Source organism: Streptomyces eurythermus (assembly GCF_014649115.1).
GTDB classification, from domain to species: Bacteria; Actinomycetota; Actinomycetes; order Streptomycetales; family Streptomycetaceae; genus Streptomyces; species Streptomyces eurythermus.
In genome coordinates this window covers 57,672-173,014 of the sequence record NZ_BMSK01000008.1, presented here as the reverse complement: position 1 = coordinate 173,014, position 115,343 = coordinate 57,672, and the positions used below count along the sequence as shown (strand labels likewise).

Genomic DNA, 115,343 nt, shown 5'->3' with positions numbered 1-115,343 from the left:
GAACACCCCGGGAATGATCGGCCTGTTGCTGCTCCAGCTGCTGGCCGCGCTCGCCGTGTTCCGCTACTTCCGGCGGGTGCGGCACACCGAGGGCCGGGTGCGCACGGTGCTGGCCCCCGCCCTCGCCGCCGTCCTGCTGGCGGCCGCGATCGTGCTGGTGGTCTCCCACATCGACCTGTTCACCGGTGCGCCACGCGCCGTGAACGTCGTGCTCGTCGTCGCCGCGCCCGCCGTCTTCGTCCTCGGCCTGCCGCTGGCGTGGTGGCTGCGCCGCGACCGGCCGGGCGTCTACGCGACGTTCGGCACCGAACCCACCGAATGACCCTTTTCCCGCTAGGAGTTCACGGCATGCCCACTGCCGATCTCGTCCTCGCCGGCGCCCGGATCCGCACCCTGGACCCCGCCCGTCCCACCGCCACGGCCGTCGCCCTGCGCGACGGGCTGATCACCGCCGTCGGCACGGCGGACGACGTGCGGGACTGGCGCGGCCCCGGCACCGAGACCGTCGATCTGCGCGGCGCGCACCTGGTGCCGGGCCTGACCGACGCGCACAGCCACCCGGTGTGGGGCCTCGACATGGCGACCGGCACCGATCTGTCCGGTGTGACGGACCTGGCCGGGCTGCGCGCGGCGCTCGCCCGCGCCGAGCGGACCGAGGGCTGGGTGGTCGGTTACGGGCTGGACCACAACGCGTTCCAGGGCCGCCCGGTCCACCATGAGCTGGTGGCGGACGTGCTGGGCGACACCCCGGCCTTCCTGCGCCTGTACGACGGTCACTCCGCCCTCGCCAACGGGCCCGCGCTGGCCGCCGCCGGGGTGACCGGTCCGCGCGCCTTCGACCAGCGCGCCCAGGTGGTGTGCGACGCCTCGGGGCAGCCCACCGGGCATCTGGTCGAGCACGCGGCGATGGACCTGGTCACCGGCGTCGTGCCCCGGCCCTCGTACGGTGAACGGCGGGCGCGGCTGCTTGAGTTGCTGTCGGCCATGGCGGCGACCGGGCTGACCGGCGCCCATGTGATGGACGGCGGGGACCTGGAGCTGGTGGACGCGGTGGCGCGGGAGACGGTGCTGCCGGTGCGGCTGCGGTTCGCGCCCTGGTGCATGCCGGGCGCGGACGCCGACGCGCTGCGCGAGCTGATCGAGGCGCAGGGCCGGGGCGGCCGGCACTGGGTGGTCGGCGGGGTCAAGTTCTTCATGGACGGCACCGTGGAGGGCGGCACGGCCTGGCTGGAGCACCCCGACTGCCACGGGCAGGGCACCGACGCGTTCTGGCCGGACCCGCGCGCGTACGCCGAGGCCGTGCGCACCCTGCACGCGGCCGGGGTGCGCACCGCCACGCACGCCATCGGGGACGCCGCCGTCCGGCACGTCCTGGACACGGTGGCCTCGCTGGGGCCGGGCGGGCACGGTGCGCACCGGATCGAGCACATCGAGACCGCGCCCGACGAACTGCTGCCGCGTTTCGGCGAGTTGGGCGTCGCCGCCTCTCTGCAACCGCCGCACACCGGCTACACCCGCGACGACGGCACCGATGAGTGGTCGCGCCGGCTGGGCGGCGACCGGGCCGCCCGCGCCTGGCGGCTGCGGGATCTGCGGGAGGCCGGGGCCACGGTCGCCCTCGGCTCGGACTGGCCGATCGCGCACTACGACGTGCGGGCGGTGCTGGCGACGGCCCGCCGCCCCAAGGGCGCCGCGGCGCGCCGGCCGGGGCTCACCGCGGCGCAGGCACTGGAGGGCTGCACCTCGCACGCAGCGGCGGCCGCCGGGGAGGCCGGCGTGGCCGGCCGGATCGCGCCCGGCTTCCGGGCCGACCTGACCGCGCTGGCCGTCGACCCCGTGCACGCACCCGGTGACGAACTCACCGATGCTCCCGTGGTGTTGACGGTGACCGGTGGGCATGTGACGCACCGGGGACCGGCCGGAGCGGTCCGATAGGATCGGCGTACGGCATCGCGTGTCGGTCACCGTCCGGGTGAGGCATGGAGGTGCCCGTGAGATTGCCCTCGGAGGCATTCCACTCATGTCAGTCGAGTTGAACCACACCATCGTCCACGCCCGGGACAACCGGGAGTCCGCCGAGTTCCTGGCCCACATCCTGGATCTGGAGACCGGGCCCGAGTGGGGCCCGTTCGTCCCCGTCGCCACCGGCAACGGGGTGACCCTGGACTTCGCCACGATCCCGGCGGAGTCGATCGTCCCACAGCACTACGCCTTCCTCGTCTCCGAGGAGGAGTTCGACGCGGCCTTCGCCCGCATCCGGGCGGCCGGGATCACCTACTGGGCCGATCCGCACGGCAAGCGGCCGGGCGAGATCAACCACCACCATGGCGGCCGGGGCGTGTACTTCATGGACCCCGCCGGACACGGCATGGAGATCATCACGCGCCCGTACGACAGCCACACCTGACCGGCGCGACCCGCGGGTGAGGGCGGGCCGGGGGTGATCGGCCCCCGGCCCGCCTGCGGCACACTGGGCGGGTGAACGAGTTCTCCCTGGTCGACCAGGCCCCCGCCCCCGAGTGGTACGGACGGCTGCGGGTGCGGGCCGCCGGCCTCTCCCCCGCCGACTGGCTCACCGGACACGGGCAGGGGGCGTTCGGCACGGTGGCGGGCGTCGCCGCGCCGGGCTTCGCGGCCTATGCGCGGATCCTGCATCCGGCCCGGCTCGACGAGCGGCCGGTGCGCTGGTCGGAGGTGGCCGCCGCCCACGGGACGCGGGTGACGCCCGGCAGCCGCTGGCACGAGGTCGTCGGGGCGGACCAGGACCACCTCGACCGATCCGACCCCGGCCTGCCCGGCGTGTGGGACGAACACCCCGCCGAGGGGCCGACGCCGCCCGAGGTCGCCGAGGCGCTGCTGCCCGCGCTGGCCCGGCACACCGGCACGCCCGAGCGGTGCTGGTTCGGGCTCTGGCACGGGTACGGCCGCTGGGACTGGGACCGGTTCCCGACCTTCGGGACGCCGGGCCGGGAGGAGGTCCTGCTGACCGGCCGGCTGGCCGACGCCGTCTCCCCGGTGTCGCTGGAGGAGTTCGCCGAGCTGCCGGACCTGTGGTGGCCGCAGGACCGGGCCTGGGTGCTGGGCGGTGACGTGGATCTGGTCAGCACCTACGTCGGCGGCTCGGCGGAGCTGATCGCGGAGCTGCTGGCCGCGGCGGACCTGGAGACGCTTCCCGTCTCCCCGGACGATCCGGTCGGCTGACCCCCGGCCTCGCAACGTTTCGTTGTCAACTTCGAATGATGCGAGGGGTGTTGACGACACCGTAGCCCCTCCTATCATCACGGACATCCGGGGTTCCGACCGTTGTTCGTGATGTCGAACAGTCGCCACCGCGGTACTGACAGGTCCATGCCATAGCACCCGCAACGATCGTCCGTACGAGGAGAACCATGAAACGTCCCCCGTGGTCAGGCAGGCGCCTGGTCGCCCTGATGGGCGCGTTCGCCGCCGCCACCCTCGCGGTGACCGGAACGGCCGACGCCCGGCCCGCCCCCGCGCAGGCAGACACCCTCGGCGCCCAGGCCGCCCAGTCCGGGCGATACTTCGGCGCCGCGGTGGCCGCCGGAAGGCTCGGTGACGGCACCTACAGCACGATCCTGGACCGGGAGTTCAACTCGGTCACCCCCGAGAACGAGATGAAGTGGGACGCCACCGAACGCACCCGGGGCTCCTTCACCTTCACCGCCGCCGACCAGATCGTCGGCCATGCCGTCGCGCACGGGCAGCGGGTGCGGGGCCACACCCTGGTCTGGCACTCCCAACTGCCCGGCTGGGTCGGCTCGATCACCGACGCCACCACGCTGCGCACCGTGATGCGCGATCACATCACCACCGAGGCGACCCACTTCAAGGGCAAGATCTACGCCTGGGACGTGGTGAACGAGGCGTTCGCCGACGGTGGCAGCGGGGCGCGCCGGGCCTCCGTCTTCCAGAACGTCCTCGGTGACGGCTACATCGAGGACGCCTTCCGCACCGCCCGCACGGCCGACCCCGCGGCCAAGCTCTGCTACAACGACTACAACATCGAGAACTGGTCGGACGCCAAGACCCAGGCCGTCTACCGCATGGTGCGCGACTTCAAGTCCCGTGGCGTGCCCATCGACTGCGTCGGCTTCCAGAGCCACTTCGGCACCTCCGGCCCGCCGTCGAGCTTCCGGAACACGCTGGCGAACTTCGCCGCCCTCGGCGTGGACGTGCAGATCACCGAGCTGGACATCGCGCAGGCACCGGCCACCGCGTACGCGAACACCGTCAAGGCGTGCAAGAGCGTCGCCCGCTGTACCGGCATCACCGTGTGGGGCATCCGCGACAGCGACTCCTGGCGCAGCGGCGAGAACCCGCTGCTGTTCGACAGCGCGGGCAACAAGAAGGCCGCGTACGGCGCGGCGCTGTCGGCGCTCGGCGGCACGGCCGCGGCCCCGGACCCGGCCCCGCACAAGGGGCTGCCGTCGAGCTTCAGCTGGTCCTCCAGCAAGCAGCTGATCGCGCCCAAGTCCGACGCGACGCACGACATCGCCGGGATCAAGGACCCGACCGTCGTCCGCTACAAGGGCAAGTACCACGTGTTCGCGAGCGTGGCCAGCGCCTCCGGCTACAACCTCGTCTACCTGAGCTTCAAGGACTGGTCGCAGGCGGGCTCGGCCACCCACCACTACCTGGACCGCACGGCCATCGGCAGCGGCTACCGGGCGGCGCCCCAGGTGTTCTACTACGCGCCGCAGAAGCTGTGGTACCTGGTCTACCAGACGGGCAACGCGTCGTACTCCACCAACAAGGACATCTCCGACCCCGACGGCTGGAGCGCGCCGCGCGACTTCTACCCCGACATGCCCGACATCATCAAGCAGAACATCGGCAACGGCTACTGGGTCGACATGTGGGTGATCTGCGACAGCGCCGACTGCTACCTGTTCTCCTCCGACGACAACGGGCACCTCTACCGCTCGCAGACCACCGTCGGCCAGTTCCCGAACGGGTTCACCAACACCGTCATCGCCGCCCAGGACCCCGACCGGTACGCGCTGTTCGAGGCGAGCAACATCTACAAGGTGAAGGGCAGCGACCGGTATCTGATGCTGGTGGAGGCGATCGGCTCCGACGGGCGGCGCTACTTCCGCTCCTGGACCTCCTCCAGCCTGGCCGGCTCCTGGTCCCCGCTGGCCGATTCCGAGAGCAATCCGTTCGCCCGGGCGAGCAACGTGACCTTCCCGTCGGGTGCCTGGACGAAGGACATCAGTCACGGCGAGATGATCCGCGCCGGTTACGACCAGACGCTGACCATCCCCGCGTGCAAGCTCCAGTACCTGTACCAGGGCATGGACCCGGGCGCGAGCGGTGACTACAACAGCCTGCCGTGGCGGCTCGGCCTGCTCACCCAGACCAAGTCCCACTGCTGAGACAACTGGAAGCGGGACGCCGTACCGGACGGCGTCCCGCTGTGCCCGAACCGGCGTACCCCGGCTACGGGTTGACGACACCGCCGCCGAAGGTCACCACGAGGCGGCCGTCGGAGGCGAAGGACCAGCCGAGGGCGCCCGCGTACGAGGAGCAGCGGGAGCCGTTGGAGCCGGCCCAGAACTGATTGGAGCCGTCGGCGCTGCCGACCGTCTTGTCGTTGGAGCCGCTGCCGGCGAAGCGGCAGGAGGTGTTGTCCCGGAACACCGACGTGCCCTTGTCGAACGAGAAGTTGCGCTCGGCGTTGTCCACGCCGACGTTGCCGGAGATGGTCATGGTGCCCGGGTTGCTGTTGTAGGTGAACCCGTGGTGGCCGTTCTTGTAGGCGATGCTGTGCCGGACGACGTGGTCGACGGGGATGTCGTCGCCGCCGAGCTTGTAGCCGTTGCGGTCGCCGTTGGTGTTGACGGTGCCGTCGCTCAGCGTGCCGTTGCCGTAGGAGAGGGAGTACTCGATGGTCACCGGGCCGATGGCGCCGGTGTCCGTCTTGGTGTAGAGGTCCCAGCCGTCGTCGATGTTGTGGTGGGAGACGTCGTAGCGGAAGACGTTCCCGGTGCCGGTGGTCAGCTTGGCGGCGAAGCCGTCGGCGTCCTCGCCGTCGGAGTCGGCGTTGTCGTGCGACTCGGAGCTGACGATCAGGTTGTTCGCCGGCCACTGGGAGCTGGGGGTGCTGGAGGCGATCCGGCCGAGCTGGAGCCCGGTGTCCCGGTTGTAGGCGGTCACCACCCGCTCGACGACATTGTTGCTGCCGCCGACGTAGATCCCGTTGTCACCGGCGTGCTGGACCGTGAGGCCGTACAGCCGCCAGTAGTCGGCGAACAGCTGGATGCCCCGGTTGGACGGGCTCTCGGTCTGCGCCGAGAAGTCCAGGACCGGCTTCTCGCCCGGGTAGGCGGACAGGGTGGTGCGGGCGGCCGAGGTGCCGTCGCTGCCGTCCGGGATGGTGACCGTGGCGGACTGGCGGTAGGTCCCGCCGCGCAGGTAGATCGTGCCGCCGGGGGTGATCCGGCTGATGGCCGAGGTGAGCGTCGTCGGGGCCGACTCGGTGCCGGCCGCGCCGTCGGTGCCGGCCGGTGACACGTAGAGCACCGTGCCCGTCGCCGCCGTGGCCACGTCGGCGTCGAGGTGGTCGAGGTTGGGCAGGCCGTCGGCCGTGGTCGGGGTGAGGCGTACGGTGTTGGCGCCCGCCTTGACCGGAACGGTGAGCGTCTTGGTCGTCCAGCTGTCCCAGGCGCCGGTGGTCTCGAAGCCGGCGGTGGTGGCCGTGGTGCCGTTGACGGCGACGGTCGCGGGCCGGGCGGCGGCCGAGCCGTTGGCGAAGCGGATGTTCAGGGTCGCGGTTCCGGCGCTCGCCGCGTTCACGGTGAACTGGGCGTAGGCGCTCGAGGTGTTGGTGGCGTTGCAGAATCCGCTGCCGGAGTAGCCGGTCCAGTCGGAGTCGATGGTCCCGGTGCAGACCGCGGGTGCGTTCTCGGCCTCGTACCGGGTGGTCACGGCCTGGGCCGTGGTGCCGGTCAGCGCGACGAGCGCACCGGTCAGCAGCCCGGCGCACACGATGGCTGGTCTTGTTCGCATCGGTTTGTCTCCCTGCGGGTCGACTCGACTGTGCGGGTGCGAGTGGTCCAGAGAGGTGAACGCGGCGGCCGGTCATGGCATGGTGGACAGTGACCGGAAAGCGCTTTCTCTCTGGACCTTCCCGACGGTAGGGAGAAGTCATGCACACGTCAACAGCCGTGTACATGATTCATATTCAGGATGGTGAATCACGGGGGTCGGCTACTCGCCCGGGGCGAGGGTGCGGGCGACGATGGCCGCCGCCTCCGCGATCAGCGCCTGGTCCACCGGGGCGTCGGGGGCGCTCTTGTCCGACAGGACGGCCAGCACCACGGGGGTCCCCCGGGTCGTCCAGGCCACGCCGATGTCGTTGGCGGTGGCGTAGTCCCCGGTCCCGGTCTTGTCCGCCACCACCCAGGCGGGCGGCAGCCCCTTGCGGAACCGCTCCTCGCTGGTGGTGTTGCCCTTCAGCCAGCCGGTGAACCGCTCCCGGTCGGCCCTGCGCAGGGCCCGGCCCAGGGTGAGGCGCTCCAGGCTCCCGGCGATCGCCTCGGGTGTCGTGGTGTCCCGCACGTCCCCGGGGATCGCGGTGTTCAGCTCCGGCTCCCACCGGTCGAGCCGGCTCACCGTGTCGCCGAGCGACCGGAGGAAACGAGTGAGTCCCGCCGGGCCGCCGAGCTCCCGGAGCAGCAGATTGCCCGCCGCGTTGTCGCTGTACTGGATCGCCGCCGCGCACAGGCCGGCCACGGTCATGCCGTTCGCCAGGTTCTCCTCGGTGCGCGGGGAGTTGGGCAGGATGTCACGCGGCGGGTAGTGCACCACCCGGTCCAGCGGAGCGCGGTCGCCGTGGTCGCGCAGCACCGCCGCCGCGGCGAACGCCTTGAACGTCGAACACATCGCGAACCGCTCCCCCGCCCGGTGGGCCAGGGTCCGCCCGGTGCGGACGTTGCGCGCGTACACGCCGAGCCGGGCGCCGTGGCGCCGCTCCAGCTCGGCCAGCTCGGCCGCTCCGGCCCCGTCGGCGTGCGCGGCGGTGTCCGGGGCGGCGGACGCGGCGGGCGCGGAGACCACCGTGGCGGCCGTCGCGGCGCCGGTGAGGGCGAGACCGGCCCGCAGCAGGCGGCGGCGCGGCAGCGGGCCGGGGCCGGTGACGGGCGCGGTCGTACTGGTCAAGGGCGTACTGGGCGTGGTCGTACTGGAGATGGGCGTACTGGTCATGGGCGTATTCCTCCCGGACGTACGTCGTTTCGGTGCCGGTCTTCGACGGGGACAGCGAAGCAGGGCGGGGGCACTCATGTCCAAGAGGAAACTTTGAACTTCTCATGCCTTATTGATATGAGTGCCGGGTGGATCTACTGGCACACCTGGAGGCGTACGTGGCGACGGCCGAGGAGGCGGGCTTCTCCCGAGCGGCCGATCGGCTCGGCATCGCCCAGCCGTTGCTCAGCCGCCGCGTCAAGACGCTGGAGGAGTACTTCGGCGGCCCCCTGTTCGACCGGTCCCGGCGGCAGATCGAGACCACGGAGCTGGGGGTGCTGCTGCTCCCCTACGCGCGGGACGTGCTGGACCGGGCGCAGCGGCTGCGGCAGGTCGCCCGCTCGGCCCGGCGCTCGCGGGTGCGCGCCGTCGGTGTCCCCGCGGACTGCGCCCCGGCCGCGCTGGCCCGGGCCCTGCGCGCCGGCACCGAGCACGGGGTCACCCTCGGCATACGGGAACTGCCGCCGCCGGAGCGGGAATCGGGGCTGGCGGACGGTTCGCTCGGGTACGCGCTGGTGCGTACCGCGCCGGAACAGGCCGCGTTCCAGGTGCCCTTGGGGCTGGCGTCCGCGCCGGTGCCGGACGGTACGGCCACGCGGCGCACGCTGCACCTGGAGGAGCTGCGGCCGCGCCGCGGCCGGGGCGCCGGACGTGCCGCTCCCCCGCCCCTGTTGCTGCTGACGGAGGATCAAGTGCCGTACTTCGAGGACCGTTTGGCGCGGGCCGCCGCCCGGGCGGGGCTGCCCGAGGAGCGGATCCGGCCGGCCGGACCGGCGGCGACCGCGCTCGCCGAGACCCTGGCCGGGCACGCGCTGCTGCTGTGCGCCGAACCGTTCGCCCGGCAGCACGGCGCCCACTGGACACCGCTGGCCGATCACGCCCTGCACCGGGGCTACGACGTGCGTGCCGCCCCGGGCCGGGACGGCACGGCGGCCGCACCGGACTGGCTGGCCGCGCTGCTCGCCTCGGCGGTGGGCGCCGTGCCCCACCGGGGCGGACCGGGGCCGGCGGCCGGGCGCGAGGACGCCCCCGCCCGGCTGGCGGCACGCGGATGAGCGCGGCGCACCACCCGGTGTACACCGGCGGCGACGCGGCCCTGTCGGCCGTCGCCGAGGCCATCGCCGAGGACTGGGCGGCGGTGGGCGTCCGCGGCTCCTTCCTCGCCCGCAACCTCGACACCGGGGAGCAGTTGGGTTTCGACGCGGACGAGCCGGTGCCGCTGGCGTCGGTGGCCAAGGTCCCGCTCGCCCTGGTCGTGCTGGACCGGATCGCGGCCGGGGAGCTGGACGCGGCCCGCCCGGTGACGGTGGATCCCCGTACCAGCAGCGTCGGCCCCACCGGGCTCGCCGCCTTCCGGCACCCGGCCACGGTGGCCGTCGGCGATCTGCTCCTGCTGATGCTGTCGGTGAGCGACAACGCCGCCGCGGACGCCCTGTTCGACCTGGTGCCGGCGGCGGAGACCGACGCGCGGCTGCGTGCCTGGGGGTGCGAGGGGATCCGGGTGCGGCACCGGATGAACCACCTGTACGAGTGCGCGGCCGGCGCCGCCGGGAACGACTTCTCCCTCGCCCTGGAGCTGGCCGTCCGGGACGAGGGGACGGGCCGGCACACCATCGAGACCCTGGACCCGGCGCACGCCAACGCGGGCACGGCCGCGGCGCTGGTCGGCCTGCTCCAGCGGGTGTGGCGCGACGAGATCTCCACTCCTTCCACGACGGCCGAGCTGCGCCGGCTGATGGGACACCAGGTCTTCACGCAGCGGCTGGCGGGTGAACTGCGCGCGGACACGCTGCGGTGGAGCGGCAAGACCGGCACGTTCCTGCATCTGCGGCACGAGATCGGGGTCGTCGAGGCGGACTCCGGGGACCGGGTGGCGATGGCGGCGCTCACCCGCGCGACCCGCCGCGCGGGACTGGCACCGGACATCGACCAGGCGATCGGGGCGGCGGGCCGGGACGCGTTCGAGGCCCTGCGGAGCTAGCCGGTCCGGGTCGCCCGGCGCAGCGTCGCCCGGCACAGCACGGTCGCTCGGCACAGCACGGTCGCTCGGCACAGCACGGTCGCTCAGGACAGCAGGCGCTGTTCCTTCGCCACCGCCACCGCGCCCGCCCGGGTGTCCACGCCGAGCTTGTCGTAGATGCGCCGCAGATGGGTCTTGACGGTGGCCTCGCTGATGTAGAGGGCGCGGGCGATGGCGTGGTTGGACAGGCCCCGGGAGAGGTGGGCGAGGATGTCCCGTTCCCGGGGGGTGAGGGCGGGGCGGGGGTTGCGCAGGCGGGACATCACGCGGTCGGCGACCGGGGGCGAGAGCGCCGGGCGGCCCTGGGCCGCCGCGTGGATCGCCGTGAACAGGTCCTCCGCGCGCTCGGCCTTCAGCAGATAGCCGGTGGCGCCGGCCTCGACGGCACGCGTGACGTCGGCGTCGGTGTCGTACGTGGTGAGGACCAGGACGTGCGGGGCGACCGGCTCGGCGCGCAGCCGGCGGGTGGTCTCGACTCCGTCGATGCCCTCGCCCAGTTGCAGGTCCATCAGGACGACGTCCGGGGCGGTCTTGCGGGCGAGGGCGAGCGCCTCCTCGCCGCTGCCCGCCTCGCCGACGACCTCGATGTCCGGGGCGCTGTGCAGCAGCGCCAGCAGTCCGGCGCGGACGACGGCGTGGTCGTCGCAGACGAGGATGCGCACCGGTGTCCGGGCGTCCGTCGCGGGGGTGTGGGTCATCTCGGCTCCAACGGGATCGCCGCCGACAGGGCCGTGCCCTCGCCCGGTGCCGACTCGATGGTGAGGGTGCCGCCCAGCTGGCGCAGGCGGGCACGGATGGCGGGCAGTCCGTGGCCGCGCTCCCCGGCGGCGGACGCGGGGCCGGCGGCGGGGGTGTGCGGGTCGAAGCCGCGCCCGTCGTCGGTGACGTCCAGCACGATCTGGTCGTCCAGGCAGGTCAGGGTGAGGGCGGCGGTGGTGGCCCCCGCGTGTTCGCGGACGTTGGCGAGGGCGCCCTGGGCGATGCGCAGCAGGGCGGACTCCACGGGCGCGGGCAGCGGGTCGGGCGGGCTGCCCTCGGTGTGCACGCGGACGGTGAGGCCGGGTGTCGTCTCGCGCTCGGCGACGGCGTGCAGGGCCCGGAGCAGGCCGCCGCCCTCGGCGAGGTCGGCCGGGGTCAGGTCGTGGACGAAGCGGCGGGCCTCGGCGAGGCTGCGCTCGGCGATGTCCGCCGCCGTGCGGACGTGGTCGCGGGCCGTGCCGGGGGCGCTGTCCCACAGGCGGTCGGCCGCCTGGAGCAGCATGCGCTGGCTGGACAGGCCCTGGGCGAGGGTGTCGTGGATCTCCCGGGCGAGCCGTTCGCGTTCGGCGAGGGTGCCCTCGCGGCGCTCGGTGGCGGCCAGTTCGCGCCGGGTGCGGACCAGGTCCGCGATCAGGGCGTCCCGGCGGGCCGCCTGGCGCTGCATGACGACGAACACGGTGGTGGCCACGGCGGCCACAGCGGGCGGGGCCAGCAGCACGTTCGGGTCGGCCCAGCCCGCCAGGCTGAGCTGCGCGGCCACCGCGAGCGCGGTCAGCAGCGCCACCAGGGGGATCGCGGCGCGCGGCGGGAGCGTGCGCAGACCGGTGTAGAAGAGCGGGACCGCGCACCAGGCGAAGCTCGGGGCCAGGACGACGAGCAGCGCCCAGGCCGCCACGACCAGACCGAGCCAGGCCAGCCGGCGCGGTGTGGGGCGGGTGCCGAGGGCGGGGCCGAGGACGTAGAGCACCGCCAGCAGCACGGACAGGGCGATCACCCAGGGGGTGTGCGGTCCCCCGGCGTGCCGGGCCAGGTAGCGGGCGACGGAAGCGGACAGCAGCACGAAGAACGCGGTGTGCATGACGACGGTGAGGGCGCGGGTGTCGTCGCGCTCGGGTGCGGCCACCCCTGACACCTCCCTCGGCTCCGCGCTGAACTGGGCAAACACCCTCCATTGTGCCCAGGTACGGGGGCCGCGGGGTCATCCGATCGGATGACCCCCCAGGCGACCGGTCCACCGACGGGACGCGGCCCGGTCCGGCAGCAGGATCGGTTCCGGGAAGCGATTCCGCCTCCCGCCCAGGATCTACCGAGAGGTTCCTCAGCATGCCCAGTCGCAAGAAGCCGTCCCGCCGTTCCCGCGTCCTGGTGGGCGGTGCCGCCCTGGCCGTCGTCGGGGCCGGTGTCGCCGGCACGGTCGCCGCCAACGCCGCCGACTCCACCGAGGCCACGCCCGCCGCGGCCCCGGTGGCGGCGCGCGGCGGTGAGCTGACCCAGAGCACGCACCTGTCCGTGGACGCGGCCACCAAGGCGGCGCGCGCCGCGCTGGAGGCGGCCGAGAAGGACGGCCGGCAGGTGTCCGTGGCCGTCGTCGACCGCAACGGCAACACCGTGGTCACCCTGCGCGGGGACGGCGCGGGCCCGCAGTCGTACGAGTCCGCGGAGCGCAAGGCGTACACCGCGGTCTCCTGGAACGCGCCGACCTCGGAGCTGGCCAAGCGGCTGGCGCAGGCACCGAACCTGAAGGACATCCCGGGCACGCTGTTCCTCGCGGGCGGCGCGCCGGTGACCGCCAAGGGCGCCCCGGTCGCGGGCATCGGCGTCGCGGGCGCCCCGTCGGGCGACCTGGACGAGCGGTACGCCCAGGCGGGCGCGGCGGTCCTCGGCCGCTGACCCGCCCCGGCGCGCGCCGGCACGGAAAACGTCCGGGTCCACCCCGAGGGGTGGACCCGGACGCGCCGTTCAGCGGACCGGAACGGCCGGACCGGTCGCACGTAAGTGACCGGAACGGCCGGACGGGGCCGGTCAGACCAGGTCGAAGCGGTCCGCGTTCATGACCTTGTCCCACGCGGCGACGAAGTCCTTCACGAACTTCTCCTTGGCGTCGTCGCTCGCGTACACCTCGGCAAGGGCGCGCAGCTCGGAGTTGGAGCCGAAGACGAGGTCGGCGCGGCTGCCGGCCCACTTCACCTCGCCGGTGCTCGCGTCCCGGCCCTCGAAGGTGGTCTGGTCCTCCGAGGTCGCCTTCCACTGCGTGCCCAAGTCGAGCAGGTTGACGAAGAAGTCGTTGGTGAGGACACCGGGCGTCTTGGTGAGCACGCCGAGCTGCGACTGCTGGTAGGTGGCGCCGAGGACGCGCAGACCGCCGACGAGCACGGTCGTCTCGGGGGCGCTCAGGTTCAGCAGGTTGGCCCGGTCGAGCAGCAGGTACTCGGCGGGCAGGCGGTTGCCCTTGCCGAGGTAGTTGCGGAAGCCGTCCGCGGTCGGCTCCAGCGCCTCGAAGGACTCGGCGTCGGTGTGCTCCTCGCCGGCGTCCACCCGGCCCGGGGTGAAGGGCACCTCGATCTCGAAGCCGCCCTCCTTGGCGGCCTTCTCCACGGCGGCGGCACCGCCGAGGACGATGAGGTCGGCCAGGGAGACCTTCTTGGCGCCGGAGGAGGCGTTGAAGTCCTGCTGGATGCCCTCGAGGGTGCGCAGCACCTGGGCGAGCTGGTCGGGCTCGTTGACCTCCCAGCCGCGCTGCGGGGCGAGGCGGATGCGGGCACCGTTGGCACCGCCGCGCTTGTCGCTGGCGCGGAAGGTGGACGCGGACGCCCACGCGGTGGTGACCAGCTGGGACACGGACAGCCCCGAGTCGAGCAGCTTCGTCTTCAGGGCGGCGATGTCGGCGTCGTCGATCAGCTCGCCCTCGCGCTCGGGCAGCGGGTCCTGCCAGAGCAGGGTCTCCTCCGGGACCTCGGGGCCGAGGTACAGCGACTTCGGGCCCATGTCGCGGTGGGTGAGCTTGTACCAGGCGCGGGCGAAGGCGTCCGCGAATTCCTCCGGGTTCTCGTAGAACCGGCGGGAGATCGGCTCGTAGACCGGGTCGAAGCGCAGCGCCAGGTCGGTGGTGAGCATCCGCGGGCGGTGCTTCTTCTCCGGGTCGTGCGCGTCGGGGATGATCTCCGGGGCGTTCTTGGCCACCCACTGGTTGGCGCCGGCCGGGCTCTGCTCCAGCTCGTACTCGTACTCGAACAGGTTCTTGAAGAACCCGTTGCTCCACTGGGTCGGCGTGCTGGTCCAGGTGACCTCGAGACCGGAGGTGATGGCGTCCCCGCCCTTGCCGGTGCCGTAGGTGCTGCGCCAGCCGAGGCCCTGCTCCTCCAGGCCGGCGGCCTCCGGGTCCGGGCCGACGTTGTCGGCGGGGCCGGCACCGTGGGTCTTGCCGAAGGTGTGGCCGCCGGCGATCAGCGCGACGGTCTCCTCGTCGTTCATCGCCATGCGGCGGAACGTCTCACGGATGTCGCGGGCCGCGGCGACCGGGTCCGGGTTGCCGTTCGGGCCCTCGGGGTTGACGTAGATCAGGCCCATCTGGACGGCGCCGAGCGGGTTCTCCAGCTCGCGGTCGCCGGTGTAGCGCTTGTCGTCCAGCCAGGTGGTCTCCGGGCCCCAGTAGACGTCCTCCTCCGGCTCCCAGACGTCCTCGCGGCCGCCGCCGAAGCCGAAGGTCTTCAGACCCATCGTCTCCAGGGCGACGTTGCCGGTGAGGATCAGCAGGTCGGCCCAGGAGATGCTCTGGCCGTACTTCTTCTTGACCGGCCACAGCAGGCGGCGGGCCTTGTCCAGGTTGCCGTTGTCCGGCCAGCTGTTGAGCGGGGCGAAGCGCTGCTGGCCGGCGCCTGCGCCACCGCGGCCGTCGCTGATGCGGTAGGTGCCCGCGCTGTGCCAGGCCATGCGGATCATCAGCGGGCCGTAGTTGCCGAAGTCGGCGGGCCACCAGTCCTGGGACGTGGTGAGCACCTCGGCGATGTCCCGCTTCACGGCGGCGAGGTCCAGGGCCTGGAAGGCCTGCGCGTAGTCGAAGTCCTCGTCGAGCGGGTTGGCCACGTCGGGGTTCTTGGCGAGGATCTTCACATTGAGCCGCTCCGGCCACCACTGACGGTTGCCACCGCCCTGGGTCGGGTGCAGGGCCCGGTCGTGCGCGACGGGGCAGCCGCCGCTCCCCTCCGACTTCGCGTCTGTGACGATCGCGTCGTGGTTCTCAGTCATGGCAATCCTTCCGAACTGTGCGGAACTCGGTGCTCAGGAACTGCGGCCGGTGGAACAGGCGGGGCACAGGCCCCAGTACACGACCTCGGCCTCTTCGATGGCGAAGCCGTGGTCGTCGGAGGCGGTCAGGCAGGGCGCGTCGCCGACGGCACAGTCGACGTCCGCGACGGCCCCGCAGGACCGGCACACGATGTGGTGGTGGTTGTCGCCCACACGTCCCTCGTACCGGGCCGGGTGGCCGGCCGGCTCGATACGGCGCACCAGACCCGCCGCGGTCAGCGCGTGCAGGGCCTCGTAGACGGCTTGCAGGGAGATGTGGCCTACGCGATCACGGACACCCGAGGCGATCGCCTCGGCGCCGAGGTGGTCACCGTCCCGGACGGTCTCCAGCAGCGCGACGCGGGCTGCCGTCACGCGCAGGCCGGCACCGCGCAGCTCCTCGGCGGTGGTCGGTCTCGGGGAGGCGGACATGCCCCGAACCTATCGTCATAAACACGAGGGGTTCAAGAAAACGAAGGATGCAATTCTGGTCGCGTCCTGGTGGCGTCCGGCCGTCCTCGGGGCCCTGCGCGCACCGGTCGGGCGGGGGCCCCGGAGCGGGGGCGCGCACATGCCCGCATCATGCGGTTCCCGGCCGGCGGCAGCGGTGCGGCGAGCCGGGCGGTCCACCGGACGGGGGAACCGGAACCCGGACCGACCATACGAATGAATCACCATAAAGGGCACATAAGGCCGCTGTGGCGAGAAACCCGGGGTTCTGTCATCGAGGTGGCCGTCGAGAGGGACGCCGGTGGACCTGGACTCCGTCGCCGACGAGCTGTACGGGCTGCGGCCGGAGGAGTTCGTGGCAGCCCGTGACCGCCGCGCCCGGGATGCCCGCGAGGCCGGTGAGCAGGCCCTCGCGAAAGAGATCGGCGCGTTGCGGCGGCCGAGCCTGGCCGCCTGGGCGGGCAATCTGCTGGTGCGCCGGCGGCCGGAGGAGGTCGAGCCGCTGCTCGGCCTCGGCGAGGAGCTGCGCCGCGCGCACCGGGAACTGGACGGCACGCGGCTGCGCGAGCTGGCCCGGCGGCAGGGCGAGGTGATCGGCGCGCTGGGCCGGCAGGCCCGCAGGCTGGCCGAGCGGGAGGGGCATCCGGTGGGCGAAAGTGTCCAGCGCGAGGTCGAGGAGACCCTGCACGCCGTGCTCGCCGACCCGGAGGCGGCCCGCGCGTGGGCGGCGGGGCGGCTGGTGAAACCGCTGAGGTCCACGTTCGGGTTTCCGCAGGCGGACGTCCTGGAACCGCGCCCGAGCGGGGGGCCGCGGCGTGCCGCGGACGGCCGCCGGGAGAAAGGCGGTCACCGGGAGGAGCGCGGGGAACCTCGCCGGGAGAAGCCCGGGGACACGGCGGTGGAGCCCCATGGGGACGAGCTGGCCCGGCGGCGCCGGATCAAGGAGGCCCGCCGGGCGGCCCACGACGCCGAGGGAGACCTGCGCGACCGCGAGGCGGAAGCCCGGTCCGCCGACGCGGACGCGGAGACGGCCGGCGACCGGGTGGCCGAGACCGAGCGGCGCGTACGGGAGCTGCGCGCCGAGCTGCGCCGGGCGGAGCGGGAACGGCAACAGGCCCGTACCGACGAGCGGACGGCCCGGGAGCGGGCCCGGCGGGCCGGCCGTGCCGTGCGGGAGGCCCGGCACCGCGCCGGGACGGCCGCGGAACGGGTGGAACGGCTGGTCGCCGGCGAGCGCGACTGAGCGCCACGACGGACCGGCCCCGTGCCGGGAGAACGAGCGACAGGAGAGAGGCGGCCATGGCGAGACCGATCTGGACGGGGGTCCTGACCTTCGGGCTGGTGACCCTGCCCGTGGAGCTGTACACCGCCACCCAGGACCACACCGTGCACTTCCACCAGCTCCAGCGCGGCACCTCGGACCGGATCCGCAACAAGCGGGTCAACGAGCGCACCGGCAAGGAGGTCGGCGGCGACAGGATCGTCAAGGGGTACGAGCTGGACGAGGGCGAGTACGTGGTCGTGGAGCCGGAGGAGCTGGAGGAGATCGCGCCCGGCCGGTCGAAGGTGATCGACCTGGCCGGGTTCGTCGACCTCCACCGCGTGGAGCCCGTCTATTTCGACCGGACCTACTACGTCGGCCCGCGCGGCAAGGAGTACGCACAGGTCTACGAGCTGATGCGGGCGGCCCTCGACCGCTCGGACAAGGCCGGGATCGCCACGCTCACCATGCGCGGCAAGGAGTACCTGACCGCGCTGCGGGCCCAGCCGGACGTCCTCGTCCTGCACACCCTGCACTGGGCCGACGAGGTGCGCGACCCCGCCGATGTGGTGCCCGAGCTGCCGGAACGGCACGCGAAGGCGGACAGCAAGGAGCTGCGCACGGCCGAGCAGCTGATCGACGCCCTCAGCATCGACTGGGACCCGCACGACTACCGCGACACCTATGAGGAACGCGTCAAGAGGCTCGTCGCCGCCAAGCGCGAGGGCGAGGAGGTCGTCGGCGAACCGCAGCCGCCGGAGGCGACCAACGTCATCGACCTCATGGAGGCGCTGAGCCGCAGCGTGGAACAGAGCCGGTCCCGCGGCGGCACGGGCGGCAAGCAGGGCAGGAGGAGTGAGGGGAGCAAGGGGGGCGAGGCGGGCTCGGGCGGCAAGGAGGGCAAGCGCCGCGAGGGCGACGGCGGGCCCGCCGCCCGCCGGGAGCGGTCCGGCGAGCTGGCCTCCCTGTCGAAGGCAGAGCTGTACGAGCGGGCGAGCGCGGCGGACGTACCGGGCCGGTCGAAGATGACCCGCGAGCAGCTGATCGAGGCCCTGACCCGGGCGGGCGCCGCAGCCTGACCGGAGCGAACACCACGACCCGGCCCGGACAGGCACCGCAGCCTGACCCGAGCGGCACTCCGGCCCGACGCGGTCGAGCACCGCCACCCGACCCCAGCGGACACCACAGCCCGGCCCGGACAAGCACCGCCACCCGACCCGAGCGGACACCACGCCCGGCCCGGACGGGCGCCACAGCCCCGCCCGGGCGGGCATCGCCACCCGGCCCGGACGGGCGCTGCGGTCCGGCCGGGGCGCCCGTGCCCGGCCGGGCGTGGTGGACCGCGGACCGGTGTCGTCACTCGTGCGGGTGCACACCGTCCCGCCGTCCGTGGCGTCCATGGTGACGCGTCGTTCGGCAGCAGTGTGAAGTTTCCCGAGCTACGTGATGGACCGGGGGCGGACGGGCAACGAACCCCTTCATGCCCCACGCGATTCTCCTGCGGCAGGTGATGCGATGACCACGGCGACGACCCGGGCGCTGCGGACGCCGCCCGCCCGGACCGGCCAGACGGCCGCCGGGTCCCCCGCACCGCCCGTCCCGCCCTCCCTGCCGTCGCTCACCGGACTGCGCTGGATGGCGGCGCTGCTGGTGTTCGGACTGCACGTGCACAACTTCGGCTGGTTCGGCGGCACGGGTGGCCGCCTGATGTCCTGGGGCTTCGGCGCCGGCGCCACCGGAGTGTCGTTCTTCTTCGTCCTGTCGGGGTTCGTGCTGACCTGGTCGGCGCGGCCCCGCGACCGCGCGCCGGCCTTCTGGCGGCGGCGGATCGCCCGGGTCTACCCGGTGCACCTGGTCACCCTCGTCATGGCGCTGGTCATGGCGGGCACGCTGACGCACCGCCCGCTGCCGGCGCCGGACCAGGCCCTGGCCAACGCGCTGCTGGTGCACTCCTGGTGGCACCCGTGGTGGCAGACGCTGAACCCGGTGAGCTGGTCCCTGGCCTGCGAGGCGTTCTTCTACGCCGCCTTCCCCCTGCTGATCGGGCTGCTGCGCCGGCTCGGGCCGCGCGGCACGACCGCGCTGGGCGGGCTGTCGGTGGCCGCGGTGGTGCTGCTGGCCTGGACGGACGCCCACCACTGGTGGACGCACTCGGTCTACTCGTTCCCCGCCGCCCGGCTGCCCGAGTTCGTGCTCGGCGCCGTCACCGCGCGGCTGGTGCTGCTCGGCCGCTGGCGCGGGCCGGGGCTGGAGGCGTCGCTCGCACTGGCCGTCATCGGCTACTTCCTGGTCCCGCAGGTCACGCCCGGCTACTCGGCCACCGTGTGCACCCTCGCCGGGTTCGCGCTGCTCATCCCCGCGGCGGCGGTCGCCGACCTGCGCGGGCTGCCCTCCCTGTGGCGGAGCGGGCGGATGGTGCGGCTCGGGGAGCTGTCGTTCGCCTTCTACATGGTGCACCTGCTGGTGCTGCGGGCCGCGACGACCGTGCTGGGCACCAAGCCGCGCTTCGGCCCCTTCGCGGGGCTGGCGGTCAGCGCGACCGCGTTCGCCGTCTCGCTCGGGCTGTCCTGGGTGCTGTACGAGGCGGTGGAGCGCCCGGCCCGGCGCCTGCTGCTGCGCCGCCGCCGTCCGGCCACGCGGCGGGACCCGGTACCGGCCCGCCGTGAGGCCCCGACTCCGGCACCGGCACCGGCACGCGATTGACCACCCCTCGCTTTCCAGCCGATTCCTCCGGCTTCACTCGGCCGTCCGTTCCCCCTCTCCCCGGCCGCGCGTTCCCGCACGGCCCGCCCCGCCCGTACCGGCGTGTGTCGCACGCGCGGGTGACGTCGGCGGGGCCGAGGAGAGTCCGCGGGTTTCGGGGGTAGGCGGCTGACCGGCGCCGGCCCGGCGGACGCGCACCGCCGGGCCGGCGACAGCCGCACGCACCGAAGGAGCCGAGCCGTCGCACCCGGACATCAGCGCACGCCCCGCCGGGGCCCCGCCCGCTCGCCCGTCCGCCCCGCCGGGCCGACCGTCCCCGGCCTGGGCATCAGTTGCCCTGGTCACGAAGCCGGGAGCGGGTTTGGCCCGGCCGGACACCGGTCGCTACGGTGGGCGGTCGGCAATGATCGGCTTCGGAGAGCCGGCCCCCCGGCGCCCCTGGCTGTGCGAGAGGAGAGGATGACAGTGCCCGAGCAGGACGCGGCCGTATCGGCACCTCAGGTGGTGAGTTCCTTCCTGGAACAGCGGAAGGAACAGATCGCCCAGCGCTGGGCCGACACGCCCCTGTTCCGCTCGGTCTTCACCGTCTCCCGCGACGAGGCGGTGGAGGCGTGCAAGGCCGTGGTGGAAGCGCTTTCCGAGGTGGCCGTCAGCGGACGGCTGGAGGACGTGGGCTCGCCCGGCTTCGCGCCGGTGCGCGACCAGTTGGGGCGGATGACGCAGACCCGGGCCCGCACCGGGTCCACCGCCTCGCAGATCGCCGACGAGGTGGCCGGGCTGCGCGTGCCCGTGGTGGACCTGCTCCGCGAGGAGTTCACCGACCCCACGGCCCCGCCGGCCCAGGAGGCCGTGCTGGCGCTGACCATGCTGCTGGGCACGCTGCGGCTGGTGGTCATGGAGACGGCGCTGGACGCGAACGCGGAGCTGATCGAGCGGCAGCGGCAGCAGCTGCTCGAGGTGGCCACCCCCGTCATCAAGCTGTGGGAGGGCACGGTCGCCGTACCGCTGATCGGCACCCTGGACAGCGCCCGCAGCCAGGTGGTGATGGAGTCGCTGCTGGAGGCGATCGTGGACCAGCGGGCCCGGTACGCCATCCTCGACATCACCGGCGTACCGACCGTCGACTCGCTGGTGGCCCAGCACCTGATGAAGACGGTCGCCGCGGCCCGGCTGATGGGCGCCGAGTGCATCGTCTCCGGCATCCGCCCGGCCATCGCGCAGACCATCGTGCAGCTCGGCATCGACCTCGGTTCGGTGCTCACCCGGTCCTCGCTGTCCGACGCGCTGGCCTACGCGCTCGGCAAGCAGGGCATCGAGGTGTCCCGGGCGCACGCGAATGAGAGCATCCGGTGAACCAGCCCCTTTCCGGCCAGCCGGCCCAGGTGCCGGTGCTCGCCCTCGGCGACGTGCTGCTGGTCTCCCTGCAGGGCGAGCTGCACGACGGCATGGCCGAGCAGTTGCAGCAGGACATCACCCACCGCATCTCCACCGACCGGATGACCGGAGTGGTGATCGACATCTCGGGAGTGGACATGGTCGACTCCTTCCTCGGCCGGGTGCTCGCGGAGATCGCCTCCACGGCCGGGCTGCTGGCGGCACGTACGGTGCTGGCCGGGATGCGGCCCGCCGTGGCGATCACCCTGGTCGAGCTGGGGCTCACGCTGCCCGGCCTGGTCACCGCCCTGGACGTCGACCGTGCCATGGAACTGCTGAACCAGAGGGGGAGCTGATGCAGCCGTCCGGCCAGGTGTCCGCGACGAGCTTGCCCATCGGCTCGGACGCGGATCTGGCCTGGGTGCGGCAGCACGTGCGGCAGTGCGCGGCGGGGCTCGGCTTCGGCCTGGTGCAGCAGACCAAGCTGGTCACCGCGGCGAGCGAGCTGGCCCGTAACACGCTGGTGCACGGCGGTGGCGGGCGGGTGGAGATCACCCCGCTGGACAACGGGCGCAGCCGCGGCCTGCGAATGAGTTTCATCGACGAAGGTCCGGGCATCCGCGATCTGGAACTGGCCATGACCGACGGGTACACCTCCGGCGGCGGCCTCGGGCTGGGACTGAGCGGAGCGAAGCGGCTGGTGCACGAGTTCAGTGTCGACACCGAGCCCGGCCGGGGCACGACCGTCACGGCCGTGGCCTGGGTGGCTCAGGTGCCCGCGTCCCGCCCGGGGGTGTGATGGGCCGGGTGTGGGAGATCCCGGTGCACGACTCCACCCGGGTGCGGGACGCCCGGATGGCGGCCCGGGAGGCGTGCGACGACTCGGGGCTGGCCCCCGCGCGTACGGCGGCGGCGGAGCTGGTCGCCACCGAGCTGGCCACCAATCTGCTCAAGCACGCCGGCGGCGGCCTGATGGTGGTGAACCTGGTGGAGCCCCCGGACGGCGGCACGGGCCCGTCGGTCCAGCTGTACTCGCTGGACCACGGGCCGGGCATCGCCGACGTGGACGCCGCCCTGCGCGACGGCTACTCCACCGCCGACGGCTCGCTCGGCGCGGGCCTGGGCAGCTGCCGGCGCAGCGCCAACGCCTTCCACCTGTACAGCCGGCCCGGCCGGGGCACGGTCGCGGCGGCCCGGATCGACCCCGAGCCCGGCGAGCGCTGGGCGCCCCCGGCACGGCTGCCCGCGGGCGGGATCACGGTCTCCCTGGGCCAGGACCCGCAGTGCGGTGACGCCTGGGGCTGGGTGCGCTCCGGGCGGCTGCTGACGCTGCTGCTCGCGGACGGTCTCGGGCACGGACCGAAGGCCGCGCACGCCTCCGGCGCGGCCGTCGCGGAGCTGCGCCGCGCCGGGCATCTGCCGCCCGCGGACATCCTGCGCCGGCTGCACACGGCGCTGCGGCCCACCCGGGGTGCGGCGGTGACGGTGGCACAGGTGGACACCGACCGGGCGGAGCTCAGCTTCGCCGGGGTCGGCAATGTGAGCGCCCGGGTGCGCAGCGGGGAGTCCTGGACGTCCCTGGTGTCCCATCCGGGGATCGTCGGGGCGTACTTCCCGGCGCAGGTCCCGGTGCGCCGGCTGCCGTGGCACCAGGACAGCCTGCTCGTGGTGCACAGCGACGGGCTGCCCAGCCGGTGGACGCCCCCGGAGGACCCCGGGCTGCTCGCCCACGACCCGTCGGTGGTGGCCGCGGCGATCCTGCGCGACGCAGGCAGCCCCGCCCGCCCCGTTCGCGACGACACCAGCGTGGCCGTACTGGCCCCCGACCGCCGGACCACCGCCCCATGACAGCCGCCCGCGACACCTGGACCATCGCCTCCGCCGCCGACGCGGCCCGCGCCCGTGCCCGGCTGGCGCGGCTCCTCGCGGACGCCGGGGTGCCCGCGCTCGACCGCGCCCGTTTTCTCAGCGCGCTCGGGGTGCGGCTGCGGCGCGCCCTGGCCGCGGGCGGCTGCGAGCTGGCCGTGACCGCCGGCCCGGACGGCCGGCTGGGGATCGCCCTGGGCGGCCCGGAACCCTGGCGGCACACGCTCCTCCGCCCCGGCGCGGTGCCCGGCCCGCAGGACGCCCCGCTCGCCGAGGCGCTGCTGAGCGCCGACGAGGACACCGCGGCGGTGCTGACGAGCCTCACCGAGACGGAGGAGCTGCTGCGGCTGCACCGGGAGGAGCTGCACCAGACCAACCAGGGTGTGCTGGCGCTGCACGCCGAGCTGGAGGCGGCGGCGCTGGCCCAGCGCGACCTCCTGGACGCCGAGCGGGCGGCCCGCGCCGAGGCGGAGAACGCCCGTCGGCTGCTGACCTTCCTGACCGACGCCAGCGCGGTGCTGCACGCCTCCCTGGACCACGAGGACATCCTGCGCCGGCTGCCGGAGCTGCTGGTGCCGGAGTACGCCCGGCACGTCGACGTATGGCTGGTGGACGACGAGCGGACCCCGCCGGGCGACCGGGCGGCGGCCACGGTGACGGCGGCGCGCACCGGCCGTCCCCAGCACGCGGGCCCCCATCCCGGGGGGCTGCCCGGCGTGGACGACCTGCCGGCCTCGGCGCTCTCCCCCGACCGGCCGCTGCTGTGCCTGCCGCTGGGCGGGCGCACCGTGCAGGGGGTGCTGACGCTGGCCGCGCCGGGCGACCGCTTCGACCCGGACACCACCGTGATGCTGCTGGAGCTGGCCCGGCGGGCGGGCATCGCGCTGGAGAACGCCCGCCAGTACGAGCAGCACCGGGATGTCGCCGAGGCGCTGCAACGCGCGCAGCTGACGAAGCTGCCCACCGTGCCGGGCCTGGACCTGGCCGCGCGTTATCTGCCGGCGACGCACGGCCTGAACATCGGCGGCGACTGGTACGACGCCTTCTCCCAGCCGGACGGCAGTGTGCTGGCGGTGATAGGCGACGTCACCGGGCACGGGCTGCGGGCGGCGGTCATCATGGGCCAGTTGCGCACCGCGCTGCGCGCCTACGCCGTGGAGGGCAACGGCCCGGCGCGGATCCTCACGCTGCTGCACCGGATGCTCCGCCATCAGCAGCCGGAGCTGTACGCGACCTGTGCCATCGCCCGGTTCACGCCCGGGGAGCCGGAGGTGGTGTGGGCGGCCGCGGGGCATCCGCCGGCCGTCGCCCGCGGCCCCCAGGGCGAGGTACGGGTGCTGGACGCGAAGCCGGGGATCATGCTGGGGGTGCCGCTGCCGTACGAGTACGAGGAGCACACCGTCGAGCTGCCGGCCGGGTCCGTCCTCGCGCTGTACACGGACGGACTGGTGGAGCGGCGGACCGCCGGGATCGACGTGGGCATCGACCGGCTCGCCCGGGCCGTGCAGGTGCTCGGCGCGGCGGAGCTGGCGGAGCTGGACACGGCGGCGGACGCGCTGCTCAAACCGATGCTGCACGACTCCGAACACGACGACGACATCTGCCTGTTGCTGTGCCGCACCACCACTGGGTGAACGGCCGTGCGCCGGCCCCCGGTCGCGGGGGCCGGCGCACGGCGCGGGTCACTTGTTGACGCAGATGTTGCCGGCAGCCGGGTTCAGCAGGCCGATGATGTCGATGGTGTTGCCGCAGACGTTGGCCTGGAGGTTGATCGGCACCTGGATGACGTTGCCGGACAGGATGCCGGGGCTGTTGGCGGCGACGCCGACTGCGGACGCGCCGCCCCCGCCCCCGCCGTCGGAGGCGAAGGCGTTGGCCGTGCCGGCCAGGGCGAGGGCTGCGGTGATGACGGTCGTGGTGGCCAAGGAGCGAAGACGCATGTTCTGCCTCACAGGTTGACGTCGGGTCGCCTCCATCACACCCGGGGGACGTGCCGTTCGCCTCCGCTGCTACGCCGTCCGGGCAGCCCCGCCGCGACATTCCCCCGTCCGGCCGCTCAGGCGGCGGACGGGAAGCGTTCCCAGACCCGGTGCGCGCCGAGCAGCCGGGTGAGCTCCGCGAGCACGCCGGTGGCGGTGTCCCCGGCGATCACACCGGGCGCGTCCAGCGGGATGCCGGCCGCCTCCAGGGCCGCCTCGCCGCCCTTGGCCGCGCCGATGGCCTTGCCGTGCCGGAACGCCTCGCCCAGCAGCAGCCCCACCCGCGGGTCGGGGGTGGCGAACCCCGCGGTGGGCTGGCCGGCCTTGGCGTCCCGGGCTCCGTAGGCGTCGGCGCCCACCCCGGGGGTGCCCGCCACCAGCACCGCGTCGAACTCCACGGAGCGCGCGGTGGCGTAGGTCCGCTGGACGGTCAGGGCGTCGGCGCCGTCGCCGAGGGTGCCGCCGACCGGTGCCACGATCAGCGGGACCATGCCGCCGTCGAGGACCGCCTGCCGGACGGCCCGTACGCCGTCGAGGTCGCCGTCGGGTCCGGTGAGGATGCCGATGATCCGGCCGTCGGTGGGCCAGGTGTGCCCGACCTGGGAGAGGGCGGGGCTGGGCTGGACGTCGGCGAGGGGCACGGTGGGTTCGGGCGCGGGCAGGCCGAGGCCGGCCGCGACGCCCGCGCACAGCTCCGGGTCGATGTTGGCCAGGACCTGCAACGCCCGTTCCCGGATGGCCACTTCGTAGCACTTGCCGAGTTCGAAGGTGTAGGCGCCGATGATGTGCTCGCGCTCGGGCGGGCTCATGCTCAGCCAGAACCGGCGCGGCTGGCTGAAGTGGTCGTTGAAGGACTCGGGCGCCTCGCGGACCTTGGTCGCCTCGGGGACCCGTACGGGCGTCTCGACGTACGCGCCCAGGTCCGCGCCGGCGGTGAACGGGCAGCCGCCGTCGAGGGAGTTGGGCCGGTAGGGGGCCACGCCCCGGTGGACGGCCGTCTGGTGGAAGCCGTCGCGGAGCATGTCGTTGACCGGTGCGTGCGGCCGGTTGATCGGGATCTGCGGGAAGTTGGGACCGGCCAGGCGGGTGATCTGGGTGTCCAGGTAGGAGAAGAGCCGGCCGGCGAGCAGCGGGTCGTCGGTGATGTCGATGCCGGGGACGAGGTGGCCCACGTGGAAGGCGACCTGTTCGGTCTCGGCGAAGAAGTTGGACGGGTTGCGGTCGAGGGTGAGCAGCCCGATCGGCTGCACGGGGGCCAGTTCCTCGGGGACGATGTTGGTCGGGTCCAGCAGGTCGATGCCCTCGAAGGTCTGGTCGGGGGTGTCGGGGAAGGTCTGGATGCCGAACTCCCACTGGGGGTAGGCGCCCGCCTCGATGGCGTCGGCGAGGTCCCGGCGGTGGAAGTCGGGGTCGACGCCGTTGATGATCTGCGCCTCCTCCCACACCAGGGAGTGCACGCCCAGCTTCGGCTTCCAGTGGAACTTCACCAGTGTGGTCTCGCCGGCGGCGTTGACCAGGCGGAAGGTGTGGACGCCGAAGCCCTCCATGGTGCGGTACGAACGCGGGATGCCCCGGTCGGACATGTTCCACAGGGTGTGGTGGGTGGCCTCGGTGTGCAGGGTGACGAAGTCCCAGAAGGTGTCGTGGGCGCTCTGTGCCTGCGGGATCTCCCGGTCGGGGTGCGGTTTGCCGGCGTGGATGACGTCCGGGAACTTGATGGCGTCCTGGATGAAGAACACCGGGATGTTGTTGCCGACCAGGTCGAAGACGCCCTCGCTGGTGTAGAACTTGGTCGCGAAACCGCGGGTGTCGCGGACGGTGTCGGAGGAGCCCCGGGAGCCGAGCACGGTGGAGAAGCGGACGAACACCGGTGTCTCGACGTCCTCGGCGAGGAAGGCCGCCTTCGTCACGTTGGCCGCGGTGCCGTAGCTGCGGAACACGCCGTGCGCCCCGGCGCCGCGGGCGTGGACCACGCGCTCGGGGATGCGCTCGTGGTCGAAGTGCATGACCTTCTCCCGCAGGTGGTGGTCCTGCAGGAGCACCGGGCCGCGGGGTCCGGCCTTGAGGGAGTGGTCGGTGTCGTACAGCCGGGTGCCCTGGGCGTTGGTCAGATAGCTGCCGCTCTGCGCCATCCGGGCCTGGTCGGCGCCGGTGGGCTGTCCGGTCGGGGAGACGGTGTCGGGGCCGGTCTGGTCGGGCTTGGGCGGGAAGGGCTCGTGGGGATCGGTCGGCTCGGCGACCGGCGGCGTCCGGGGGCCCGGCTTGCCCGGGATGCCGTCCTCGGGGCCCTGGGGTCCTCCCTGGAGGGCGTCCGCCACCTTGTCCGCGGCTCGCTTCAGGGGGTTCGTCTCGCTCATCAGTGGCAATTCCTTCGCTGGTCACGGGGGCGGGCCCGGCACGAACGAGCGGGTGTCCGCCGCATGGTCGCCCCGCCGGGGGCGGGCGGTCGGCACCACGGCTCGCGTCGGGTGGGTCCCGGGCGGAGGGGGGGCCGATGGTGGCCTCGTACCGAGGTCCCCGGGCCGGGGCGTCCGAAACCGGGAACTCGGGGAGTTCCCGGTCGGGGTGAAGTCGGGCCGTCTCGTATCGAGTTGCCGGGACGGCGGGCCCGCCGGACGCGCTGGTCCGGCCCGGGGACCGTCGGCAGGGCCACAGCCCCCTGCCGCGGACGTGTCCGTCAGCAGGGCCGGCTTCTTGACCCGGGGCAGGCCGCCGGTGCCCGGCCGCCCGCACCGCCACCCTAGGCGCTGAGCCGGAGTGGCGCAGTTCGAACGGTGTGCGGGGCCCGGCCGGTCAGGGGCGGGCGACGACGCGGAAGGTGTCCAGGGAGGAGTCCGCCGCGTCCGGGACGAGGAAGCCGTGGGCGATGCCGCTGCGCAGGTAGTCCACGATCTCCGCGGTGATGACCTCGCCGGGTGCCACGACCGGCACGCCCGGCGGGTAGGGGCTGAGCGTCTCGGCGGCGATCCGGCCCACGGCCCGCTCGGCGGGCACCTGTTCGGCGGGGCCGAAGAAGGCGTCCCGGGGCAGGACCGCCTGTTCCAGTTCCAGGGCGCGCGGCTCGGGCAGGTGCACGGCCGGGCGCCGCTCGATGTCGTCCGCCCGCTCCACCAGCGAACGCACGGACTCCACCAACAGCTTCTCGGTCTGCTCGTCGTCGGAGTGGGTGATGGAGGCGCTGATCCGGCAGGTGTCCGAGCCGCCCATGTCGATGTGGCGGTTCGTGCGCAGCCACTCGGTCGCCTGCATGCCGCTGATGCCGAGACCCCGTACGTCGACGACGATCTTCAGCGGGTCGAACTCGGCGGCCAGCCCCTCGTCGATGATCTCGCCGCCCATCACCCGCAGCCCGGGCAGTTCCCGCAGCTGGGCCCGGACGCGTTCGGCGCGGTGCAGCGCCGCGTCCAGCAGGTCGTGCCCCTGCTCGACCATCTGCCGCCGCCAGCCGTCGAGGGCGGCGTAGACCAGGCAGGAGGCGCTGGTGGTGCCGAGCAGGTCCTCGCGCTGCTTGAGCACGGTCGGCGAGACCCGGTCGCCCTGGAGGTGGAAGACCGAGCTCTGCTCGATGGCGCCGCCCATCTTGTGCACGCTGGTGACGACCAGGTCGGCGCCCGCGTCCATGCCCCACACGGGCAGGCCGGAGTGGAAGGGCAGATGGGCGCCCCACGCCTCGTCCACGATGAGCGGGACGTCGGCGGCGTGACAGACGTCGGCGACCGCCCGCACGTCGGCGCAGGTGCCCCAGTCGGTGGGGGTGATCAGCAGCATGCCCTTGGCGTCGGGGTGCTCGCGCAGCCGGTCGCGGACGTCGTCGGCCTCCGGCGGATGGGCCATGTGCCGTTCGCCGTCGAACTTGGGGTGCACCCAGATGGGCTCCACCCCGTTGATGATCACCGCGGCGATGACCGACTTGTGGGCGTTGCGGGACAGCAGCAGCTTCTCCCCCGGTCCGGCGACCGCGAGCATGGCGGTCTTCACGGACAGGGAGCTGCCGCAGGTGGAGAAGAACGCGTGGTCGGCGCCGACCGCGTCGGCCATCAGTTCCTGCGCCTGCTCCAGCACGCCCTGGGACTGGCGGCGGTCGTCCAGCCCGTTGAGGGTGAGCACGTCCGAGCGGAACACGTCCAGTCCGAGGACGTCGGCCACCCGTGGATCGGTTCCCCGGCCCTGTTTGTGCCCGGGCGGCCCGAACACCACGTCCCCTCGTCGCCGGAACTCCTGCAGAGCCTCCAGCACGGGTACGCGGGAGTGGTCCATGACTGCCTCCTGAACTGTTCGGTTCCGCCCCCACCGTGTTGCACCGGTGGGGCGCCCCAAACCCGGCGGCCCGGTGTCGGGAGCCGTCCGGGTGGAACCCGGCCCGGCACGAAGGACACCCGCCGCACCGAGGAGGTCTCGTGTCGCTGTACCGCCGGATCGGGGAGGAGGTCGCGCGGCGCGCCGACGCGCTGTGGTCCGTGGCGTCGGCGCTGCACGCGGACCCGGAGACCGCGTTCGACGAGCACCGGGCGGCGGCGCTGCTCTCGGGGGAGCTGGAGGGCGCGGGGTTCGAGGTGCGGCGCGAGGTGGCGGGGCTGCCGACGGCGTTCACGGCCCGCTCGGGGCGGGGGCGGCCGGTGGTGGCCTTCCCGCTGGAGTACGACGCGCTGCCCGGGCTCGGCCACGCCTGCGGGCACAATCTGATCGCGGCGGCCGGCCTCGGGGCGGCCCTGGTCCTCGACGCCGTGCGGGACGGCGGCGAGGGCACGGTCCTCGCGGTGGGCACACCGGCCGAGGAGGGCGGCGGCGGCAAGGCGCTTCAGGTGGAGGCGGGCGTCTTCGACGGGGTGGACGCGGCCCTGATGTTCCACCCGGGGGTGTACGACTGGGTGCGGGCCCCGCTCACCGCGCAGGAGCAGTACCGGGTCGCCTTCCGGGGCCGGGCCGCGCACCCGACGGGCAATCCGACGGAGGGCATCGACGCGCTGGCGGCGCTGATCGAGCTGTTCAACGTGTTGTCCTCGCTCGGCCGCCGGCTGCCGGAGGGCTCCCATGTGCAGGGCATCATCACGCGGGGCGGCACGGCCACGAACATCGTCCCGGAGTACGCGGAGGGGCGGTTCGGGCTGCGGGCGCTGACCACGGCCGCCCTGGACGAGCTGGCCGGGCAGCTGGGCACGGCCGCCGAGGGGGTGGCCCGGGCGACCGGCACGGTGGTGACCGTGGAGCGGGCGAGCGTGCGCTATGAGCACTTCCGGGACAGCCCGGCGCTGTCCGAGCGGTTCGCCGGTCATCTGGACCGGGCCGGGATCGCCCTCACCGCGCCCGCTCCCGGTGTCTATCTGGGCTCCTCCGACATCGGCAACGTCAGCGGGCGGGTGCCCGCCATCCATCCCTTCGTCGCGATCATGGGCGCCGGGGGTTCGGACCACACGCCGGAGTTCGCCGAGGCCGCGGCCTCGCAGCGGGCGCGCCGGGTACTCCTCGCCGTGGTGGAGGCGCTGGCCTGCACGGCGGCGGACGTACTGGGCGACGCGGGCTTGCGCGGCCGGGCCTGGGAGGACCTGCGCCAGGCCGACGGGTGAGGCCTGGCGCGCCCCGCGGGCGGTGTCGTACGGGTCCTACGGGAAGGACGTCACCTTGGAGGGAATGGTGTCGGTGCCCGAGGTGGGGGCGCCGGTGCTGTTGACGACGTGGGCGTACTGGCCCTTGCCGCCGAGGGAGATCACCATCAGGTCGTGCATCTTCATGCCCGCGGTGACGGGCACCTGGAAGCCGTGGGTCTGGACGATCGACGGATCTGCCGTGAAGTTGCAGTAGCTGCCCAGGCCCCACGCCTCGTGGGTGGTGACGGAGTCGGCGACCTTGTAGGCCGCGTAGCCGACGATGCCGTCGTGGGTGACGGCGGCGGCGTTCGGGACGTCGTACGCCTTCTCGTTCTGGAAGAAGATCGTCCGGCCGCGTTCCCCGCTCCAGTAGACGTCGTACTTGTTGAAGTGCTCCACGAACAGGCCGGTGGCCAGGACGTCGTCGCCGTTGACGCGCAGCCCGTAGTCGGCGCGGTTGGTGTCCCAGCCGACGCCGCTGCCGTGGTCGGCGCGCCAGATCCAGGTGTGGTCGATGACGACGTCGTCGCTGTCGACCACGACGGAGTTGGTGGCGAGTCCGGGTCCGGCGCCGCCGATGCGGATGAACACGTCCTGCATGGTGGTGGGGTTCGCCGAGTGGTCGGCGCCGGCGCCGGGGGTGCCGATGCGCAGCAGGGTGTCGGAGTTGACCGGGCCCGCGTCGATGAGGAACCCGGCGAGCCGTACGCCGTCGACGTCGGCGACGTGCATCGCGTCGACGCCGTTGTCCGGTACCAGGGTGGCCAGGCCCAGGCCGAGGACGACGGTGTCGGGACGGGTGACGTCGAGGGTCTGGTCGAGGTGGTAGACGCCCGGGGTGAACAGGAGGTTGAGGCCCTGGGCGAGGGCCGCGTTGATGGTGGCGGCGGTGGCGCCGGGCTTGACCACGTAGAACCGGTCGAGCGGGAGCGAGGTGCCGGCGTTCGCGGGCCAGGAGACGCCCCGGGCGTTCGTGCGCTTGGCCGGGACGAACACCTTGTAGGAGGAGCCGTCCAGGTAGAGGAAGGGCTTCTCGCGGGAGACGGGGGTGGTGTCCAGGGTGGTGTACGGGCCGCTGTCGAAGTTGGTGGCGGGGGCGCCCTGGACGCCGGAGAAGGTCATGTTCCACACGCCGTTGGTCCAGCCGCCGACGGAGCTGTCCCGGGTGTACCACTGCTGCTGGGAGTACGGGCCCACGGTGCCGTCGATCTTCGAGTCGGCGATGTAGCCGCCGGAGGCCCAGCCGTAGCCGTTGGGCGCGAGGTTGAGGCCGCCCTTGACGTGGATACGGCGGAAGGGCGCGGCCTGCGCGACCGCCCACCGGTCGGTGCCGTTGGACGGGCTGAGGGCGAGGTTCTCCGCCGAACGCCAGAAGTTCTGCGTGGCGTTGCCGTTGAACCAGCCGGCGTCGACCGTGACATCACCGTTGATCTGCGTGTCGTCCGGGTTCAGTCCGAGGCCGGAGATCGAGGTGTAGAAGCCGAGTTGGGCGTTGATGCCGTTGTACGTGCCGGGCTTGAGCAGGAACTGGTAGCGGCCGGTGCCGAACTGGGCGGACTCCTGCCGGGCGAAGACGTCGTCGAACTTCTGCTGGAGGTTCGGCGTGGAGGGGTCGACGACGATGACGTTCGGGCCGAGGTCGCCGCCGCCCTGGACCGGCGGCAGAGCGCTGGTGCCGGTGTGCACGGCGGCCTCCCACAGCGAGTAGCCGTAGCCGGTGCCGCGCGCGGTGCCGTAGATCCGTACGTACCGGCCGGAGCCGCTGACGTCGTACGAGGCCGTGCCGCCGGTCGCGCCGGTGACGGACTTGAGGGTGCTCCAGTTCTGCCCGTCGGCGGAGGCCTGGAGCTGGAAGTCCTTGGCGTAGGCGGCCTCCCAGTTCAGGTCGACCTTGCAGATGTCCTTGACGGCGCCGAGGTCGACCTGGAGCCACTGCGGGTCGGCGGCCTGGCTGGACCAGCGGGTGGCGGTGTCGCCGTCAAAGGCGGCGGAGGCGGGGGTGCCGGCGTTCTCGGTGGAGGAGGCGGTGGCGGGCCTGCCCTTGGCCGCGTTGCCGCTGTCGCAGCCCGCCTGGCCGGTGTCCGTGCTGCCGTACACCCGGAACTCCCACAGGGAGTAGCCGTACGGGGTGGCCCGGTGCACGCCGAGCATCCGGACGTAGCGGCCCCGGCCGGAGACGTCGAGGGTGTCGGCGCCTCCGTCGGAGCCGGTGACGGACTTCAGGTCGGTCCAGGTGGTCCCGTCCCCGGATATCTGGACCTTGTAGTCCTTGCCGTAGGCGGCCTCCCAGTCGAGTTCCACCCGGGTGACCGAGGCGGTGACGCCCAGGTCGACCCGGAGCCACTGGTCGTCGCCGGCGGCCGAGGACCAGCGGGTGCCGCTGTCCCCGTCGACGGCCTTGCCGGCCGCGGTGCCGGCGTTCTCCACGGACGACGCGGTGGCCGACTTCCCCTGGGACAAGGGGATTTCGGCGGCTCCGGCCGAGGGGTGGGCGGTGGGCAGGGCGATCAGCGCGGCCGTTGCGGCCAGCGTGACACCCAGGGGTCTCCATCTCATGGGGCGGCTCCAGACGTGGCGGGGCCGACTCATCGGCCCCACGGCTTAGTTCAGGTTTTGATTTAAGGGATGAACCAAGCCGACCACAAGCCTTCGGACACCACCTCCTTCGTCAGCCGGGGCTCCAGGGCCCTCGTACGTCAGGCCCCGGACGGGGTGAACGTCAGGGTTTGTTCGGCGGCGGTGCGGCCGTCGCCGGGGGAGCCCTCGGGGGCCGTCCAGGTGCGCGGCGCAGTGGTCTCGGCGAGCCGGCCGGGGGTCGCGGACAGGCCGAGGACGAGCCCGCTGTAGCGGTTGACCAGACGGTGGGTGCCGGGCGCGGAGGAGTTCGCGATCAGGAACCACTGCTGTCCGACGGCCGGCCCGCCGCCCGGGGCGGCGGTCACCGTGGGCCGTGCTCCCCAGGCCCGGCCCGCCGTCCGCGCGGAGTCCACGCCCAGCAGGCGGCCGGTCGCCGCGTTGGCGATGGTGAAGGCGCCGTCTCCCGTCGGGGTGAAGGACCACGACTCGCGGGCGGAGCCGGTGGGCCGGCCGAGGGAGGTGACGGCGGAGCCGCCGGACTCCTGGGCGAGGATCCGGCCGCTGCCGGCGGCGATGCGGTAGCGGCGGCCGGTGTCCACGGGCGGGGCGGCGGGCGTGGCGGAGTCCACGGTGACGTCGGCGTACTCGCCCGAGGAGCCGTGGGAGCAGCCGAAGGAGCAGTAGGCGCGGAAGGTCCGGCCGAGCACGGCGGAGCCGGTGCGGCTCACGGGATCCAGGAACCAGCGGTACCAGGAGGCGGTGGTGTAGTCGCCGGTGTCACCGATGAGCTGCCACTTCTGGGTGGCCAGGTCGTCGGTGGCGTACAGGTACTGGGGTGCGCGGCCGCTCTGGTCGACGGCCTGCGGGGTGCCGATGTACCGGCCGAGGTGGGCGTCGTAGGCGATGTTCATCACGAACAGCGGTGAGGTCGGGGGCATTTTCCCGGCCGCGATCTGCTCGGCGGCGGTGCCGGTGTTGGCCGGGTCGTACTCGGCGCCGACGGGGGTGTAGCCGGTGGGGTGCCCGGCGTCGACGGGGACGATGTTGCTCTCCCGGCCGCCGGTGCCGGGCTGGGACCAGGCGCCGTCGTACCACTTGCGCCAGGAGCCGGGGGCCATCTTCGCGGCGATGGGGGCGCGGGCCACGTGCTCGTGGAAGGCCTTCCAGCCGCCGCTCTTGTCGACGATCCGCGAGCCGTAATAGACGTAGAAGTAGCCGGAGGAGGTGTCGGCGAACAGGCGCTGGTCGCCGTCGCCGTAGGAGTACGTCTCGTGCGGGAAGGCCGTGGTGTCCCCGCGCCTGGTGCTGTACGGCGAGGTGAGCACATGGTCCTTGATGGTCCAGGTGCGGCCCCGGTCGGTGGAGACGGCGTAGTCGATGGCGTCGTAGTGCAGTCCGTCGCCGAAGGGGCGCGGGGTGAACTCGTTGTGCACCAGGCCGTACCAGTCGCCGGTGTCGGGGTCGATCCAGATCCCGGACAGGTCGCAGTAGTTCTTCCGCGCGTATCCGGAGCCGGCCGGCGCGTACGTCGCCTCGCGCCCGGTGGGGCTGTTGTCGCACCGCCAGGTGGTGTCGTCGTTGCGGTCGGCGGGGTTGGCCGGGTCGGCCGCCTCGCTCAGGGTCCGGTCGAAGGCGGCGGTGTCGAAGTCCTTGCCGGTGTAGAAGTCCCAGACCCGGGGGTCGTCGGCGCCGTACAGCGCGGCGGACTGCTGGTAGTGGAAGGTGCCGTCGCGGTCGGTGAACGCGGTGGCGGGGGTGTCGGTGGGATGCGGGAACGGCACAGGGGTGCCCACGGTCACGGTGTAGCGGGCGTCGGCGGGGGACGCGGTGCCGCTGCCCAGGACCAGGGCGACGGCGGCGGCCACGGCGCCGCCCGCTCGGATCGACAGTCGCACGGTAGCTCCTAGTTGCCTCGGGGCCGGTCGCACGGAACGATCCGGCCCCGGCCGCGCCGCGGCAATGGACTCCCGTCCCCCGCCTCTTGCACTTTCGCGCGCCGGCGGCCCGGTTCACTCACCCGGTCCGGGCGGGACGGCGGACAGCGGGGTGTCCCAGGCGAGTTGGCCGAGGAGACGCTCGTCGGGTCCGGCCGGGCGCGCCGTCACGGTGCCCGCGGTGTTCCGGGACAGGGCGCCGCTGACGGTGATGTTGCGCTCCGCCCGCGGCCGGCGGTGCCGTTCGTACGCGGCGTACGCGGTGGCCGGATCGGGCAGGTCCCGCAGCGCCTTGGCCAGGACCACGGCGTCCTCCAGCGCCATCGAGGCGCCCTGCCCGGTCGCCGGGGAGGCCGCGTGCGCGGCGTCGCCGGCGAGCACGACCCGTCCGGTGTGCCAGGCCGTGCCCGGCGGCAGCTCGCTGGCGTTGGTGACCAGGATGGCGTCGCCGGCGGACTCGACCAGGCCGGCGGCGGGCGTGGTGTCCGCGCGCAGCAGCGTCAGCAGCCGCTCGCGCGCGCCGGCCGACGGCGCGGCGGGCGCCCCGGCGGGCAGCGGGTCACCGCTCTCGCGGGCGAACCAGTACGTCTCCCCCGCCGGGGACACCGCGTACCCGAAGGCGGTCGCGCCGCCCCGGACCATGGTGATGGAGCCGTCCGGGCCGGGGGCGGGCGCGGTGCGGGTGTAGCCGTAGTAGACCCGCTGGCCGGCATATCGAGGCCGCACCCCGGGCAGCAGCAGCCGGCGCACGGTCGAGCGCAGTCCGTCGGCGCCGACGAGCAGGTCCCCGGTGGCCGTGGTGCCGTCGGCGAAGCGGGCGGTGACGCCGTCGGGGCCGTCCGCCACGGACACCAGCCGGGCCCCGTGGTGCAGGGGGATGCCGCGCCGTGCCGCCTCGCCCTGCAGGGCCGCGTTCAGCTCGCCGCGGCGCAGACAGCGGTAGCGCAGGGCGGGGTCGTCCGCCTCGCCGAGCGGGGCGTGTGACATCAGCGCGCCCCGGCTGTCGAGCAGCCGCAGCGAAGTCAGCGGAAAACCGACGGCCGTGACGGCGTTCACGGCGTCCAGCTGGGCCAGGGCGCGCATGCCGTTGCTCGCCAGGGTCAGGAAGGCGCCGAGGTCCTCGGCCGTGTCCGGGTGGGCCTCGAACACGGTGACGTCGAACCCGGCCTTGTGCAGTCCCAGCGCGGTCGCGGTTCCCGCGATCCCGCCGCCGATCACCAGTACCCTCATCGCATCCGCTCCGGTCGCCCGCCGTCCTGACGGGGCGGCGGTGGTGGCCCGTCCATCCAAGGGCAGCGGTGGCCGGACGGGGGCGGGATCCGGACAGGGCCGGCGGGGTGCGGAGGGGTCGGGTGGAGGAGCCGGATTTCGCGGTGGTGCTCACCGGCTGGGCCGGGGACGGCAGGCGGGAGGTGATCGGGGTCCTGCGTGCCGTCACCGGGCTGAGTGCCTGGCGGAGCGCGCTGTTGCTGTCCGCCGCTCCGGCGCCGGTCGTCGAGGAGGTTCCGTTCGAGACCGCCGTCCGGGCCGCCGCGTCCCTGCGGGCGGCGGGGGCCGGCGCGGACGTGGTGTGCGGCTGGTGTGCGCGCACCCTGCCGCCGGACGGGCGCCCGCTCTCCCCCGGTCCGTGCGCCTCGCGCTACTGGTCCGCGGCGGACTGCCGCGCGAGCCGCTCCGAAGGCGCGGCCCGGCGGGTGCGTGCTCCGGAACGCCCCTCGTGCGAGGGGTGATCGCGCCGGTGGAACGGGTACGTCCCGGCCATGCGGGTGAGCGTGGTGGACGCGGGGTCGAACACGGTGCGACTGGTGATCGCGGACGTGGAGGGGGGTGTGCCGCTGCCGGTGCACACGGTCAAGTGGAAGTTACGCCTGTCCGAACACCTGGGCCCGGACGGCACGATCGGGGACGAGGCGGTGCGGCGGCTGGTCGAGGCGGTGGGCGCGGCGAGCGCCACGGCCCGCGGCTGGCAGGCGGCGGGTCCGCTGGCCTTCGCGACCACGGTGGTCCGCACCGCCCCGAACCGTCATGAGGTGCTGCACCGGGTGGCGTCCGGGACCGGGGTGCGCATGTGCACGCTGCCCGGGGAGACGGAGGCCGAGCTGACCTTCCTGGCGGCCCGCCGCTGGCTGGGCTGGAAGGCGGGTCCGCTGGCGCTGCTCGACATCGGCGGCGGCTCGCTGGAGGTGGCCTTCGGGCGGGGCCGGATGCCCGGCTTCGTGGCGTCCCTGCCGCTCGGCGCGGGCCGGCTGACCAGGGAGTACCTGACCGTCCAGGACCCGCCCGGGCCGAAGGAGCTGAAGGAGCTGCGCCGCCGGGTCCGCCATGAACTGCGGGACGTGGCCGCGCGGATCCGCTGGGAGCGGCCGCGTACCGTCGCCGTCACCTCCCGTACGTTCCAGCAGCTGGCCCGGCTGTGCGGGGCGCCGCCGGGGCGTCACGGCCCGTTCGTGGAGCGGGAGTTGGCCTGCGGGGACCTGCGCGAGGCGGTGCGCGCGCTGGCCGCGCTGCCCGCCGCGGAGCGGGCCCGGCTGCCGGGGATCTCCGCGCCGCGCGCCGCGCAGAGCCTGGCGGGGGCGGTGGTGGGGCACACCGCGCTGAAGCTGATGGGCCTGCCCCGGGCCGTGGTCTGCCCCTGGGCGATCCGCGAGGGGGTGCTGCTGCGCTGTGCCGAGGACGGCGCCGACTGGTGGACGGACGTCACCTCCACCGCCGGCACCGTCGCCTCCACCGCCCCCGGCGCCGGCGCCGGTGCGCCGACCGCGACGGCGGTGCTGGGCGTCGCGGGTCCCCCGGCCTGACCGGCCCGGGCCCGGGCGCCCTTGGTCAGGAGACGTGCTTCAGGCGGGGCAGGCAGCCGAACCAGTTCACCGTGTCCTTGTCGGTGGTGTAGCCCAGGCACCTGATGCTCCTGTCGTGCAGGGTGCCGGTCCGCTCGACGCCTCCGTCCACGTAGTCGTTCTTCTGGTGGGGCTGTACGAGGGTGTCGAACTCGACGGTGTACCAGCGGTGGTCCTGGTCCGGCACGTCGCAGTGGCGGGCGGTCACGTTACGGCTGGGCCCTTCACTCCATATGGGGCGTTCGGCGCGGTCGCAGTGGGCGCGGCCGGCGGCCTCGGCGGTGCCGGCGCCGGTGCCGAGCAGGACGGTGGCGCCCGTGGCCACCGCCGCGCCGGCGCCGAGCAGGCGCTTGAGAGCGGAGTTCATCGTGTGGTCCTCCCACCGGCCGTGGTGACGGCCGGAATCGCTGTGTCACCTTGCTGTGATCGTCACACCGGCCCGGAGGTCCGGCCCGTCGGCCGCGGGCCCACTCCCCCGACCCGGTGATCAGGGTCCCGCCAATGCAGCAGACGGCGGCCCGGCAGGACGCGCCGCCGCCCGGGACCACCCCGGTATCGCCTGCCCACCCACCCCGGTATTGACATGTACCTGCGTCTACCCCGAGGCTTCGTGCGTGAAGTTGCTCGATTGACGCTTGTTTCAAGCGCTTGTGAGCAACGTCAGTCAGGACAGTCAATCCGCGAAGGTGCGAGGGGAGCTGTTCCGCCGTGCGAAGACTCCGACATCGTGTGCCGTGGCCGGCCTGGGTTCCGCTGGGGCTGGCGACCGCCCTGGCCGCGACCGTGCTGTCCGGCCCGGCACCCGCCGAGGCCGCGACCACCGCCTCCGGCGCCGTACTGGACCCCGCCCACGCCAGCGCCGGCTGGCGCGGCCCGGTCTACGCCAAGGGCACCGGCGGCGGCCCCGAGAAGTGCCCCGCCGAGGCCGCCGACCCCGACGGCACGGTCTGCCACCGCTTCGACCTCACCGTGTCGGTGCCGGACGGCTACTGGAACGACAACCCCGAGGGCGGCGTCCCGCTGTCCATCGGCTGGGAGCGCCCCTCGGACGACTTCGACCTGTACGTCTACGACGACCACGGCAAGCAGGTGGCCTCCAGCGCGGGCACCGCCGACCCCGAGGCCACGGTGATCCCGCGCGCGTCGGGGACGTACCACGTGCTCGTGGTGCCGTACGACGTGCACGGCAGCTCCTTCACCGGCACCGCCTATCTGCCCGCGACCACGGACGCCGGCGACCTCACGTCCTTCTCCGGCGGCGACGGCAGCTACACGATCGCGGCCGGCCGGCTGACGGCGCGCGCCGACTTCCTGACAGATGGCCAACTGCGGCTCCAGGCCGACCCGTCCGGCGCGCTGAGCGATCCGGCCGGCACCGCCATCGTGCGTCGGCGGCCCGCGCTCCAGCGCGACACCTCGTCCTTCGACGCGGGCGACTACTACGGCATCCGCTCCCCTCAGGCCGTCCTGCGCGTGTACAAGAAGCCGCTGCGGTTCGGGCTGTACCGGCCAGACGACCGCACCCGGATCTGGCAGGAGGACAAGCCGCTGCGCTGGTCGACCGGCGGGATGCGGCAGAGCCTCGCGCGCGGCGCGGACGAGCAGTTCTTCGGCGGCGGCGAGCAGAACGGCAGCTTCTCGCACCGCGACCGGACGATGTACGTGGCCAACAGCTTCGACTGGAACGAGGGCGGCTACAACAACTCCCAGCCGTTCTACCTCTCCAGCGCGGGCTACGGCGTCTTCCGCAACACCTTCGCGCCGGGCGTGTACACCTTCGGCTCGCCGGTGACGACGGGTCAGCAGGAACGCCGGTTCGACGCCTACTACTTCCTGGGTGACGCCAAGCAAGTCATCGGCAAGTACACGGCGTTGGCGGGCCGCCCCTTCATGCCACCGGTGTACGGCCTGGAACCGGGCGACTCCGACTGCTACCTGCACAACGCCAACCGGGGCGAGCGGCACACCCTGGACGCGCTGAAGATCGCCGACGGCTACACGGAGCACCGGATGCCGCTCGGCTGGATGCTGGTCAACGACGGGTACGGCTGCGGGTACGAGAACCTGGAGCAGACCGCCAAGGGCCTTCAGGACCACCACGCCCAGCTCGGCCTGTGGACCGAGAACGGCATCGACAAGCTCGCCGACCAGGTGAAGGCGGGCCAGCGGGTGGCCAAGCTGGACGTGGCCTGGGTCGGCAACGGCTACAAGTTCGCGCTGGACGCCTGCGACGCCGCGAAGAAGGGCATCGAGGACAACAGCGACGCCCGCGGCTTCGTCTGGCTGCCGGTGTCCTGGGCGGGTGCCCAGCGCTGCGGGGTGCTGTGGAGCGGCGACCAGAAGCTGTCCTGGGACTACATCCGCTGGCAGATCCCGACGTACGCCGGCGCGACGATGTCCGGCATCGCCTACAACACCGGTGACGTCGGCAGCATCTACCGCCACGACGCGAAGATGTACGCCCGCGACCTGCAGTGGAAGGCGTTCCTGCCGGCCATCATGACGATGGACGGCTGGGCGAGCGACCTCACCACCGGCAAGCCCGCCGAGCAGCAGCCGTGGCGGGACGGCGAGCCGTACACCTCGGTCAACCGGAAGTACCTCCAGCTGAAGGAGCGGCTGCTGCCGTACATGTACACACTGTCCGCCGAGGCGGCGAAGACCGGCGTGGGGGCGGTGCGCCCGCTGTGGCTGGAGTACCCCGACGACCCGGCCACCCTGGGCGAGCGGGCGAAGTACGAGTTCCTCTCCGGCCCGGACTTCCTGGTCGCGCCCGTCTACGAGGACTCCGGCACCCGCGACGGCATCTATCTGCCGAAGGGCACCTGGACCGACTACTGGACCGGGCGCACCTATCGGGGGCCGACCACGCTCGACGGCTACCACGCCCCGCTGGACACCCTGCCGCTGTTCGTGCGCGAGGGCGCGATCGTCCCCATGTGGCCGAAGGGGACGACCAGTTGGCAGACCCGCGACCGGCACGAGCTGGACTGGGACCTGTACCCGGCCGCGCACGGCACCAGCCACTACACGCTGTACGAGGACGACGGCGTGACCCGGGACTTCGCCCGGGGCGCCGCGGCCGCGCAGAAGGTGTCGGTGCGCGCCGACGGCCGGGGCACGACCGTGACCGTGGGCGCGAGCCGGGGTGCCTACGCCGGCAAGGTGGACGCCCGGGCGTACCGGTTCACGGTGCACGGCGCCGGCACCGCGCCCGCCCAGGTCCTGCTGGACGGCCGCCGGCTCCCGCGCTCCGCCTGGTCCTACGACCCCGCCACCCGTGTCACGACCGTCACCACGGCCCGCCTGCCGCTCGACCGCGGCTACTCCTTGCGCCTGACGGACGCGCGGTGACGTGACCACGACAGCCAGGAGGGCGGGGTCCGCTGACCGGGTCCCGCCCTCCCGGACATCCCGGGCATACCGTCCGACCTGCGCGACTGGTGCGAACGGCGGGACGGTCGTAGCGTCGGGGGCACGCGTTCGGACCAAGCACGACGGGCGGGAGCGGCGATGCGCGCATCAGTGGTGGGAACGACGGTCACCCTGGCGGCGGGAGCCCTGCTGACAGCGGCCATGACGACGGCCTCGGCCAGTCCGCCGGACGCCGCGGCGCCGCACCACACCCGGGCGGAACGGCCCGTCCTGGTCGACTGCCTGTGGCAGCGCACCGTACGCCCCATCGACTTCATCCTGGCCTGCGGCGACGGAAACAGCCGTCTCAGCGGGCTGCGCTGGTCCGAGTGGAGCCCGGACGGGGCGACCGCCGTGGGCGTGAACGTCGTCAACGACTGCGAGCCGTACTGCGCGGCCGGCACCTTCCACGCCTACCCGGTGACCGTGCGGCTCGGCGGCGCGAAGCCCTGGAAGGAACACCCGGGCATGGAGCGCTACACCCGGATCAGCCTCACCTACCCGGGCGACCGCCCGGAGGGCTACCAGCAGGTCATGACCTACCCGCTCTGGGACTGACCGCCCGCCGCGCCCGGATGCCGCCCGGGTGTGCCTCGTACGGCGCGCCCGGGTGGTCCGCGCGGGCGAACCCGCGGCCCCGGCTCCCGCGGGCGGCGGTCCGTCCACCGTCATGTTGGTGTGGCCCCGCACGCCGGCGCCCCGCGCGCCGACCGAAATGAGGTCACATGCCCCGACGCCCCCGCCTGACCGGTGCCGCCACGGCCGCGCTCGCACTCGGCCTGGTCGCCGCCGCGCCCGCCCCCGGGACCGAGCCGCCCGTCGGCGACGCGCGTGTCGTCGCCCGCTTCGACCCGGCCGCCGGGCAGCGACCCGAGAACATCGCGCTGGAACCCGACGGCTCCGCCGACCTCACCTTCGCCTCCGCCCGTACGGTCGTCCGGGTGGCCCCCGACGGGACCCGCACCACCCGCGCCGAGCTGCCCGCGGTCGCCGGCCCGCGGACCCCGCTCGTGGGCGGCGCCGCCGTCACCGGGATCGTCCGCGCCCCCGACGGCACCCTGTACGTCAACTACGCCACCGGTACCCGGGCGACCGGTGTCTGGCGGATCTCCCCCGGCGCCGCCCCGGTGCAGATCGCCGCGCTGCCGCCCGACGGGTTCCCCAACGGCCTGGCCCTCGACGGGCACCGGGGCGTGCTCTACGCCGCCGACTCGGTGCGCGGCACCGTCTGGCGCGTGCCCACGGCGGGCGGCCCGGCCACCGCCTGGGCGCACCGGGCGGAGCTGCGGCCGTCGCGCGCCGGGAGCTTCGGCGCCAACGGCGTCAAGGTCCACCGCGGTTCCGTGTGGGTGTCCAACACCGACCGGGGGACGCTGCTGCGCATCCCCGTGGGCGAGGACGGCTCCGCCGGCGCGCCGGAGACCCGGGCGCGCGGGCTCGACGGCATCGACGACTTCGCCTTCCCCGGCGCCGGCCGCACCGTCCTGGCCGCGGTCAACAGCGGTGACCAGGTGGTACTCGTCCGGCGCGACGGCGGACACACCGTCGTCCTCACCGAGGCGGACGGGCTGGCCGGCCCGTCCGCAGTCGCCGTACGCGGCCGTACGGTCTACGTCCCGGGCGCCGCCTACCGGACCGAACGCGACCCGAACCTGCTGCTGGCCCGCCTGCGGTACCACTTCGGCCGCCTGTAGCCGAGCCGGGCCGCCCACCCGCCCCGACCGGGAGCGACCGGCCACGGGACCGGCCACGGCGGACCCGCGGCCCGGATGGGACGGCCGACGGACGGCCTGTCGGCGGCACGGTGCGACCCGGCCGGCGGTGCGGGAGGCGGCCCGGCCGGCGGTGCGGGAGGCAGACCGGTCGGCGGACGAGCACGGCCCGTCGGCGGACGAGTGCGGCCCGGCCGGCGGTGCGGGAGGCGGCCCGGCCGGCGGTGCGGGAGGCAGACCGGTCGGCGGACGAGCACGGCCCGTCGGCGGACGAGTGCGGCCCGATCGGCGGTGCGGGGGGCGATCCGGCCGGCGTACGAGTGCGACCCGTCGGCGGACGGATACGGCTCGGACAGCGGTACGGGCGGCAGACCGACCGGCGGACGGGTACGGCCCGTCGGCGGACGAGTGCGACCCGGACAGCGGTGCTGGGAGGCAGACCAAACGCCGGTGCGGGCGGCAGACCGGCCGACGGACGAGTGCGGCCCGTCGGCGGACGGATACGGCCCGGACAGCGGCACGGGAGGCAGACCTGCCGACGGACGGGTACGGACCAAACGCCGGTACGGGCGGCAGACCGGCCGGTGAACGAGTGCGGCTCGTCGGCGGCGCTGCCGCGAAGGCGCCTCCGCGACGCCTCCCGTGCCTGGCCACGGCGGACGGCCACGGGCCGGAAACCGGCCGCGGGGGGGCACGGACACCGGCGCGGGCGCAGGGACGCCGGCGCGGACGTACGGGGGCGGACGCGGGCGCGTGCCCACGCCCTTGCCCTTGTCCGCCCCCGTGGCCGTACCCGGCCTCGGGCCCGTGCCCGTGCGCGTCAGACGATCTCCACCAGCAGGTCGCCGCCCTCCACCTGCTGCACGCGGTTGATGGCCGGGCGGGCGGCCCGGCCCGCCCTCGGGGCGGTGATCGCGGCCTCCATCTTCATCGCCTCGATGGTGGCGACCGTGGCGCCGGCCTCCACCGCGTCGCCCTCGGCGACGGCCAGGGTCACCACACCGGCGAAGGGCGCCGCGACATGGCCCGGGTTGTTCCGGTCGGCCTTCTCCGTCACCGGGACGTCGGAGGCGGCGGCCCGGTCCCGGATCTGGATGGGCCGCAGCTGGCCGTTGAGCGTGGACATCACGGTGCGCATACCGCGCTCGTCGGCCTCGCCGATCGCCTGGAGCTCGATCAGCAGCCGGACCCCGGGCTCCAGGTCGACGGCGTACTCCTTGCCGGGGCGCAGGCCGTAGAAGAACGCCTTGCTGTCCAGCACGCTGGTGTCGCCGAAGGACTGGCGGTGCGTCTCGAACTCGCGGGTCGGGCCGGGGAACAGCAGCCGGTTGAGGGTCGGCCGCCGGTCCTTGGCCAGCCCCTCGCGGTCCTCGGCGGACAGCTCGGGCGCGGGCTTGGGCGCGGCACGGCCCTGGAGCGCCTTGGTGCGGAACGGCTCCGGCCAGCCGCCGGGCGGAGTGCCCAGCTCGCCGCGCAGGAAGCCGATCACCGAGTCCGGGATGTCGAACGTGCCGGGGTCCGCCTCGAAGGCCTCCGGTGCGACCCCGGCGCCCACCAGGTGCAGGGCGAGGTCGCCGACCACCTTGGAGGACGGGGTGACCTTGACCAGGCGCCCGAGGATGCGGTCGGCGGCGGCGTACATCGCCTCGATGTCCTCGAAGCGGTCGCCGAGGCCGAGGGCGACGGCCTGGGTGCGCAGGTTGGACAGCTGGCCGCCGGGGATCTCGTGGTGGTAGACCCGGCCGGTCGGCGAGGCGAGGCCCGCCTCGAAGGGGGCGTAGATCCTGCGGACGCCCTCCCAGTACGGCTCCAGGTCGCCGACCGCCTGGAGGTCGAGCCCGGTGGGCCGCTCGGAGTGGTCGGTGGCGGCGACGATCGCGGACAGCGACGGCTGGGAGGTGGTCCCGGCCATGGAGGCCACCGCGCCGTCGACCGCGTCGGCACCGGCCTGGATCGCGGCGAGGTAGGTGGCGAGCTGGCCGCCCGCGGTGTCGTGGGTGTGCAGGTGCACGGGCAGGTCGAACTCGCGGCGCAGCGCAGAGACCAGCTTGGCGGCGGCGGGGGCGCGCAGCAGGCCCGCCATGTCCTTGATGGCGAGGACGTGGGCGCCGGCGTCGACGATCCGCTCGGCCAGGCGCAGGTAGTAGTCCAGGGTGTAGAGCCGCTCCGCCGGGTCGCCGAGGTCGCCGGTGTAGCAGAGGGCCACCTCGGCGATCGCGGTGCCCGTCTCCCGTACGGCGTCGATGGCGGGGCGCATCTGGCCGACGTCGTTGAGGGCGTCGAAGATGCGGAAGATGTCGATGCCGGTGGCGGCGGCCTCCTGCACGAAGGCGTCGGTGACCTCGGTCGGGTACGGGGTGTAGCCGACGGTGTTGCGGCCGCGCAGCAGCATCTGGAGGCAGAGGTTGGGGACGGCCTCGCGCAGGGCGGCCAGCCGCTCCCAGGGGTCCTCGGCGAGGAAGCGCAGCGCCACGTCGTAGGTGGCGCCGCCCCAGCACTCCAGGGAGAGCAGCTGCGGCAGGGTGCGGGCGACGACCGGGGCGACGGCGAGGAGGTCCTTGGTGCGTACCCGGGTGGCCAGCAGGGACTGGTGGGCGTCGCGGAAGGTGGTGTCGGTGACGCCGAGCACCGGCGACTCGCGCAGGTGCCGGGCGAAGCCCTCCGGGCCGAGGTCCACGAGGAGCTGCCGGGATCCGGCGGGCGGCTCGCCGGCGGGCAGCGGCGGCAGCTTGGTCAGCGGGTCGGGCAGCTCCGGCCGTTCACCGTGCGGCTTGTTGACGGTGACGTCGGCGAGGTAGGTGAGCAGCTTGGTGCCGCGGTCGGCGGAGTGCCGGGCGGTCAGCAGGTGCGGGCGCCGCTCGATGAAGGAGGTGGTGACCCGGCCCGCCTGGAAGTCGGGGTCGTCCAGGACCGCCTGGAGGAAGGGGATGTTGGTGGCCACACCGCGGATGCGGAACTCGGCGACCGCGCGCCGGGCCCGGCCGATGGCGGCCTGGAAGTCGCGGCCCCGGCAGGTGAGCTTGACCAGCATCGAGTCGAAGTGCGCGCTGATCTCCGTACCGGCGTGGGTGGTGCCGCCGTCGAGCCGGATGCCGGAGCCGCCCGGGGAGCGGTAGGCGCTGATCCGGCCGGTGTCGGGGCGGAAGCCGTTGGCGGGGTCCTCGGTGGTGATCCGGCACTGCAGGGCGGCGCCGCGCAGGGTGACCGTGTCCTGGGTCAGGCCCAGGTCGGCGAGGGTCTCGCCGGCGGCGATGCGCAGCTGGGCCTGGACCAGGTCGACGTCGGTGACCTCCTCGGTCACGGTGTGCTCGACCTGGATGCGCGGGTTCATCTCGATGAACACGTGGTTGCCGTCGCGGTCGAGGAGGAACTCCACGGTGCCGGCGTTGCGGTAGCCGATCTCGCGGGCGAAGCGGACGGCGTCGGCGCAGATCCGGTCGCGCAGCTCGGGGTCCAGGTTGGGCGCGGGGGCCAGCTCGATGACCTTCTGGTGGCGGCGCTGGACCGAGCAGTCGCGTTCGTAGAGGTGGATGACGTTGCCCTCGCCGTCGGCGAGGATCTGCACCTCGATGTGGCGGGGCTCGACGACGGCCTTCTCCAGGAAGACGGTCGGGTCACCGAAGGCGGAGGCGGCCTCGCGGGAGGCGGCCTCGATGGACTCGCGCAGCCGGTCCGGGTCCTCCACGCGGCGCATGCCGCGACCGCCGCCGCCCGCGACCGCCTTGACGAAGACCGGGAAGCCGATGTCCTCGGCGGCGCGCACCAGTTCGTCCACGTCGGTGGAGGGCGGGCAGGAGCCGAGGACCGGCACGCCGGCGGCGCGGGCGGCGGCGACCGCGCGCGCCTTGTTGCCGGTCAGCTCCAGCGTGTCCGCGTCGGGCCCGACGAAGGTGATGCCGGCCCGCTCGCAGGCGCGGGCGAGTTCGGGGTTCTCGGACAGGAAGCCGTAGCCCGGGTAGACGGCGTCGGCGCCCGCCCGGCGGGCGGCGGCCACGATCTCCTCGACGGAGAGGTAGGCCCGCACCGGATGCCCCGGCTCCCCGATCTCGTACGCCTCGTCGGCCTTGAGCCGGTGCAGTGAGTTGCGGTCCTCGTGCGGGAAGACGGCGACGGTACGCGCGCCGAGTTCGTAGCCCGCCCGGAACGCGCGGATCGCGATCTCTCCACGGTTGGCGACCAGCACCTTGCGGAACATCATGGATTCCCTTCAGCTGCCTGTCGGCGACGAACACCCTGGCCTCGGCCCGCCCTGCCGTCACTCGCGGCAAACCCTAGGGGCTGCCCGTACGGGTCGAGGTGCGAAAACCATCACACCGGCGGGGTGGCCGGCGCCACAGGGACGCGCCGGGCCGGCCGGTCACCGGCGGCACCGGTCCCGCCGGGCCGGACCGGCGTCGGACCCGGGACCGTACGGCCGTGCGCAGCCGCTCGCCCCGGCCGTGCGGCAGCCCGAGGACGACGGCCGCGGCCACGGCGACGAGGTGTTCGCGGCCCGCCAGGTTGGGTACGGCGATGGACTCCCACACCATCGAGCCGCCGGTCAGCGTGAACACCACGGGGGCGCGCCGGACCACCGCGAGATAGGTGAACAGGCCCACCACGGCCGCGGAGGGTCCGGTGTCGAGCACCCGCCCGGCCTCGGGCGGCAGCCCGAACCCCCACCAGCCGGGGCCCAGGGCGATCATCAGCCGGGCGGTGAGGGTGCCGGCCAGGGTGGTGGTGTAGGCGATGGCCAGGGTCCGGGCCCGGCCCAGGGTCAGTTCGGCGAGGGCGAAGGCGAGGAACAGCTGGGTGATGCCCGCCCACACCGGCAGGTCGAGCGCCGGGACGTACAGGGACACGGGGGTGCGCAGCAGGGACAGCCACAGTGGCAGGTCGGCCTGGACGCCGCCGAGCCGTCGTACCCACACCGCTCCGGCGGGGTGCTGGGCGATGTCGTGGAAGAAGACGACACCGGACGCGGTGACGAACGCGAGCAGCAGCCCGGACAGTCCGCGCCGCGCGAGCCGCCGTACCGGGTCGACGACGATGCCGTGCCACTCGGTGCCGAGCGTGCGCCCGGCGCACCGGACGAGCCGGGCGAGCGTGGCGCGGGCCCGCCGGGTGGGTCCTTCATCGATCACCGGTGACAGTTCAGCGATCCGGAACGGGGGGCGTCAAGATCCTTAAAGGGTGGCAAGTCCCACCATGGGAATCAGGTACCGAGAGGCAACCTTCGCCCCCATTGATCCGTCCCCCGGTACCGGGATCTCGGCACGGATGACCGGCGGAAACCATGAACCCATGGGGTTCTGTTCTTTTTTGATCACGAACTCTCGTATAGTGACCGCGAATTCACGACCTGTGCCATGTCTCCCAGCCGCATGAGGACCAGACCGGACCGATGACCGCGCCCACGCACCCCGGCGACCGACCCTCCCTCCGTACGTTCGTCTCCGCCCTCGCCGTCACCGGTGTGCTGTCGGCGCTCGCGGTCTGCGCGGCCGTGGCGGTGGCGCCGGGCGCGGCACGCACCCCGCTCGCCGGCGGCGGAGCCGTGGCGGCGGTCGTCCTCAGCGCGGCGGTGGCCACGGCCGCGCACGCGCGGCGCACCGCGCGGGACACCCGGCAGCGGCTGGAGGGTGTCACCCAGGACGTCGGACGACTGCTCCAGCAGCAGGCCCGTACGACCGAGGAGGCGCACCGGGAACAGCAGCGGCTCGTGGACGAACTGGCCCGGCAGCGCGCGGAGCTGACGGAGTCGTTCACCGCCGAACGGGACCGCCTGGTCGCCGAGGGCACCCGGGAGCTGGACCGGCTCCGGCAGGAGAACGCCCGGCTGGCGGACGAATTGGAGCAGGCCCGGCGCGAGCGGTCGGCCGCGATCTCGGCGACCTCCAACGCCGCCGCCCGGATGCAGGCCCTGGCCACCGCCACGCTCGCCGACCTGCGGGCGATGGAGGAACGGCACACCGACGAGGACGTGCTGCACGATCTGCTCCACCTCGACCACCGCACCGCCCAGGCCGGCCGGCTCGCGGACTCCATCGCCGTGCTCACCGGGGCGCGTTCGGGGCGCCGGTGGGCGCGGCCGATCAGCATGGAGTCGATCCTGCGCGGTGCGATGGGCCGGATCGCCGGGTACCGGCGGGTGCGGGTGCACTCGACCAGCGAGGCCGCCGTCGCCGGGCACGCCGCCGAGGGTGTGATGCACGCGCTCGCCGAACTCCTCGACAACGCCGCGAACTTCTCGCCGCCCACGGCCGAGGTCCACGTGTACGTGGAGGAGGTGCCGGCCGGGGCCATCGTGTCGGTGGAGGACAGCGGGCTGGTGATGGGCGATGTGCAGCTGCGCCGCGCCGAGCGGGCGGTCGCCGGGGACGTCTCCGGGCTGGGCGGTCTGACCGGCACCCGGCTCGGGCTCGCCGTGGTCGGCCGCCTCTCCCGCAAGCACGGGCTCAAGGTGTCGTTCCGGCCCTCCGCGCGCGGCGGCACGGGCGTGCTGATGCTCATCCCGCAGTCCATCCTGACCGGCCCCGCCCCGGCCGAGCCGGCCGCCGCGGCCCCGCCCGCGCAGAGCGTGACGACCCCGCGGAACGCGACGCCCGCGCAGAGCGTGACGCCCGTACCGCCGCCGCCCGCGCTGGAGGCCGCCCCGGTCCACGAGTCGGCCGCGCCGGCCGAACCGGGCCCGGCCGGGCTGCCCAAGCGGCGCCGGGGCCGTACGCTCGCCGAGGCCGAGCGCGCCCGGTCCGCGTCCGACAGCGGGCCGCGCAGCGCGCCGACCGCGGAGGAGGGCAAGGCCCGCGCCGCCCGCTTCAGCAGCTTCCGCCAGGCCGTCCGCCCGTCGGCACCCTCGGGCCCGCGGCCCGCGCCCGCGGCCGGCCCGTCGGAGGAGGGGCCCCCGGCCCGTTCGACCGATCCGTCCGGCCTGTCCGGCCCCTCCGACGCGCCGACGCCGGACGGCCCCGCCGCCGTGACCCCGGCGAACCCGGACGACCGGGCCGCCGTAGCCGGGCCGACCGACGACAGCCGGACCGACACCGGTGAACACGGCTCGTACGGCACCGGTGACCGCGGCTCCCCCGCGCCCTCCCACCCGCACACGCCCAGCCACTCGCACACCCACTCGCACTCGCACTCGCACCCGGAAGGCGACACCACTTCATGACCGGCCCGACCACCGCCGACGACAAGCTCACCTGGCTCCTGGAGGGCCTGCTGGAGAGGACCCCGGGTGCGCGGCACGCGCTCGTGCTGTCCCGGGACGGGCTGAAGCTGTGCCGGACGCCGGAACTGAGCGTCGACCAGGCCGACCAGCTGGCCGCGATCGCCGCCGGCATCCAGTCGCTGTCGCACGGCGCGTCCGTGGAGTTCGGCGACGGCAGCGGCGGGGTGCGCTCGGCGATGACCGAGTTCTACGGCGGTGTGCTGTTCATCGTGGAGGCGGGCGCCGGCGCCCATCTGGCCGTGGTCACCACCGAGGACGCGGACGCCGGAGTCGTCGGGCACAACATGAGCGAGCTGGTGGAGCAGCTCGGCACGTACCTGACCGCCCTGCCCCGTACGTCATGAGCGGACCCGGCAGGAACCGTCCGGGCCGCGACGACGCTCCCGACCGGCTGTACACCATCACCCAGGGACGCAGCCGGTCCGACCCCGACAACCCCTTCGACCTGGTCACCCTCGTGGTCGCCGAGTCGGAGCCGACGGCCGGCATGCAGTCGGAGCACGTGGCCATCCTGAAGCTGGCCCAGTCCCCCACCTCGGTGGTGGAGATCGCCGCCGAGCTGCGGCTGCCCGTGAGCATCACCAAGGTCCTGCTGTCCGATCTGCTGGCGGCGGGCCGGATCAGCGCCCGGCACCCGCGCCGGCCGGCCATCACCGATCCCGACATCCTGGAGCAGGTGCTCGTTGGACTACGCAACCTCTGACATGGGGGTCCCCCCGCTCGAGCGGAGCCGAGAGCGGGGGAGCACCCCGTTGGGTGCCACCGCCGACCAAGGCTTCAAGATCGTGGTCGTGGGTGGCTTCGGCGTCGGCAAGACCACGCTGGTCCGTTCGGTCAGCGAGATCCGTCCCCTCAACACCGAGGAGACGATGACCCAGGCCGGCGAGGCCATCGACGACATCGCCCAGGTGCGCGGCAAGTCCGCGACCACGGTGGCCTTCGACTTCGGCCGGATCACCCTGGACGCGCGCAATGTGCTGTACCTGTTCGGCGCGCCGGGCCAGGAGCGGTTCTGGTTCCTGTGGGACCGGCTGTTCACCGGCACGCTCGGCGCGGTCGTCCTGGTCGACACCCGGCGGATCGACGACTCCTGGTACGCCATCGACCGGCTGGAGCACCACGGCACGCCGTTCATCGTGGCCTGCAACGACTTCGGCGGTCCGGTACGGGCCGGGGGGGACGTCCGCGAGGCCCTCGACCTGGATCCGCATGTGCCGCTGGTCGACTGCGACGCCCGCTCCCGGGAGTCGGGCAAGCAGGTGCTGATCACGCTGGTGCAGCACGTGAAGAACCGGTACGCCGACCCGTCCGCGCGGGCGGGCCTGCCCCGACAGGAGTTCGTGTGACCACCCCCGACGCCGTCCCGCTCAGCGGTCCCCGGTTCCAGACCGAACCCGCGCGCCTGTACCGGGAGATGCGGCGCGACCACGGCTCCGTGGTGCCGGTGCTGCTCGACGGTGACATCCCGGCCTGGCTGGTGCTCGGCTACCGGGAACTGCACCAGGTCACCGGTGATCCCGTGCTGTTCAGCCGGGACTCGGACCTGTGGAACCAGTGGGAGAACATCCCCGCGGACTGGCCGCTGCTGCCGATGATCGGGCGCAAGCAGCCGTCGATCCTCTACACGGTCGGCGAACGGCACCGGCAGCGCGCGGCGATGGTGAGCAACGCGCTGGAGGCGGTGGACCCGTTCGAGATGCGCGGGCACGCCGAGCGGTTCGCGGACGAGCTGATCGACGCGCTGTGCGCCGCGGGCGAGGCCGATCTGATCGCGCAGTACGCCATGCTGCTGCCGGTACGGGTCCTGGCCCGGCTCTACGGGTTCTCCGACGAGGAGGGCCCCGGGCTGGTCACCGCCCTGAACGACATGATCGACGGCCGGGAGCGGGCGCTGGCCGGGCAGGCGCATCTGGCCGGTTCCATGGCCCGGTTGGTCGCGGACCGGAGGAAGGAGCCCGCGGACGACGTGGTCTCCCGGATGCTCGCCGACGACAGCGGGTTCAGCGACGAGGAGATCGTCCAGGACCTGATGGTGATGATGGCGGCCGGGCACCAGCCGACCGCGGACTGGATCGGCAACTCGCTGCGGCTGATGCTGACCGACGACCGGTTCGCCGCCTCCCTGTTCGGCGGGCGCAACAGCGTCGCCGAGGCGATGAACGAGGTGCTGTGGGAGGACACGCCCACACAGAACGTGGCGGGCCGCTGGGCCGCCCGTGACACCCGCCTCGGCGGCCGGGCCGTCCGGGCCGGTGACCTGCTGCTGCTCGGTCTGCAGGGCGCCAACTCCGATCCGCAGGTGCGCACCGACGCCTCGGAGCTGACCGGCGGCAACAACGCGCACTTCTCCTTCGGCCACGGTGAGCACCGCTGCCCGTTCCCCGCGCAGGAGGTCGCCGAGGTGATCGCGCGGACCGGCATCGAGGTGGTGCTGGACCGGCTGCCGGACATCGATCTGGCGGTACCCGCCGACTCCCTCACCCGGCGGCCCTCGCCCTGGCTGAGAGGACTGACCAGACTGCCCGTCCGGTTCAGCCCCGTACCAGCCCGCTGATCCCGCGTCGCCCCGGCCGGTGCGTCGTGCGGCCGGGGGTCCGGGGGGTGTCCTCCCCGGACCGGCGCCGTACCCGCGCACTTACGACCCCAGCCATGGGAGGCACGTCAGATGACGACCGGTACCGCAGCACCCCGCATCGCCCTGGACCCCTTCGTCACCGACCTGGACGCCGAGAGCGCGGCCCTGCGCGCGGCCGGTCCGCTCGCCGCGGTCGAACTGCCCGGCGGCGTACCGGTGTGGGCCGTCACCCACCACGCCGAGGCCAAGGCGCTGCTCACCGATCCGCGCCTGGTGAAGGACATCAACGTGTGGGGGGCCTGGCGGCGCGGTGAGATCCCCGCGGACTGGCCGCTGATCGGCCTGGCCAACCCGGGCCGCTCCATGCTCACCGTCGACGGCGCCGACCACCGCCGGCTGCGCACGCTGGTCGCGCAGGCGCTCACCCCGCGCCGGGTGGAGCGGATGCGGGAGCGGATAGCGAAGCTCACCCAGGACCTGCTGGACGCGCTGCCCGCGGACGGCCGCACCGTCGACCTGAAGTCGGCCTTCGCCTATCCGTTGCCCATGTATGTGATCGCCGACCTGATGGGGATCGAGGAGGCGCGGCTGCCCCGGCTGAAGGTGCTGTTCGAGAAGTTCTTCTCCACCCAGACCCCGCCGCAGGAGGTCGGGGCGACCCTCGCCGAGCTGGCGGGGATCATGGCCGAGACGGTGGCGGCGAAGCGGGCCGAGCCGGGCGACGATCTGACCAGCGCGCTGATCCTCGCGGCGGAGGACGGCGACCGGCTCACGGACGAGGAGATCGTCTCCACCCTCCAGCTGATGGTGGCGGCGGGCCACGAGACGACGATCTCGCTGATCGTCAACGCCGTCGTCAACCTCTCCACCCACCCCGAGCAGCGCGCCCTGGTGCTGTCCGGGCGGGCCGACTGGTCCGCGGTGATCGAGGAGACGCTGCGCTACTCCACGCCCACCTCGCACGTCCTGATCCGGTTCGCGACCGAGGACGTGCCGGTCGGCGACAAGGTGATCCCGGCCGGGGACGCGCTGATCGTGTCGTACGGCGCGATCGGGCGCGACGAGAACGCGCACGGCCCGACCGCGGGCGGCTTCGACATCACCCGTGAGACGCGCAACCGGCACATCTCCTTCGGCCACGGCCCGCACGTGTGCCCCGGCGCCGCCCTGTCCCGGCTGGAGGCGGGCATCGCCCTGCCGGCGCTGTACGCCCGGTTCCCGGGCCTGGACCTCGCGGTACCGGCGAGCGAGCTGCGCAACAAGCCGGTGGTCACCCAGAACGACCTCTTCGAACTGCCTGTACGACTCAACCCCTAGCGCACCGGCTCAGCGCCCTCGGCGCACGGCAGCGGTACCGTGCACCGAGGGCGTCAACTTCACGCTCCCCGAATCATCCCGGGAAAGGGTGAGCGGCACGCAGATGAGCCGGCGTTTTCGGCCACGGCTGAGCTGACGCCTGGTGTCACGTATACGTGGGTGACCGGAGTGGCACCGTCCCGGCGGCGACGGGCGACCGGGGGAAAGCGGCGTCGGCGGACGGCGGTCCAAACCCGCCGCACCAGGTTGGCGAGAGCCGTTCGGCCGTCTCTTCCCGAGGTCACGCGGATGCGCTGCTCTGGCTGGCGTTCCGGCGTCGCCTCCGGCGCGTGTACGGCCGGTGGGGGGCGCACTCCAGCAACGCCGACGCAAGGGGAAGACCCATGACCACACCTCCCGCCGCTCCGCTCCGGGTCGCGCTCGTCAACGGCGGCTTCGAGCGGCCCACCGTCACCAACTACGAGATCCTGCCGGACGCTTCGCAGACGCAGGCGCCCAAGTACGTCCCGGGCTGGCGCACCACCGCGTCCGACCACATGATCGAGCTGTGGCGGTCCGGGTTCAACGGCGTGCCGGCGGCCGAGGGCGAGCAGTTCGCCGAGCTGAACGCCAACGAGGTCGCCACGCTCTACCAGGACCTGCCGACCACGCCCGGGTCCACGCTGTACTGGCGGCTCTACCACCGTGGCCGGCTGGGACAGGACACCATGGCCCTGGACATCGGCTCGCCGGCCTCACCGGTGGAACAGCGCCGCTTCACCGACGGCAACACCTCCTGGGGCTACTACACCGGCACCTACACCGTCCCGGCGGGACAGACGGTGACGCGCTTCGCCTTCCGCTCCGTCTCCGCGGCCGGCGGCAACCGGGGCATCGGCAACTTCCTCGACGGCGTCTTCTTCGGCACCGCTCCCTTCGTGCAGCTGACCAAGTCCGCCATCCCGGCGGGGCCGTTGGAGGTGGGTGACGTCATCACCTACCGCATCACCGCGAAGAACGAGGGCGGCGGCCCGGCGGAGAACCTCGTGCTGGCCGACGACATCCCGGAGGGCACGACGTATGTGCCCGGGTCCCTGCGTATCATCGACGGCCCGAACGCGGGCCCGAAGACCGACGAACAGGGCGACGACCAGGCGTACTTCGACGAGGAGACGAACAGGGTCGTCTTCCACCTGGGCAACGGCGCGAGCGCCGGGCAGGGCGGCAGTCTGCCCAGCACCGAGACCGTCCCGGCGGGCACCACGGTGGAGTACCGGGTGGTCATCGACCGGTCCGCCGGCGGCTCGCAGATCAGCAACGCCGCGACCGCCACCTACGAGAACCGGCTCGGCGGCACCCCGGAGCCGCTGACCGCCACGTCCGACGAGCAGATCACCGAGGTCCTTCCGGCGGCCGACCTGAACGTGACGAAGTCGGCCGACGCGACCACGGTGACCGTCGGCCAGACCGTGACGTACCGCATCACCGTCCGCAACACCGGACCGAACCAGGCCACCGGCGTCGTCGTCACCGACGAACTCCCCTACGGCCTGACCTTCCTGTCCGCCGACAGCGCGTCCGGCACGTACGACCCGGCGACCGGCGAGTGGGCGGTCGGCGACCTGGCCGACGGCGCCACCGCGTCCCTCGTCCTGCGCGCCAAGGCCACGGAGGCGGGCCCGCTCACCAACACCGCCACGGTGACCGGCAACGAGACCGAGCCGGACACCTCCGACAACACCGACTCCGTCACCATCTGCGTCGAACCGGCCCCGTCCTGCTGTGACCCGTGCGCGGCACGCGGGTGACGACCGACCCCGCCTGAGGCACACCGGCAGGGCCCCGGCACCGTCCCGAACGGCGCCGGGGCCCTGCCGCCACCCGCATGCCGGGTCCGTCTTGACTTCGAGTGCGCTCCAGCTCGTAGCGTCGGCGATGAGACGACAACCCCTGTGCGAAAGGGAACCCCATGCACAAGCGCAGTCTGCGGGATCTTCAGGTGTCGGCCATCGGGCTCGGATGCATGGGGATGTCCGCCTTCTACGGCTCCACCGACCGCGCGGAGGGGATCGCGACCATCCGGCGGGCCCTGGACCTCGGGATCGACTTCCTGGACACCGCGCAGCTGTACGGCCCGCTCACCAACGAATCGCTGGTCGGCGAGGCGGTCAAGGGGCGCCGGGACGAGTATGTGATCGCCACGAAGTTCAACTACCGGATGGACGGCGCCGTGCCCGGCGACATGAGCACCATCGGCCCGCAGGACGGCTCGGCCGAGCATGTCCGCAGCTCGGTGGAGGGCTCACTGCGGCGCCTGGGCACCGACCACATCGACCTGTACTACCAGCACCGCGTCGACCCGAACGTGCCCATCGAGGAGACGGTCGGCGCGCTCGGCGAGCTGGTCGCCGCGGGCAAGGTGCGCCACATCGGGCTGAGCGAGGCGAGCGCGGAGACCATCCGGCGCGCCCACGCCGTGCACCCGGTCACCGCCGTGCAGAGCGAGTACTCGCTCTGGTCGCGGGACGTGGAGGCCGAGGTGCTGCCCGCGTGCCGGGAACTGGGCATCGGCTTCGTGCCGTACTCGCCGCTCGGCCGGGGCTTCCTCGCGGGCCGCTTCGCCTCGGCCGAGGAGCTGGACCAGAACGACTACCGCCGCACGAACCCGCGCTTCACGGACGCCAACCTGGCGGCGAACCTGCGGCTCGCGGAGAAGGTCAAGGAGATCGCCGCGGAGAAGGACGTGACCCCGGCCCAGCTGGCCATCGCCTGGGTGCTGGCCCAGGGCGAGGACCTGGTGCCGATCCCGGGTACCAAGCGCCGCGCCTACCTGGAGCAGAACGCCGCCGCGACCGACATCGAGCTGACCGCGGAGGACCTGGCCCGGATCGACGCCGAGCTGCCCGAGCCGGCGGGCGAGCGGTACGACGAGGCGGGGATGCGCGCCATCAACCTGTAGGCGGCCTCCGCGGCGGCAGCCCCGGTCGCCCAAGCAGCGCCGGGGCGAGGGAACGGGGGTCTGTGAGGAACCCCACGCGGGGGGTGACGGGCCTGCTCGGAGGGCGTTTTCCCGGCTCCGCGGGCCCGTTCCGCAGGCGGTGTGGCGACGACTCGGCCGTCCCGTCTGCCACCATGGTCGGCGCCCTGACCAGGCGGCCCGGCCGTGCGACGCAGCCGGCCCGACGGAGCCCGCCGGTCTCTCCTGACCCTTGGTTGTCGAGTACCCCGCCGTGCCCTCTGCCTCCGCCGTGCCCCTCTCCGCCCACGCCCCGGCCTCCCGTTCGCCGTGGCGCTCCCTGCGCCACCGCGGCATGCGCTGGTGGTCGGCGGCCAACTTCGTCTCCAACGCCGGTACGTGGATGCAGCTCACCGTGCAGAACCTGCTCGTGCTGCACATCACGGGCTCGGCCGCGGCAACCGGTCTGTCGATGTCCGTCCAGGCGGCCCCGGCGCTGCTGGTGAGCCTGCTCGGCGGCGCGGTCGTGGACCGCTGGCCCCGGAAGCTGACGGTCGCCGTCAGTCAGACGCTGCTGGGCGCGGTCGCCTTCACCACGGCGCTGCTCGTGGCGCTGGACCGGATCGACATGACGGCCCTGCTGGTACTGGCCGCCGTGACCGGCGTCATCGCCACCGTCGACGGGCCGGCCTGTGCCCTGCTCGGCAACGATCTCGTGCCGGTGGCGGACGTGCCGTCGGCGATCGGGGTGGGCGCGCTGGTGCACAGCGCGGGCCGGCTGGCCGGGACCGCCCTGGCCGGGATCGCCGTCGGCTTCCTGGGCACGGCCTCCGCGTACGCCGCCAACGGACTGTCGTTCCTGTTCGTGGCCTCCGTGGTGCCGTTCCTGCGGCCGGCCCCCGGGGCCGCCGGGGGGACGGCGGCCGGGCCGCGGGAGGCGCCGGCCCGCGCGGAGATGGGCGTACGGGAGGGCCTGGCCTTCTTCGCGCGCAGGCCCCGGCTGGTCGCCCTCGCGGGCATCACCGGTCTCAGCTCCGTCTTCGGCCGCAACTACGGCCTGACCCTCGCCGTCCTGGTCACCGGGCCGCTCGCGGGCGGCGCCGGGGCGTTCGGCACGGTGTCCACCGTGCTGGCCGTCGGCGGCATCATCGGCGCGGTCCTCGGCGCCCGGCTGCGCAAGCCGTCCGTGCGGACCGTGGGCCTGCTCGCGGCGGCCGGCGCGCTGCTCCAGGTGGTGGCCGGTCTGTCGCCGTCGCTGGCGGTGCTGCTGGTGCTGGTGCTGCCGATGGCGGTCGTGGAGTCCGTCTCCGACACCGCCGGTACGGCCGTGCTCCAGACCGACCCGCCGCCGCATCTGCGCGGCCGGGTGCTCGGGGTGTGGAGCAGCATCGGCACGGTGTGGAGCCTCGGCGGTCCGCCGCTGCTGGGTCTGCTGATGGAGTGGGCCGGGGCGCGCGGCGCCCTGGTCGCGGGCGGACTGCTCATCGCCGGGTCGATCGGCGCGGGCCTGCTGGTGCGCCGCCGGGGCGGGCCGGTGCCGGTGCCGCTGGCCGCCAAGGACGGCGATATGACCGGCCGCGAGGCCCTGGGCACGGCCGCCTGACGGGCCCCGGTCCGTCCAGGACGGGCCGTGCCCCGGGTCAGGGCGCCGTGCCCAACAGGTGGTACACGTGGAACGCCTGCCCGATCACCGGCTGGGCGACATTGCGGACGCGCACCCCTCCGGTGGTCATGCCGTGCTCGGTGCCGGCGTGGGCGTGGCCGTGGACCGCGAGATCGGCGCCCGCCGTGTCGATCGCCTCGGCGAGCAGATAGCTGCCGAGGAACGGGTAGATCTCCAGCGGCTCCCCGGCCAGGGTGTCCGGCACCGGGGAGAAGTGGGTCAGCGCGATCCGTACGTCGCAGTCCTGCTCCTCCAGGTCCTTCAGGGCGCCGTGCAGGCCGTCGGCGCACCGGCGGCTGTAGCGGACGAACTCCTTCATGAGGGGTTCGCCGAACTCCCCGGCGCAGCGGCCGACGAAGCCGCCGCCGAAGCCCTTGGTCCCGGCGACCCCGATCCGGGCGCCGTCGGCGGTGACGACGGCGGCCTCTCCTTCGAGGACGTGGGCGCCGGCGTCCCGGAGGATCGCGGTGACCTCCTCGGGCCGTTCGTCGTGGTGGTCGTGGTTGCCGAGTACGGCGACGACGGGCACCCCGAGGTCCTTGATCTCGCGGGCCACGACCGCGGCCTCCTCCGGTGTGCCGTGCCGGGTGAGGTCGCCGGCGAGCAGCAGCACGTCGGCGCACCCGGGCAGGGTCTCGAAGGCGGAGCGCAGCGTGCCCTGGCTCTCGGGGCCCATGTGTATGTCCCCGACGGCCGCGACGCGGATCATGTCAGGTCCTCTCCGTGGTCGGGCGAGGTGGTCCCGGCGATGAGCAGGTCGCTGTGGACGGGATGCCCCGCCAGTTCCTCGCGGGCCATGCGCAGGATGTCGTCCCGGCACTGGGTGGACGGCACGGTGCCGGTGAGCAGGACGACGTCGCCGCGCAGTTCGAGTCGTACGCCGAGTTCCCCCAGCTCCCCGGAGGCGAGGTGTTCGGCGAGGTGGGCGACGCGGTAGTCCAGGTTCCCGGCCGCCGGCGGGGGCGGCGGGCTCGTGTCGGTCATGGCTGGCCCTCCTGGGCGTCGATCACGTTCAGCCGTTCGAGGAGGAAGAGGAAGGCGGCGGGCATGGGCTCGGCGCCGCAGGCCGCGCGGACCGCGTCCCAGTCGACCTTCTCGCGCACCGCGCGGGCCACCGGCAGGACCGATCCGAAGTCGCAGTAGTGCTCGGAGAAGGCGCTGATCAGGCTCTGGATCAGGTCGGTCGGGCTGAGGACGGGCATGAGCACCGAGTCGACCGGCAGGACGTGGGCCCGGTCGAGCATCTCGCGGGTGACGGGCTGGTGGGCCAGCGAGAAGATGATGTCGACGTTCTGCCCGTGACACGTGGTCTTGATCAGCCAGTCCTCCGGCGGGAGCCGCACGCCGAGTCCGGCCTCCCGCAGGGTGGCGGCCACCGCCTCGGCGTCGTCGGGGAGGATGGCGAAGTCCGCGTCGTGCTGGAGGTAGCGGCTGCCGCCGTGGGCGTAGACCGCCACGCTGCCGGCGAGCGCGAAGGGGTGACCCGCGCGTTTGAGGAGGGCGCCGATCTGCTTCGCGGCCTCCAGGATCGCCTGGCTGCGGTCCTGCGGCAGCTCCGCCGGGTCCGGCCCGGACACGGGCGGCGGCTCGCTCGGATCCGGCACGGGCGCGGGGCCCGGCTCCGCGCCCCCGGACGCCGACGCGGATCGCGGCTCCGGCTGATCCGGCCGACCGGAGGCCGTGCCAGGCCCCTGCACCGCGGGGTCCGAGGCCGGCGCGGGCCGGGGCCCGGGACGGTTCGGAGGCGGGGCGGACGGCAGTTCCGTGGGATCCGTGGCCGAGGCGGCCCTCGCTTCGGTGGGATCGGTGGGACCGGCGGCGGAAGCGAGCCCCGACGGCGGTCCCGTCATCGCTCCCGTCGGACCCGTCGGCTCGGCGGCGGAAGCCGGTTCCGGCCCCCTCGGGCCCGTCGGCTCGGCAGCGCGGGCCGGTCCTGGCCTCAGCGACCCCATCGACCCCGTCGCTCCCGTCGAAACCGTCGGCTCGGAAGCGCGAGCGGTCCCCGCCCCCGTCGGCCCGGAAGCGGGCGTCTGTCGCGGTTCCACGGGCCCGGGCGTGTGGCGCGGCCCGTCGGTGGCGAGCCGGAGCTCGGTGACCTCCGCTCGCCGCAGGGGCGCGGTGTCCTCCCCGTCGTGCGTCATGACCTCTCCATTCGGCACCCTCGCACCCCGGGCGGCCGGATCGGCCCGGGGGTGGTACGGGTACCCGGGGCGCCGCCCCCGACACGGCGCCCGAAGGAGTGGTTCAGTCCTCCACGACGAGCGCCGGGGTGCCGGCGGTGAGGACCTGCCCCCGGAAGAAGGCCGGGTCGCGGCGCCGCATCACCAGCATGATCACCGCGCCGAGGACCAGCAGGCCGACCCCGATGACGAAGACGGAGCCGACGCCGAGGACGGCGGAGCCGCTGCCGTAGGCCGGGTCCCACATGTCGTACAGCGTCTTGCCGAACACGGCGGTGAGCAGGATGCCGCCGAGGACCGGGAAGAAGCCCTTGAACAGGGCTTCGCGGGCGGAGCGGGTGAGGTCGCGGCGGAAGTACCAGGCGCAGGCGAACGCGGTGAGCGCGTAGTAGAAGCAGATCATCAGGCCGAGGGCGTAGATGGTGTCGACCAGGACGTGCTCGCTGAGCAGCGACATCACCGCGTAGAACACGCCGGTGGCGACGCCGGCGGTGACGGTGGCCCGGCCGGGGGTGCGGAACCGCTCGTGGACGCGGGCGTAGGAGGCGGGCAGGGCCTGGTACGTCGACATGGCGAGCACCGTGCGGGCGACCGGGATGAAGGTGGTCTGGAGGCTGGCGGCGGCCGAGGCGAGGACGGCGGCGAAGAGCAGGATGCCGCAGAGGTGGCCCATGACCGGGCCGGCCAGGGCGGCGAAGACGTTGTCGGAGGTGTCCGGGTTGGCCAGGCCCAGGCCGTGGGTGCCGGAGCCGACGGCCATCTGGGCGGCGACGCCGGTGACGAGGTAGGAGCCGACCAGCACGACCATGGCGATCAGGGCGGCCCGGCCCGGTGTCTTCTCGCTTCCGACGGTCTCCTCGTTGGCGGTCAGGCAGGTGTCCCAGCCCCAGTACATGAAGATCGACAGGGACAGTCCGGCGCTGAAGGAGGCGAAGGAGTCCACCGCGAAGGGGTTGAGCCAGGACCAGGAGAAGCCGGTGTGTCCGGGGAAGGCGCCGGTGCGGGCCTTGTCCAGGGCCAGGACGACGAAGAGGGCGAGCACCACGAGCTGGAGTCCCACCAGCGCGTACTGCACGCCCTTCGTCGTGGTCATGCCCCGGTAGCTGACCGCGGTGGCGGCGGCGATCAGGGCCAGACAGGTGAGGATGTGCACGGCCTTGTCACCGTCGAGGCCCGCCACCGCGTCGCTGCCGGTGATCTCCCCGGCCAGCAGCCAGAAGTAGGTGGTGGCGACGCCGGCGAGGTTGGACAGCACGATCACCGTCGCGATGACCAGGCCCCAGCCGCACATCCAGCCGACGTGCGGGCCGAACGCCTTGACGGTCCAGGTGAAGGAGGTGCCGCAGTCGGGCACGGCCTTGTTCAGCTCCCGGTAGGCGAAGGCCACCAGCAGCATCGGCAGGAAGCCCGCGAGGAAGACGGCCGGCATGTGCAGTCCGACCTCGCCGGCGGTGGAGCCGAGCGTGGAGGTGAGGCAGTAGACCGGTGCCACGGTGGACAGGCCGATGACCGCGCTGCCCAGCAGGCCGATGGAATTGCCGCCGAGGCCCTTGCCCCGTACTCCGTCGCCGGGTGCCGTGTCGCGGGCGTCCGGCCTCATCGCCGTCTGTGTCATGACACAGGACGCTAAATGCTGCGTTTTCGGTTGAGGGTGGTTCAGATCACCCGTCAAGCACCTTTAATTCGCAGGCCGAACCGGCAAACCAGCCGGTATTTGAACGGGGAATGACGCTAGCCGATCCACTTCATGAAGGCAAAGCGATCAGCGTCCGACATTCGGGAACCGAAGAGCCACCCGGAATGTCCGATTCCAAATCCGCCGGTGTGACGTGCGTCTCAAGCACCTCGGGCGCACGCTGGGAGGCATGACATCCCGGCTCGGTCGCGCGCGGCCGCGGCAGCCGTGGCAGTCGGCCCGCGCGCTGCTGGTACTGCCCGTCGCGCTCATCGTGATGATCACCGTGGTGGACATGCGGGCCCCCTACGACGTGCACCTCGGGCCGGCGCTGGTGATCGCCCCCGCGCTCACCCCCTCCTTCGCCGGCCCCCGCACCACCGCGGCGGTCGGCGCCCTCGCGGTGGCCGCGCAGGTCTTCCTCGGCGCCACCCACGGCGGGATCGGCACCACGAACCACATCGTCCAGATCATCACCCTCACCGTGCTGGTCGTGCTCACCGTCCTCTACAGCGCCCTGCGGATGCGCCGGCAGGCCCAGCTGGCCCGGGTCCGCACGGTCGCCGAGGCCGCGCAGCAGGTGCTGATGTGGCCGCTGCCCGAGCGGATCGGCGCGGTGCGCATCGCCTCCCTGTACCTGGCCGCCGAGGACGAGGCGCAGATCGGCGGCGACCTGTACGCGGCGGCCCGGTGCGACGGCGCCGTACGCGTGCTGATCGGGGACGTGCGCGGCAAGGGGCTGCCCGCCATCGGAGAGGCGGCGCTGCTGCTCGGCGCCTTCCGGGAGAGCGCGCACCGGCGCGTCCCGCTGACGGAACTGGCCACCACGCTGGACCAGAGCATCACCCGCTACGCCGCCGAGCTGGACCGCCCGGAGGAGGAGGGGGAGCGGTTCGCCACCGCGCTGCTCGTGGAGATCCCGGATCACGAGGCGGTCACCCGGATGACCAGCTGCGGCCATCCGCCGCCGCTGCTGCTGGGCCCCGGCCACGTCGTCACGGCCCCGAGCCTGCGCCCCTCGCCGCCGCTCGGGGTGCAGTACGGCGTCGAGCACGCGCTGGACGAGTTCTCCTTCGAGCCGGGCGACACGCTGCTGCTGTACACCGACGGGGTGGTGGAGGCCCGGGACGCGCGGGGCCGGTTCTATCCGCTCGCCGACCGGGTGGCGCGGTGGACCGGGGAGGGCCCGGAGGCGCTGATGCACCATCTGCGGCGCGATCTGCTCGCCCACGCCGGCGGCCGGCTCGGCGACGACGCCGCACTCATCGCCGTACACCGCACCACCGCCGAACGCCGCCGCCACCACGGGTGAGCGCCCGGGCGCGCGTACCCCCGGCCGGGACGGCGGGGGCGTTCACCTGTCCGTGCCGTGGTGTTCAGCCCGGAGGGTGGCCGGCCCCGCGCGGCGTTGCGAGAATCCGCCCCGCGCCCGGCGGCGGACTCCCCCGCCCGCTCAGACCCGAGTGAGGTTCCCGATGTCGGTACGACACCCGTTCCTGCGACGCCCGTTCCCCCGGCACCTGCCCCTGCGCCCCTCGTTCCCGCGCCGTCCGTCCCTGCGACGCCTCGCGCGGCCCCTGGTCGCCGGCCCGGCCCTGCTGTCCGCGCTGCTGGCCCCGGTGGCCGCGCACGCGGCGCCGGGCGGACCCGCGTCGGCCCGCTTCGACCTCCAGGCGCACCGCGGCGGTCTCGGCCTGACCACCGAGGAGTCGCTGGAGGGCTTCGGCAAGGCGCTGCGGCTCGGGGTGTCCACGCTGGAGCTGGACACCCAGATCACCCGGGACCTGAGGGTGGTCGTCAACCACGACCGGCAGATCAGCGGCGTCAAGTGCCGGGACACCGGCCCGCTCACGCCCGGCGACCCGATGTACCCCTATGCGGGCAAGTACATCAAGGATCTGACGCTGGCTCAGATCAAGACGCTGGACTGCGGCTACCGGCAACTGCCCGGCTTCCCCGGGCAGGAGGTCGTCAAGGGGTTCCGGATGGTGGAGCTGAAGGACGTCCTCGGCCTGGTGAAGAGCTACCGCGCCCGGGGCGTGAAGCTGAACATCGAGACCAAGGTGGAGGCGGGAGCGCCCGAACAGACCGCGCCGCGCGAGGTGTTCGTGCGCCGGGTGTACGAGGAGATCCACCGCTCGGGCATCGAGCGGCAGGTCACCATCCAGTCGTTCGACTGGGGCGCGCTGAAGGTGATGCACCGGCTCGCGCCGAGGTGGCCGCTGGTGGCGCTGACCAACTACGACTTCCTCCAGGTCGGCCGGCCCGGCGCGTCCCCGTGGCTGGGCGGGATCGACGCCGACGACTACGGCGGTGACTTCGTCCGGGCGGCGGCGACCCTGCCCGGCGTCACCACGCTCTCCCCCAACTACGGCTTCCCGCAGAGCGGCAAGGTCGGCGACCCGGGCTTCCGGTTCTACTCCGACGCGGCCATGGTCGCCGAGGCGCACGCCCGGGGGCTGAAGGTGGTGCCGTGGACCTGTGACGACCCGGCGACCGTGGAGGCGCTGATGAACCTGGGCGTCGACGGGATCATCACCGACTACCCCGACCGGGTACGGCGGATCATGGCCGACCGGGGCATGCGGCTGCCGCGCTCGTACCACCCGCACGGCCACGCCTGACGCGCCGGGCAGGCGGAACGCGGGCCCCGCCCCGAATGGGGCGGGGCGGGGCCCGCGCCCGGGTCAGGCGGCCGGCCTGAGGCCGGTGATCTTCAGGGTCTTCAGGTCGGACCGGACGTCGATCCGGCTGACCTCGGCGTGCGGGCCGTCGCCCCAGGTGAGCGTGACCCGGTTGGTGGCGTGGCCGGCGCCGGAACCCGTGTAGGTCACCTTCCACTTCACCGGCACGTTCTGCGCGAACAGGATGCCGTCGGCGTGCTCGCGCCGCTCGTAGGCGGTGACCGCCTTCCGGGCCTCCGCGGAGAGGTAGAAGCCGCGCAGGGCCTTGGCGCTCGCCGCCGCCGTGGGGTCGTCGGCGGCCCAGACGGCGTCGATGTAGGCGCCGTAGAAGTCGGCCACGTGCTGGGTGACGCCGCGCGGGTCGCCCTGGGCGGTGGCGGGCGCGGCGGTGGCGCGGGGGGTGTGGCTCGTGGCGCCGCCCGCGAGGGCGGGGGTGACGGCGGCCAGCGTGAGGCCGGCGGCGAGGGCCGTGGCGGTGAGGAGGGTCTTGCGGCTGCGCTCGGACATATGTCTCGTTCCCCCGGATTCTTCGTGACCGGGCCGATCCCGGCCTTCGACGGTCTCTAAGACCGCTTTCCGGGCGTTCCGGTTCCGTGGTCGGGGGGTGGTTTCCTCCGGTCCCGCCGAGGGCGGGTTGTTCCGGTCTTGGCGGGGCGGGTTGCCCCGGTCCTGCCGGGGCTCGTGCCAGGGGGCTGTCTTCCGGTCGTCGCGGGTGCGGCGACCGCCCGGCCCGCCGTACGGTCCGTCGTACGTGTCGTACGACGAGGGGCGGGGCCGGGGTCCGGGAGGTGGGTCGGACCCCGGCCCCGGGTCTGTCACGGCTTGCGGGCCACCGCGCCGTACATGGCGACGTCCTCGTCCCGGACGCCCTGCGCGCCGTCGTCGGGGTGCCACTTGTGCACCTGGACGATGCCGGGCTCGACCAGGTCCAGGCCGTCGAAGAACTCGTGGGCCTCGGCCAGGGTGCGCAGCCGCATCGGCATTCCGCGGGCCGCGTACTCGCGGGCGACCCGGCCCACCTCGGCGGGGGCGAACTCGGCGGTGCCGATGGACATCGCGAGGTAGCTGCCGGAGGGCAGCGGCTCCAGCAGCCGGCGCACCACGCCGACCGCGTCGTGCTCGCCCAGCATGAAGTGCACGATCGCGATGACGGTGAGGGCGACGGGCCGGCTCAGGTCCAGCGTCTCGCGCAGTTCGGGGGCGCCCAGGATGGCCGCCGGGTCCCGGAAGTCGGCCTCCACGTACGCGGTCCGGCCCTCGGGCGCGCTGGCCAGCAGGCCCTGGGAGAGGGTGAGCACGATCGGGTCGTTGTCGACGTAGACGACCCGGGACTCGGGGGCCACGGCCTGGGCGATCTCGTGCAGGTTGGGCGAGGTCGGGATGCCGGTGCCGATGTCCAGGAACTGCCGCACACCCGCGTCCTCGGCCAGCCGGCGCACCGCGCGGTTCATGAAGTCGCGGTTGGCCCGCATGTGCACCGGGAACGCGGGCCACTCCCGCGTCATCGCCTCGCCCGCCTCCTTGTCGGCGGGGTAGTAGTCCTTGCCGCCGAGTATGTAGTCGTAGATGCGGGCGGAGTGGGCGTTCTCGGTGTCGATCCGGTCGGCCGGCCATCCGTTGTCGGGCAACGCCGTGTCTCCCATTCGGGTCAGGGGTCGGGCCCTCGCGTCGGCACGCGCGGGGGCGGTTGCGCGGGGTGGTGCGACGGGCGGATACGGTCGGCGGCTCACCACTCCTCGCGCAGCCCGGCGAGCAGGGTCTCGGTCTTGCGGGCGGACGGCGCCTGGGCGCTCAGCCGGTCCAGGGCCTCCCGGTAGACCACCACCTCGTCGGGCTTGTCCAGGTACTCGGCCCTGGCCAGGCCGCTGAGGTAGGCGATGTCGGGCAGTTCGCGGGCGCGGAACCGGAAGAGGTGGAAGGCGCCGCCCCACAGCGCGGGATGCGGTCCGGCCGCGAACGGCATGACCTGCACGGTGACGTTGGGCAGCCGGCCCAGCTCGATGAGGTGGTCGATCTGCGCGCGCATCACCTCCGGGCCGCCGACCGGCCGGCGCAGCACGGTCTCGTCCATCACCACCCACAGCCGCGGCGCTTCGGCCCCGGTCAGCAGCTTCTGGCGGCGCGTGCGCAGCGCGACCCGGCGTTCGGTGATCTCGGCGGGGGCGTGCGGGTAGGACGCGGTGAGCAGGGCGCGGGCGTAGTCCTCGGTCTGCAGCAGGCCGTGCACGAACTGGTTCTCGTAGCCGCGCAGTTGCACGGCGGCCTGCTCCAGGCTGAGGTAGGCGGGCAGCCAGTGGGGCACGACATCGCGGTATGTGTGCCACCAGCCGCGCTTGTTGGCCTCGCGCACGGACTGCAGGAAGGTGTCGACCTCCTCCCGGTCCGTGACGCCGTAGACCTGGAGGAGTTTCTCGGCGTCCGCGAGCCGCAGCCGGGCCACCTTGGCGGCCTCCATGCGGCGGATCGTGGAGTGGCTGACCCCGATGGCCGCGCCCGCCTCGGCGAAGCTGAGGCCGGCCCGGGTGCGCAGTTCCTCCAGCCGTCTGCCGAGGATCATGCGCAGCACGGAGGGCGCGCCGCCCCACTCGGTCTCCACGGTCACGCCCACCCCCTCGTCGGCTTCGGCCGTCCGCGCAGGCGGATCGGCTCCCGGCCCATTCGATCACGTTCCGTCGGATGCAGCATGCACTTCGCCACTTGCAAATTTCAACTTGCCGGTTGCGATGCCTGGTTGGCAGGTGCCAGAGTGGTCCCGCTGCTCCGGCCCGACCCACGGAGCAGGCGGCACGTCCGGTCCGGGCAAGACAGGCCGCCGGCAGGGCCTTTCCGCAGGTGGCGCGAGCATGCGCCGCCCGGACGGCCGGTCCGTCGGCCGCGACTTCGCGCACGGGGCCGGACGAAAGGCGTACGGCGATGACTCCGTCCTCTCCCCCGACGGCTCCCCCGCCCGGCCGCCGGCCACCCGCCGCCGCGGACCGCTCCCGCGCGGCGGGGGCCGCACCCGGTCCCGCCGGCGGCCGGCGGCACCGGGCGGGGCGAGCGTGCCGCCCCGGCACGCGGGCACCGCGCCGCCGCCGGGCGGAGCGGGCACGGTGCCCCGCCCTGTGAACCACCCGGAGGCGAGTGTCCTGGTCGACTCCCTGGGCTCTGCGGCCCCGACCGGCTCGCCTCCGGGGCTCCCCGCACCCCGGGCCGCCTTCCCCTGAACCGCCTCTCCCCCGCGGCGCCGGGGCCGGTCCGAGGCCGGGAGGCGGGGGTACCGGCCGTGCCCGGTCGGCGGAGCGGACATATGCTGCGAAATGCCGCCCCGAAGGGAGTGCTCATGGCCGACACGCCCACCGATCCCACCGCCGCTCCGGCCTCCACCGGCCCCACCGCCACTCCGGCCCCGCAGGACCCGTCGGCGCCGACGTCCCCGCCCGGCTCCCCCGCCGGTGAGCTGACGCTGCGCCCGCTCGGCTTCGAGCACCTGGCCGCCGTACTCGACCTCGGTCACCGGGTGTACGACACCGAGGCGATGCCCTACACCGGCTGGTCGCTGTCGGCGGTCGCCGGGCATCTGGACGCACCGGACCCGGCCTGTCTCGTGCTGCTCGACGGGGACCGGGTCGCCGGGTTCGTGCTCGGTTCGCTGTCCTTCGAGCAGCGCGCCGACTGGGGTTACCTGGAGTGGATCGCCGTCGACCCCGACTACCAGGGGCGCGGGGCGGCCTCCCGGCTGGTGCGGGAGTGCTGCGCGCGACTGGCCGAGGCCGGCGCGGTGTGCGTGGTCACGGACGTGGAGCGGCGCAACACCGCCTCCGCCGAGCTGATGCGCCGCAACGGCTTCGCGGAGGAGGCCAGCGTCAGTCTCTTCGTCCGGCCGCTCACCGACGCGTCCGAGGCCGGCCCGGGCCGGGCCCGGGGCGGCTCCGGGCCGCGCCGTCATCTCACCCGCGCGGCGGCCGAACGGGTCCGCTGACGCCGGCCCGGCCCGCCCCGGACCCTTCTCCCCGGTCCCGGTCCGCCCTGGCCCGGTCTCCCCCGGCCCGGCTGTCGGCGTCCGGCTCGCGCCGGGCCGCGTGGCGGCGGTGGTCCGGCCAGCGCACGTCGTAGGCCCAGCCGAGGCGCTCGAACCAGCGGATCAGCCGGGCGCTCGCGTCGAGCTGCCCGGTGAGCACGCCGTGCCGGGCGCTGGTGGGGTCGGCGTGGTGCAGGTTGTGCCAGGACTCGCCGAAGGACAGCGGGGCCAGCCACCACACGTTGCCCGAGCGGTCCCGGCTGCGGAACGGGCGGGAACCGGCCGCGTGGCAGATGGAGTTGATGGACCAGGTGACGTGGTGGACCAGGCAGATCCGGACCGGTCCGGCCCAGAACAGCGCGGTGAGGGCGCCCTGCCAGGACCGGGTCAGCGCCCCGCCGAGCAGGGCGGGCAGGGCCAGGGAGGCGAGCACCAGCAGGCCGAAGCGCCGGGAGACCAGCATCAGGGCGCGGTCGCGGACCAGGTCGGGCGCGTAGGCGCGGGGTGAGGCGTGCTCGGTCTCGAACAGCCAGCCCACGTGGGCGTAGAGCATGCCCTTGGCGAGGGCGCGGGGCGAGTGGCCGTACCGCCAGGGCGAGTGCGGGTCGCCGTCCCGGTCCGAGTACCTGTGGTGCTTGCGGTGGTCGGCCACCCAGGTGATGAGCGGGCCCTGCACGGCGAGGCTGCCGGCCAGCGCGAGGGCGATCCGCAGCGGCCGGCGGGCCTTGAACGAGCCGTGGGTGAAGTGCCGGTGGAAGCCGACCGTGATGCCGAGCCCGCTGACCAGGTAGAAGGCGACGGCGAGCGTGAGGTCGACGGGGCTGAGCCCGTGCCGCCAGGCCAGCGGGACCGCGGCGAGCAGGGCGAGGAACGGTACGGCGACGAAGACGCCGATCATCAGCTGTTCGCCGGTGGGCCGGGACCGGCCGCGAGCCGCGGCCGGCGGGGCGGCGTCGGAGATCTCCAAGGACATGACGGCCCTTTCTTCCGTCCGGGCGGACTAGCCGGCGGCGGTGAAGGCGAGTACGGCGTTCTGGCCGCCGAACCCGAAGGAGTTGCTGACGGCGGCCGCCATCCGGTGCGGCCGGGGCACCTTGGTGACGATGTCCAGGTCCATCGCCGGATCGAGCGTGTCCAGGTTGGCGGTGGGCGGGATCAGCTGGTGGCGCAGGGTGAGCACGGTGCAGGCCGCCTCGATGGCTCCGGCGCCGCCGATGGCGTGCCCGATGGTGCCCTTGACGGCGGTGACGGGCGGGGGGCGGCGGAAGACGCGGTGCAGCGCGTTGTGTTCGGCGGCGTCCCCCTGCGGGGTGGCGGTGCCGTGCGCGTTGACGTGGTCGATGTCCTCGGGGCCCAGCCCGGCGTCGGCGAGGGCGGCGCCGAGGGCGCGGGCGGCGCCGTCGCCGTCGGGGTGCGGGGCGGTGAAGTGGTGGGCGTCGCAGGAGGCGCCGAACCCGGCGAGCAGTGCCTGGGGCCGGGCGCCCCGGGCGCGGGCGTCCGCGGTGCGTTCCAGGACGAGGACGGCGGCGCCCTCGCCGAGGACGAAGCCGTCCCGGTCCCGGTCGAAGGGGCGGGAGGCGGCGTGGGGGCTGTCCGCGCGGCGGGACAGGGCGCGCATCTGGGCGAAGCAGGCGGCGGTCATCCGCAGCCGGGCCGACTCGCTGCCGCCGGCCAGGACCAGGTCGCAGCGGCCGGACAGCAGCCAGTCCCGGGCGAGGCCCAGCGCGCTGGTGCCGGAGGCGCAGGCGGTGCTGACCACCATGTTGGGGCCGAGCGCGCCGAGGTCCAGGGCGATCTCCGCGGCGGCCATGTTGGGCACGCTGCGCGGCAGCGCCAGCGGGGAGACGCGCTCGGGGACGGCGGCGGCGAGCCGGTCGAACTCGGCCTGCCAGCCCTGCATGGAGCCGGTGCCGACGCCCATCACCACGCCCACCCGGGTGCCGTCCCAGTCGGCCGGGGCGAGCCCGGCGTCGGCGACGGCCTCGCGGGCGGCGAGCAGCGCGAAGGTGGTGAACCGGTCGAGCCGGCGGGCCAGCCGGTGCCCGAGCAGGGCGGGCGCGTCCAGGCCGGGGACCTGGCAGGAGAAGGCCACCGGCAGTCCGGCCAGGGCGGGGTCGGCGGCGGCGGTGGACTGCCCCGCGCACAGTCCCGCCCAGGCCGCGTCCCGGCCGATGCCCGCCGGGGTGATCAGGCCGAGTCCGGTGACGGCGACCGGGGCCCGGGGCGCGCCTGTGTGCACCTGTTGCATGAGCGGTGATTATCCGGACCGGACGGGCCGGCCCCGCGCCACGACAGCTCGTACGGCCGGGGATGGGGCGCGCTACCACTCGGATGCGCGAACGCGGCGAGCGGATCCGCCTGCGTGGCGCGCCGATACGGTGCCTGCCCGTCGGGACCGGCCGGGCGATGCGGTGCCCGCCCCGTCGGATCAGCCGCTCCCCTTCGCCCCGCCCGCCCCCTCCCCCAAAGCCCGGACCGCGGTCGACCAGGCCTCGGCGAGGGCGGTTTCCAGGGCGGTCACGGGGTGGTCGGAGGTGTCCAGGCGGAGGGCGGGGCCGATGTGGACGTGGACGCGGGGGCGGCGCAGCGGCGCGGTGGCCCAGCCGGCGAGCTGCTTGGCGCGGCTGCCGGAGGAGACCCGGCGGGCGCCGGCGTGCCCGAGCGGGATCACCGGCGCCCCGGTGGACAGCGCGAGCCGGACCGCCCCGGACTTCAGGCGGCCGGGCGGGCGGTCGTGGGAGGCACGGTAACCGGGCAGGCCGCCCTCGGGGTAGATGAGCACGTCCCGTCCGGCGGCCAGGGCGTCGGCGGCGTGCCGGAGGGCGTCCGGGGCGCGCCGGCTGCCCCGGTGCACGGGTACGTGGCCCTCCCGGGTGAGGGCCCGGCCGAGCAGCGGCACCCGCCACAGTCCGGCCGTGGCCAGCACGGCGGGACGCACACCGAGCCGGTGCAGGGTGCCGAGGAGCAGGACCGGGTCGAAGAACGAGGTGTGGTTGGCGGCGAGGAGGCGTCCGGTGCCGGGCGGCCGCGCCAGGTGGCCGGTGCCGGTCACGCTCGTGTCGCTGAATACGGGCACCAGTGCCCCGGCCCACGCCGACAGCATCGGGCACTCCTCTCCGCCGCGCCCCCCCCCGGACGCCCATCGTCGCCCGCGCGCCGCCCGCCCGCACCCCTCTGCCCCGAATGCCCGTCCGGCGTGCGGCGGCCGGGGGCCGGTGGCTGAATGACCGGCATGGACTTCCTCGCCGCGTACGACGCGCTCCCCCAGGACGACGTCCCGCAGCGGGTGGCGCTGCTGCGGCGGGCCATGACGGCCGGCAGGGCGGAGCTGTTCGCCGAGCTGCGCGCCCACCGGCCGGTGTTCGCCACGCCCATCGGTGTGTTCGTCACCCGGCACCCCGATGTCCTGGAGGTGCTGTCGGCGCCCGAGACGTTCACCGTGGGGGTGTTCGGCCCGGCGTTGGAGGACGTGCTCGGCGGGCCGTTCATCCTCGCCCGGGACGGCGCGGACGTGCACTGGCGCGAGCGCGGGTACGGGCAGCTGATGCTCGCCGCCGAGGACGCGCCCCGGGTGCGGGAACTCACCGCGCGGATCGCCGACGAGGTGCTGGACGAGGCGGTCGGCCGGGGCGCGGACACCTTCGACCTCGTCCAGGACTACGCCCGCCTGGCCGCCGCCCGGGTCGCGGTCGCCTATCTGGGCTTCACCGGCATCGAGGAGGAGACGCTGCACTCCTGCACGCGCCGGATGCAGTGGGCGTTCGCCATCAACCCGGGTCGTGACCCGGAGATCCACGCGGCGGGCGTGGCCGCCGGCCGGGAACTGCACGACCGGGTCGCCGAGGTGATCGCCCGCCGCCGGGCCGCGCCCGGCGACGACGGCCCGGACGATGTGCTGGGCCGGATGCTGAGCACCCGGCTGCCCGCCGGATACGGCTTCGACGACGAGCGGGTCAACGCCAACCTGGTCGGCTATCTGTCGGGCTATCAGCAGAACGCCACCCAGTGCACGGCCACCGCGCTGAAGGAACTCGCCGTGCGTCCCGAGGTGCTGGCGGAGGCGGAGCGCGCGGCGGGCGAGAGCGACCCGTCACGCTTCGACTCCTATGTGTGGGAGGCGCTGCGCTTCCACCCGTTCGTGCCGGTCACGCCCCGGCTGTGTGTGCGTGACCATCTGCTGGCCGCGGGCACCGGGCGGCAGACGCTCGTCCCGGCGGGGAGCGTGGTGCTGGCCTGTTTCGCGTCGGCCATGTCCGACGAGGAGGTGCTCGACGCGCCGGACGAGTTCCGGCCCGGTCGCCCGCCCGCGCACAACCTCGTCCTCGGCTACGGCGCCCACGACTGCGTCGGCCGGTACGCGGCCCGGGTCATCGTGCCCGAGCTGGTGCGGCGGGTGCTGCTGCGCCCCGGCGTGCGCCCGCTGCCCGGAGCCGAACGCGCCCTGGACTACGCGGGCACCCCGTTCCCGCAGCACTACACCGTGCGCTCCGGCCGCGACGCCGTGCCCGCGCCCTGACCCGGGGCCCCGGCCCGGGCCGCGCACCGGCCCCCCCGTGAACCGGCACGATCCACGCACCGACGATCCGTGAACCGACCGATCCGTGAACCGACCGGAGGACCGATGACCGTCACGTCCCGACCGCCGCAGGAGGGGACGCCGCCCTGGACCGGGGCCAGGGACAGGTCCCGGGACGGGCTGCGCAACCGCTTCGAGACACATCTGCTGACCCACTACGGCCGGGCCTGGCAGACGGCCCGGCGCAGCCGGTGGCTGCACCGCAGGCTCAACTCCCGGCTGATCGACCTGGCCGTGCTCAAGGCGCCGCCGCGCCCCAACCCGCTGAGCACCAAGGCCCCGTACACCTCCTGGGACTCGCTGACCGACCGGTCCTGGGTGGGCCGGCAGCTGCCGCCGGTGACCGGGCGGCGGGGGGACCTGCCCGCCCCGGAGCGGGTGGCCGAGCTGTTCCGGCGCGAGGGCGAGGGCCGCCGTTGCGCCCGGTCCAGCGCGCTGCTGCCGGCGTTCGCGCAGTGGTTCACCGACGGCTTCCTGCGCGGTCACGCGGCCACCGGCGACCCGCGGCGCACCGACTCGCCGCACACCCTGGACATGTGCCAGCTCTACGGCGACCGGGAGGAGGTCACCGCCTGTCTGCGCGCCTTCAGGGGCGGCCGGCTGAAGAGCCGGATCGTCGACGGCGGCGAGTTCCCGCCCGCGCTGTGCGAGGACGGGCGGATCAGGGAGGAGTTCCGGGCGATCCGGCCGGTGCGGTTCGAGGAGGTCCCCGAGGAGTTCGTGGACACGCTGTTCGCGTGGGGCGGGGAGCGGGCGCACGCGCACATCGGGCCGATGGCGCTGAACGTCCTGTTCCTGCGCGAGCACAACAGGGTCGCCGGGCTGCTCGCCGACGCGCACCCGGACTGGGACGACGAACGGCTCTTCCAGACCACCCGCAACACGCTGATCGTGCTGATGATCCGGGTGATGCTGGAGGAGTACATCAACCACATCACGCCGTACCACTTCGGTTTCGTGCTCGATCCGGTGCGCACCGACCGGGGGGTGTGGCACCGGGAGAACCGGGCGACGATCGAGTTCAGCCTCGTCTACCGCTGGCACAGCCTGATCCCGTCGACGTACACCATCGCGGGCCGGCCGGTGCCGCTCGCGCACACCGTCGCCAACGGGCAACTGGTCCTGGACCGGGGCCTCGGCCCGCTGTTCCAGGATCTGTCCCGGCAGCCGGCCGGTCTGTCCGGCCTGTTCAACACCGACCCGCTGCTGCTGCCCATCGAGGAGCGCAGCGTCGCCGTCGGCCGGGAGCTGCGGCTGGCCCCGTACAACGACTACCGGGCCTACTACGGCTTCCCCCGGGTCACCGACCCGGGGCAGATCTCCGGCGACTCGCGGGTCCAGCGGGCGCTGATGGAGGTGTACGGCGACGTGGACGCGATCGATCTGCACGTGGGGCTGTTCGCGGAGGAGCCGGAGCCCGGGGCGATCTTCGGCCGGCTGCTCGAACGGATCATCTCCGTCGACGCGTTCTCCGAGGCGCTGAACAACCCGCTGCTGGCTCCCCGCCTGTTCGGGCCCGCCACCTTCTCCCCCGAGGGCTGGGAGATCATCCGGCACACCCGCAGCTTCTCCGACCTGGTGCACCGCAACCTGCCGGAGGACAAGGGGCGTTACGTGGTCTCGCTCGGCCGGAGCGCGGCGGACGCCCGGGCCGCGGCGGCCTGAGCCGGGCGGGTTCAGTCCCCCGCACCCGCGTGGGCCCGCAACGCCTCGGCGGCCGTGCGCAGTTGCTCCGCCGCCGTGGTGCAGGCGGCGGCCTGCCGCTCCAGCGTGGGGCGGCTCCACTCCGGGGCCGCCGGGCAGCCGACGAGGGTGTCCGCGGTGGCGCGCAGCCGCCGGGCGTACTCGTCCATCAGCTCGGCGTCCGACCGCAACGCCTCGGCGCGGTCGAGGAGTTCGGCATCGTACGACGTGCGGTCGGGGGACTCGGTCACCATGGCGGGCTCCCGTGGGGGTGGGGGCGTCAGCGTGGCAGGACGGCGCCGGCGCTGCGGTGGAGCATGAACTGGGGGCAGGTGAGGACCAGCCGGGGGCGGGCCGTGGCGATGCCGAGCCGGCGCAGCTGGCCGGCGAGGGGTTCGGCGGCCCCGGTGTCCAGCCGTAGCCGGATGCCGCCGCCGCTGTGCAGCCGCAGTCCGCCGTGGGCCCGGACCAGGGTGCGGATGGTGCTCTCGCCCCGGCGGCCGTAGAGGATCCAGTCGGCCTCGGGGCAGCGCGCGCCGGGCCCGAGGCGGCCGTCGACGGCGAGGCCGAGCTCCGGGGAGCGGACGGCGAGGTCCCGGCCGGTCAGCCTGGCCTCGGCGCTCGCCCGGACCGCGGGCTGCCCCCAGATCTCCCGGGCGACGGCCCGCGCCTCCTCGCTGGTGACGGCGAGGGAGACGACGTACCGGCCGGTGCGGCGCAGGTCGACCCGGCGCAGCAGGTCCAGGGCCACGTCGTAGGGGCGGGGCCGCCACAGGTCGTCCACCAGCACGGAGAGGGCGATCTCGGTGTACGGGCCGATGGTGGTGCAGCGGTGCTCGTACAGCGACAGCACCGCCAGCGCCCGTCGGCCCAGCCGGCTCGGTGTCATCCAGGTGACGCCGGGCAGCAGTCCGCGGGCGGTGTCCGCGTCGACGGCGAAGCACAGGTGGGCGGCGGAGGAGTCGTAGTAGCGCACGGGCACGTCGACCGGGCCGGCCGTGGTGGGCAGCGAGGTGGTGGGCAGGGTGAGGAAGGGGTAGCCCTCGGGCGGGTTGGCGCGGTCCTTGAGCTGGTAGGCCTGGGTGCGCACGACGGGGCCGCGGTAGGGGGCGAGGGCCTCGTCGACGCGTTCGCGGGCCTCGGGGACGACGGTGCGCAGGTGCTCGATGTACTCGTGGAGCATGTGGCACAGCGGGAACTCGTGGGTGGGCCCGGTGTAGTCGACCTCGTACCAGTTCGGGTGCGGGTCGAACGCGGAGCCCGCGCCCCGGCCGTCGAGGACGGGCACGATGTCGTGCTGGTTGGTGATGCTGGCGACCCAGGTGCGCGGGTCGGCGGGCTTCTTGTTGTCCACCGGGGAGCCGACCGCGACGACGTGGGTGACCCGGTAGGTGCGGCAGAACTCCTCGCTCTGGGCGAGGTTCATCACGGCGATCCCGCCCTCGCTGTGCCCGATCAGCGCGAGGTCGGCGCCGCGCGGGATGCCGTAGTCCCGCAGGGCTAGCAGGATCGCGCGGGTGTACGGCGAGTCGGGCATGAACAGGTTGCGCCAGGCGCCGACGAAGTCCTGCGGGGAGTCGGTGCGGGGGCGGCCCGGTGCCATGCCGGGCGCCTGGAGGACGTAGCGGACCACGCCGTCCGGACCGCGCACGTTCTGCAGCAGGATCCGCCCGTTGGTGGAGAGCGTCTCGATGTTGCGCAGGAAGCCGAGGAACGACCCCTTCGTGGCGATGACCTGCCGCTCCTGGTCGGTGAGGCCGACGGCCTCGGCGGCTCCCTCGCCCTGGTCCAGGCCCGCGAGGCGGGCGGCGCTGACGCCGTGCAGCGGGTCGGCGGACAGCTCGCGGCCGGTGGCCAGCGCCCAGCCGGTCTCGTCGTTGTACGGGTCCTCGTCCAGCAGGGCCCGGATCGCGAGGAGTTCGGCCATCAGCGGGGCCAGCCCGGACAGCGCGCGCTGGGCCCCCTGGTCGCGGAACAGGGCCCGCAGGGACCGTACGGCCGCCAGGTCCTTGTCGGCGGTGACGGCCTCGGTCAGCCGGCGCATGCCGGGATCGCGCACGAACTCCGGGTGGTCGACCAGCACGGCGGCGATCCGCAGCCGCAGCGAGGTGACCGCCACCAGCGCGGCCAGGCTCTCCCGGCCCAGCACCTCGCCGGCGGTGCCGAGGACGTGGCCCATGCCCTTCGGCGCGGTGATCGCCGAGCCGCCGAGACCGTGTTTGTTGGTCAGGGCGCGCAGCAGGGCCCACTGGGCGGGCAGGCCGGTGCGCGGGCGGCGGCGCGCGGAGGCGGTCAGGGCCGGGGTGAACAGCGCGGTGCTGGTGCGCGCGGAGACCGCGCGGATGCCCTCGGCGACGTCCACCACCTCCCGCGCGCACCGGCGCAGCAGTTCCCTGTCCTCCCGGCCGTCCGGCGCGGGCCGTCCGGGTGCGGTGCCGTCCGCTCGCATCCGACGCTCCCTCGGCTCGGTGACATGGGGCGGAGCCGGGGCCGCGCCGGCGGGCACGGTCCCGGCTCCCATGGTCGGCCAGCGGCGCCGCGCCCGCACCTTCATCCATCCAGGTAGAGGATGCCCGCGGGGGCCGCGCCGCGCGCCGAGCCTGGTGCGCCGGGGCCGCCTGGTCGGCGCATAATCGCCGCCCATGACCCCCTGCACCACCCCGCCCCGCCGCGCGGGAGACACACCGTGACCGTGACCCCCGAACACCCGGAGGGCCCGCGCGCCCCGCTCCCCGACACCGTCCCGGTCGGTCTGCCGCTGCGCACCGGCTATCTGCTCACCCTCGTGGTGGGCCCGCTGGCCGTGCTGGCGCTGGCACTGCCTGTCGCCCTGGCCGGCGGCTGGGGGCCGCGCTGGTACGACGCGGTCCTCGGCGCCGGGATGTACGCGCTGTCCATCATGGGCATCACCGCCGGCTTCCACCGGCACTTCACCCATCTGTCGTTCAAGGCGAAACGTCCGCTGCGGATCGCCCTCGGGGTCGCGGGCAGCCTCGCCATGGAGGGCCCGGTGACGATGTGGGTCGCCGAGCACCGGCGCCACCACCAGTACGCGGACCGGGCGGGCGACCCGCACTCGCCGTGGAAGTACGGCACCACCCGGCGGGCCCTGCTGAAGGGGCTGTGGCACGCCCAGGTCGGCTGGTTCGCCTCCTCACCGGTCCGCTCCCACTACCCCCGCTACGCCCCCGACCTGCTCGCCGACCCGGACGTGCGCCGCCTGGACCGCTGCTATCCGCTGGCCGTCGCCGTCTCGCTCGCGCTGCCGCCGGCCCTGGTCCTGGCGGTCGCCCAGGACGTACGGTCCGCGCTGGTCACCTTCTTCTGGGCGAGCCTGGTGCGGTACGCCGTCGTGCACCATGTCACCTGGTCGGTCAACTCCGTGGCGCACGCCTTCGGTCCGCGCCACTACCGCACCCGCGACCAGTCCCGGGACGTGCCCTGGGTGGCCCTGCTGACCTTCGGCGAGGGCTGGCACAACCTCCACCACGCCGACCCCAACAGCGCCCGGCACGGCGGGCTGCGCGGCCAGCCGGACCTCACGGCGTGGCTGATCACCCGGTTCGAGCGCTGGGGCTGGGCGTACGACGCGCGCTGGCCGGACCCGCGGCGGATCACCGCCCGGCTGGACGCGGACGCCGCCGGCCACCGGGCGCCGCACCGTCAACTGCCGGGAAAATAACGGGAGAACGAGGACGAGTCGACGGCGAACATGCCGTTGAAGGGCTCGTTCAGCCCGTAGACCAGCAACACGGTGAAGGTGATGAGCGCGGTCAGGCCCATCACCATCACCACATGGGTGACGCTGCGCCGTACGCCGAACATGAACATGAAGGCCACGGTCAGCAGGCCGCCGACGATCAGCCCGAACCACAGCACGGGTGACAGGGTGTCGCCGACATCCGCCTCCCGGCCGCGCCGGGCGTCGTCCAGCACGCTGAGCTGGGCCAGGGTCTCCTGGAGCGTGGCCTGCTGGGCGGGACTGGCGCCGGCGGGGATCTGGCCCGCCGACCTCAGGTCGTTCAGCAGGTCCCAGCCGTGCCGGTCCGGCGGCTGCCCGGCGACCATGACGGGCCACTCCTCGGACACCACGTGGTGCACGTACGCGTCGACGGCTTCCCTGGTCCGTTCGCCCGCCGGCGCGGGCAGCCCGGCGGAGAGCAGCCGGATCTGGTGCGCGGCGCTCGCCTCCGCCTGCACATGGTCCTCCGCGGCGGACCGCGCCTCCCACACGGCCACCATCGACAGACCGAGCACGAGGGCGTACAGCACGCTGACCATCATGGCGATGTACTCGGCGACGTCCTCGCGGGGTTCCTCGTCCGGGGCGGGCGGCCAGAAGCGGTGCCGGAGCAGCACGGCGCCCGCGGCGACCACGGCGATCCCCAGAACGACGGCGAAGGTCTCGATCATCGGCGCGGTCTCCTGTCGTCTCGTCTCGATTCGATGTCCCGGCCGGGGGCGGGGGCGGGGGTGACTGGGGCTGGGGGGTGGCTGAGGGCCGGCGAGTGACTGGGGGATGTCTGGGGGTCGGGGGGCGACTGGGGACTGGGGGTTACTTGCCGATGCGCCGCGAGCCGAGCAGCGCGGCGGCGAGGGCGGCGGGGATCAGCAGCAGGAACAGCACGGCAAGCAGACCGAGTCCGGTCGGCCTGCCCCCGGGCCGCATGAACCGGGACATGATGGAGGGGGCGGAAGGCGAGGGAGAGGGGGTACGGGGGCCTGTGGGGGTGGTGGACCGGCCTCCGGTCGCGTGGCCGCCGGTGCCCTGGCCGCCGGTGCCCTGGCCGCCGACTGCTTCGCCTCCGGTGGCTTGGCCTCCCGTCGCCTGGCCTCCGGGGCCTTGGCCGCCAGTGGCCTGACCGCCCGTCGTCTGACCGCCGGTGGTTTGTCCCCCGGTGGCCTGACCGCCGACTGCTTCGCCTCCGGTCGCCTGGCCTCCGGTGGCTTGGCCGCCCGTGGTCTGACCACCCGTCGTCCGACCGCCGGTGGCTTGTCCCCCGGCGGTTTGGCCTTCGGTTGCCTGACCGCCCGTGGCCTGGCCACCGGTGCTCTGGCCTCCGGTGGTCTGGCCCTGGCCGGTGGTGGTTCCGCCTTGGCCGGCCGTGGCACCGGCCGCCGCTCCCGCGGTTCCTCCGCCGGCGGCTGCTCCGGCACCACCGGCAGCGGTCCCGCCACCCCCGCCTGCCGCCGCCGCTGCTCCTCCGGCCGCCGCCGCTCCCCCGCCGGCCGCCGCACCCGCACCACCGGCAGCCGCGGCCCCTCCTGCCGCCGCACCCGCGGCAGCGCCTGCGGCAGCACCGGCACCGGCGGCTGCGCCAGCTGCCGCACCGGCACCCGCCGCGGCTCCGGCAACCGCCCCAGCACCGGCGGCCGCACCGGCGCCAGCGGCTGCTGCTCCGGCGGCGGCACCCGCACCGGCACCGGCACCCGCAGCCGCGCCCACACCCGCGGCAGCTCCAACCCCCGCACCTGCGCCGCCGGCACCCGCACCCGCAGCAGCACCGGCCCCTGCTCCCCCAGCACCTGCACCCGCCGCCGCGCCCACGCCCGCGCCAGCGCCAGCAGCAGCACCGGCACCGGCACCGGCAGCCACCCCGGCACCGGCACCGGCAGCCACCCCGGCGCCCGCACCCGCTCCCGCAGCCGCACCCGCACCTGCCACCGCGCCGGCTGCCGCTCCAACTCCCGCGCCGGCACCCGCGGCTGCCGCCCCGGCAACGGCCCCGGCAACGGCCCCGGCACCCACACCCGCACCGGCCCCGGCACCCACACCGGCTCCGGCTCCGGCTCCGGCTCCGGCTCCGGCAGCAGCACCCACCCCCGCTCCCGCACCCCCAGCACCAGCGGCGGCACCGGCACCCGCAGCCGCGCCCGCAGCCCCCGCGACCGCGCCGGGGGCGGGCACACCGGGGGCGGGCACACCGGGGGCGGGCACACCGGGGGCGGGCGCGCCGGGGGCGGGCGCGCCCGGTGGCGGCAGCGGCGGGGGCGGCGGGAAGACGGCACCGGGCGGAAGGGGCAGCACCGGAGGCACGACGGGCGGCACCGGCACGGGAGGCGACACCGGCACAGGGGGCGGTGGCAGCGGGGCAGGAGGCGGCGGGGCAGGGACGGGCGGGGCCGGTGGGGGTACGGGGACGAGGGTCGGGGCGGGCGGAACGGGGACCGCAGTCGGCGTCGGGGGTACCGGTGGCGGGGGCGGAGGGGGTGGCGGAGGCGGAGGCGGGTACAGCGTGAACCCGCCGGTCGCCCATGCCTTGAGCTTCGGGGGCCACTCCGGGCAGCCGTCGGGCCGGAGCGTGGTGAGCCGGTCGGTGCCCTTGACGTGCCCTTCGCTGAGGTACTCCCCCGGGGGCCGTTCGACAGTCGCCACACAGCGCGCGGTGATGCCCGGTTCCAGGCTCGGGACGGTGTCGTCGCCCGTCGCGCAGACGATGGCGGGGGGCTGGAGGACCGGGTCGGTGAGCCGCAGGTCGTACACCGTGCGGTTGCCGGTGTTGGTGACGTCGTAGAAGACGGTGGCCCGGCCGAGGAGGAGGGCGCCGTCGGGGACTTCACCGCCGGTCGTCACGGTCTCGGTCAGCGACAGCCGGCCGCCGACGCCCGTGTATCCGGAGCGGGCCGACGCCCGGGACTCGTAGCCGAGGGAGGGGACCTGGCCGACGGCCGTGACGTCCGCGATCCATGTGCCCTCGCGCGCGGTGGACCGCGCGGTGCAGGTCACCGAGTCGAGGCCGCGGAGCATGCGGAGGTGATCGCCGCCGCCGGGGCAGCGGATGACGGCGTCGGGCAGGCCCGGGTCGCTCACCCGGACGTCGTAGAGGTCGGCCCCGGTCCGGTTGATCAGGCGGTACGTCTTCACGAGCGGGTGTCCGACGCGGACGCCGGGCCGGGTCGCCCCCGTGCCGGGCCTGGTGTTGACGGTGACCTCCAGGGCGAGCCCGTGGCTGCCCGCGCCGTCGGCTACGGCGCGGTCCACCGCTCCGGCCGACACGGCCATGAGCAGGGGCAGCACCGCGGGAAGCCGTGTCCCGACGGCCCGTCCGCACCCGACCAGTGATCCGATAACCACATAAATATGACTAACAGAGCAATTCAAGGCGAGTTCGGGCCCACGCCGGTCGCCGGACGCAATCGCACAAGGATCACTCCGGTGGCCGCGCGGCGGAAACCGGCGCACCCCGCACCGCCGCCCGGCGACTGGGCGACCGCCCGGGCCACCGCTCAGCCGCCGGGCATCAGTCCCGCCGCGACCGTGGCGCCCAGTTCCCAGCACGCCTCCGTGTCGGCCTTGCCCGGCTCACCGGTGACGGTCACCGGGTCGGCCGCCCGGCGCCAGCCGAGGCCGGTGGTGACGGTCTCGATGGCGCGCACGGCACCGGTGACGTCGTTGCCGCCGTGGACGTAGTAGCCGAAGGGCCGGCCCCTGGTCGCGTCCAGGCAGGGGTAGTACACCTGGTCGAAGAAATGCTTGAGCGCGCCGGACATGTAGCCGAGGTTGGCGGGCGTGCCGAGCAGGTACCCGTCGGCTTCCAGCACGTCGGAGGCGGTGGCCGCCAGGGCCGCCCGGCGTACGACGCGGACGCCCTCGATCTCCGGTGTGGTGGCACCCGACACGGCGGCTTCGAACAGCGACTGGCAGTTCGGGGACGGGGTGTGATGGACGATCAACAGGGTAGGCACACCCGGCACCCTGCCGTGCGTCCGCCGCGGGCGCAAACGGCGGGCGGCGCCGGGCGGCGCGAGGGACGCTCCGCCGGGGTGGGAGAGGAGTCGCCGTGACCGAGGAGGACGGCCGGACGCCGGCCGCCGTGGTGTTCGACGCGCTGGGCCTGGACTACGAGCGGGCGTTCGCCGATTCCGTGGAGCGCCGGGCGTCCCTGGACTGGCTGCTGGAGCGGCTGGCGCCGGGCAGCAGGGTGCTGGACGTGGGCAGCGGGACGGGGCGGCCGACCGCGCAGGCGCTGGCCGGGGCCGGGCACCGGGTGCTGGGCCTCGATGTCTCGCCGGTCATGGTGGATCTGGCCGCCCGGCAGGTGCCCGGAGCGGAGTTCCGGCTCGCCGACATCCGTGACGCGCCGCTCGCGGAGGCATCCTTCGACGCGGTGTGCGCGTACTTCTCGCTGCTCCAGATGTCCCGCGCCGAGCAGGCGGCCGTCGTGGCGAAGCTGGCGCGGGTGGTACGGCCCGGCGGCCTGGTCGCGCTGGCCACCGTCCCCCTCGACGTGGAGGACGCCGAGGGTGTCTTCATGGGGCAGCCGATCCGGGTGACCAGTTTCGGCGCGGAGGCGTTCACCGGACTGGTGACCGGCGCCGGCCTGACGGTGCTGGCCGAGGAGTGCTCCCGGTACACCCCGGACCTTCCCGGGGCCACGCCCGAACCGCAGTTGTTCCTGCACGCCCGGCGCCCGGACCAGCCGCCAGAGGGCCGGTGAGCCGCCTTCCGCCCGGCGTTGTCAGTGCTCTCGGCTAGAGTTGCGGCTCCGAATCGGACGGGAGACTACAGTGCGGGTCAGGGTGGGGACAGCCGGCGGTCATGCGGCCGTCGTGGCGGCGGTCGCGATGCTGCTCGGCGGCTGCGCGGGGGCGGCGGACGACGACGGGAAGACGTCCGCGAGCGCGTCGGCGCACCCGTCGGCGGGCGCCAAGGGGGCGGCGGCCGGGGACACGGGGAAGAAGGCCGCGGCGGCGGCTCGCGGCGGCACCCTCGGCCCGGCCGGTTCGGCCTGTGAACTGCCCGTCAGCTTCGACGTGGCCAAGGACTGGAAGCCCAAGTCCATCGACGCCGAGAAGGAGCTGGCCCAGATCTCGCAGGGCGAGGACGATGACCTGGCCGCGGAGCTGGCCGCGGCCATGCTCCGGCAGGGGCCGGTCACCGCGGCCTGCGAGATAGACGCCAAGCCGTCCGGCACCATCGGCTTCCTGCGCGTGTGGAAGGGCAAGCCCGGCGACGCCGACGCGGGCGGCGTGCTGCGCGCGTTCGTCGCCGCCGAGAAGGGCGCCGGCAAGGCGGAGTACCACTCCTTCAAGACCGGCGGCGGTGTCCCGGCCGTGGAGGTGGAGTACGTGTCGACCGACAAGGCCCTGGAGGAGACCAAGAAGGAGAGCGCCTTCGCGGTCGGCACGCCCGACGGCCCGGTCGTCCTGCACCTCGGCGGCATGGACACCCAGGAACACGACGAGATGCTGCCCGCGTTCGAGCTCGCCAAGCAGACGCTCAAGCTCTCCTGAGAGCCGGACGCCGACGGCCGCGCTCAGTCCCTGGCCGTGCTCCGGCCCAGGTAGGTGAGGGGCCCGGCGTCCGGTACGGGGACCGGGTGGAAGCCGACCCGGTCGTAGAACGCGCGGGCGGGGGTGTTGGCGGTGACCATGCCCAGGTGGACCGCCTGGACACCCTGTCCGCGCAGGGCGTCCAGGAAGGTGTGCAGCAACCGTCGGCCGTGTCCTCGCCCCTGCCAGCGCGGCAGCAGGTCGATGTGCAGGTGGGCGGGGTAGGCGGCGAGTTCGGGCAGGAGCATCCGCTCCGGGTGGTGCAGCAGCCGGATCATCTCCTCGGTGGGCGTGCGCGGCGGCCCGGCGGGCTCGGGGTAGCGGCCGGCCAGCCGGGGTATCCACACGCGCCGGAAGTCCGCGACGAAGCGCTCGGTGTCCGCGGTGCCGAGGATGTATCCCACGGCCCGGCCCGTGCCGTCGTCCAGTACGAAGGCGAGGTCCGGGTCGAAGTGGCAGTACGGCTCGGCGAAGAGGGACGGCATGAGGACCGGGTCGGGGTAGATCGCCCGGGAGTCGCCGCCGAGGTGCGCGGTGCGGACACAGACGTCGGCGACGGCGTCCCGGTCGGCGGGGCGGTAGGGCCGGATCACGGGGGCCGGGTCGGGGAAGGACATGACCCCATACTGATCTTTTGGGAGCGCTCCCACAAGGGGTGTGGACCGGACCTGAGGGCGCGATCGCCTCAGGTCCGGCAGCGTGCGATTCCGAAGCATCCGGGCTCGGATCGGTGCCGCGGCCGGCCGTACGGACGTCGACACCGTACCGAGTCAGCCGGAAGTCCCGCACGTACGGCCGGAGTTGAGGCAGTCGACCATCTCGCGCATCAGGTCCTCGTCGAAGACGTTGATGAAGTCGCCGTGGTCGGTGACGGGTTTGTGCAGCTGTTCGGGGAAGGAGTCGAGCGCGAACAGCGGGACGGTACGGCCGCCGTCCGCGACGCTCGGCGCCGGGACGTCGTAGACGACGCGCTGCACCAGCCGCGGAACGGGCCGGAAGCCCGGCGGGCAGGAACCGTCCTCGGCGGCGAAGGCCACGTGGGTGCGGTGATCGGCACTGTCGGTGTCGCGGCCGTCCCAGCAGCTCTGGAACCGGAAGGTGCGCACCACATCACTGCCCGGCGGGCACAGCGGGTACTTGTCGGTCAGCTGCCGGTCCTCGTAACCGGTGCAGCTCCAGGAGGCGTTGGCGTTGCCGGGGCCGTTGACGAGGGCCTTGGCGTCGCCGGTGACGATGCGCAGCAGGCGCGGCATGGCGGTGACCTTGCCCCGCGGGTTGCCCGTGAAGGTCAGCGTCACCTCCTTGGGCGTGAGGATCCGCCCGGTGTTGCCCTCCGCGCCGCCGCCCGGGACTCCCGCGTCGCGCTCCTCCCCGTCGCGCACGCGCAACACCGGCCAGTAGTACGACGACTTGTCGCCCCGGTCCGCGCAGCTCGTACCGGCGCCCGCCAGGTCCTCGTCGCTCGCGAAGGCGTCGACGGCCTGGTTGCCGATGTAGTCGTGGACGTGGTGGGCACCGCCCGCGACGCCGGGGGCGACGATGAGGTTGTCGGAGTTGAACAGGCGGTCGGCGTTGACTCCGCAGTCGGAGGTGAAGGTGCCGCGCGAGGCGCCGGCCCCCGGGGGCGGGTCGGGTGCCCTCGGCGGTACGGCGGTGATGTCCGCGTAGTCCGAGGCGAAGGGCCCGTTGCCGACCGGGGGGACGCGGTCGGCGCGGGTCCCGGCCGCCGGGGAGCGGAGGTTCGCGGCGACGAGCCCGGCTCCGGCCAGCAGCAGGACGGCCGCCGCGAGGGCGGCACGGCTGCGGGCGCGGGCCGGGAGTCGCGTACGGGTCGGGCGTCGGCGCCTGTTGCTTACCAAGGTCGTCCTCTGTGCGATCACCGGCCGGGCGGGGAGTACCCCGGCCCCAACCTTCACACGAGGCACCCACGTCGGCCAGGTCGACGCAAGGCCGCCGGCCAACGGAAGACGTGCGCATAAGCCGGTCCTGGACAAGTCATAAGGGCGGCTTATGAGGTCATAGAGCAGACCCCCGTACCAGGTAAGGTCTGCCTTAGTTTAGGCTTCCTGATCAAGTCGCCCATTAAGCGCTCGAAGGGAACCTGATCATGCCGCGCCCCCTGCGGGTAGCCATCGTCGGAGCCGGCCCCGCCGGGATCTACGCCGCCGACGCCCTGCTCAAATCCGAGGTGGCCGCCGACCCCGGTGTGTCCATCGACCTCTTCGAGCGGATGCCCGCCCCGTTCGGCCTGATCCGGTACGGCGTCGCGCCCGACCACCCGCGCATCAAGGGCATCATCACCGCCCTGCACCAGGTGCTCGACAAGCCGCAGATCCGTCTCTTCGGCAACGTCGACTACCCGACGGACCTCGGCCTGGACGACCTCCGCGCCTTCTACGACGCGGTGATCTTCTCCACCGGCGCGATGGCCGACCGCGCGCTGTCCATACCCGGCATCGACCTGGACGGCTCCTACGGCGCCGCCGACTTCGTGTCCTGGTACGACGGCCACCCGGACGTGCCGCGCACCTGGCCGCTCCAGGCGGAGAAGGTCGCCGTGCTCGGTGTCGGCAACGTGGCCCTGGACGTGGCCCGCATCCTGGCCAAGACCGCCGACGAGCTGCTGCCGACCGAGATCCCGCCGAACGTGTACGACGGTCTGAAGGCCAACAAGGCCGTGGAGATCCACGTCTTCGGCCGCCGTGGCCCGGCCCAGGCGAAGTTCAGCCCGATGGAGCTGCGCGAGCTGGACCACTCCCCGAACATCGAGGTCATCGTCGACCCCGAGGACATCGACTACGACGAGGGCTCGATCGAGACCCGGCGCGGCAACAAGCAGGCCGACATGGTCGCCAAAACGCTGGAGAACTGGGCGATCCGGGACATCGGCGACCGCCCGCACAAGCTCTACCTGCACTTCTTCGAGTCCCCGGCGGAGATCCTCGGCGAGGACGGCAAGGTCGTCGGCCTGCGCACCGAGCGCACCGCCCTGGACGGCACCGGCAACGTCAAGGGCACCGGCGTCTTCAAGGACTGGGACGTCACCGCGGTCTACCGAGCGGTCGGCTACCTCTCCGAGAAGCTGCCCAAGCTGCCCTGGGACGAGGACTCCGGGACCGTGCCGGACGAGGGCGGCCGGGTCATCGAGGACGGCGGCACCCACCTGCAGTCCACCTACGTCACCGGCTGGATCCGGCGCGGCCCGGTCGGCCTCATCGGCCACACCAAGGGCGACGCCAACGAGACCGTGGCCAACCTGCTGGACGACTACGCGAACGGCCGGCTGCACACGCCGTCCGCGCCCGAGCCGGAGGCCGTGGACGCCTTCCTCGCCGAGCGGAACGTCCGCTTCACCACCTGGGACGGCTGGTACAAGCTGGACGCCGCCGAGCGCGCCCTGGGCGAGCCGCAGGGCCGCGAGCGGGTGAAGATCGTGGAGCGGGAGGACATGCTGCGGGAGAGCGGGGCGTAAGGTCCCGGCCGCGCCGAGCGGGCTGCGGGGCCGGCACGGGGCGCGTTCGATACCGGACAGCCCGCGCGGCGGCCCCCGGGCGCCCGGTGGGCGGCGGACAGAGGCCGGCCCTGGGTGGCCGGTCGGTCACGGAGGACATCGCGGCTCCGGGCGCCCGGTCGCACCGGACGAGGTCGCCGCCCCGGCTGACCCGTCGGCGGCGGACAATGGGCGCGACCTCGGCTGACCCGGCCCCGCTCGACCGTCCCGGCGGCGTACGAGGCCGCGACCCCGGCTGCCCGGTCGGCGGCGGACAAAGGGCGCGGCCCCGGCTGACCCGGCCCCGCTCGACCGTCTCGGCGGCGTACGAGGCCGCGACCCCGGCTGCCCCGTCGGCGGGGAACAAAGGGCGCGGCCCCGGATGCCCGGTCAGCGCCGGACGACGTCGCGGCCCGCGGTGACGGCCAGGGCCGTGGTCAGCGGGACGAGGGCCGCCGTCCGGCCGAGGCCGCCGCCGCGCACCATGCCGGCGCCGGGCACGGGCAGCCAGGGACACAGGGCCGCGACCCGTACCGCGAGAACAAGCAGGGCGAGCGCGGCCCCGGGAGGCGTGCGGTCCGTGCGCCGGGCGTGCCACAGCAGCCGGCCCGGCGCGCCCACCGCGAAGCAGGTGGCGGGTGCCCACACCGCGTCCGCCGCGGCCGGCAGCAGCACGACGGACGCACCGGTCACCACGCACCCGGCCAGGAACACCAGCCCCGGTGACCCGGCGGACAGGCGGGCCGGCGGGGCGTCCCGGTGGTGGGCGGCGCACAGGGCGAGCGCCGGCAGCCAGGCCGGCAGCGCGGCCGTCGTGCCGTACCAGTGCGGTCCCGGTGCCATGTCCCCCGTCAGCGGGGCGAGCAGCGGCCACGGGGCGGGCCGGGCGGCGGCGGTCGTGCAGCAGCGCGCCGTAGCGGGCCCAGGCGTACGCCGTACCGTACGCGGGCTACGGGCGCGTGCCGGTGCGCCGGGCGTGCCCCCGGGCGACGCGCGGGGTTCGGCCCCCGCGCCCGTGTCGCGCCGCCGAGCGGTGATACTGGGAGGCGCACCCGCCCCCATCAGCAGATTGGCTCATGTCGAACTCCGCCACCGACCACGCCACCGTCCCGCAGACCCTCTGGGCGGTGCGGGGCCGCCACACCGGTCCCGCCCCCGCCCCCGAGGACCTCGTCCGCCGCACCTTGCGCCGGCACAAGGAGAGCGGGGACATCGACGACTTCGCCGAGCCGCCCGCGGCCGGGGATACCGGACGCCGGGTCTTCGAGGCCCGATGGCGGGCCGGCGGCGCGGTGACCGTGCGGGCCCGGCTGACCCTGCTGCCGCCGCAGGGCCGGCCGCAGGGGCAGGAGTGGCGGCTGGTCGCGGAGGCGGAGCGGCCGTGGGACGACGCCTGGCCCTCGCCCGCGACCCTGTTCTGGCCCGACGGCGGCTCCGCCGACGACGGCTCCTGGGACCACCACCCCTCGGTCCCCGGCCTCCGCTTCCGGCACGTCAACCCGCTGCCCGAGGACGACAAGGAGATGCGCCGCCGGCTGCGGGACGCGGCCCGGGAGGCGTGGTGTGTCCATGTCGTCGTGCACGAGGCGATGACGCCGGACGAGCGGGGCCGGCTGCCGCTGACGGCACTGCTCCCGCCCGGTCTGCGGCACCGCGTGATCGAGCACCGGGCCACCCCGCAGCAATTCCGCGGCGTCAACTGGGCGCTGAAGGACCTGGGCGTCGAGGTGCCGCGCGGCGGCGCGGTCCTGCTGCCGCCCGACCCGGCGCCGAAGGACTACGACGGCCGGGAGCACAGCGTGCGCAACGTCTTCCTGGACGGCTCGGAGCCGGCCGAACTCGTCGCGGCGCTACGGCACTTCGTCGCTCTGCCCCGCCCCCTGTCCCCGGACGCCGCCGACGCGCTGACGGACCTGCGCGAGAACTGGACCCTGATGACCCTCCAGGAGCAGCTCGAGCGCGAGCGGCGGCTGGTCGCGATGTACGCCGACGCGCTGGAGGCCATGACGAAGTCCCGGGACCTGTACAAGCAGGCCGCCGAGCAGGCGCTGGAGGCCCTGGCCGCCTACCGGGACGTACCCCCGCCCGCCCTGCCGCAGCAGCGGCCCGACTCCCGGACGCCGGGTACGCTGCACCAGCTGACGCGGACGTTCGAGCGGCTGAAACTACCCGTGTGGGGACGCCGGCCGACGGAACCCGCCGGGGGCGAGGACGCCCCGTCCGGCGCGGCCGACGACACCGGCGCACCGGCCGGCACGGCGGCGCCGGGGGACGGGAAGCCGTCCTGACCCTCCCGGACGGCCAGGACAAGGAGCCCCGATGGACACGACCACCACCCTGCTGCTGATCGCGGCCTGCGTGGCGGCGGTGCTGCTCGCCGCCGCCGTGGCCCTGCTGGTGCGGCTGGTGCGGGCCCGGCGCACGCTGCGGCGGGCGGGCCTGCCGACGGGCCCGCGGTGGGTGTTCTGGGGCGCGGTCGCCTATCTGCTGCTGCCCACCGACCTGCTGCCCGACCCGGTGTACCTGGACGACATCGGCGTCCTGCTCCTCGCCCTGCGCAGCCTGCCGGTGCCGCGCCGGACGCCCGGGAACTGACGACCGCCGCCGGCTGACCTCCGGCGACACCTGAGGGCGATACCGGAGAACGTACGGGCCGCCCGGGTGCGTCCCCCGCCTCTCGTGGCGCATTCTTGCTGTGTCATCCAGCGCGGGCACACGGGACGAGGTGGGGCCGATGGCTGGGAGCGGCGAGCGGGCGGGGTGTACGCGGGACCGGCTGGCCGCGCTGCTGGCCGACGCCTCGGCGGCCGTCCTCGGCACGGCCGGCGGCCGGGCGACGGGCGTGTACCTGCGGTCGTGCGCCCCGGACGTGCTGCGCCTGGCGGTGCTGGCGGGACTGCCCGGCCCGCTGTTCCGGTCCTGGTGGCGGCTGCACGTCGACCGTCCGTTCCCGGTGGCCGACGCCTACCGGCGGGGCGGCCCGGTGGTCCTGCCGAACGCCACGGAGACCATGCGCCGGTACCCGCAGTTCGCCGCCGGTCTGCCCTTCCCGTTCGGGTCGGCGCATGTGCCGGTGCCGGGCGGGACGCGGCCCCTCGGGGTGCTGACGGTGCTGTGCCCGGCGCTGACGGACACCGGGGACGAACTCCTCGACCAGGGGCTGCTGGCACGGCTGGCCGAGGGCCTGGGCGCCGAGCTGCTCGGCCTGGCCGGCGGGGACGAGGGCGCGGTCCGCTGGGACGAGGCGCCGGTCTGCGTACGGCCGCCCCCGGGCCCGGCCGCGCGGCCCGCCGTGGGACGCTTCAGCTGGGACCCGGCGACCTCGCTGGTGCGCGCGGACGACCGGCTGCACGCCCTGCTCGGCCGGGACCCCGGCGCGTTCGCGGGGACGGCCGACGCGCTCGCCGAAGCCCTGGCGCCGGCCGACGCGCACCGGATCCTGGCCGCGCTGCGCGACACCGCGGCCGGGAGACCGCCGGGCGCTCCGCTGAGCCTGCGGGCCGGGGACGGCACACCGCGGCTGCTGGACCTGTGGCCGGCGGACGCCCCGGGCGCCGGGCCGGCCGTCACCGGGGTGGTGTTCCACGCCGGTCCGGCCGCCTTCGCCGAGGCCGCGGCCGACCCGCTGCCGCAGGGCGTGCTCTGCCTGGACCGGCTGGGGCTGATCGTGTACGCCAACCCGGCGGCGGCCCGGCTCGTGGGCCGGTGCCGGGAGCGGCTGCTCGGGCGTGCGCTGTGGGACGCGCTGCCCTGGCTGTCCGGACCGCCGTACGACGACCACCTGCGCGGCGCCCTGCTCGCGCCGGAGTCCGTGTGCTTCCACGCCCGGCGGCCGGCCGGCGACGGGGGCGGACCCGGCGAGGGGGACTGGCTGGCCGTGTCGGTGCATCCGGGGACGGACCTGCTGACCTGCACGCTCGTCCCGGCCAGCCGCATGGACCCGGCGACCGGTCCGCCGGCCCGGGCGCACCCGGACGAGGGGGCGGAGCCGGACGACCGCTCGATGGCACCGCTGTACCGGCCGATCGCGCTGGCCATCGCGCTGACCGACGCGGTGACCGCCCGGCAGGTGTCGGCGGTGGTCGTACGCGAGCTGCTGCCCGCGTTCGGCGGCCGCCGGCTGGCCATCTATCTGCTCCAGGAGCGGCGGCTCCACCTGGCCTGGGAAACCGGGTTCCCGCAGGGGTTCCTCGACCCGTTCGAGGGCGTCGGCCTCGACACTCGGATACCGGGGGTGGAAACCCTGACCACCGGCCGGCCGCTGTTCTTCGAGTCCATGGCGCAGCTCGGGGCGGCCTATCCGGGGCTCGCCCTCGACGCGGAGGTGGGGGCGCGCGCCTTCCTGCCGCTGATCGCCTCCGGGCGGCCGGTGGGTTCCTGCATCCTGGGCTTCGACCGGCCGCGCGGGTTCAGCGCGCAGGAGCGTACGGTGCTCACCGCGCTCGCCGGGCTGATCGCGCACGCGATGGAGCGGGCCCGCCGTTACGACAGCGAGGCGGCCCTCGCCCGCGGGCTCCAGGAGGCGCTGCTGCCGCGCCGGCTGTCGGCGCACCCCGGGGTGGAGACCGCGGGCCGCTATCTGCCGGGGACGCAGGGCATGGACGTGGGCGGGGACTGGTACGACGTGGTGGAGTCCGGGGACGGGCTGGCGCTGGTCATCGGCGATGTGCAGGGGCACGGGGTGCAGGCGGCGGCCACCATGGGCCAGTTGCGCAGCGCCGTGCGGGCGTTCGCGCTGGGCGACCGGCCGCCGGACGAGGTGCTCAGCGGCACCAATCGCCTGCTGATCGACCTGGACCCGGGCCAGTTCGCCAGCTGCTGCTGTCTGCGGCTGGACCCCGCCACCGGCCGGGCCCGGATCGCCCGGGCGGGTCATCTGCCGCCGCTGCTGCGCTGTCCGGACGGCCGGACCCGGGTGCTGGACGTTCCGGGCGATGTCGTCCTCGGGGTGGATCCGCACGCCCGGTACCCGGTGACGGAGCTGGTGCTGGTGCCGGACGCGATCCTGGCCCTGTACACCGACGGTCTGGTGGAGCGGCCCGGCGCCGACATCGACGAGGGCATCGCGGAGCTGCGGCTGGCGCTGGCCAAGGCCGGTGCCGCCGTGGGCCGGCGGGGCGGGACGGGCGCGCGGTCCCTCGCCGCGGTCGCCGACCGGCTCACCGACGCCGCCCGGCTCTCCGCCGACCGCCCGGACGACGTGGCCCTCCTGCTGGCCGCCCGCCACCCGGCGCCCCCGGCCCGCCACGGCCACCGCCCGGCACCCGTCTACGGGCCGTGAGCCGACCCGCCATGGCCCCAGGCCCTCCGCTACGTCCCCTCAGCCGGCCGAGCACCACCCTGACCCCGCGCCCCATCCACCGCACCGTCACCCTGACCCCGGCCCCGGATCCGGACCGCTTCCGGGGCATCCCGTACGGTCCGTGGCCGCTCCCGGCGCCGGTCGGGTGCCCTCCGGTCGGCCGTCGGCGCCCCGGGTGACGCTCTCGCCTCACGGCGCCGGGCAGTGTAGACATGGGCACATGGTGCGACTGCCCGGCCGGTCCGCTCCCCGGCCGTCCCGAGCGTTCGGGCACCCGCGCGCACCGCACAGCCCGCCGCGCCAGGCACGCGGACCGGGCGGCAGCCGGTCCGGGGTGCTCCGGTCGGCGGTGACCGGACGCAGCGTGGCCGGCCAGGTGTTCCTCCTCCAAGTGGTGATCGTGCTGCTGCTGGTCGTCTCCGCGGTGGTGGCCCAGGTGCTCCAGGTACGGCACGACACCGACGTGGAGGCCGCCAACCGCTCCCTGGCCGTGGCCCAGACCTTCGCCAACGCGCCGGGCACGGCCGAGGCGCTGCGCTCCCCCGATCCCACGGCCGTGCTCCAGCCGCGCGCGGAGGCCGCCCGCACGGCGACCGGCGTGGACTTCGTCGTGGTGATGAACACCCAGGGCGTCCGCTACACCCACCCCAAGACCGACCGCATCGGCAAGAAGTTCGTCGGCACGATCGCCCCCGCCCTGGCCGGCCGCACGGTCACCGAGCACATCACCGGCACGATCGGCCCGCTGGTGCAGGTCGTGGTGCCGGTGCGGGACCCGGCGGGCAAGGTGGTGGGGCTGGTGTCCGCCGGGATCACCACGGCGCACGTGGGCGGCACCGCCGACCAGCAGCTGCCGCTGCTGCTCGCGGCGGCCGCCGCCGCGCTGGCACTGGCCACCGCGGGCACGGCCCTGGTCAGCAGGCGGCTGCTGCGCCAGACGCACGGCCTGGGACCGTACGAGATGACCCGGATGTACGAGCACCACGACGCGGTGCTGCACGCGGTCCGCGAGGGGGTCCTGATCGTCGGCGGCGACGGCCGGCTGCTGCTCGCCAACGACGAGGCCCACCGGCTGCTGGGCCTGCCCGCGGACGCCGAGCGGCGGCATGTGCTCCAGCTGGGCCTGGACGACGAGACGGCGGGCCTGCTGGCCTCGGGGCGGATCGCCACGGACGAGGTGCACCTGGTCAAGGACCGCCTGCTGGCGATCAACCAGCGGCCCACCGATCTGCGCGGCTGCCCGGCCGGCAGCGTCACCACGCTGCGCGACTCCACCGAGTTGCGTGCCCTGTCGGGCCGGGCGGAGGTGGCCCGGGAGCGGCTGAACATGCTCTACGACGCCGGGGTGGGCATCGGTACCAGCCTGGACGTGGCCCGGACCGCCGAGGAGCTGGCCTCCCTGGCGGTGCCCCGGTTCGCGGACTTCGCCACCGTGGACCTGTTCGACGCGGTGCTCAGCGGGGAGGAGCCCCGCCCTGGCACGGCGTTGCGCCGCACGGCCTGCGCGGGGGTACGCGAGGACTCCCCGCTGTATCCGGCCGGTGCGCGGATCCGGTTCGTGCCCACCTCGCCGCAGGCCCGGGCGCTGACCACCGGGCAGTCGGTGGTGGTGGAGCGGCTGCGCGAGGCGCCCGGCTGGCGGGCGCAGGATCTGGAGCGCACCGACCAGGTGCTGGACTACGGCATCCACTCGCTGATCACCGTGCCGCTGCGGGCGGGCAGCCTGGTGCTGGGCCTGGTGAACTTCTGGCGGGCGGAGAAGCCGCAGCCGTTCGACGCCGAGGAGGTGTCCCTGGCGGAGGAGCTGGTGGCGCGGGCGGCGGTGTCCATCGACAACGCCCGCCGGTACACCCGCGAGCACGGCATGGCCGTCACCCTCCAGCGCAGTCTGCTGCCGCGCTCCCTGCCGGAGCAGGGCGCCCTGGAGATCGCCTACCGCTATCTGCCGGCCCAGGCGGGTGTGGGCGGCGACTGGTTCGACGTGCTGCCGCTGTCGGGGGCCCGGGTGGCGCTCGTGGTCGGGGACGTGGTGGGGCACGGGCTGCACGCGGCGGCGACGATGGGGCGGCTGCGGACGGCCGTGCACAACTTCTCCGCGCTCGACCTGCCGCCGGACGAGCTGCTCGGTCTGCTGGACGAGCTGGTGGGGCGGCTCGACCAGGACGAGACCGGTGCGGCGGGCGGGGCCGTGGTGACGGGCGCGACCTGTCTGTACGCGATCTACGATCCGGTGTCCCGGCGGTGCACCGTGGCCCGGGCCGGTCATCCGCCGCCCGCGCTGGTGCTGCCGGACGGGGCGGTGGAGTTCCCGGACGTGCCGGCGGGTCCCCCGCTGGGGCTGGGCGGGCTGCCGTTCGAGACGGCGGAGCTGGAGCTGGCGGAGGGCAGCCGGCTGGTGCTGTACACCGACGGTCTGGTCGAGGACCGGGAACGGGACATCGACGAGGGGCTGGCCCTGCTGGGTGACGCCCTGCGGCGGACGCCGGGCGCCTCGCCGGAGGAGACGTGCCGGGCGGTGCTGGACCGGCTGCCGGCCCGGCCGAGCGACGACGTGGCGCTGATCGTGGCCCGCACCCGGGTGCTGGGCGGTGACCGGGTGGCGCAGTGGCAGGTGCCGTCCGATCCGGCGGCGGTGTCCGAGGTGCGGTCCTCGGTGACCCGGCGGCTGGCCGACTGGGGTCTGGAGGAACTGGCGTTCACCACGGAGCTGATCCTGAGCGAGCTGGTCACCAACGCCATCCGCTACGGGCGTGGCCCGATCGGGGTACGGCTGCTGCGGGACCGGGCGCTGATCTGCGAGGTCTCCGACCGCAGCACGACCTCACCGCACCTGCGGTACGCGGCGAGCACCGACGAGGGCGGCCGGGGCCTGTTCCTGGTGGCCCAGCTCGCCGAACGCTGGGGCACCCGCTACACCCCCCACGGCAAGGTCATCTGGGCGGAACAGCCGCTGCCGTGAGCACGGTCGCGGCGGTCGGACGGCCCCGCGCGGGCGCGGGGCCGTCCCAGGTGCGCGTGCGCTCCGGCGGGAGCGGCGGTCAGCCGCCGTTGAGGCGGGAGCGGAGCAGCTGCTTGCCCAGTTCCGCGCCCTTGCGGCTGTCGGACTGGGCCTTGCGGAACAGTTCCGCGACTTCCTTGTCCCCGTCCCGCTCGGCGTCCTGGATGTACTGCTCCAGCCGCAGGGCGTTGCTCAGGCACGCCTCGACGTACCAGATGAGGTTGTAGTCCTTGTCGCGGGTGCCGGTGACGTCGCCGGTCTCGCTGGTGCTGGTCATCCGGGGTCTCCTCCTTCTGTCGAGACTCGGGTCGATTCCGCTGTGGGAGACCCCGGGTACCCGTGCGACCTGCGGACACACCGGCCGATCGGGCGGGTGCCGCTACTCGTCGATCACCGCGCCGAAGCGGGCCGCGTGGGCGGGGGCGCCGAGGCCGGCCGCGCCGTAGGACCAGGAGCCCTCGGCGAGCGGCCCGGTGCCGCTCGCGGGGAGCAGCCACACCGCGCCGTCACCGGCGTTCTCGCCGGGCGCGGCGGCGAGCAGTTCGGCGCGGCCGTCGCCGTCGGTGTCCGCGAGGCGGACCTGGGCGCCCCAGGCGTCGTCGGCCTCGGCCGTGCCGGGGACGCGGGCGGTGTTCTGGTCGAAGGAGCGGGCGTGGTCGCCGGTCAGGCCGGTGCGGGAGCCGCGCAGCAGCCAGACGGCGCCCGCGTCGGCGGTGTCGCCCACGTCCTCGCCGGGAGCGCCGACCGCCACGTCCGCGTAGCCGTCGCCGTCCGCGTCGGCGACGGACAGGTCGGCGCCCCACGCGTCGCCCGGTTCGGCGGTGCCGGGGACACCCGGGGAGTTCTGCGACCACCACTGCGGGGCGGTGCCGGGGCCCTGGGTGCCGGCCGGGCCGTCCGCGCCGCCGTGGTAGACGCCGATCAGACCGCCGGGCGCGTCGGTGTCGCCGGTGGCCTCGTCGGCGGCGCTCGCCTGGCCGAGGACGAGGTCGTCGTAGCCGTCGTGGTCGATGTCGCCGGAGGCGGAGCCGAGGCCGCCGTGCAGGTCCCGTCGGTAGTCGAGGCCCTCGGGGCCGCCCGCGTAGTACGCCGACCAGCCCTTGGTGTGGTCGTCGTCGGGGCTGTAGCCGGAGACGACCAGGTCGGCGAAGCCGTCGCGGTCGTAGTCGCCGGTGGTGACGTGGCCGGGCTGGAGGCGGTGGCCCGTGGAGTGCGGGGCGGCGACCCGGCGCAGGACGCCCGCGTGCCAGGTGAACGCGGTGAGGCCGACGTTCTGGTCGACCGCCACGAGCTGGTCGGAGTCGGTGTCGCCGGTGAACCGGGCGGCGGCCACCGCCAGGCCGAAGCGGGCGCCGGCGGCGGGCCGGGCGGCCGTGACCGAGGCGTTCGGTCCGGTGCCGAGGCCCTGCTTCGAGCCGTACAGGACGGTGACCCGGCCGGCGTCGGCGACGGTGCCCTCGTCCTCGCCGGGCGCGCCGATCACCGCGTCGTCGTAGCCGTCGCCGTCGAGGTCGCCGGTGGCGACGGACCGGCCGAAGTCGTCCCATGCCTCGGAGGTGCCGGGCACGCCCGGGGTGGACTGGCTGACGACCTGGACCCGCCCCTTGGGGACGGTGGTGCCGGTGCCGATGCCGTTCGGGGCGCCGTACTGCACGGTGATGTACCCGGCGCCCTCCTTGCCGTCGACGGTGCCCTCGGGGACGCCGATGAGCAGGTCGGTGTAGCCGTCGCCGTCGAAGTCGCTGTTGCGGTCGGCGGCCGTGGTGCCGCCGGGGACGCCCGCGAACGCGGCCGGGGCGGCGAGCACGCCCGCCGAGGCCAGCAGCAGGAAGGAGGCCGCGGTTACGGCGGCGGAGCCCGTGATGTGACGGGTGCGGTCGGTCATGTCCCTTACCCCCGAAGGTATGTGATGGTCCGTCAGCCGGCTGGTCGGTGCCGGTGCGTGGTTGGACCCGGCGGGGGCGGGGGTGGTTGTGGGGCGCGGACCGGCTGTGACACGGCGGTGACAGCCGTTGCCGGGCCGGGACACGCCGGGCGGTTCAGCCGAGGGCGCGGTCCAGGTTGAACGCGGCGCTGATCAGGGACAGGTGGGTGAACGCCTGTGGGAAGTTGCCCTGTTGCTCGCCGGTGCGGCCGATCTCCTCGGCGTACAGGCCGAGGTGGTTGGCGTAGGTGAGCATCTTCTCGAAGGCCAGCCGCGCCTCGTCGACCCGGCCCGCTCGTACCAGCGCCTCGACGTACCAGAACGAGCAGATGGAGAAGGTGCCTTCGTCGCCGCGGAGGCCGTCGGGGCTGACCTTCGGGTCGTAGCGGTAGACGAGGGAGTCGGAGACGAGGTCCTCGGTGAGGGCGTCCAGGGTGGACAGCCACTTGGGGTCGGTGGGGGCGATGAACTTGGCGAGGGGCATCATCAGCACCGAGGCGTCGAGGACGTCGGCGCCCTCGTACTGGACGAACGCGCCGCGCCGGTCCGACCAGCCGCGGTCCATGATCCGCCGGTAGATGGCGTCCCGGGCCTGGCGCCAGCGGCGGTGGTCGGCGGGCAGTCCGCGGTGGTTGGCCAGCCGGATGGCCCGCTCGATGGCGACCCAGCACATCAGCCGGGAGTACAGGAAGTTCTTGCGTCCGCCGCGGGTCTCCCAGACGCCCTCGTCGGGCTGGTCCCAGTTGTCGCACAGCCAGTCGACCAGGTGGCACAGGTCGTCCCACTGTCCGCTGGAGATGGGCTGCGCCCACTTGTCGTAGAGGTAGACCGAGTCGATCAGCGCGCCGTAGATGTCCAGCTGCAGCTGGCCGGCGGCGGCGTTGCCGACCCGGACCGGCGCGGAGCCGAGGTGGCCCTCCAGATGGGGCAGCTCGCGTTCGGGCAGGTCGGCGCGGCCGTCGATGCCGTACATGATCTGCAGCGGGCCCGAGGCGGCGCCGTCGCCGGGGCTGATGTGCGTGGTCAGGAACTTCATGAAGGCCTCGGCCTCGCCGCTGAAGCCGAGCCTGAGCAGCGCGTAGACGGCGAAGGCGGCGTCGCGGACCCACACATAGCGGTAGTCCCAGTTGCGCTCGCCGCCGAGCTGCTCGGGCAGGCTGGTGGTGGGCGCGGCGACGATGGCCCCGGTGGGGGCGTAGGTGAGCAGCTTCAGGGTGAGGGCCGAGCGGTGCACCATCTCCCGCCAGCGGCCCCGGTAGCGGGACTGGTGCAGCCACCGGCGCCAGTAGGCGACGGTGGCGTTGAACTCGTGCTCCGCCTCGGCGTGGGCGCAGCCGCGGGGCGGCACCCGCGCGCCGAGCTGGTCGAGGGCGAACACCGCCGTCTCGCCCTCGGTCAGCTTGAACTCGGCCCGCGCGTCGCGGCCGTCGTTCTCCACGGTGACGGTCGAGGTGAGCGCCAGGGACAGGGCCGGGGACTCGAAGAAGACCATGCCGTCCGCGGTGCGCAGGGAGTGCGGGGCGGCTCCGTAGTCGAAGCGCGGCGCGATCAGGGCCCGGAAGGGCACGGTGCCGCGCACGCACACCACGCGCCGGATCAGCCGGTGCCGGCTCACCTCGCGCGACCCGTCGCAGCCGACGGGCATGAAGTCCTGCACCTCGCCGACGCCCTCGTCGGTGAAGAACCGGGTGATCAGCACGTTGGTGTCGGGGAAGTAGAACTGTTTGGTGCGCGCGGGGACGGCGGCGGCCAGCTCGTAGCGTCCGCCGCGCTCGGCGTCGAGGATCGCCGCGAAGACGCTGGGGCAGTCGAAGGAGGGGCAGCAGTACCAGTCGATCGTGCCGTCGGTGCCGACCAGGGCCACGCTGCGCAGGTCGCCGATGAGGCCGTGGTCGGCGATGGGCAGGTAGCGGGGGCGGGGGCTGGGGGCGTCCTCGGCGAACGGCGTCGCGGCCATCGGTGGCCTCCCGGTGCGGTGCGGGGCGTGTTCTCCGCTCGCGGATGCCGGCCTGCTGGGGGCGCTCTCTCCGTTCGCGGGTGTCTCCCGTACGCGAGGCGTTTCCCGCGTACGGGATGTTTTCCAGCTTAGGAGGGAGTGGTTCGCCGTGGCGCGGGAACGCGCTCCGCACCCGCCCCGGCGCCTTCCGGATGCAGGGTGCGCCGGGGCGGGCAATGGTGAGAGTGTGCCCCGTTCGGAGGCACCGGCACGGATGCGGTCATCCGGACCGAGGAGGAGGCATCATGTCGGCATCCACACCCGAAGAGTCCCGCGCGTCGGACGACGTCCGCACCCCGGACGCCCTGCTCCACTCCGCGCCCGCCGGGAACGTCAGCCCCGAGGACCTGGTGATGGCGGCGGGCCGGGACGTCACGCCCAAGAACCTCGCCTGGGCGCGTCGCAAGCTGGAGTCGGAGGGCTCGGCGGCCATCGAGAAGCTGCTGCCCTAGGGCGGTCCGGGGACCCGGCGCGAGAGGACGGGAGGAACAGGCCGGCGGGCCGGGCGCGCGTGGCGCCCGGCCCGCGCTCGCTGTCCGGCGCGCCGCCGTCGCGCCACCCGCCCGTTGCGGCGCACCGGCATTCCGACGCACGCCCGTTCCGGCGCACCCGCACACGCGAGCACTTTGACGAACGACCGTGTGCTAATTTTTGGCAACCGATCGTTCGCTAAGCAAGGGGTGGGGTCATGCGTGTCCGATGGCTGGGCTGGGCCGGGGTGGAGATCGAGGCGGGCGGCGAGAGCCTGGTCATCGACCTGCTGGGCGAGCCCGAGGGGGTACTGGGGGGAAGCGGGCTCTCGGCACCCCTGCCGAAGGTCGTGCGCCCGCGCACGGAGGGGAGCGTGCTCGCCGGGCTCTGCACACACCTGCACCGGGACCACGCGGACGCCGCCGCCCTGGCCCGCGCCCTGCGCCCAGGCGCGCCGGTCCTGCACCCCGGCTCGTTCGGCGGCGACGACCACGAGAACCTGTGGCTGCTCCAGGCCGACGGCGAACTCACCGCGCGGCGGCTGCCCCGGCGGACGACGGCCCCCTGGGAGACCGTCACCATCGGGCCGTTCACCATCGCCGCCGTGCCCGCCGTCGACGGCATCGGCGACCCCCAGGTCTCCTGGGCGGTCGAGGCCGGCGGCAAGCGCGTGATCCACCTGGGCGACAGCATGTTCCACGGCTACTGGTGGCGCGCCGCCCACCGGTACGGCCCCTTCGACGCCGTACTGACCCCGATCAACGGGCCGGCCCTGTGCTTTCCGCACTGCTCACCACCGAGCCCCTACCCCGGCGCCCTCGACGCCCGCCAGGCGGCGGTGGCCGCACGGCTGCTCGGGGCGAAGGCCGTCCTGCCCATCCACTACGACGGCTTCCACATCGACGGCGTCTACCACACCGAGCCCGGGGAGCTCTCCCGCTTCCTCGACGCGGCGGCCGCGGAGCCGTACGAGGTCCTCACCCCGGCGCTCGGCGAGGCCCTGACCCTCTGAAACGGCCTGGCGGGAGGCCGCCGGGCGGGCTCAGGGCTCCTCCTCCACCACGTGGACCGCCGCCTCCTCGGCGCCCGCCGCGCCCCCGTCGATGCCGACGTCCCGGGCGACCTCCTCCTTGGTGGTGTCGGTGTGGCTGCCCTCGTCGGGGGCGACCAGGCGGCCCGCGCGGGCGGTGCCGGCCTCGGGGTCGAGTGGTTCGCCCTCGCCGCCGGGCAGGTCGCCGATCTCGTCGCCGGGCGGTGCGGAGACGTCCGGGACCTCCTGGCCGAGCCGTTCGTCGAGGGTCTCCCCCTCGTGCTGCTCGGCGGCTGTGGTGCCGTGCTTGGTGACGCCCAGCGGGCGTTCGGGCGGGGAGTAGCCCTCGTCGAGCATGTCGTCGTAGGTGCGTTCGCCGACCGCGTCCTGCAGGTCCAGCGGTCCGGCGTCCTCCTGTTCCTCGTTGCCGCCGGTCGGCTGGTAGGTGTCGTCCGCCATGGGGGTCTGCTCGGACTGCTGGTCGCTCATGGTCGCCTCCTGAGGGTTCTCGGACCGTCCTGGTCCGCGTTTCCCCCGGCCGGGGCCTTAATCCCCCCGGTCATGAGCGCGGCGGCCGCCGACGTCACCGCCCCTGATCCGCTCCTGCCGCGTCGGGAGCCGCGGACGCGGTGCCTGGTCCGGGCGGGTCGGGCCCGGGCCGAGCGGGGAGGGGGCGGAGCGGGGTCAGGGACGGCCGTCGGGGAGGAGCTTCCCCCCGGTACTGCACCCGCTCCACCCTTATGCCAAACCGCAGTACCTGCAACCCTTGTGCAGTAAAGACCGCGGCAGACCTGTCCCATGGGCGGGGAAAACCGCGCCGGGCCGGCGGTCCCTCCCCGCCCCGCTCAGTCCGGGGTGGCGTGCGGCCCGTCGGGGCGGGCGGCGCGCTGCCGGACCATGGCGCGGGCGAGTTCCTCCGTCTCCGCGGCGGGCAGCCGTTCGTAGCCGTCCTCGGTGATGACCGAGACGACGGGGAAGATGCGGCGGTGCAGGTCGGGGCCGCCGGTGGCCGAGTCGTCGTCCGCCGCGTCGTAGAGCGCCTGGAGCGCGGCGAGGGCGGCCTCGCGGCGGGTCAGGCCCGGCCGGTACAGCTTCTTCAGGGCGCCCCGGGCGTACGGGGAGCCGCTGCCCTCGGCGTGGAAGTGCCGTTTCTCGTACAGCCCGCCGGCCGGGTCGAAAGCGAAGATCCGGCCGCGTCCGCCGTCGGGCGCGGTGAGGTCGTAGCCGACCAGCAGCGGGACGACGGCGAGCCCCTGCATGGCCTGGGCGAGGTTCTGCCGGATCATGGCCGCGAGGCGGGTCGCCTTGGCGCCGAGGGTCATGGGCACGCCCTCGACCTTCTCGAAGTGGGTCAGCTCGACCTGGTAGAGCCGCACCATGTCCAGGGCGAGGCCGACGGTGCCGGCGAACGCGACGGCCGTGTGCTCGTCGGCCGGGTGCACCTTCTCCAGGTCGCGCTGGGCGATGAGGTTGCCCATGGTGGCGCGCCGGTCGCCGGCGATCAGCACGCCGTCGCGGTAGGTCAGCGCGAGCACGGTGGTGCCGTGCGGGAACCGGCCGGGCGCCGCCCGGACACCGGCCGGCAGGGCGGGCGCGGTGGGCAGCAGCCCCGGGCGGTGGGCGGCCAGGAACTCGGTGAACGACGAGGTCCCCGGTGTGAAGAAGGCCTCGTCCGGCAGGCCCGCGCGGTGGTTCCCGGGCATGGTTCCCCCCTCTGTCGTATGGCATGTACCCGACTCCTACCTGCCGGGGGTGCGCGGGAAACTCCCGGATGTCACAGCGCCTTGCGCCGCACCAGCACCCCGAGCACCAGCAGGCCGGGCAGCAGCGGCAGCCAGACGGTCAGCAGCCGGTAGCCGAGCACCGCGGACGCGGCGCCCGCGCCGGGGGTGCCGGCGGCGCCGAGGGCGAGGGCCAGCGCGGCGTCCAGCGAGCCCAGCCCGCCCGGGGTGGGCAGCAGGGCGGCGGCGCTGCTCGCGGCGAGGTACAGCAGCGCCACCTGGAGCGGGGCGAGGGGCAGCCCGACGGCCCGGGTGACGGCGACGAGGACCAGGGCGTGCAGCGTGGCGAAGGCCAGCGAGCCGCCCCACAGGGCGGCCGCGCGGGCCGGGCGGGCGTGCAGCGCCCGGATGTCGGCCAGCATGGCGGCGAGCGCCCGCCGGCACCGCGACCACCAGGGCGTGACCAGCAGCAGGACGAGCAGCAGGGCCAGGCCCGAGGCGGCGGCGAGCGCCACCGGGGGCACCCGCGGCAGGCGCAGCAGCCCGGGGCAGGCCGGGGCGAGCAGCGCGATCAGCGCCAGGCGGACGGCGGCGCCCGTGGCGGTCTTGACGGCGAGCGCGCCGGCCGCGCGCCCGGCGGGCAGTCCGCAGCGCATCAGGAAGCGCAGGTTCACCGCTCCCGCGCCGATCCCCGCGGGCAGCAGGTGGTTGGCGGCGGAGGCGGCGAACTGGGCGGCGAGCAGCCGGGGTCCGGGCAGCCGCACCACGACGGCGCCCTGCTGGGCGAGCGCGGAGGCCGCCCAGGTGCCCGCGGCCGCCACCGCGCCGGTCAGCAGCCAGCCGTGGTCGGCGACCGCCAGCCGCCCGGCGCCGCTCTCCACGGCGGGCCAGTGCCGGCGGATGAGGTACAGCGCGCCGAGCAGCACGACGAGGCAGCCGGCGGCGTGCCAGTAGGCGCGCCGCCGGCCGAGGGAGGCGGTGAGACCGGCCGGCGAGGTCATGCGCCGGCGCCCGGGACGACGTAGTACAGCCGGACCGTGCCGACGGCCGTGGACGGCCAGCCGCGGGCGTAGCCGGGCGGCGCGGCTCCGGCCGGCACCAGGGCGGCGACCGGGATCCGCCGGGCGGCCCGGGTGATGGCCTCCCGCGTGGTGTTGGCGTTGTGCCCGGCGGTCGCGGCCGAGGCGCAGCCGGCGGCGTACGCGACGGGGATGGCCTCGTGGCCGGTGAGCAGGCAGGGCGGCCCGACGCCCCGGCGGTGCAGCTCGGCCGCGGTACGGGCCCACGCCGCGCGCGCCCGGGTGTGGCTGCCGGCCACCCGGTGGACCAGGGTGAGCTGCGCCCCGAGGTGCACGGCGAGCGCGGCGCAGACCAGGGCGCGGACCGCCGGTCGCCGGGTGGTGAGCAGGCGGGCGAGGGCGTCGGCGACCGGCACGGCGAGCAGGGCGTAGGCGGGCAGCAGGAAGCGGGGCGCCGCGTAGCCGATCAGGAACAGGTAGGGGAAGGCGGCGGTGGCCGCGCAGCCGAGGAGCAGCGCGGTGGCCGCCGGGCGCCGGGCGCGGACGGCGACGGCCGCCGCGAGCGCGGCGAGCAACGGCAGCGCGCACCACCAGAAGGTGTACACGGGATGCGGCAGGGCCCCGGCGCACGGCCGGCACAGTGTCCGGCCGCCCAGAGCGCGCAGTTGGTCCACGACGGCGAGGTGCAGGCCGAGGCCGCCCTGGATCGCCGAGCCGTCGGCCAGCCGGCGGGCCAGGCCGCCGTAGCTCGTATATGCCTCGGCCACCCACTCGACGGCGCCGGCGGCGAGCCCGGCCGCCAGCACGAGCAGGGCCCGCCACCGGCGGCGCGCGAGGCCGGCGGCGAACAGGGGCAGCGTGACCCAGACCGCGTCCACCGGCCGCATCCACGCCATCAGCGCCGCGCCGCCCGCCAGTCCCCACAGGGCCGTCCGGCCGGTGCGGGCGCGCGGGAAGCAGCCGACTGCGGCCAGGGCGCCGAGGGCGACCCAGAGGTTGGGCATGGCCTGGGGGCCGTAGAAGAGGGTCACCCACAGGGAGGCGAACAGGCCGCCGGCCAGGGCGAGGACGCGGACGGGGAACAGTCCGCGCCAGGCGCGCAGCGCCCAGAACAGGGCGAGACCGGACAGCAGGGCGAGGTAGAGCCGCAGCGGCGCGGTGGACGACGACCAGGCCGCGACGGGTGCGACCAGCAGCGAGACGCCCCGGGCGCGGGGTGCGCTGAAGAAGGCGGCGGGGGCGTGGCGGCCGACCTGGCTGACGTACACCGTCTCGTCCCAGCCGAGGCCCAGACCGGTGCCGACGAGGAGGAGTTGGGCGAGGGTGAAGGCGGCGGCGACGGCCGCGAGCGGCCAGACGGCGGGAGCGCCCGGGGACGTGCGAGGGGGGCGCGCGCGGCTCGCCGTGCCGAGTGTCGCGTGCACGCTGACGGTCATGACCACCCCTTACGTCCCCACAGGTCGTAGGGTCCACTGTCCCCCGCCGCCCCTCAAGTGCCGGGAGGCGGGCGGCGGGAACACGGCCGGACCGGCCCGGATCACCCGGCCGTGCCCGGCGGGCAGGGCCATCCGGCCGACGGCCCTACGCGCTGTAATGTGGTGGGCATGGCCGGCGCAGGGTCCCGTGGCCGTCGGCGGCGCGGCGCGGGGGAACTGGAGAGCGAGGTACTCGCCGCCCTCTGGGCCGCCGGCCGTCCGCTGACCCCGGCGGAGATCCGGCAGTCGATCGGCGGCGGGCTCGCGTACAACACGGTGCACACCATCCTCACCCGCCTGTACGACAAGGAACTGGTGCTGCGGGACGCCGAGGGGCGGCGCGGCGCGTACCGGCCGGCCAGGAACGCGGCGGAGCTGACGGCCCAGGCGATGCGCGAGGCCCTGGACCGGGGGCCGGACCCGCTCGCCGCGCTGCGGCACTTCGTGGCGGGGCTGAGCGCGGAGGAGGAGCGGGTGCTGCGGGTGTTGCTCGGCGGTGGCGGGGTCGCGCCGTAGGGGGGCGGGTCGTGTGCCGGGTGCGGGCACGTGGGGGCTGTTCGCGCCGCACCCGGCCCACACCCCCGCACCCCCTACCGCGCTCCCCGGTTCACCGCCCCCCGCCCGTGTTCGGCGCGCGGTGGCGCGGCTGGGCGGGGGTGGGCCGGCGTACCGCCGGTGGCACGGGGCGGACCGCCGGCTCGTCGGTGCCGACCGTCAGCGGCTCGCCGTGGTGACACAGGGTCAGCGGCTCACCGTCCAGCAGCTCGTACGTCACCTTGTCCGCGCCGATGTCCACGCGCAGCCGGCGTCCGCGGAAGCCGACGTGGAAGGCGAGGCGGCGCAGCCGTTCGGGCAGGCGGGGCGCGAACCGCAGCCGGTCGCCGTCGCGGCGCATGCCGCCGAACCCGGCGACCAGTGCCATCCAGGTGCCGGCGAGCGAGGCGATGTGCAGCCCGTCCCGGGTGTTGTGCTCCAGGTCCGCGAGGTCCATCAGCGCGGCCTCGGCGGTGTAGGCGTAGGCGAGGTCCAGATGGCCGGTCCGGGCGGCGACGACGGCCTGGCAGCAGGCGGACAGGGAGGAGTCGCGGACGGTCAGCGGCTCGTAGTAGGCGAAGTTCCGGGCGATCTGCTCCTCGTCGTGCTCCTGCTCGAACCAGTCGCCGCAGGTGTACATGGCCAGCACCAGGTCGGCCTGTTTGACGACCTGTTTGCGGTAGAGGTCGAAGTAGGGGAAGTGCAGCAGCAGCGGGTACTGGTCGGGGCGGGTGGCGTCGAAGTCCCAGCGCTGGTAGCGGGTGAAGCCGGCGTGCTGTTCGTGGACGCCGAGTTCGTCGTTGTAGGGGATGTGCATGGCGTCGGCGGCGTCCCGCCAGGCCGCGCTCTCCTCCTCGTCCACGCCGAGGTGCCGGGCCCGGTCGGGGTGGCGTTCGGCCGCGTCGGCGGCGGCGCGCAGGTTCTGCCGGGCCATCAGGTTGGTGTACGTGTTGTCGTCGGCGACCGCGCTGTACTCGTCGGGGCCGGTGACGCCGTCGAGGTGGAAGACGCCGTGGGTGTCGTGGTGGCCGAGCGACCGCCACAGCCGGGCGGTCTCCACCAACAGCTCCAGGCCGGTCTCCCGTTCGAAGTCGGTGTCGCCGGTGGCCTCGACGTACCGCGCGGCGGCGTCGGCTATGCCCGCGTTGACGTGGAAGGCGGCGGTGCCGGCCGGCCAGTAGGCGGAGCCCTCCGGGCCGGCGATGGTCCGCCAGGGGAACGCGGCCCCGGCGAGCCCGAGTTGGGCCGCCCGTTCACGGGCCTCGTCCAGGGTGTTGTACCGCCAGCGCAGCGCCTCGGCGACGGCCTGGGGCGCGGTGTGGGTGAGCACGGGCAGCACGAACATCTCGGTGTCCCAGAAGGCGTGCCCGTCGTAGCCGGAGCCGGTCAGCCCCTTCGCCGGTATCGCGCGCTGCTCGGCGCGGGCCCCGGCCTGCAGCACGTGGAACAGCGCGAACCGGACGGCCTGCTGGATCTCCTCGTCACCCTCCACCTCGACGTCGGCGCGGGCCCAGAAGTCGTCCAGGCAGGCCCGCTGCGCGGCCAGCAGCCCTGCCCAGCCGTCGTGCGCGGCGGCGGCGAGCGCGGCGTCGACCTGGTCGGCCATCGCGGGCAGCGACCGGGCGCCGGACCAGCCGTGCGCGACCAGCTTCTCCACCCGGAGCTTCTGTCCCGGCTCCAGTACGGAGGTGACGGTGAGCCGGGCCACGTCGATGCCGCTCTCGCTGCGGGTGGTGGTGCGTTCGGGTCCGGTGACGACGTGGTCGGCGGCCACGGCGACCCGGAGGCCGCTGCGCCGGGTGCGGTGTACCAGCCGCAGCCGGTTGCCGGAGGCGAAGTCGTCCTCCTGTTCCAGCGGTGACTTCAGGGCGCGGGCCGCGCGCGGGTCGCCGTCGGGCTCGGGCAGGCTCTCGTTGGCGACCAGCTCGGACTGGATCACCACCCGGCTGCGGTCGCCTACGGCCTCCACCTCGTAGGCGACGGCGGCCACCGCCCGCTGGGCCAGCGACACCAGCCGGGTGGAACGCACCCGGACCGTGGAGCCGGCCGGGGAGGTCCATTCGCAGGTGCGCTCCAGCACGCCCCGGCGCAGGTCCAGGACGCGTTCGTGGGCGACGAGCCGGCCGTAGCGCAGGTCGAACGGCTCGTCGTCCACCAGCAGCCGGATGATCTTGCCATTGGTGACGTTGATGACGGTCTGTCCGGACTCCGGGTAGCCGTAGCCGGCCTCCGCGTACGGCAGCGGGTGCACCTCGTGGACGCCGTTGAGGTAGCTGCCGGGCAGGCCGTGCGGTTCGCCCTCGTCGAGGTTGCCGCGCCAGCCGACGTGCCCGTTGGACAGCGCGAAGACCGACTCGCTCTGGGCGAGCACGCCGAGGTCGAGGGCGGTCTCCCGGACGGTCCAGGGTTCGACGGCGTACGACCGGTCGGTGATCACCGCTTGCCTCCCAGTTCGGCCAGGTCCTTGACGACGATGTCGGCGCCGTGCGCGTACAGCGCGTCGGTCTGCCCCACCCGGTCCACGCCGACGACATGACCGAAGCCGCCGGCGCGGCCCGCGTCCATGCCGGCCAGCGCGTCCTCGAACACGGCCGCGCGGGACGCCTCGACGCCCAGGTCCCGGGCCGCGGCGAGGAAGGTGTCGGGGCGGGGCTTGCCCGGCAGGTTCCGCTCGGCCGCCACCACGCCGTCGATCCGTACGTCGAAGAAGTGCTCGGCGCCCACCGCGCGCAGCACGTCCCGGCAGTTGGCGCTGGAGGAGACGATCGCGGTGCGCAGGCCCGCGGCGCGCACGGCCTCCAGATAGCGCAGCGTGCCCTCGTACGCCTCCACTCCGCCGGTGCGGATCTTCTCCAGCAGCAGCTCGTTCTTGCGGTTGCCGAGGCCGTGCACGGTGCGGGCGTCCGGCGGGTCGCCGGGCTCGCCCTCGGGCAGGCGGATGCCGCGTGAGGCGAGGAAGGCGCGGACGCCGTCGGCGCGGGGGCGGCCGTCCACGTACTCGTCGTAGTCGGCGTGGACGTCGAACGGCCGCCCCCGCTCGCCGTCGTAGCCGCGCAGGAACGCGTCGAACGTCTCCTTCCAGGCCGCCGCGTGCACGACGGCCGTCCTGGTGACGACCCCGTCGAGGTCGAAGAGGCAGGCCTGGATGGTGTCGGGCAGACCGAGCTGAGTCATACCGAGGACTGTTCCCCGTCCGGGGCACTCCAGTGGGTGGCGCGCACCACACGTGCCACGGACGGGTGGTGACACACTTTCCGGTGTGCCTGTGACCAGCGACCGTGTACCGCGGACCTTCGACGACCTCCTCGCCCGGGCCCGCGCCCTGCCCCGGGACGGCCGGCGCGCCCTGCTCGGCATAGCGGGCGGCCCCGGCGCGGGCAAGACGACCCTCGCCGAGCGGTTGGTGGACGCCCTGAACGGCGACGGACCGCGGTGGGCCGCGCATGTGCCGATGGACGGGTTCCACCTCGCCGACGCCGAACTGGACCGGCTGGGCCGCCGGGACCGCAAGGGCGCCCCGGACACCTTCGACGCGGGCGGGTACGCGGCGCTGCTGCGACGGCTGCGCGAGGAGAGCGACGAGGTGGTGTACGCGCCGGGGTTCGAGCGGGTCCTGGAACAGCCGCTGGCGGGCGCGATCCCGGTGCCGCCCGAGGCCCGCCTGGTCGTGACCGAGGGCAACTACCTGCTGCTGACCGAGGGTTCGTGGGCGCGGGTGCGGCCGTGCCTGGACGAGGTGTGGTTCTGCGAGATCGACGAGGCGGAGCGCATCCGCCGACTGGTCGCCCGGCACGAGGAGTTCGGCAAGGAGCACGCGGCGGCCGTGGCCTGGGTGCTCGGCACGGACCAGCGCAACGCCGACCTGGTCGCGTCGACCCGGGAGCGGGCGGACCTGGTGGTACCGGCGGCCGCGCTGCCTGGCGGGAACTGACACGGATTCCCCGCGGGGTCTTACGGAAACCGGCGTCGCCGGGTGCCTTGCGGAACCTGGCGCCACCGGGGTGCCGTGCGGGAATCGGCGACGCCGCGGCCCGGCTCCCACCTACACGTACGGGGTCCGAGGTCCAGCGGCGCGTACCCGGGGGTGCCGAGGTTCCGCGCCCACCCGTCGGGCGTATCCGGGGTCCGGGGCTCCGCCCCTTGCGTCCGCGCCGCCGTCGGGTGTTCCCTCCGCCGTGCCGCTGGTGAGGGCCCCGTCTCGGTCCCCTGGTCGCGGGGCGCGGTGAGCTATGTTGAGTGATCGGGCAGACAAAGGAGGCCGACCAGTGCCCTCGCCGCAGCAGGCACGCGCACAGGCGTCAGCGATCACGTCGGGCCGGACCGCCCCCGGGACCGAGGCCGCCCCGACCTCCCGGCTGCGGGAACTGTTCGACGGGCCGCGTCTGTCGCCGGGGCAGCGGCGGATCGCCCAGTACCTGATCGAGCACCTCACCGAGGCCGCCTTCCTGTCGATCACCGAGCTGGCCGACCGGGTCGGGGTCAGCCAGCCCTCCGTCACCCGCTTCGCCGCCGCCGTCGGCTTCAGCGGCTACCCCGCGCTGCGGGAGCGGCTCCAGTCGATCGCGCTCAGCAGCCTCGCGGGCGGGCCCGGCGAGGAGGACCGGGCCAATGAACTCCAGGCGGCCGTGGACGCCGAGATCACGAACCTGGAGAACCTGCGGCGCGACCTCGCCGACCCCGACCGGGTCATCCGGGTCGGCCGCGAGCTGTCCCGCTCCACCCCGCTGACCGTGCTGGGGCTGCGCATCTCGGTGTCCCTAGCCGAGTACTTCGGGTACGCCGCCCGCCGGATCCACCCGGACGTGCGGCTGGTGACCCGCGGCGGCAGCGTGGCCTACGACGCGCTGCTCCAGGCCCGGGAGGCGGGCGGCGACTGGGTGCTGGCCTTCGCGATGCCCCGGCACTCCCAGGAGACGCTGCAAGCGGTGCGGGTGGCGCGGGACGCGGGCCTGAAGGTCGCCCTGGTGACGGACCTGGCGCTGGGGCCGCTGGCCGACGAGGCCGACGTCACCTTCGCCACCGGTACCGGTTCCCGGCTGGTGTTCGACTCCTATGCCGCGCCCGGGGTGCTGGCGGCGGCGCTGCTCCAGGCCATGACGGACGCCGATCCGGAGCGTACCCAGGCCCGGCTGGAGAAGTACGAGCAGCTGTCGGAGCAGCACCAGTTCTTCCTGCGGGACTGACCGGTCTCCGGGACCGACCGGTCACCGGAGGTTCCCGTGGGACCGGCCGGCGAGCGAACGGCCGTTCCTGCCGCGCGCGCCGGTCATTCGTGAAGATCTTGCGGTCGTCGGCCTGCGGGACGGGGATGATTCACCGCATACAGCGCATGAATGTTTTCATACGTCTTGCCAAGCTCCCCGCATATATAAATACTGCTCCGCACGCACACCGCCCCGAGAGAGCCGACGGACCGCCCATGCGCACGCACCCCCGCTCACCGCGCCGGTCCCCCGCACCCGGGGCTCCCCCACGGACACCCCCCGCCGCCGCTCCCTTCCCACGGCGGCGCCCGGGGTGTGCCGGGGCGCGTCGTCTGCGCGACGCGCCCGTGGCGGCCCCGGTCATCCCCTAGGCCGGGGCCGCCCCGCCCCCGTCGGCCCCACCCTCCCGGCACCGGCCCTCCTCCCGACGCCGGCCCCCTTCCCCAAGCCGCCCACCGGAAGCGATGATCATGCCCCTGACCAGCACGCGCATCAGCCCAGACTGGCCCTGTCAGGTCAAGACGCCGGGCAGCTACGACTGGGAGCGCTCGGCGGTCAAGTGGCTGCGCGAGCTGGTCCCCGCGCGCTACGCCGGCTACCCGGCTCTCATCCGGCACCCGGTCCTGCTCGCCCGGCACGCGCAGATCCAGGTACAGCAGGAGATCCGGGTCGCCCGGACCGCCCTGCAGACGGCACGGACCGAGCTGCCGGTGCTCGGACTGCCCGAATCGGTGATCGAACACACGATCAAGCTGTACGCCGCCGAGGTACTCCAGCTCCAGCACATCGCACGCAGCGTCCGCGCGGTCAGCGCGGCCCTGGCCGCCCGCGGCACCGCCCGCTGACCCCACCGGCCTGCCGGACAGCTCGTACGACAGTCCTCGGAACCGTGACCCGGCAGACGAGTGATCGGACCGGCCCGGTGTGCGATGCTCGTCGCGTGACGAGCGAGCCTTTGCTTCCGGGCGACCCCGCCACCGGTCCCGGGCCGGCGGCACCGGCCGACGTCGTGGCCCGGCAGCGCGCCGAGCTGGAACGGCTGCGGGACCTGGCCGCCACCACGGCCGTCCTGGAGCGGGCCAAGGGCATGCTGATGGCCGTCACCGGCTGCGCGCCGGACACCGCTCACGAGGAACTCCTGCGGCGGGCCAAGGACGGCAACCGCTCGCTCCTGGAACAGTGCTGGCTGACCCTCGGCGCGCTGCCGCCGCCCAGGGAGCGGCCCGCCCAGCCGGCGCCCCCGCCCGTGTCCGCCGGTACCGGTGCCGGGGAGAGCGCGTCCGTGGGCACCGGGGATTCCGCGGCGGCGCTGGAGGCCCTCGGCCGGGCCCTGGTCCGGGTCGGCTCGCCGCACGAGCTGGCCGGCTGTCTGCTGGACCGTCTGGCGCCCGAGGTGGCCGCCGACGCCGTACTGCTGTACGAACGGCTGCCCGAGGACGGGCTCGCTCTGATCGGCCACGCCGGTGTCGAGGCCGCCCTCGCCGCCCAGTGGAGGCACGTCCCACCGGTGCCCGGCCTGCCGGCGCTGGAGACGTTGCGGTCCGGGCGGCCGCGCTGGCTGGAGCATCCCGCCGAGGACAGCGCGCGCTACCTGCTCATCGGGCCGCCGCCGGAACGGTGGCTGACCCGGGCCTGGCTGCCCGTGCCCGAGGGCGACACCGCGCGGGTCGCCCTCGGGGTGCTGCGCCGGCGCGACGCGCCGTTCACGCCGCGCGAGCGGGAGCTGCTGCGGTCCGTGGCGCGGCTGTGCGCGGGCCGGCTGCGCGCCTTCGACAGCCCGCGCGACGCCGGGGCCGGGGACGTCTCGGGGACCGTGCAGGCGGTGTTCGACGCGCTGCCGGGCCAGGCGGTGCTGCTGACCCCGCTGCGCGCGGCCTCCGGCGAGGTGACGGACTACCGGATCGCCGCCGCCACCCCGGAGGCGACCAACGTGTTCGGCCGGACCGGCCGGGACCTGGTCGGCAGGCATCTCCTGGCGAACTACCCGGCGGTCGCGGGCGCTCCCCTGTGGCGGGGCTGTCTGCGGGCGCTGGAGACAGGGGTGCCGTACGAGAGCGAGCCGTTCGCCTACCGGGACGCGGGCGTCCCGGCGCCGGCGACCGCCACCTACACGGTCCGGGCCGCGCCGCTGGGCGAGGGCCTGGTGGTGACCTGGCTGCGCTACGACCCGGTGGACCGGCAGGAGCAGCGGCTGTCCGATGTGCAGCGGCTGGGCAACCTCGGCTGGGCGAACTGGAACCTGCTCACCGGTGAGATCGCCTGGGCCGCGCAGACCTACACCGTGCTCGGTCTGCGCGCCGACCGGCCGCCGCTGCCGCTGGAACGGCTGCCCGAGCTGGCCCAGCCGGAGGACACCCGGCCGCTGGCCCGGGCGATCGCCGGCCTCGTCTCGCGCGGGCACCCCCTCGACGTGCCGTTCCGGACCGGGACGGCCATGGGCGTGCGGCATCTGCGGATGGTCGCGGAGGCGGTCACGGCGCCCGACGGCACCCCGGTCGAGGTGCACGGCTTCGTCCAGGACCTGACCGCGCAGCGCAGCGCGGAGCTCGCACTGGTGGAGAGCGAGCGCGAGATGCTGCTCCAGCGCGGCACCCTGGAGGCCGAACGCGCCCTGGCGGCCCGGCTCCAGCACGCCCTGCTGCCGCTGCCCAGCAAGCCGGTGCGGCTGGCCGGGCTGCGCGTCGAGGTGGCCTATCTGCCCGCGCAGGCCGGCATCCACGTCGGCGGTGACTGGTTCAGCGCCATCGAACTGCCCGACAGCGACGCGCTGTTCGTGGTCGGTGACGTGGCGGGCCACGGCATCGACGCCGTCGCCACCATGGCCCAGCTCCGGTTCACCGCGAAGGGCATGGTCAGCACCGGCTCCTCGCTCACCGGGGCCCTGGCGCGGCTCAACCGGCTGCTGCTGCACTCCCGGGACGGCCAGATCACCGCCACCATGGTCCTGGCCCGCTACGACCCCGTCCGGCGCGTGCTGGCCTGGGCCCAGGCCGGGCACCCGCCGCCGCTGCTGGTGCGCGGGGGCGAGGTGCGCCTCCTCGACCGCCCCGGTGGCATGCTGCTCGGCGCGACGGCCGCCCCCGTCTACGAGTCGCTGGAACTGCGGCTGGAACCCGGTGACCGGCTGCTGCTGTACACCGACGGTCTGGTCGAGCGCCCCGGCGAGGGCCTCGACGCGGGCTTCGCCCGGCTGGCGGAGGCGGTGCGGGCACACGGCTGCGGCGAGTCCGGCTCGCTGGACGCGCTGCTCGCGGCGATGCTCGCGGACGAACGGCGGGACGACGTGTGCGTGCTGGACATCCGGATGCCGCGGGACGAGGTGCATGACGCGACGGCGACGCCTTCGGTGACGGACGCCTAGCCACGGCTCAGGCGGGGTGGCCCGCCT

Annotated in this window: 92 protein-coding genes and 1 pseudogene (2 of these 93 cut by a window edge); 51 read left to right on the top strand and 42 right to left on the bottom strand. The window is 74.3% G+C overall.

Going from position 1 to position 115,343, the window contains the following annotated elements:
• The 5 genes from IE251_RS17050 to IE251_RS17030 all read left to right on the top strand — a co-directional run.
• Positions 1 to 322, top strand: the final stretch of a protein-coding gene (locus tag IE251_RS17050) for an APC family permease (protein WP_189753822.1). 1,139 nt of this gene lie to the left of the window's left edge; only the last 322 of its 1,461 coding nucleotides appear in the window; its start codon lies off the left edge, out of view; the stop codon is at positions 320 to 322.
• A gap of 26 nt (positions 323 to 348) precedes the next feature.
• The gene (locus tag IE251_RS17045) at positions 349 to 1,935 is read left to right on the top strand and encodes an amidohydrolase (RefSeq protein WP_189753821.1); all 1,587 of its coding nucleotides are present in this window, start codon (positions 349 to 351) and stop codon (positions 1,933 to 1,935) included.
• Positions 1,936 to 2,020: 85 nt separating this feature from the next.
• The gene (locus IE251_RS17040) at positions 2,021 to 2,407 is read left to right on the top strand and encodes a VOC family protein (protein ID WP_189753820.1); all 387 of its coding nucleotides are present in this window, start codon (positions 2,021 to 2,023) and stop codon (positions 2,405 to 2,407) included.
• A 71-nt stretch (positions 2,408 to 2,478) separates the two neighbouring features.
• Positions 2,479 to 3,201 (top strand): hypothetical protein, encoded by a 723-nt coding sequence (locus IE251_RS17035; RefSeq protein WP_189753819.1) that lies wholly within the window; start codon positions 2,479 to 2,481, stop codon positions 3,199 to 3,201.
• Positions 3,202 to 3,389: 188 nt separating this feature from the next.
• Positions 3,390 to 5,396, top strand: coding sequence for a glycoside hydrolase (locus IE251_RS17030; protein WP_189753818.1), 2,007 nt, complete (start codon positions 3,390 to 3,392; stop codon positions 5,394 to 5,396).
• 64 nt (positions 5,397 to 5,460) lie between these two features.
• On the opposite strand, the gene IE251_RS17025 is transcribed toward IE251_RS17030, so the two are convergent.
• A complete protein-coding gene (locus tag IE251_RS17025) occupies positions 5,461 to 7,029 on the bottom strand; it encodes a right-handed parallel beta-helix repeat-containing protein (RefSeq protein WP_189753817.1) in 1,569 nt (522 codons plus the stop codon).
• Positions 7,030 to 7,230: 201 nt separating this feature from the next.
• Positions 7,231 to 8,226 (bottom strand): class A beta-lactamase, encoded by a 996-nt coding sequence (gene bla / locus IE251_RS17020; RefSeq protein ID WP_189753816.1) that lies wholly within the window; start codon positions 8,224 to 8,226, stop codon positions 7,231 to 7,233.
• Positions 8,227 to 8,354: 128 nt separating this feature from the next.
• Here bla and IE251_RS17015 point away from each other — a divergent pair, with 128 nt between their 5' ends.
• Positions 8,355 to 9,320, top strand: coding sequence for a LysR family transcriptional regulator (locus IE251_RS17015; RefSeq protein ID WP_189753815.1), 966 nt, complete (start codon positions 8,355 to 8,357; stop codon positions 9,318 to 9,320).
• Positions 9,317 to 10,246, top strand: a complete 930-nt coding sequence (locus IE251_RS17010) for a serine hydrolase (protein WP_189753814.1) — start codon at positions 9,317 to 9,319, stop codon at positions 10,244 to 10,246. Before IE251_RS17015 ends, IE251_RS17010 begins: the two co-directional genes overlap by 4 nt.
• A gap of 83 nt (positions 10,247 to 10,329) precedes the next feature.
• Here IE251_RS17010 and IE251_RS17005 read toward each other — a convergent pair whose 3' ends face one another.
• Both IE251_RS17005 and IE251_RS17000 read right to left on the bottom strand, forming a co-directional pair.
• Positions 10,330 to 10,983, bottom strand: a complete 654-nt coding sequence (locus tag IE251_RS17005; RefSeq protein WP_189753813.1) for a response regulator — start codon at positions 10,981 to 10,983, stop codon at positions 10,330 to 10,332.
• Positions 10,980 to 12,122 carry a sensor histidine kinase gene (locus IE251_RS17000; protein ID WP_229896825.1) on the bottom strand — a complete coding sequence of 381 codons (1,143 nt, stop codon included), beginning with the start codon at positions 12,120 to 12,122 and terminating at the stop codon, positions 10,980 to 10,982. Before IE251_RS17000 ends, IE251_RS17005 begins: the two co-directional genes overlap by 4 nt.
• Positions 12,123 to 12,367: 245 nt before the next feature.
• Here IE251_RS17000 and IE251_RS16995 point away from each other — a divergent pair, with 245 nt between their 5' ends.
• On the top strand, positions 12,368 to 12,934 hold the full coding sequence (locus IE251_RS16995) for a GlcG/HbpS family heme-binding protein (RefSeq protein WP_189753811.1): 567 nt from the start codon (positions 12,368 to 12,370) through the stop codon (positions 12,932 to 12,934).
• 132 nt (positions 12,935 to 13,066) lie between these two features.
• Here the strand turns inward: IE251_RS16995 and katG are convergent, their stop codons facing one another.
• Both katG and IE251_RS16985 read right to left on the bottom strand, forming a co-directional pair.
• Positions 13,067 to 15,289 (bottom strand): catalase/peroxidase HPI, encoded by a 2,223-nt coding sequence (katG, locus tag IE251_RS16990; protein WP_189753810.1) that lies wholly within the window; start codon positions 15,287 to 15,289, stop codon positions 13,067 to 13,069.
• Positions 15,290 to 15,322: 33 nt separating this feature from the next.
• Positions 15,323 to 15,760, bottom strand: coding sequence for a Fur family transcriptional regulator (locus IE251_RS16985; protein WP_189753809.1), 438 nt, complete (start codon positions 15,758 to 15,760; stop codon positions 15,323 to 15,325).
• 319 nt (positions 15,761 to 16,079) lie between these two features.
• Between IE251_RS16985 and IE251_RS16980 the strand changes: the two genes are divergently transcribed.
• The 8 genes from IE251_RS16980 to IE251_RS16945 all read left to right on the top strand — a co-directional run bounded on the left by IE251_RS16980 (position 16,080) and on the right by IE251_RS16945 (position 24,616).
• Positions 16,080 to 17,021 carry a hypothetical protein gene (locus tag IE251_RS16980; RefSeq protein WP_189753808.1) on the top strand — a complete coding sequence of 314 codons (942 nt, stop codon included), beginning with the start codon at positions 16,080 to 16,082 and terminating at the stop codon, positions 17,019 to 17,021.
• Positions 17,022 to 17,077: 56 nt separating this feature from the next.
• Positions 17,078 to 18,118: a non-homologous end joining protein Ku gene (gene ku / locus IE251_RS16975; protein ID WP_189753807.1), complete on the top strand. Its 1,041-nt coding sequence runs from the start codon at positions 17,078 to 17,080 to the stop codon at positions 18,116 to 18,118.
• Positions 18,119 to 18,554: 436 nt separating this feature from the next.
• On the top strand, positions 18,555 to 19,742 hold the full coding sequence (locus IE251_RS16970) for an acyltransferase family protein (RefSeq protein WP_189753806.1): 1,188 nt from the start codon (positions 18,555 to 18,557) through the stop codon (positions 19,740 to 19,742).
• Positions 19,743 to 20,201: 459 nt separating this feature from the next.
• A complete protein-coding gene (locus IE251_RS16965; protein ID WP_189753805.1) occupies positions 20,202 to 21,095 on the top strand; it encodes an STAS domain-containing protein in 894 nt (297 codons plus the stop codon).
• Positions 21,092 to 21,472 carry an STAS domain-containing protein gene (locus tag IE251_RS16960; RefSeq protein ID WP_189753804.1) on the top strand — a complete coding sequence of 127 codons (381 nt, stop codon included), beginning with the start codon at positions 21,092 to 21,094 and terminating at the stop codon, positions 21,470 to 21,472. Before IE251_RS16965 ends, IE251_RS16960 begins: the two co-directional genes overlap by 4 nt.
• Positions 21,472 to 21,915 (top strand): anti-sigma regulatory factor, encoded by a 444-nt coding sequence (locus IE251_RS16955; protein ID WP_189753803.1) that lies wholly within the window; start codon positions 21,472 to 21,474, stop codon positions 21,913 to 21,915. The genes IE251_RS16960 and IE251_RS16955 overlap by 1 nt, the downstream gene beginning before the upstream one ends.
• A 23-nt stretch (positions 21,916 to 21,938) precedes the next feature.
• Positions 21,939 to 22,964, top strand: a complete 1,026-nt coding sequence (locus IE251_RS16950; RefSeq protein WP_373302011.1) for a SpoIIE family protein phosphatase — start codon at positions 21,939 to 21,941, stop codon at positions 22,962 to 22,964.
• On the top strand, positions 22,961 to 24,616 hold the full coding sequence (locus IE251_RS16945; RefSeq protein WP_189753801.1) for a PP2C family protein-serine/threonine phosphatase: 1,656 nt from the start codon (positions 22,961 to 22,963) through the stop codon (positions 24,614 to 24,616). Before IE251_RS16950 ends, IE251_RS16945 begins: the two co-directional genes overlap by 4 nt.
• A 48-nt stretch (positions 24,617 to 24,664) precedes the next feature.
• Here IE251_RS16945 and IE251_RS16940 read toward each other — a convergent pair whose 3' ends face one another.
• The 3 genes from IE251_RS16940 to IE251_RS16930 all read right to left on the bottom strand — a co-directional run bounded on the left by IE251_RS16940 (position 24,665) and on the right by IE251_RS16930 (position 29,218).
• Positions 24,665 to 24,922: a chaplin gene (locus IE251_RS16940; RefSeq protein ID WP_189753800.1), complete on the bottom strand. Its 258-nt coding sequence runs from the start codon at positions 24,920 to 24,922 to the stop codon at positions 24,665 to 24,667.
• 116 nt (positions 24,923 to 25,038) lie between these two features.
• On the bottom strand, positions 25,039 to 27,318 hold the full coding sequence (locus tag IE251_RS16935; protein WP_189753799.1) for a catalase: 2,280 nt from the start codon (positions 27,316 to 27,318) through the stop codon (positions 25,039 to 25,041).
• A gap of 436 nt (positions 27,319 to 27,754) precedes the next feature.
• On the bottom strand, positions 27,755 to 29,218 hold the full coding sequence (locus IE251_RS16930; protein ID WP_189753798.1) for an aminotransferase class I/II-fold pyridoxal phosphate-dependent enzyme: 1,464 nt from the start codon (positions 29,216 to 29,218) through the stop codon (positions 27,755 to 27,757).
• A gap of 140 nt (positions 29,219 to 29,358) precedes the next feature.
• On the opposite strand from IE251_RS16930, the gene IE251_RS16925 reads away from it, so the two are divergent.
• A complete protein-coding gene (locus IE251_RS16925) occupies positions 29,359 to 30,525 on the top strand; it encodes an amidohydrolase (protein WP_189753797.1) in 1,167 nt (388 codons plus the stop codon).
• Between the two features lie 36 nt (positions 30,526 to 30,561).
• Here the strand turns inward: IE251_RS16925 and IE251_RS16920 are convergent, their stop codons facing one another.
• From IE251_RS16920 to IE251_RS16910, 3 genes are all read right to left on the bottom strand, one after another.
• The gene (locus IE251_RS16920) at positions 30,562 to 33,102 is read right to left on the bottom strand and encodes a discoidin domain-containing protein (protein ID WP_189753796.1); all 2,541 of its coding nucleotides are present in this window, start codon (positions 33,100 to 33,102) and stop codon (positions 30,562 to 30,564) included.
• Between the two features lie 140 nt (positions 33,103 to 33,242).
• A complete protein-coding gene (locus IE251_RS16915) occupies positions 33,243 to 35,018 on the bottom strand; it encodes an RICIN domain-containing protein (protein ID WP_307784824.1) in 1,776 nt (591 codons plus the stop codon).
• 114 nt (positions 35,019 to 35,132) lie between these two features.
• Positions 35,133 to 36,287 (bottom strand): FAD-dependent oxidoreductase, encoded by a 1,155-nt coding sequence (locus IE251_RS16910; protein ID WP_189753795.1) that lies wholly within the window; start codon positions 36,285 to 36,287, stop codon positions 35,133 to 35,135.
• 122 nt (positions 36,288 to 36,409) lie between these two features.
• Here IE251_RS16910 and IE251_RS16905 point away from each other — a divergent pair, with 122 nt between their 5' ends.
• A complete protein-coding gene (locus IE251_RS16905; RefSeq protein ID WP_189753794.1) occupies positions 36,410 to 36,787 on the top strand; it encodes a ribosomal protein L7/L12 in 378 nt (125 codons plus the stop codon).
• Positions 36,788 to 36,817: 30 nt separating this feature from the next.
• Positions 36,818 to 37,855, top strand: a complete 1,038-nt coding sequence (locus IE251_RS16900) for a Ppx/GppA family phosphatase (RefSeq protein ID WP_189753793.1) — start codon at positions 36,818 to 36,820, stop codon at positions 37,853 to 37,855.
• 25 nt (positions 37,856 to 37,880) lie between these two features.
• On the opposite strand, the gene IE251_RS16895 is transcribed toward IE251_RS16900, so the two are convergent.
• Positions 37,881 to 38,261, bottom strand: coding sequence for a hypothetical protein (locus IE251_RS16895; RefSeq protein ID WP_030788315.1), 381 nt, complete (start codon positions 38,259 to 38,261; stop codon positions 37,881 to 37,883).
• 812 nt (positions 38,262 to 39,073) lie between these two features.
• Here IE251_RS16895 and IE251_RS16890 point away from each other — a divergent pair.
• The 3 genes from IE251_RS16890 to IE251_RS16880 all read left to right on the top strand — a co-directional run bounded on the left by IE251_RS16890 (position 39,074) and on the right by IE251_RS16880 (position 43,002).
• A complete protein-coding gene (locus IE251_RS16890) occupies positions 39,074 to 41,248 on the top strand; it encodes a glycoside hydrolase family 31 protein (protein ID WP_373302018.1) in 2,175 nt (724 codons plus the stop codon).
• Positions 41,249 to 41,407: 159 nt separating this feature from the next.
• A complete protein-coding gene (locus IE251_RS16885) occupies positions 41,408 to 41,866 on the top strand; it encodes a hypothetical protein (RefSeq protein WP_189753792.1) in 459 nt (152 codons plus the stop codon).
• A gap of 167 nt (positions 41,867 to 42,033) precedes the next feature.
• A complete protein-coding gene (locus IE251_RS16880) occupies positions 42,034 to 43,002 on the top strand; it encodes an NHL repeat-containing protein (protein ID WP_189753791.1) in 969 nt (322 codons plus the stop codon).
• Positions 43,003 to 43,840: 838 nt separating this feature from the next.
• Here IE251_RS16880 and IE251_RS16875 read toward each other — a convergent pair.
• Together IE251_RS16875 and IE251_RS16870 are read right to left on the bottom strand one after the other, a co-directional pair.
• A complete protein-coding gene (locus IE251_RS16875; RefSeq protein ID WP_189754012.1) occupies positions 43,841 to 47,215 on the bottom strand; it encodes a pyruvate carboxylase in 3,375 nt (1,124 codons plus the stop codon).
• A 76-nt stretch (positions 47,216 to 47,291) separates the two neighbouring features.
• Positions 47,292 to 48,143: a hypothetical protein gene (locus IE251_RS16870; RefSeq protein ID WP_189753790.1), complete on the bottom strand. Its 852-nt coding sequence runs from the start codon at positions 48,141 to 48,143 to the stop codon at positions 47,292 to 47,294.
• A gap of 260 nt (positions 48,144 to 48,403) precedes the next feature.
• Between IE251_RS16870 and IE251_RS16865 the strand changes: the two genes are divergently transcribed.
• The 9 genes from IE251_RS16865 to IE251_RS16825 all read left to right on the top strand — a co-directional run bounded on the left by IE251_RS16865 (position 48,404) and on the right by IE251_RS16825 (position 58,660).
• Positions 48,404 to 50,170, top strand: coding sequence for an ATP-binding protein (locus IE251_RS16865; protein WP_189753789.1), 1,767 nt, complete (start codon positions 48,404 to 48,406; stop codon positions 50,168 to 50,170).
• Positions 50,167 to 50,574, top strand: a complete 408-nt coding sequence (locus tag IE251_RS16860; protein ID WP_189753788.1) for a roadblock/LC7 domain-containing protein — start codon at positions 50,167 to 50,169, stop codon at positions 50,572 to 50,574. The genes IE251_RS16865 and IE251_RS16860 overlap by 4 nt, the downstream gene beginning before the upstream one ends.
• Complete coding sequence (locus IE251_RS16855) at positions 50,571 to 50,933, top strand: DUF742 domain-containing protein (RefSeq protein WP_189753787.1); 363 nt, start codon at positions 50,571 to 50,573, stop codon at positions 50,931 to 50,933. Before IE251_RS16860 ends, IE251_RS16855 begins: the two co-directional genes overlap by 4 nt.
• Entirely contained in the window at positions 50,914 to 51,576 is a 663-nt protein-coding gene (locus tag IE251_RS16850) for a GTP-binding protein (RefSeq protein WP_373302010.1), read from the top strand. The genes IE251_RS16855 and IE251_RS16850 overlap by 20 nt, the downstream gene beginning before the upstream one ends.
• Positions 51,573 to 52,784 carry a cytochrome P450 gene (locus IE251_RS16845; protein WP_030788288.1) on the top strand — a complete coding sequence of 404 codons (1,212 nt, stop codon included), beginning with the start codon at positions 51,573 to 51,575 and terminating at the stop codon, positions 52,782 to 52,784. The genes IE251_RS16850 and IE251_RS16845 overlap by 4 nt, the downstream gene beginning before the upstream one ends.
• A 111-nt stretch (positions 52,785 to 52,895) precedes the next feature.
• The gene (locus IE251_RS16840) at positions 52,896 to 54,122 is read left to right on the top strand and encodes a cytochrome P450 family protein (RefSeq protein ID WP_189753785.1); all 1,227 of its coding nucleotides are present in this window, start codon (positions 52,896 to 52,898) and stop codon (positions 54,120 to 54,122) included.
• Positions 54,123 to 54,505: 383 nt separating this feature from the next.
• Complete coding sequence (locus IE251_RS16835) at positions 54,506 to 55,909, top strand: CLIPPER-2 domain-containing protein (protein ID WP_189753784.1); 1,404 nt, start codon at positions 54,506 to 54,508, stop codon at positions 55,907 to 55,909.
• A gap of 161 nt (positions 55,910 to 56,070) precedes the next feature.
• Positions 56,071 to 57,060: an aldo/keto reductase gene (locus IE251_RS16830; protein ID WP_189753783.1), complete on the top strand. Its 990-nt coding sequence runs from the start codon at positions 56,071 to 56,073 to the stop codon at positions 57,058 to 57,060.
• Positions 57,061 to 57,412: 352 nt separating this feature from the next.
• Positions 57,413 to 58,660, top strand: coding sequence for an MFS transporter (locus IE251_RS16825; RefSeq protein WP_229896823.1), 1,248 nt, complete (start codon positions 57,413 to 57,415; stop codon positions 58,658 to 58,660).
• Between the two features lie 37 nt (positions 58,661 to 58,697).
• On the opposite strand, the gene IE251_RS16820 is transcribed toward IE251_RS16825, so the two are convergent.
• From IE251_RS16820 to IE251_RS16805, 4 genes are all read right to left on the bottom strand, one after another.
• Positions 58,698 to 59,429, bottom strand: coding sequence for a metallophosphoesterase family protein (locus IE251_RS16820; protein ID WP_189753781.1), 732 nt, complete (start codon positions 59,427 to 59,429; stop codon positions 58,698 to 58,700).
• A complete protein-coding gene (locus IE251_RS16815; protein ID WP_189753780.1) occupies positions 59,426 to 59,704 on the bottom strand; it encodes a BON domain-containing protein in 279 nt (92 codons plus the stop codon). Before IE251_RS16815 ends, IE251_RS16820 begins: the two co-directional genes overlap by 4 nt.
• On the bottom strand, positions 59,701 to 60,324 hold the full coding sequence (locus IE251_RS16810; RefSeq protein WP_229896803.1) for a nucleotidyltransferase family protein: 624 nt from the start codon (positions 60,322 to 60,324) through the stop codon (positions 59,701 to 59,703). Before IE251_RS16810 ends, IE251_RS16815 begins: the two co-directional genes overlap by 4 nt.
• 640 nt (positions 60,325 to 60,964) lie before the next feature.
• A complete protein-coding gene (locus IE251_RS16805; protein WP_189753778.1) occupies positions 60,965 to 62,515 on the bottom strand; it encodes an APC family permease in 1,551 nt (516 codons plus the stop codon).
• Between the two features lie 250 nt (positions 62,516 to 62,765).
• Here IE251_RS16805 and IE251_RS16800 point away from each other — a divergent pair, with 250 nt between their 5' ends.
• Together IE251_RS16800 and IE251_RS16795 are read left to right on the top strand one after the other, a co-directional pair.
• The gene (locus IE251_RS16800; protein ID WP_189753777.1) at positions 62,766 to 63,887 is read left to right on the top strand and encodes a PP2C family protein-serine/threonine phosphatase; all 1,122 of its coding nucleotides are present in this window, start codon (positions 62,766 to 62,768) and stop codon (positions 63,885 to 63,887) included.
• Between the two features lie 163 nt (positions 63,888 to 64,050).
• Positions 64,051 to 65,199, top strand: a complete 1,149-nt coding sequence (locus IE251_RS16795) for a glycerophosphodiester phosphodiesterase family protein (protein WP_229896802.1) — start codon at positions 64,051 to 64,053, stop codon at positions 65,197 to 65,199.
• A gap of 63 nt (positions 65,200 to 65,262) precedes the next feature.
• On the opposite strand, the gene IE251_RS16790 is transcribed toward IE251_RS16795, so the two are convergent.
• From IE251_RS16790 to IE251_RS16780, 3 genes are all read right to left on the bottom strand, one after another.
• Positions 65,263 to 65,766, bottom strand: a complete 504-nt coding sequence (locus tag IE251_RS16790; protein ID WP_189753776.1) for a hypothetical protein — start codon at positions 65,764 to 65,766, stop codon at positions 65,263 to 65,265.
• Between the two features lie 308 nt (positions 65,767 to 66,074).
• Positions 66,075 to 66,887 carry an SAM-dependent methyltransferase gene (locus tag IE251_RS16785; protein WP_189753775.1) on the bottom strand — a complete coding sequence of 271 codons (813 nt, stop codon included), beginning with the start codon at positions 66,885 to 66,887 and terminating at the stop codon, positions 66,075 to 66,077.
• 98 nt (positions 66,888 to 66,985) lie between these two features.
• Positions 66,986 to 67,861 carry a Sco1979 family transcriptional regulator gene (locus IE251_RS16780; RefSeq protein WP_189753774.1) on the bottom strand — a complete coding sequence of 292 codons (876 nt, stop codon included), beginning with the start codon at positions 67,859 to 67,861 and terminating at the stop codon, positions 66,986 to 66,988.
• Positions 67,862 to 68,581: 720 nt separating this feature from the next.
• On the opposite strand from IE251_RS16780, the gene IE251_RS16775 reads away from it, so the two are divergent.
• A complete protein-coding gene (locus tag IE251_RS16775) occupies positions 68,582 to 69,220 on the top strand; it encodes a GNAT family N-acetyltransferase (protein ID WP_189753773.1) in 639 nt (212 codons plus the stop codon).
• Here IE251_RS16775 and IE251_RS16770 read toward each other — a convergent pair.
• The 3 genes from IE251_RS16770 to IE251_RS16760 form a co-directional block, all read right to left on the bottom strand.
• On the bottom strand, positions 69,189 to 70,232 hold the full coding sequence (locus IE251_RS16770) for an acyl-CoA desaturase (RefSeq protein WP_189753772.1): 1,044 nt from the start codon (positions 70,230 to 70,232) through the stop codon (positions 69,189 to 69,191). The two genes, IE251_RS16775 and IE251_RS16770, sit on opposite strands and share 32 nt — an antisense overlap.
• Before the next feature lie 27 nt (positions 70,233 to 70,259).
• Complete coding sequence (locus IE251_RS16765; RefSeq protein ID WP_189753771.1) at positions 70,260 to 71,507, bottom strand: beta-ketoacyl-[acyl-carrier-protein] synthase family protein; 1,248 nt, start codon at positions 71,505 to 71,507, stop codon at positions 70,260 to 70,262.
• Positions 71,508 to 71,687: 180 nt separating this feature from the next.
• Entirely contained in the window at positions 71,688 to 72,362 is a 675-nt protein-coding gene (locus IE251_RS16760) for a lysophospholipid acyltransferase family protein (protein WP_189753770.1), read from the bottom strand.
• Positions 72,363 to 72,482: 120 nt separating this feature from the next.
• Between IE251_RS16760 and IE251_RS16755 the strand changes: the two genes are divergently transcribed.
• Both IE251_RS16755 and IE251_RS16750 read left to right on the top strand, forming a co-directional pair.
• Entirely contained in the window at positions 72,483 to 73,775 is a 1,293-nt protein-coding gene (locus tag IE251_RS16755; RefSeq protein ID WP_189753769.1) for a cytochrome P450, read from the top strand.
• A 105-nt stretch (positions 73,776 to 73,880) separates the two neighbouring features.
• Complete coding sequence (locus IE251_RS16750; RefSeq protein ID WP_189753768.1) at positions 73,881 to 75,500, top strand: peroxidase family protein; 1,620 nt, start codon at positions 73,881 to 73,883, stop codon at positions 75,498 to 75,500.
• Positions 75,501 to 75,511: 11 nt separating this feature from the next.
• Here IE251_RS16750 and IE251_RS16745 read toward each other — a convergent pair whose 3' ends face one another.
• Both IE251_RS16745 and IE251_RS16740 read right to left on the bottom strand, forming a co-directional pair.
• Positions 75,512 to 75,772 (bottom strand): hypothetical protein, encoded by a 261-nt coding sequence (locus IE251_RS16745; RefSeq protein WP_189753767.1) that lies wholly within the window; start codon positions 75,770 to 75,772, stop codon positions 75,512 to 75,514.
• Positions 75,773 to 75,798: 26 nt separating this feature from the next.
• Positions 75,799 to 77,967, bottom strand: coding sequence for an acetoacetate decarboxylase family protein (locus IE251_RS16740; protein ID WP_189753766.1), 2,169 nt, complete (start codon positions 77,965 to 77,967; stop codon positions 75,799 to 75,801).
• 237 nt (positions 77,968 to 78,204) lie between these two features.
• Between IE251_RS16740 and IE251_RS16735 the strand changes: the two genes are divergently transcribed.
• Entirely contained in the window at positions 78,205 to 79,200 is a 996-nt protein-coding gene (locus tag IE251_RS16735; protein WP_200692206.1) for an acyl-CoA desaturase, read from the top strand.
• Here the strand turns inward: IE251_RS16735 and IE251_RS16730 are convergent.
• Complete coding sequence (locus IE251_RS16730) at positions 79,182 to 79,931, bottom strand: bestrophin-like domain (RefSeq protein WP_189753764.1); 750 nt, start codon at positions 79,929 to 79,931, stop codon at positions 79,182 to 79,184. The two genes, IE251_RS16735 and IE251_RS16730, sit on opposite strands and share 19 nt — an antisense overlap.
• Positions 79,932 to 82,745: 2,814 nt before the next feature.
• Positions 82,746 to 83,204: a flavodoxin family protein gene (locus IE251_RS16725; RefSeq protein WP_189753763.1), complete on the bottom strand. Its 459-nt coding sequence runs from the start codon at positions 83,202 to 83,204 to the stop codon at positions 82,746 to 82,748.
• Between the two features lie 95 nt (positions 83,205 to 83,299).
• Between IE251_RS16725 and IE251_RS16720 the strand changes: the two genes are divergently transcribed.
• Both IE251_RS16720 and IE251_RS16715 read left to right on the top strand, forming a co-directional pair.
• Positions 83,300 to 83,956 (top strand): class I SAM-dependent methyltransferase, encoded by a 657-nt coding sequence (locus IE251_RS16720; protein WP_189753762.1) that lies wholly within the window; start codon positions 83,300 to 83,302, stop codon positions 83,954 to 83,956.
• Positions 83,957 to 84,026: 70 nt separating this feature from the next.
• The gene (locus IE251_RS16715; RefSeq protein ID WP_189753761.1) at positions 84,027 to 84,752 is read left to right on the top strand and encodes a lipoprotein; all 726 of its coding nucleotides are present in this window, start codon (positions 84,027 to 84,029) and stop codon (positions 84,750 to 84,752) included.
• 23 nt (positions 84,753 to 84,775) lie between these two features.
• Here the strand turns inward: IE251_RS16715 and IE251_RS16710 are convergent, their stop codons facing one another.
• Positions 84,776 to 85,408, bottom strand: coding sequence for a GNAT family N-acetyltransferase (locus tag IE251_RS16710; protein WP_189753760.1), 633 nt, complete (start codon positions 85,406 to 85,408; stop codon positions 84,776 to 84,778).
• A gap of 165 nt (positions 85,409 to 85,573) precedes the next feature.
• Positions 85,574 to 86,482: pseudogene (locus IE251_RS16705) on the bottom strand (DUF1996 domain-containing protein); the annotation flags it as partial.
• 416 nt (positions 86,483 to 86,898) lie between these two features.
• Between IE251_RS16705 and IE251_RS16700 the strand changes: the two are divergent.
• Complete coding sequence (locus IE251_RS16700) at positions 86,899 to 88,263, top strand: FAD-dependent oxidoreductase (protein WP_189753759.1); 1,365 nt, start codon at positions 86,899 to 86,901, stop codon at positions 88,261 to 88,263.
• A 408-nt stretch (positions 88,264 to 88,671) separates the two neighbouring features.
• Here the strand turns inward: IE251_RS16700 and IE251_RS16695 are convergent, their stop codons facing one another.
• Positions 88,672 to 89,124 (bottom strand): hypothetical protein, encoded by a 453-nt coding sequence (locus IE251_RS16695; RefSeq protein ID WP_189753758.1) that lies wholly within the window; start codon positions 89,122 to 89,124, stop codon positions 88,672 to 88,674.
• A gap of 233 nt (positions 89,125 to 89,357) precedes the next feature.
• Here IE251_RS16695 and IE251_RS16690 point away from each other — a divergent pair, with 233 nt between their 5' ends.
• The 4 genes from IE251_RS16690 (at position 89,358) to IE251_RS16675 (ending at position 96,542) form a co-directional block, all read left to right on the top strand.
• Positions 89,358 to 90,569, top strand: a complete 1,212-nt coding sequence (locus tag IE251_RS16690; RefSeq protein ID WP_189753757.1) for a hypothetical protein — start codon at positions 89,358 to 89,360, stop codon at positions 90,567 to 90,569.
• 31 nt (positions 90,570 to 90,600) lie between these two features.
• Positions 90,601 to 90,876, top strand: coding sequence for a DUF1232 domain-containing protein (locus tag IE251_RS16685; protein WP_030779793.1), 276 nt, complete (start codon positions 90,601 to 90,603; stop codon positions 90,874 to 90,876).
• Between the two features lie 139 nt (positions 90,877 to 91,015).
• Positions 91,016 to 93,562: a SpoIIE family protein phosphatase gene (locus IE251_RS16680; RefSeq protein WP_189753756.1), complete on the top strand. Its 2,547-nt coding sequence runs from the start codon at positions 91,016 to 91,018 to the stop codon at positions 93,560 to 93,562.
• 241 nt (positions 93,563 to 93,803) lie between these two features.
• Complete coding sequence (locus IE251_RS16675) at positions 93,804 to 96,542, top strand: SpoIIE family protein phosphatase (protein ID WP_229896801.1); 2,739 nt, start codon at positions 93,804 to 93,806, stop codon at positions 96,540 to 96,542.
• 79 nt (positions 96,543 to 96,621) lie between these two features.
• Here the strand turns inward: IE251_RS16675 and IE251_RS16670 are convergent, their stop codons facing one another.
• From IE251_RS16670 to IE251_RS16660, 3 genes are all read right to left on the bottom strand, one after another.
• On the bottom strand, positions 96,622 to 96,858 hold the full coding sequence (locus IE251_RS16670) for a hypothetical protein (RefSeq protein ID WP_189753755.1): 237 nt from the start codon (positions 96,856 to 96,858) through the stop codon (positions 96,622 to 96,624).
• 102 nt (positions 96,859 to 96,960) lie between these two features.
• Positions 96,961 to 98,466: an FG-GAP repeat protein gene (locus tag IE251_RS16665; protein WP_189753754.1), complete on the bottom strand. Its 1,506-nt coding sequence runs from the start codon at positions 98,464 to 98,466 to the stop codon at positions 96,961 to 96,963.
• Between the two features lie 154 nt (positions 98,467 to 98,620).
• Positions 98,621 to 100,462 carry a glycoside hydrolase family 15 protein gene (locus tag IE251_RS16660; protein WP_189753753.1) on the bottom strand — a complete coding sequence of 614 codons (1,842 nt, stop codon included), beginning with the start codon at positions 100,460 to 100,462 and terminating at the stop codon, positions 98,621 to 98,623.
• Positions 100,463 to 100,746: 284 nt separating this feature from the next.
• On the opposite strand from IE251_RS16660, the gene IE251_RS16655 reads away from it, so the two are divergent.
• The gene (locus tag IE251_RS16655) at positions 100,747 to 100,953 is read left to right on the top strand and encodes a hypothetical protein (RefSeq protein WP_189753752.1); all 207 of its coding nucleotides are present in this window, start codon (positions 100,747 to 100,749) and stop codon (positions 100,951 to 100,953) included.
• A 236-nt stretch (positions 100,954 to 101,189) separates the two neighbouring features.
• Complete coding sequence (locus tag IE251_RS16650; protein ID WP_189753751.1) at positions 101,190 to 101,984, top strand: MBL fold metallo-hydrolase; 795 nt, start codon at positions 101,190 to 101,192, stop codon at positions 101,982 to 101,984.
• Between the two features lie 30 nt (positions 101,985 to 102,014).
• Here the strand turns inward: IE251_RS16650 and IE251_RS16645 are convergent, their stop codons facing one another.
• From IE251_RS16645 to IE251_RS16630, 4 genes are all read right to left on the bottom strand, one after another.
• Positions 102,015 to 102,491, bottom strand: a complete 477-nt coding sequence (locus IE251_RS16645; protein WP_189753750.1) for a DUF5709 domain-containing protein — start codon at positions 102,489 to 102,491, stop codon at positions 102,015 to 102,017.
• Positions 102,492 to 102,847: 356 nt separating this feature from the next.
• Entirely contained in the window at positions 102,848 to 103,705 is an 858-nt protein-coding gene (prcB, locus tag IE251_RS16640) for a proteasome subunit beta (RefSeq protein WP_189753749.1), read from the bottom strand.
• 71 nt (positions 103,706 to 103,776) lie between these two features.
• A complete protein-coding gene (locus IE251_RS16635) occupies positions 103,777 to 104,724 on the bottom strand; it encodes a lysylphosphatidylglycerol synthase domain-containing protein (RefSeq protein ID WP_189753748.1) in 948 nt (315 codons plus the stop codon).
• Complete coding sequence (locus tag IE251_RS16630) at positions 104,721 to 106,178, bottom strand: hypothetical protein (protein ID WP_189753747.1); 1,458 nt, start codon at positions 106,176 to 106,178, stop codon at positions 104,721 to 104,723. Before IE251_RS16630 ends, IE251_RS16635 begins: the two co-directional genes overlap by 4 nt.
• 168 nt (positions 106,179 to 106,346) lie before the next feature.
• Here IE251_RS16630 and IE251_RS16625 point away from each other — a divergent pair, with 168 nt between their 5' ends.
• The gene (locus IE251_RS16625; RefSeq protein WP_189753746.1) at positions 106,347 to 106,733 is read left to right on the top strand and encodes a BlaI/MecI/CopY family transcriptional regulator; all 387 of its coding nucleotides are present in this window, start codon (positions 106,347 to 106,349) and stop codon (positions 106,731 to 106,733) included.
• A 91-nt stretch (positions 106,734 to 106,824) separates the two neighbouring features.
• Here the strand turns inward: IE251_RS16625 and IE251_RS16620 are convergent, their stop codons facing one another.
• Together IE251_RS16620 and IE251_RS16615 are read right to left on the bottom strand one after the other, a co-directional pair.
• Entirely contained in the window at positions 106,825 to 109,188 is a 2,364-nt protein-coding gene (locus IE251_RS16620; RefSeq protein ID WP_189753745.1) for a glycoside hydrolase family 65 protein, read from the bottom strand.
• On the bottom strand, positions 109,185 to 109,925 hold the full coding sequence (locus IE251_RS16615) for an HAD family hydrolase (protein WP_189753744.1): 741 nt from the start codon (positions 109,923 to 109,925) through the stop codon (positions 109,185 to 109,187). Before IE251_RS16615 ends, IE251_RS16620 begins: the two co-directional genes overlap by 4 nt.
• 91 nt (positions 109,926 to 110,016) lie before the next feature.
• Between IE251_RS16615 and IE251_RS16610 the strand changes: the two genes are divergently transcribed.
• The 4 genes from IE251_RS16610 (at position 110,017) to IE251_RS16595 (ending at position 115,316) form a co-directional block, all read left to right on the top strand.
• Entirely contained in the window at positions 110,017 to 110,682 is a 666-nt protein-coding gene (locus IE251_RS16610; RefSeq protein ID WP_189753743.1) for a nucleoside/nucleotide kinase family protein, read from the top strand.
• Positions 110,683 to 111,016: 334 nt separating this feature from the next.
• A complete protein-coding gene (locus IE251_RS16605; RefSeq protein ID WP_189753742.1) occupies positions 111,017 to 111,934 on the top strand; it encodes a MurR/RpiR family transcriptional regulator in 918 nt (305 codons plus the stop codon).
• Positions 111,935 to 112,419: 485 nt separating this feature from the next.
• Positions 112,420 to 112,800, top strand: a complete 381-nt coding sequence (locus tag IE251_RS16600) for a hypothetical protein (protein ID WP_189753741.1) — start codon at positions 112,420 to 112,422, stop codon at positions 112,798 to 112,800.
• 95 nt (positions 112,801 to 112,895) lie between these two features.
• Complete coding sequence (locus tag IE251_RS16595) at positions 112,896 to 115,316, top strand: SpoIIE family protein phosphatase (protein ID WP_189753740.1); 2,421 nt, start codon at positions 112,896 to 112,898, stop codon at positions 115,314 to 115,316.
• 7 nt (positions 115,317 to 115,323) lie between these two features.
• Here IE251_RS16595 and IE251_RS16590 read toward each other — a convergent pair whose 3' ends face one another.
• Positions 115,324 to 115,343 carry the 3' portion of a flavin reductase family protein gene (locus IE251_RS16590; RefSeq protein ID WP_189753739.1) on the bottom strand. Its footprint extends 511 nt past the window's final position, so only the last 20 of its 531 coding nucleotides appear in the window; the start codon falls outside the window, past its right edge; the stop codon is at positions 115,324 to 115,326.

Bases quoted from the DNA above. Each gene is read 5' to 3' on its own strand.
- IE251_RS17045 (WP_189753821.1), top strand. From the start codon at position 349: ATGCCCACTGCCGATCTCGTCCTCGCCGGCGCCCGGATCCGCACCCTG.
- IE251_RS17040 (WP_189753820.1), top strand. From the start codon at position 2,021: ATGTCAGTCGAGTTGAACCACACCATCGTCCACGCCCGGGACAACCGG.
- IE251_RS17030 (WP_189753818.1), top strand. From the start codon at position 3,390: ATGAAACGTCCCCCGTGGTCAGGCAGGCGCCTGGTCGCCCTGATGGGC.
- IE251_RS17025 (WP_189753817.1), bottom strand. From the start codon at position 7,029: ATGCGAACAAGACCAGCCATCGTGTGCGCCGGGCTGCTGACCGGTGCG.
- bla (WP_189753816.1), bottom strand. From the start codon at position 8,226: ATGACCAGTACGCCCATCTCCAGTACGACCACGCCCAGTACGCCCTTG.
- IE251_RS17010 (WP_189753814.1), top strand. From the start codon at position 9,317: ATGAGCGCGGCGCACCACCCGGTGTACACCGGCGGCGACGCGGCCCTG.
- IE251_RS17005 (WP_189753813.1), bottom strand. From the start codon at position 10,983: ATGACCCACACCCCCGCGACGGACGCCCGGACACCGGTGCGCATCCTC.
- IE251_RS17000 (WP_229896825.1), bottom strand. From the start codon at position 12,122: ATGCACACCGCGTTCTTCGTGCTGCTGTCCGCTTCCGTCGCCCGCTAC.
- IE251_RS16995 (WP_189753811.1), top strand. From the start codon at position 12,368: ATGCCCAGTCGCAAGAAGCCGTCCCGCCGTTCCCGCGTCCTGGTGGGC.
- katG (WP_189753810.1), bottom strand. From the start codon at position 15,289: ATGACTGAGAACCACGACGCGATCGTCACAGACGCGAAGTCGGAGGGG.
- IE251_RS16985 (WP_189753809.1), bottom strand. From the start codon at position 15,760: ATGTCCGCCTCCCCGAGACCGACCACCGCCGAGGAGCTGCGCGGTGCC.
- ku (WP_189753807.1), top strand. From the start codon at position 17,078: ATGGCGAGACCGATCTGGACGGGGGTCCTGACCTTCGGGCTGGTGACC.
- IE251_RS16970 (WP_189753806.1), top strand. From the start codon at position 18,555: ATGACCACGGCGACGACCCGGGCGCTGCGGACGCCGCCCGCCCGGACC.
- IE251_RS16965 (WP_189753805.1), top strand. From the start codon at position 20,202: ATGACAGTGCCCGAGCAGGACGCGGCCGTATCGGCACCTCAGGTGGTG.
- IE251_RS16955 (WP_189753803.1), top strand. From the start codon at position 21,472: ATGCAGCCGTCCGGCCAGGTGTCCGCGACGAGCTTGCCCATCGGCTCG.
- IE251_RS16945 (WP_189753801.1), top strand. From the start codon at position 22,961: ATGACAGCCGCCCGCGACACCTGGACCATCGCCTCCGCCGCCGACGCG.
- IE251_RS16940 (WP_189753800.1), bottom strand. From the start codon at position 24,922: ATGCGTCTTCGCTCCTTGGCCACCACGACCGTCATCACCGCAGCCCTC.
- IE251_RS16935 (WP_189753799.1), bottom strand. From the start codon at position 27,318: ATGAGCGAGACGAACCCCCTGAAGCGAGCCGCGGACAAGGTGGCGGAC.
- IE251_RS16930 (WP_189753798.1), bottom strand. From the start codon at position 29,218: ATGGACCACTCCCGCGTACCCGTGCTGGAGGCTCTGCAGGAGTTCCGG.
- IE251_RS16920 (WP_189753796.1), bottom strand. From the start codon at position 33,102: ATGAGATGGAGACCCCTGGGTGTCACGCTGGCCGCAACGGCCGCGCTG.
- IE251_RS16910 (WP_189753795.1), bottom strand. From the start codon at position 36,287: ATGAGGGTACTGGTGATCGGCGGCGGGATCGCGGGAACCGCGACCGCG.
- IE251_RS16900 (WP_189753793.1), top strand. From the start codon at position 36,818: ATGCGGGTGAGCGTGGTGGACGCGGGGTCGAACACGGTGCGACTGGTG.
- IE251_RS16895 (WP_030788315.1), bottom strand. From the start codon at position 38,261: ATGAACTCCGCTCTCAAGCGCCTGCTCGGCGCCGGCGCGGCGGTGGCC.
- IE251_RS16885 (WP_189753792.1), top strand. From the start codon at position 41,408: ATGCGCGCATCAGTGGTGGGAACGACGGTCACCCTGGCGGCGGGAGCC.
- IE251_RS16880 (WP_189753791.1), top strand. From the start codon at position 42,034: ATGCCCCGACGCCCCCGCCTGACCGGTGCCGCCACGGCCGCGCTCGCA.
- IE251_RS16875 (WP_189754012.1), bottom strand. From the start codon at position 47,215: ATGTTCCGCAAGGTGCTGGTCGCCAACCGTGGAGAGATCGCGATCCGC.
- IE251_RS16865 (WP_189753789.1), top strand. From the start codon at position 48,404: ATGACCGCGCCCACGCACCCCGGCGACCGACCCTCCCTCCGTACGTTC.
- IE251_RS16860 (WP_189753788.1), top strand. From the start codon at position 50,167: ATGACCGGCCCGACCACCGCCGACGACAAGCTCACCTGGCTCCTGGAG.
- IE251_RS16855 (WP_189753787.1), top strand. From the start codon at position 50,571: ATGAGCGGACCCGGCAGGAACCGTCCGGGCCGCGACGACGCTCCCGAC.
- IE251_RS16840 (WP_189753785.1), top strand. From the start codon at position 52,896: ATGACGACCGGTACCGCAGCACCCCGCATCGCCCTGGACCCCTTCGTC.
- IE251_RS16835 (WP_189753784.1), top strand. From the start codon at position 54,506: ATGACCACACCTCCCGCCGCTCCGCTCCGGGTCGCGCTCGTCAACGGC.
- IE251_RS16830 (WP_189753783.1), top strand. From the start codon at position 56,071: ATGCACAAGCGCAGTCTGCGGGATCTTCAGGTGTCGGCCATCGGGCTC.
- IE251_RS16825 (WP_229896823.1), top strand. From the start codon at position 57,413: ATGCGCTGGTGGTCGGCGGCCAACTTCGTCTCCAACGCCGGTACGTGG.
- IE251_RS16820 (WP_189753781.1), bottom strand. From the start codon at position 59,429: ATGATCCGCGTCGCGGCCGTCGGGGACATACACATGGGCCCCGAGAGC.
- IE251_RS16815 (WP_189753780.1), bottom strand. From the start codon at position 59,704: ATGACCGACACGAGCCCGCCGCCCCCGCCGGCGGCCGGGAACCTGGAC.
- IE251_RS16805 (WP_189753778.1), bottom strand. From the start codon at position 62,515: ATGACACAGACGGCGATGAGGCCGGACGCCCGCGACACGGCACCCGGC.
- IE251_RS16800 (WP_189753777.1), top strand. From the start codon at position 62,766: ATGACATCCCGGCTCGGTCGCGCGCGGCCGCGGCAGCCGTGGCAGTCG.
- IE251_RS16795 (WP_229896802.1), top strand. From the start codon at position 64,051: ATGTCGGTACGACACCCGTTCCTGCGACGCCCGTTCCCCCGGCACCTG.
- IE251_RS16790 (WP_189753776.1), bottom strand. From the start codon at position 65,766: ATGTCCGAGCGCAGCCGCAAGACCCTCCTCACCGCCACGGCCCTCGCC.
- IE251_RS16775 (WP_189753773.1), top strand. From the start codon at position 68,582: ATGGCCGACACGCCCACCGATCCCACCGCCGCTCCGGCCTCCACCGGC.
- IE251_RS16770 (WP_189753772.1), bottom strand. From the start codon at position 70,232: ATGTCCTTGGAGATCTCCGACGCCGCCCCGCCGGCCGCGGCTCGCGGC.
- IE251_RS16765 (WP_189753771.1), bottom strand. From the start codon at position 71,507: ATGCAACAGGTGCACACAGGCGCGCCCCGGGCCCCGGTCGCCGTCACC.
- IE251_RS16760 (WP_189753770.1), bottom strand. From the start codon at position 72,362: ATGCTGTCGGCGTGGGCCGGGGCACTGGTGCCCGTATTCAGCGACACG.
- IE251_RS16755 (WP_189753769.1), top strand. From the start codon at position 72,483: ATGACCGGCATGGACTTCCTCGCCGCGTACGACGCGCTCCCCCAGGAC.
- IE251_RS16750 (WP_189753768.1), top strand. From the start codon at position 73,881: ATGACCGTCACGTCCCGACCGCCGCAGGAGGGGACGCCGCCCTGGACC.
- IE251_RS16745 (WP_189753767.1), bottom strand. From the start codon at position 75,772: ATGGTGACCGAGTCCCCCGACCGCACGTCGTACGATGCCGAACTCCTC.
- IE251_RS16740 (WP_189753766.1), bottom strand. From the start codon at position 77,967: ATGCGAGCGGACGGCACCGCACCCGGACGGCCCGCGCCGGACGGCCGG.
- IE251_RS16730 (WP_189753764.1), bottom strand. From the start codon at position 79,931: ATGATCGAGACCTTCGCCGTCGTTCTGGGGATCGCCGTGGTCGCCGCG.
- IE251_RS16710 (WP_189753760.1), bottom strand. From the start codon at position 85,408: ATGTCCTTCCCCGACCCGGCCCCCGTGATCCGGCCCTACCGCCCCGCC.
- IE251_RS16700 (WP_189753759.1), top strand. From the start codon at position 86,899: ATGCCGCGCCCCCTGCGGGTAGCCATCGTCGGAGCCGGCCCCGCCGGG.
- IE251_RS16695 (WP_189753758.1), bottom strand. From the start codon at position 89,124: ATGGCACCGGGACCGCACTGGTACGGCACGACGGCCGCGCTGCCGGCC.
- IE251_RS16690 (WP_189753757.1), top strand. From the start codon at position 89,358: ATGTCGAACTCCGCCACCGACCACGCCACCGTCCCGCAGACCCTCTGG.
- IE251_RS16685 (WP_030779793.1), top strand. From the start codon at position 90,601: ATGGACACGACCACCACCCTGCTGCTGATCGCGGCCTGCGTGGCGGCG.
- IE251_RS16680 (WP_189753756.1), top strand. From the start codon at position 91,016: ATGGCTGGGAGCGGCGAGCGGGCGGGGTGTACGCGGGACCGGCTGGCC.
- IE251_RS16675 (WP_229896801.1), top strand. From the start codon at position 93,804: ATGGTGCGACTGCCCGGCCGGTCCGCTCCCCGGCCGTCCCGAGCGTTC.
- IE251_RS16670 (WP_189753755.1), bottom strand. From the start codon at position 96,858: ATGACCAGCACCAGCGAGACCGGCGACGTCACCGGCACCCGCGACAAG.
- IE251_RS16665 (WP_189753754.1), bottom strand. From the start codon at position 98,466: ATGACCGACCGCACCCGTCACATCACGGGCTCCGCCGCCGTAACCGCG.
- IE251_RS16660 (WP_189753753.1), bottom strand. From the start codon at position 100,462: ATGGCCGCGACGCCGTTCGCCGAGGACGCCCCCAGCCCCCGCCCCCGC.
- IE251_RS16655 (WP_189753752.1), top strand. From the start codon at position 100,747: ATGTCGGCATCCACACCCGAAGAGTCCCGCGCGTCGGACGACGTCCGC.
- IE251_RS16650 (WP_189753751.1), top strand. From the start codon at position 101,190: ATGCGTGTCCGATGGCTGGGCTGGGCCGGGGTGGAGATCGAGGCGGGC.
- IE251_RS16645 (WP_189753750.1), bottom strand. From the start codon at position 102,491: ATGAGCGACCAGCAGTCCGAGCAGACCCCCATGGCGGACGACACCTAC.
- prcB (WP_189753749.1), bottom strand. From the start codon at position 103,705: ATGCCCGGGAACCACCGCGCGGGCCTGCCGGACGAGGCCTTCTTCACA.
- IE251_RS16635 (WP_189753748.1), bottom strand. From the start codon at position 104,724: ATGACCTCGCCGGCCGGTCTCACCGCCTCCCTCGGCCGGCGGCGCGCC.
- IE251_RS16630 (WP_189753747.1), bottom strand. From the start codon at position 106,178: ATGACCGTCAGCGTGCACGCGACACTCGGCACGGCGAGCCGCGCGCGC.
- IE251_RS16625 (WP_189753746.1), top strand. From the start codon at position 106,347: ATGGCCGGCGCAGGGTCCCGTGGCCGTCGGCGGCGCGGCGCGGGGGAA.
- IE251_RS16615 (WP_189753744.1), bottom strand. From the start codon at position 109,925: ATGACTCAGCTCGGTCTGCCCGACACCATCCAGGCCTGCCTCTTCGAC.
- IE251_RS16600 (WP_189753741.1), top strand. From the start codon at position 112,420: ATGATCATGCCCCTGACCAGCACGCGCATCAGCCCAGACTGGCCCTGT.